The sequence below is a fragment of the Mesorhizobium sp. PL10 genome (genome assembly GCF_053714315.1).
Genome location: NZ_JBSKBR010000004.1, coordinates 53,277 through 167,514 on the forward strand (window position 1 = coordinate 53,277; position 114,238 = coordinate 167,514).

The following is a 114,238-nucleotide window of genomic DNA, read 5'->3' on the forward strand; positions in this document are numbered from 1 at the left end:
TACGGCCAGGCCGTGTGGGAAGCGCTGTGGGCCGAAGGCCAGAAGCATGGTGCTGCCGCCTATGGCACCGAGGCCATGCACGTGCTGCGCGCCGAAAAGGGCTACATCATCGTTGGCCAGGACACCGACGGCACGGTGACGCCGAACGATGCCGGGCTCGACTGGGCGGTTGGCAAGAAGAAGATCGACTTCGTCGGCATCCGTGGCCTGACACGGCCCGACCTTATCGCCAAGGGCCGCAAGCAGCTGGTCGGCCTGAAGACCAAGGACCCCAAAGTGGTGCTTGAGGAAGGCGCACAGATCGTCGCCGATCCCAAGCAGGCGATCCCGATGAAGATGATCGGCCACGTGACCTCCAGCTACTGGTCGCAAAATTGCGGCCGCTCGATTGCGCTGGCACTGGTCGCCGGCGGCCGCGCCCGGATGGGCGAGACGCTCTACGTGCCGATGCCGGACGGGGTGATCGAAGTGGAGGTTACCGGCATGGTGTTCTTCGACGAGACGGGAGGGCGCCTCAATGGCTAAGGCTGCTGCGAAAACCAACGTACCCGTACTTTCGGCCGAGCGCCGTCCGGCGCAGGCCGGGCGCAACGTGTCGGCGAAGAACGTCAAGGTCGAGGTGCTGCCGCCGGCGGAGCGTATGTCGCTGCGCGCACCGGAGACTTCCGTCGCCGCGCTGTCGAAGGCGCTCGGACTGACCTTGCCGAAGAGCCCGAAGACCTCGGCGACCAAGGCCGGTCGTACGGCACTGTGGCTCGGGCCGGACGAATGGCTTCTTATCGACGAGGCTGGGAAAGACTCACTCGTCGACTGCGCCAAGGTATCCGCGCTGCATTCGGCGGTCGGCATTTCGCACCGCAACGTCGCCTTCGCCGTCACCGGCGCGGCGGCAGCTGCGGCGATCAATGCCGGCTGTCCGCAGGACCTGTCGCTGGAAGCTTTTCCTGTGGGTGCGGCATCGCGCACCATTCTCGGCAAGTGCGAGATCGTGCTGCTGCGCACCGCGGACGACGCCTTCCGGGTCGAGTGCTGGCGTTCCTTCTCGGACTATGTCTTTACTTTCTTGTCGGAAGCAGCGGTCGACGCAGCGGCGTAGGCCGGGAAAGCGGCAAGCGCCTTCTCGGCATTGTTTCGGGAACGTCTGCAGCGCAGGGCCGTTCTGCTTCCGCCTGTCGAGGGAGAATGCCGATGCCGCCGAAATCCACACCGAAGTCACCGGTCAAGAAGACGTCGGCGGTGCGCTCGCTCGAACGTGAGCAGCATCACGAGGTGAGTGCCGAAGAGGAACTTGAGGAAGGCCTCGAGGACACGTTCCCGGCCAGCGATCCGGTGTCGATCACCGCGACCGCCATCCCCGGTGCGCCGGCGAGGCCAGGCAAGGCCAAGATCGTGCCGGGACGAAAGACGCGCAAGAATTAATTGTTCGATTACCCCCTGGTTCGCACCGAGGGAAAAATGGGCGGCCGGGATTATCCTGCCGCCCTTAGACGTTGTGCTGTTCGGTGGTCGAGCGCGCGATCAACTTAGAACGTGCTCGGCACGATCCACGGGTTGATCTCGATGCCGAGGCGCGGGCCCTTCGCCTTGACGTCCGACTTTTCGACCGAGCCGGTCACGCTGCAATCGAGCTTGGCATTGGTCTTGGTGTCGACGCAGGTGGCAGCCGTGGCCTGCTTGACCGGATGGTTGCCGTTGGCGGCGAAAGCCGAACCGGAAAGCGCCAGCACGGTGGCGAGGGCGAGAAGGGTCTTGTTCATGTCAGTCTCCATCGGTCAATTTGTTTTCGTACATGTACGAGATAACGTACAGATACGTCCGAGGAGCCGGGTTTTCAAGTCAGAAAAACGTACGCGTACGATAAATTTTTTTGAACCCCGAAAATTGCGGCGTACTGACACAAGGTAAGCCGCTTCGCCGGGCCGTCAATCACGGCATCAGACTATTGAAAAGCCTTGGGAATCAGCAGTTGACCGGGGTCTCGGTCAGCGGCGGCACGTCCTGCGTGGTCAGCGAGGCGAGGGTGGAATCGCACATCCGCCTTACGAAAGCCTGCGGATCGCCAAAGGGGTAGAATGGAAAGGTGATCAGCAACGAGATGGTGCCGTGGCCGACCGCCCACAGCATGGTGGCGATGGCACGCGCATCGCCGTGCAATTTGCCGGCGGCGACGCAGGCCTCGACCCTTGAGATCAGCGCCTTCATCGCCGGGTTGCCTTCTTCCATGTCCTCATAGCTTCGGCCCTCCGGCAGCTTGGTCTTTTCAGTCATGAAGACCGTGCGGTATTCGTTTGGGTTGCCGAGCCCGAAGGCGGCATATTCGGTCATCACAGCCTTCAGCGCCTCGATCGGGTCGTCGGAGGGATGCGCTTCGATGTTGCGGGCAAGTGTTTCGAACGCATCCTCGGCCAGCCCAAACAGGATGTCCTGCTTGTCGGCGAAGTAGGAATAAACCGACATCGGGGCATAGCCGACCCGGTTGGCCAGCTTGCGGATGGTCAGGCCTTCGTAGCCCTCTTCCTTGACGAGCTTGTGGGCTGCGTCGAGCAACTCGGAACGCAGTTCGGCCTTTTGTTTTTCGCGGCGTTTCTGGACGCTCAGCGGCACGTGAGTCGGCCTTCATGTGGTGGGTGTTGGTTAAATTATATACGCTGTACGGAAACGAACAAGGGCGCCGCAGGTTCCCCACCGGCAATGGTTACCAAATCTGGGTTACCAAATCTGGGGTTACCAAATCGGGGCTATCAAATGGGGGTTATCAAATCGCGCCGACGCCGCCATCTACGGCCAGCGTATGGCCGGTCATGAAGGAATTCGAGGGGTCAGCGGCAAACAGGATGGCTGACACGACCTCGTCCACTTCGGCCATCCGCTTCATCGGCACGCCGCGCGTCAGTTCGGCGAGCGCCTCGGCTTCCGGCGCGCCGGAGATGCGCACGAAGCTGTCGACCATGGCCGTGCGCGTATGCGCCGGGCAGACGGCATTGATGCGTATGCCCTTGGTGGCATATTCGGCGGCCGCCGACTTGGTCAGCCCGACGACGCCATGCTTGGCGGCGGCATAGACCGACAGTTTCGGCGCGCCGGCCAGCCCGGCAACCGAGGCGATGTTGACGATGACGCCGGCTTTGCCGTCCGATTTGAACTGCCGCTCCATCTGCGGGATCTGGTGTTTCATAGCGTAGAAGACGCCGAGCAGGTCGATGTCCAGCACGCGCCGCGCCTCGTCGGAGGCCACTTGCGGCAGGCGCACGAAACTCTGGACGATGCCGGCATTGTTGATGGCGACATCCAGGCGGCCGAATTTGTCCGCCGCCAGTTTCACCAGATCCTCGGACAGTTTTTCGTCCGCTATATTGCCGGCGAGGATGGCCGTCTCGGCCTGCAGCGAACCGGCAAGATCGGCCAGCGCCTTTTCGTCGATGTCGGAAAGCACCAGGCGGGCGCCTTCAGCGGCAAAGCCTTTGGCAGCACCGCGGCCGAGGCCGCCGGCGGCACCGGTGATCAGCACGGTCGCTCCGTCAAAACGGCCCATTATGCCTCCCCATTATATCTCACTGTCGGTTCAGGTTCGGTCGATCAGTTTTCCGGCAAGATGCGACAGCAGCTTCACTGCCTCGCCATAAGTCTTTGCCTTTTCGGGATTGGAGGCGTTGCCGTCGAGCGCCCGTTTGTAGACACCCTGGCAGATGGCCGCCAAACGGAAGAAGGAGAAGGCGAGGAAGAAGCCCCAATTGTCGATGCCGGCGAGACCGCGTCGCCGGCAATAGGCGGCAACGTACGCTTCCTCGGAAGGCAGGCCAAGGGCGGCGCGGTCGACGCCGCCAAGGCCGCGAAAGCCCGAGGCGTGCGGCAGGCGCCATTGCATGCATTGATAGGCGATGTCGGCGAAGGGGTGGCCGAGAGTCGACAGTTCCCAGTCGAGCACTGCCAGCACTTTCGGTTCGCCGGCCGCAAAAATCATGTTGTCCAGCCGGTAGTCGCCATGCACGAGGGATATCCGAGCGTCATCGGCGGGCATATGCGCCTCCAACCAGGCAATCAGCCGGTCCATGTCGGCGACCGTGCCGGTCTCCGAGGCGCGGTACTGGCTGGTCCAGCGGCCCAGCTGGCGTTCGAAGTAATTGCCGGGTCTGCCGAAATCGCCGAGTCCGACCGCCTCGACATCGACATCGTGCAGCGCCGCCAGCGTGGCGTTCATGGCATCGTAGAGGGCGGCGCGCTCGTCGTTGCCCCTGGATTCCGGCACCGCCGGATCCCAGAAGATGCGGCCGTCGAGGAACTCCATGACGTAGAACATGCGGCCGATCGGCGAGTCCTCCCCCGACAGATGCAGCATCCTGGGCACCGGTACGTCGGTACCGGCGAGCGCCTTCATCACCGTGAATTCGCGGTCTACCTGGTGCGCCGATTTCAGCAACTGGCCCGGCGGCTTCGCGCGCAGGACATAGCGGCCACTGGCCGCGGTCAGCAGATAGGTCGGGTTCGACTGGCCGGATTTGAATTTTTCAATTGCGGAAAGCCCGGCAAAACCCGGAATGTGCGCCTCGAGATAGGGCGCTAGCGCTGCCTGATCGATCGCGTTGGCGTCACCGCTCATGCGGTCTCCGGCTCACGCTCGATCAGTGTCAGTGTCAGCCAGCGTGCGGTCAGCGCCGGCTTCTTCGAGCCTTCGATCTCGATGGTCACGTCATGCGCCGTCTGCACCCAACCGGACGGCCGGACCTTGACGTCGGCCAGCACGAAACGGGTGCGGATGCGCGAGCCGGTCTTCACCGGCGCCAGGAAACGCAGCGAATCGAAACCGTGATTGACCCCCATCTTGCCCTTCTCCAGCGGCGGCATGGTCTCGAAGGTCATCGCCGAGAGAAGCGACAAAGACAGGAAGCCGTGCGCGATGGTGCCGCCGAACGGCGTCTCGCGCGCGGCGCGCTCGGGATCGCAATGGATGAACTGGTGGTCGTCGGTGGCGTCGGCGAACTGGTCGATCATGGTCTGCGTAACCACGCGCCAGGGGGAGACGCCGACTTCCTTGCCGACGCTGGCCAAAAGCACATCGAGACTGATCGGTTCCACTGCGGTGTCCTCCACTTGCCGCTGGCCGCGGCTCATTTGGCCGCGGCTCATTCCTTGAACAGTGTCAGCCCATGCTGCACCGACTGCCCGCCGTCGATCGGCAGGATGGCGCCGGTGACATAGGAACCGGCACGGCTGCACAAATAGAGCGTTGCGCCGCCAATGTCATCCGCCACGCCGATACGGCCGATGGGGACATGGCTGCCGACATGTCTGGCTTTCTCCTCGGTGCCGGTGGCAAAGGCGGTCATGCGGCTCTGGAAGGGGCCGGGGGCGAAGGCGTTGACGGTGATGCGCCGCGCCGCGAGCTCGATCGCCAGCGTGCGCGTCAGATGATGAACGGCGCCCTTGGACGCGGTGTAGGAATAGGCATCGTCGGCCAACGGCTGGGTACCCATCACCGAGCCCAGATTGATCACGCGGGCCGGGTCGGCGTCGCTGGCCGCGGCTTCCAGCAGCGGCAGCAATTCGCGCGTCAGGTGGAAAACGGCGGTGACGTTGACGGCCAGCACCTTGGCCCAGCCATGATAGGGAAAATCCTCCAGCGAGGCGCCCCAGGATATGCCGGCATTGTTGACGAGGATGTGCAGCCGTTCGGTGCGCGTCCTGACCTCGGCGACAAGTGCTGCAATGCCGGCCTCGGTCGAGACATCGCCGGCAAAACCTTCGGCGCGGCCGGAGGCGCCGAGCCCGTTCAACTCGGCCGCGACCTTGATGCAATCCTCGCCCTTGCGCGACGCGATCATCACGGTGGCGCCGGCCTGAACCAGGGCGGTTGCAACCATGCGGCCGATGCCGGTTGCGGCTCCGGTCACCAGCGCGGTCTTCCCGGTGACTGAGAACAGCTCGTCGAGATAGCTCATCGATATACTCCGCGCTTGGCCCCAAGGCCCGGCAAAACTGTTCGCGTTGACAAGGCTATCCGAAGTACGGTCATCCTTGCCACGGATAAATCTGCGGCTTGCATGAAGGGTTAGCGACCGATGAGCGACATGAATCTCGGCATGACCGAGCGGCTGAAGCCGATCCACGCCCGCGTCGCCGCGATGGTGCGCGACGAGATCATGCCGCTCGATCATGAATTTCTGAGCGAGGTCGGTAAAAGCGGCGATCGCTGGGTCTACACCGCGCGGCAGACCGAGATCCTCGAAGGGTTGAAGAACAAGGCCAAGGAGCGCGGCCTGTGGAATTTCTGGCTGACCGGCTCCGAGCGCGGCTATGGGCTGTCGACCGTCGAATATGCCTATCTGGCCGAGGAGATGGGCAAGGCGCATCTCGGCGCCGAGACCTTCAACTGCTCGGCGCCCGATACCGGCAATATGGAGGTGCTGGAGCGCTATGGCTCGGAGGACCACAAGAAGGCGTGGCTGGAGCCGCTGCTCGAGGGCAAGATCCGCTCGGCCTATCTGATGACCGAGCCGGATGTCGCCTCCTCCGATGCCACCAACATCGCCATGCGCTGCGAGCGACAAGGCGGCGACTATGTGCTGAACGGCGAGAAATGGTGGGCGTCAGGCGCCGGCGATCCGCGTTGCGCCATCTATATCGTCATGGTCCGGACCGGCGGCGAAAGCGACCCGCAGCATCGGCGGCATTCGATGATCCTGGTGCCGTCCGACACCAAGGGGGTGTCCAAGCTTCGGCCGATGCAGGTCTATGGCGATGACGACGCGCCGCATGGCCACATGCATCTTCGCTTCGACAATGTCAGCGTGCCGGCTTCGAACCTGGTCCTCGGCGAGGGCAGGGGGTTCGAGATCGCGCAAGGCAGGCTCGGCCCCGGCCGCATCCACCATTGCATGCGCGCCATCGGCCAGGCCGAGATGGCGCTGGAGATGCTGTGCCAGCGATCCGTCCGTCGAGAGGCGTTCGGCCAGCCCTTGGCGAAACTCGGCGCCAATTTCGACATCATCGCCGAATGCCGCATGGAGATCGAGATGGCACGGCTGCTCTGCCTCAAGGCGGCATGGATGATCGACCGGGGCGATGCCCGCGCCGCGGCCCCCTGGATCAGCCAGATCAAGGTCGTCGCGCCGCGTGTCGCGCTCAAGGTCACGGATGAAGCCGTGCAGATATTCGGCGCCCAAGGCATCAGCCAGGACACGCCGCTGGCCCGCTCGTGGACGCATCTCAGAACCCTGCGCCTTGCCGACGGGCCGGACGCCGTGCACCGCCGGCAAGTGGCGCGCACCGAACTCCGAAAATACACGCAGGAAAAGGTCTGAGCGCATGAAAGCAATCATCGCCCGCGATTTCGCGCCGCTCGACCAGCTCGTCTATGGCGACTGGCCGGAGCCAGAGGCCAAGGGCAATACGGTCGTCATCGAGGCCGAGGCGATCGGCGTCAACTATCCCGACGGCCTGCTCGTCCAGGGCCTCTACCAGATGAAGCCGCCGCTGCCTTTCGTGCCCGGCATGGAGGTCGCGGGACGGGTGGTCGCGGTCGGGCCTGGGGTGAAGTCGGTCAAGATCGGCGACCGGGTCGCCGCGCTCTCGACCCATGGCAGCTATGCCGAGCGGGTAGCTGCCGCCGAACCCTTCGTCATGCCGCTGCCGCCTGATATGCCTGCCACTGAGGCCTGCGCCCTGCTGGCCGGCTACGGCACGTCGCATTATGCGCTGAAGCAGCGCGGGGCGCTTGGAGACGGCGAGACGCTTTGCGTGCTGGGTGCGGCCGGCGCCACCGGCATCGCCGCCATCCAGATCGGCAAGGCGCTTGGCGCGCGCGTCATCGGCGTCGCCTCGTCGGAGGAAAAGCGGCGCATTGCCGCCGAAGCCGGCGCCGATATCGCGCTCGGCTACGACAATCTGAAGGAGGCGCTGAAGGAGGTCACCGGCGGCAAGGGCGTCGATGTCGGCTTCGATCCGGTCGGTGGCGAAACCTTCGACGTGCTGGCCCGCTCGATGGCGTGGAACGGCCGGCTGCTGGTCATCGGCTTTGCCTCCGGCGCCATCCCGCAATTCCCGGTCAATCTGGCGCTGGTCAAGGGCTTCTCGGTCGTCGGCGTGTTCTGGGGCGCGTTCACCGCCAAGGAGCCGCGGGTCTACGCCAACAACATGAAGGAGCTTGTCGGCTGGTATTTGGCCGGCAAGGTCCGGCCGGTCATCGAAGGCACTTACCCGCTGGCCGACGCAGCCGCCGTGCTGACACGCGTGCTCGGCCGCGGCTCTTCCGGCAAGCTCATCCTCAAACCGTAAGGAGCCGCCATGGCCATCCCCTCCGAGATGAAAGCGCTGTTGCTCAGCGGCGACGGCTACACCAGAACGCCTTCCGGCAGCGTACTGGAAGCGATGGAGCCCTATCTCACGCCGGGCCGCATCGGCGTGCCGACACCCGGACCGAGCCAGGTGTTGATCAAGGTCAGCCTCGCCTCGATCAACCCGTCCGATGTCGCCTTCATCAAGGGCCAGTATGGCCAACCACGGGCCAAGGGCCAGCCGGCCGGGTTTGAGGGCGTCGGCACAGTGGTTGCCACGGGCGACGAGCCCTATGCCAAAAGCCTGACCGGCAAGCGCATTGCCTTTGCCACCGGCGTCACCAATTGGGGCGCCTGGGCGGATTATGCGGTGGCGGAGGCAGCGGGCTGCATTCCGCTGCTCGACACCGTCCGCGACGAGGATGGCGCGGCGATGATCGTCAATCCGCTGACGGCACTCGCCATGTTCGATATCGTCAAGGAGACGGGCGAAAAGGCCTTCATCATGACCGCCGGCGCCAGCCAGCTCTGCAAGCTGATCGCGGGCCTTGCCAAGGAAGAGGGCTACCGACCGATCGTCACCGTGCGCCGTGACGAACAGATCCCGCTCTTGAAAGAGATCGGCGCTGTCCATGTGCTCAACGAGAAGGCGCCGGATTTCAAGTCGGCACTGCGCGAAGTCATCAAAGCCGAGCAGCCGCGCATTTTCCTCGACGCGGTGACCGGGCCGCTGGCGTCAACCATTTTCGACGCCATGCCGAAACGCGCGCGCTGGATCGTCTATGGTCGGCTCGATCCAGAGACGACTGTCATCCGCGAGCCCGGCCAGATGATCTTCCAGCACAAGCACATTGAAGGGTTCTGGCTGGTCGAATGGATGCGCCAGTTCCGCGACAAGCGCGGCCCGGCGATCATGGAAGCGCAGAAGCGCTTTTCCGACGGACGCTGGTCGACCGATGTGACAGCGGTGCTGCCGCTGGATGAGGCGATGGCTAAGGTGCCAGCTGAACTGGCCAAGCCGAACGGCAAGGTGTTTTTGAAGCCGTAGGCGCCATTCTTCCTTCTCCCCGTTCCACGGGGAGAAGGTGCCCGAAGGGCGGATGAGGGGCAGCGCTGATGTCAATGATTGGCGTTGTTGCTGCGGCCGACTGTTTGACGCGACAATCGCATTCGTTCGGCGCTGCCCCTCACCTGCCTGCCGGCATCCTCTCCCCGTAAACGGGGCGAGGAGGATTAATTACTCCGCCGGCTCCACATTGGTATACGCGGCCTCTTCCAGTTCGCGCTTCAGCCGTGCTTCCTCGTGCGTCTTCGGCGTGACGAAGCGGCCGAGCAGGAGGTAGGCGACCGGGGTCAGGAACAGCGTCGAGACGGTGGCGAGGCCCAGCCCGCCGACGATGACCCAGCCGAGTGCGATGCGCGCCTCGGCACCGGCGCCGGCGGCCAGCACCAGCGGAACGCCGCCGAGAATGGTGCAGATCATCGTCATCATCACCGGCCGCAGGCGGATGATCGAGGCCTGCTCGATCGCTTCGCGCACGCCCAGCCCACGGTCGCGCAGCTGATTGGCGAATTCGACGATGAGGATGCCGTTCTTGGCCATGACGCCGACCAAAAGCACCAGGCCGATCTGGCTGTAGGCGTTGAGGCTGGTGCCGGAGAGCAGCAGCGCAAAGATTGCGCAGGCAAGGCCGAGCGGCACCGTCGCCATGATGATGACGGCGCTGACGAAGCTTTCGAACTGGGCGGCGAGCACCAGCAGGATGATCACCAGCGCGAAGCCGAAAATGGTGACCATGGCGCTGTTGGTTTCACCGAGCGTGGCGGCTTCGGCCAGCGGGAGGATGCGGCTGCCCGGCGGCAGCAGTGGCGTGGCGATCTGCTCGGCGACACCGAGCGCATCGCCAAGCGCGAAATTGCCGTTCAGGTTTGAGGTGATGGCGACCGAGGGCTGCTGCTGTTCGCGCGTCAGCGACGGCGGCACGGCACGCTCGGTCAGCGTGGCGATGGTCGACATCGGCACGAAGCGGCCGTCGGCCGTCTTCAGGAAGATGTTTTCGAGATCGGTCGGATCGTTGATCGGGTTGGTGGTCGAGACCAGCTTCACGCCGTAGCTGCGGTCGGCGATGTAGACGTCGACGACATCGTTGCCGTCGAGCATTGCCTGCAGCGTGTTGGCCAAGCCCGTAATGTCGATGCCGAGATCGGAGGCGCGCTCACGGTCGATGGCAACGGCGAGCTGTGGCTGCGTCGGATCGATGGATAGGCGCGGGTTCTGGAAGCGCTCATCTTTCTGCATCTCGGCGATGATCTTCGTTGCCGCGTCGCCCAGCGCCTTGCGGTCGTTGCCGACCAGCGCGAATTGCAGGCCGTTGCCGGCTCCACGGATGCCGAGGCTGTTGGCCTGCACCGGGAAGATGCGCACGGATGGCACCTGCCGGGTCAGCTGGGTGATCTGCGCCATGATCTCCTGCTGGCTGCGCGCGCGTTTGTCCCACGGCGCCAGCGTCATCACCATGAAGCCTGAGTTATAGGCACCGTTCTGGCCGGCATTTTCGAAGGTCGAGACGATCTCGCCGGAATTGCGCAGCGGCTGGATCAGCCGTTCGATCTTCTGCATCTGCTGCGTGGTGTAGTCGAGGCTGACACCTTGCGGCGCGTTGATGCGCAAAAGCACGACGGCGCGGTCCTCGCTCGGCGTCAATTCCTGGCGGATGGTGCCAAACAGAGCGAAGGCGGTGGCGGCAAACAGCAGCGCGACCAGAAGCACGATCCACGGCGCGCCGAGGCAGGCATGCAGGCCACGTTTGTAGGCTGAATTCAGCGCGCCGCCGATGCGCGCGCCAATGCCATGGCCACCTTCATGGTGGAGCGATGCGCCGGTCAGCATGCGCGAGGCCAGCATCGGACACAGGGTCAGCGCGACCACGCAGGAGAGCAGCACCGACATGGCGAGCACGAAGCCGAATTCGCGGAACAGGCCGCCGGTCTGTCCGGGCAAAAACGAGATCGGCACGAAGACGGCGACCAGGGTCAGCGTCGTGGCGATGACGGCGAAGAACACTTCCTGCGCGCCGAGCACGGCGGCGGCGCGAGGCCCCATGCCTTCATTGCGCCGTCGCACGATGTTTTCGAGCACGACGATGGCGTCGTCGACGACAAGGCCAGTCGCCAGCACCAGCGCCAGCAAGGTCAGGATGTTGATGGAGAAGCCGGCGAGATAGATGGCGGCGATGGTGCCGATCATGGCAACCGGCATCGACAGGCCGGGGATCAGCGTCGCGCGCCAGTCGAGCAGGAAGATGTAGATGACGATCAGCACCATCGAAATCGACAGGCCCAGCGCGATTTCGACCTCGTGCACCGCGCCGTTGACGAAGACAGCGTCGTCGCTGGTGATCTTGATCGACATGCCCTTGGGCAGGTTCTCCTGCAGCTTGGCCACCGCAGCCTTCACGCCGGTGGAAATATCCAGCGTGTTCGATTCCGCCTGGCGGATGATGCCGAGGCCAATGCCGGTCTTGCCGTCGGAGCGCAAAGTGGTCTGGCCGATATCGGGGCCGAGCGTGACGGTGGCGACATCGCGGATGCGCCTCGTGCCGCCGATAATGATGTTTTCGAATTCCTCCGGCGTCGTCACATCGGCCGTGGTGCGGACAATGAGATCCTGGTTGGTGGTGGTGATCGAGCCGGCCGGCGAATCGAAAGCAACGGAGGCGAGCGCTGCACGAAGATCGGCAACGGTGAAGCCAAGGCTGGCGAGCTTGTTCTGGTCGACATCGATGCGGAAGATCTTGTCGCGGTCGCCATAGACCTGGACGTCGGCGACGCCGGGCACGGCGGCCAGTTCGTCCTCGATCTGGTCCTGGACGATCACCGTCATATCCTGCACCGACATGCTATCGGAGGTGACGGCCAGCCGCATCACCGGATCGGAATTGGCGTCGGCCTTGACGATGCGCGGCGGATCGGCGGTCTCCGGCATCTGGTTGGCGACGCGGCCGACGGCGTCGCGTACGTCGGAGGCGGCGACGTTGAGGTCGACGCCGTCGTTGAACTCGATGGTGACGCGGTTCGAGCCGAAGGAGGAGGTGGACGAGATCGACTTGACGCCGGAGACGCGGGCGACTGCACCCTCGATCGTGTCGGTCAGTTCACGGTCGACAGTCTCGGCGGCAGCGCCCTCGAAGGCCGTCGACACGGTGACGACGGCGCGGTCGACATCGGGCAGTTCGCGGATCTCGACGCCGTAGAAGGCGGCAAGGCCGGCGACCGCGATCAGCGTGTTGAGCACGAAGGCCATGATCGGCCTGCGGATGAAGAGCGCGGTGAAGCCGGTTTCGCTGGCGGTGTTGGCGTTTGCGGTCATGAGCCTTCGGCGGCGTTCGCGGCGCGCTGGTTCTGGCCGGCGATGCGGAGCTCGCCGCCTTCGCTGACGCTCTGCGTGCCCTCGGTCACCACCATGTCGCCATCCTCGATCTCAGCGTCGATCAGCACCGTCTCGGTGTTGCGCTGGATGATGCGCACGGGAACACGCCTGGCCTTGCCGTCCTCGACCTGCCAGACATAGGCGCCGTCCGAACCCCACAGGATCGCCAGCGGGCTGACGGCCGGATAGGTCTCGCCGGGGAAGCGCATGGTGATGCCGAACGACATGCCTGCGCGCAGCGAATCCGCCGGATTGGCAATCGCCGCCTTGACCAGCAGCGTGCGGCTCTTTTCGTCGATGTGGTTGTCGATGGCCGACACCGTGCCGGTATAGGCTTTGCTCGGATTGGCGATCGGCGTTGCCGACAGCTGCGCGCCGACCTTGACGGCGGCGGCAAAGCGCTCGGGCACCAGGAACTCGACCAGGATGGAAGAGCGGTCGTCGAGCGTGGCGATCGCCGACTGGCTGGTCACGTAATTGCCGGCCGATATCGGCAGGATGCCAACTGTGCCCGCGATCGGCGCTACGATCGAGCGGCGCTGCAAGGCGAGTTCGGCATCCTGCAGCGCCAGTTTCGCGCCGGCCAGCACCACCTGGGCATCGGCGACGGCGACCGGGGTCGCGGCGTTGGAGGCCCTCAATGACTTCACCCGCTCGAGCTTGTCGTGGGCGTCCTGCAAGGCGAGCTTGGCGCGATCCTGCGAGATCACCTCGGTCTCGGAATCGAGGACGGCGATGATTTGCCCCTTGTCGACCCGGGTGCCGGACTGGACCAGGAATTCAACGAGCCGGCCGGAGCTGTATGGGTTGACCGTCACCGAGGCGTAGGCGCGGCCGGTGCCGATCGCCTGCAGGCGATCGTTGATGGTTGCGGTGGTCGCCGGCAAAGCGACGACGTTAGCCGGGCGGCCGGCGGCGTTGCGGCGGCCTGCCTGTTTCGTCGTGTCGACCGCGCCGGTGGTGGCGGGCGCCGACGCATAGGTCCAGTCGATTCCCCAGCGTGCCAGCACCTCCGGCGCGCCTGGAAAATAGCGAACCCAGGCGGCAGCGGCCGCGACCAGGACCACAAGCGCAAAAACGATCTGTTTCCAGACGGCCATCGGCACTCCGGTTGGCAAAACGTCTACCGGCTTCCCCAAGCAAAAAAGACGCAGCGACGCACCCGGTACGTGCGAAGCCACGGCAATATCATGGCTTTATGGCAATTCTGCCGCGGCCATGCACATTAAATCTGTGTAACGTTGCGCGCCTGAGGCCGGCATTGAGGCTGTCAGCGTAGTCCTTCCAGGTCGCGGATGCGCTTGGCGCTATCAGCCTCGAGTTGCCGGGTGACAGCACCGATCAGCGTCTCGGCGACGACGAACAATGCCGCCGAGGAATCCCACGCCGAAGGCACCGCGGTGCGTCCGGCGATGACATGGCGGGCGAAGCGGGCGATCGGCGACAGCCACTGGTCGGTGAACAGAACGATCTGCACGCCGCGCTGATGCGCCGTCTCGGCAAAGCGCACCAGACTGTCCTGGTAGCGCCGGATGTCGAAGATCACCAGCACGTCGCGCTTGCCCATGTCGATCAGCCGGTCGCGCCAGATGCTCTCCTGGCCGGCAAGGTGGTAGACATCGGGCTGGATGATGGCGAGGTGGGCGGCCATGTAGCGCGCCAGCGGATCGGTGAAACGGCCGCCGATCAGGAAGGTCTTGCCGCGCCGCTCGGCCAGCCTGGCGGCGATGTCGGCAAGCTGCCTGTCGGAGAGATGCCGGAAGGTCTCACGCATGTTTTCCAGCGTCGCTTCCAGCATCGGCGACACCGCACCGCTTGGGGACGCCGGGTTGAGCGTGCGTGAGGCCGGCGACTGCAATTGCGCCGCCAGTTCGTCCTGCAGCGCCGACTGGAATTCGGGATAGTTCTGAAACCCCAGCCTGGAAACAAATCTCAGGATCGTCGGCGACGACACGCCGGCCGCGGCCGAGAACTCGGCGACCGTCTTCAGCCCGATCAGCGGATAGTTGGCAATCAACGTCTGCGCGGCACGGCGCTCGCCGGCCGGCATCGTGCCGATGCGGTCCGATATCAGTTCGGCAATGCTGGAAATCATGGTTTTCCCCACCCTTTGCCCTGTCTGCAGCGCTTCCCCGAAATCGCGTTTGACAAAGCCGGATAAACTGTATGAAATCATCCACAGGGACGCAATGAGGCAAAATACGTAACATAAGATACAGCGCTCCCAGGGGACGGCAGTATGGAGAACGCTCGGCCCGCCAGCCTTGCATCGTCTGGTACCGTAGGGGTGGCGAATCCCGGCGGCTCCAGCCCTTTCGTGCTGACCTGCGACCACGCTTCCAATTTCCTGCCGGCTGAATTCGGCACGCTGGGCCTGCCCGCCGAAGATCTTTCCCGCCATATCGCGTGGGATCCCGGCGCGCTGCCGGTGGCCCGCCGCATGGCTGCCGCGCTCGATGCGACGCTCATCGAAACACGGATCTCGCGCCTCATCGTCGACTGCAACCGCCCGCTCGAAGCGCCCGACCTGGTGCCGCCAGTCAGCGAGACGACGATCATTCCCGGCAATGCCGGCCTGTCGGAGACGCAGCGCGCCGAGCGCATCGCCCTGTCGTGGCGACCGTTTCATGACACGATCGCTAACATCATCGAAGACCGGCTGGCGCGCGGGCAGGAGACGAGGCTGGTGTCGGTCCACTCCTTCACTCCGGTCTACAAGGGCAGGAGCCGGCCCTGGCATATCGGCATCATCCATGATGACGACCGCCGGCTGGCGTTGCCGCTGATAGCGGCGCTGCAGCGGCTCTCAGGCGTCACTGTCGGCATCAATGAGCCCTATTCGCCGGCCGACCGCGTCTATTTCACTCTCGAGCGCCATGCGCGCTCTCGCGGCCTTGCCTGCGCAATGATCGAAATCCGCAATGACGAAATAACCGGCGAGACCGGGCAGCGGAAATGGGCGGATCTGCTCACCGGCATCTTTTTGAATCTGGAACCCGAAGAGGCCAAGGGTTCCCGACGACACGCAATAGGAAAGTCAGTTCAATCGGCCAGCTAAGAGACAAGAGGGGACGAAAATGGCAGGACCGGATACATCAGATCATGAGAGGTCGGAGGACGTAAGAACCCTCCATAGCATGGGCTACGCCCAGGAGCTGGCTCGCCGCATGAGCGGCTTCTCGAACTTCGCAATTTCCTTTTCGATCATTTGCATTCTGGCGGGCGGCATCACGTCCTTCCCGCTGGCCATGGCCACCGGAAGCGGCTTCGAGGCGACTATCGGCTGGATCATCGGCGGCGTCTTTGCGCTTATCGTGGCCGCGTCCCTTGGCCAGATCGGCTCGGCCTACCCAACGGCCGGCGGTCTCTATCACTGGTCGTCAATTCTTGGCGGGCGCGGCTGGGGCTGGGCCACGGCCTGGATCAACCTGCTCGGCCTGATCTTCGTCGTCGCCTCGGTCAATGTCGGTGTCTATGCTCTCTTCAAGGACCTTGTCTGGTCTGGCGTGTTCGGTCACGACGTCTCCGCCTGGGGCTATCAGGAGCAGGTGATCGGCGTTGTGATTATCACCGTGGCACAGGCGCTGATCAACCATTTCGGCATCAAGCTCACCACCATACTGACGGATTTCTCGGGCTACCTCATTCTGGTCGTCGCCGTCGTGTTGACCGCGATGTTCCTGATCTGGGGCGCAAGCTGGGATTTCTCGCGGCTCACCACCTTCGTCAACAATACTGGTGATCCAGGAGCCGGATACGTTCCCACGGCACGGACGGCACTCGTCGCCTTCCTGATCGGCCTGCTCTATCCGCTCTACACGATCACCGGCTTCGATGCTTCGGCCCATACGTCCGAAGAGACCCACAATGCCCGGGTGGCGGTGCCGCGCGGCATGATCCATTCTGTTCTATGGTCGCTGGTGTTCGGCTTCGTCATGGCCGTTTCGTTCGTGCTGGCCAGCCCCGATCTGGCAGCAACGGCCAAGGATGGCGCCAATGCCTGGTTCAATCTCTTCAACAACCTGCCGGCACCATTCTGGCTGAAGAGCATCATTGCCATCTCGATCGTGCTGGCAAACTTCATCTGCGCGCTCGCCGGACTGACGTCGACCTCGCGCATGATCTTTGCTTTCGCGCGTGACGGCGGCCTGCCCGGTTCGTCGGTGTGGAAGACCGTCAGCCCGACATGGCGTACGCCGGTGGCGGCGATCTGGCTCGGGGCGGTGCTCGCGGTCGCAGCGACATTGTACTCGCCGGCTTTCGCCGCACTGGCCGCTGGCTGTGCATTGTTCCTCTATGTGTCTTACGCCATGCCGGTGGCCGCCGGCCTGCTTGCCGAGGGGAAGAGCTGGACCGAATTCGGTCCATTCCGCCTCGGCATCTGGTCCAAGCCGTTCGCCATTATTACGGTGCTTGGTGTTCTGGTGCTGATGTATGCCGGCATCCAGCCGCCCTTCGACATCCTGATCAACTATGCCATCGGCCTGATCATTCTGCTGGTGGTTCTGTGGTTCGGCATCGAGTCGCGCCGCTTTAAAGGCCCACCGATCGGCGCCGATATCGCTCGCCGCGCTGCAGAGATCGCGGCTGCGGAAAAAGCCGTTGGCCAGGCGGCCGGTTAACAGCAAGACTACATCCTCCGGCCGGCGCAAGCCGGCCGGAACAGGGCCGGCCAGCTAAGAACGTAAAAAGGGGACTTCAAATGGCAGCACCAGGTTATACCGAAGTTGATAAGGCGGAGGACGTAAAGCACCTCCACAGCATGGGCTACGCCCAGGAACTGGAGCGGCGTCTTAGCCGCTTTTCGAACTTCGCGGTTTCCTTCTCCATCATCTGCATCCTGTCGGGCGGCATCAACTCGCTGGCGCAGGCAACGTCGGGCGCCGGCGGCATCGGCATCGGCATCGGCTGGCTGGTGGGCTGCTTCGTCTCGCTGACCTTCGCGGTCGCCATGTCGCAGATCAGCTCGGCCTATCCGACGGCCGGCGGCCTCTATCACTGGGGTTCGATCCTCGGCAATCGCGGCACGGGCTGGGTGACGGCCTGGCTCAACCTTTTGGGCCTGATCACCGTACTCGGCGCCATCAATGTCGGCACCTGGACGTTCTTCATCGGCGCCTTCGGACCGACGCTCGGCATCGAGGGCACGCTCACCAACCAGATGATCTTCCTGATTGTCATCACCGGCGCCCAGGCGCTGATCAACCATCTCGGCATCAAGCTGACGGCGAAACTGACCGACTTTTCGGGCTATCTGATCTTCTTCGGCTCGATCCTGATCGCGGTCGTCTGCCTGTTCTCCGCCGAGACCTGGGATTTCAGCCGGCTCTTCACCTTCCACAACTACTCGGGTGAGGCCGGCGCCAGCGTCTGGCCGTCAGTATCGAATGCCTGGGTGTTCGCGCTCGGCCTGCTGCTGCCGATCTACACCATCACCGGCTATGATGCGTCCGCGCACACGTCGGAGGAAACCATCAAGGCGGCGTCCTCGGTGCCACGCGCCATGGTCATGTCGGTCATCTGGTCGGCGCTATTCGGCTATCTGTTCCTGGCCGCTTTCGTGCTGATGATCCCGAACATGGACGATGCCGCCAAGCAGGGCTGGAACGTGTTCTTCTGGGCTTTCGACCAGCGCGTCAGCCCCGGCCTCAAGGAGTTCGTCTACCTCGTCGTGTTCCTGGCCCAGTTGCTGTGTGGTCTTGCAACCGTTACCTCGGCCTCGCGCATGATCTTCGCCTTCTCGCGTGACGGCGGTCTGCCCGGTTCCTCGGCGCTCGCCAAGGTCAGCCCGACCTACCGCACGCCGGTGGCGGCGATCTGGACGGCGTCGATCCTGTCGGTGCTGTTCGTCTGGGGCTCGACACTGGTTTCGGTTGCCGGCACTTCGGCTTATACCATCGTGGTGTCCTGCACCGTCATCTTCCTGTTCCTGTCGTTCATCGTGCCGATCGTGCTCGGCATGCTGGCCTGGGGCACGCCGAAGTGGGACAAGATGGGGCCGTGGAATATGGGCCGCGGCATCTTCATGCTGTTCGGCGTTCTCTCGATCATCTCGATGATCCTGATCTTCGTTATCGGCATCCAGCCACCGAACGACTGGGCGCTGTACATCACCGTCGGCTTCTTCATACTGACGGCGATCGTGTGGTTCGCTTTCGAGCGCAATCGCTTCCAGGGCCCGCCGCTGGGCGACATCATCGCGGCGCGCCAGGCAGCCATCAAGGCAGCCGAACAGGCGGTCGGCGAAACCGGCCACTGACGTCCACACTCATGACCATGGCCGGCGTTCTGCCGGCCATGGTTTCGTTTACCCCTCTCAATCGACCAGCGCTGGAGTGCCAAAGGAATGGCCGGAAATTTCTCGTTCGATCAGTTGAAGAAAGCGGTCTCCAATGGCGAGATCGACACGGTGCTGGCCTGCATCGTCGACATGCAGGGGCGGCTCGCCGGAAAACGCTTCCTGGCGCAGTACTTCGTCGATTCCGCCCATGACGAGACGCATGGCTGCAACTATCTGCTCGCCGCCGACATCGATATGGAGCCAGTGCCGGGGTACAAGGCGGCAAGCTGGTCGAAGGGCTATGGCGACTTCGTGATGAAGCCGGATCTCGCGACGCTGCGGCGCCTTCCGTGGCTCGAAAAGACAGCACTTGTGATCTGCGACGTGCTCGACCACCACACTCATGACGACCTGCCGCATTCGCCGCGTGCCATCCTGAAGAAGCAGGTCAAGCGGCTCACCGAACGTGGCTATATCGGCTACTTCGCTTCCGAGCTCGAATTCTACCTGTTCAACGAGACCTACGACTCCGCCCGCAAGAAGCACTGGCAAGGTCTCGATACCGCGTCGCCCTATATCGGCGACTACCAGATCGGCATCACCACCAAGGAAGAAGGCGTCATGCGCCGGCTTCGCAATGAGATGGAAGCTGCCGGCATCCCGATCGAAAACTCGAAGGGTGAATGGGGTCCGGGCCAGGAAGAGATCAATGTGCGCTATGCCGATGCACTCGACATGGCCGACCGCCACGTCATCCTGAAGAACGGCGCCAAGGAGATTGCCGAGTCCGAAGGCAAGGCGATCTCGTTCATGTCCAAGTACAATTACGGGCTCGCCGGCAATTCCAGCCATATCCACAATTCGCTGTGGAGCGCCGACGGCAAGACGCCTTTGTTCTTCGACAAAAAGGCGGACTGGACGCTGTCGACGCTCGGCCAGCAATGGGCGGCGGGACAGCTGAAATACGCTAAGGAGTTCACCTGGTTCCTGGCGCCCTACATCAACTCCTACAAGCGCTTCCAGGCCGGCACCTTCGCTCCGACCAAGATCATGTGGAGCGAGGACAACCGCACCGCCGGCTTCCGCCTGTGTGGCGAGGGCACCAAGGGCATCCGCATGGAATGCCGCATCGGCGGCGCCGATCTCAACCCCTATCTCGCCTTTGCCGCGCTGATCGCGGCCGGCCTCGCCGGCATCGACGAGAAGCTGGAGCTGCAGAAGCCGTTTGTCGGCGACGCCTATCAGGCTTCGCGCCTGCCGGAGATTCCGAAAACGCTGCGCGACGCGACCGAGACGCTGGCCAAGTCGAGGATGCTGAAGCAGGCGCTCGGCGACGACGTGCTCGAACACTACGTTCACACAGCCAAGTGGGAGCAGTTCGAATATGATCGCCGGATTACGGATTGGGAACTGCACCGCGGGTTCGAGCGGTATTAAATAGCCCGCGAGCGTCGGCGCTGGTGCGCATTCCTTCCCCCCGTCCCTATACGGGGAGAAGGTGCCGGCAGGCGGATGAGGGGCAGTGCCCATTCATGCGATTTTCAATTGTTGTAAAAGTGCGAGGGCTTACAAAATGACCGAAACGGTCAAACTCAAATCCCCCATCGATGGTTCGATCTATGCCGAGCGTCCCGTCGCCACCGACCAGGCGATCAATGCCTCGGTCGAGCGCGCCAAGGCGGCGCAGGAGAAGTGGGCGCAGACGCCGATCGTCGAGCGCGGAAAGTACATGCTGGCGATGCTTGAGGCGCTGGTCGCGATGACCGATGAGATCGTGCCGGAGATCGCCTGGCAGATGGGGCGCCCGGTGCGCTATGGCGGCGAGTTCGGCGGCGTCAAGGAACGCACCAACTACATGGTCGAGATCGCTGAAGCTGCGCTGAAATCCTTGCCGGCGTCCAACCCGAAGGACGGCTTCCGCCGCTATGTGAAGAAGGATCCGCTCGGCGTGGTCATGGTGATCGCGCCGTGGAACTATCCTTATCTGACGGCGGTCAACACCATCGTGCCGGCGCTGATGGCAGGCAACACCGTCATCCTGAAACATGCGGCGCAGACGCTGCTCGTCGGCGAACGTTTTCAGCAGGCTTTCGACAAGGTGGGCCTGCCCAAGGGCGTGTTCCAGAATGTCGTGCTCAATCATGCCCAGACCGAGAAGCTGCTCGGCTCGGGCAAGATCGACCATGTCAATTTCACCGGTTCGGTCGGCGGCGGCCGCGCGATCGAGAAGGCAGCGGCCGGCACTTTCATGACTCTCGGTCTCGAACTCGGCGGCAAGGATCCGGCCTATGTGCTGCCGGACGCAAAGCTCGGCCATGCGGTGGCCAATCTGGTCGACGGCGCCTTCTACAATTCCGGCCAGTGCTGTTGCGGCATCGAGCGGGTCTATGTGCATGAGAAGGTCTACGACCAGTTCGTCGAAGGCTTCATTGCCGAGACCAAGAACTATGTCGTCGGCAATCCGCTGGAGCAGGCGACCACGATGGGGCCGATGGCGCAGGCGCGCTTCGCCGATTTGATCCGCGAGCAGAAGGCCGAGGCGCTGCGCAAGGGCGCGGTCGCACGTATCAATATGAAGGTGGCTAACGATAAGGCCGGCTCGCCCTATCTGGCGCCGGAAGTGCTGACCAGCGTCGACCACCAGATGAGCGTCATGCGCGAGGAAAGCTTTGGCCCGATCGTCGGCATCATGAAGGTGCGCAACGACGAGGAGGCGATCGCCCTGATGAATGACAGCCCGTACGGGCTGACCGCGTCGATCTGGACCGGCGACATTGAGCATGCGGTGGCGATAGGCGACCGTGTCGAGACCGGCACGGTGTTCATGAACCGCTGCGACTATCTTGATCCGGCGCTGGTCTGGACCGGCGTCAAGGACACCGGCAAAGGTGTTGCCCTGTCGGCGCTCGGCTATGACAATCTGACCCGGCCGAAATCCTTCCACCTGCGCGAAGCCATCTGATTTGAAAGACAAGACATGTCCAAGCTGATCTCCAAATGGAACTACCCCACCACCGTCCGCTTCGGCGCCGGGCGCATCAAGGAATTGCCCGACGTGCTGGAAGCGACTGGCATCAAGCGGCCGCTGTTCGTCACCGATCCTGGTCTCGCCAAGCTGCCGGTCGTCGCTTCGACGCTGAAAATCCTCGACGACGCCAAGGTGCCCTATGGCGTGTTTTCCGAGGTGAAGCCGAACCCGGTCGATTCCAACCTCACCGCCGGCATCGCCGTGTTCAAGAAGGGCAAGCATGACGGCGTCATCGCCTTCGGCGGCGGCTCGGCGCTGGATCTCGGCAAGCTGATCGCCTTCCAGGCCGGGCAGACGCGGCCGGTGTGGGATTTCGAGGATGTCGGCGACTGGTGGACGCGCGCCGATTCCGACGCCATTGCGCCGATCATCGCAGTGCCGACCACCGCCGGCACAGGTTCGGAAGTCGGCCGCGCCGGCGTCATCACCAACGAGGCGACGCACACCAAGAAGGTCATCTTCCATCCGAAACTTTTGCCGGCAATCGTCATCGCCGATCCGGAACTGTCGGTCGGCATGCCGGGCTTCATTACCGCCGGCACCGGCATGGATGCGCTCGCCCACTGCCTGGAAGCCTATTGCGCGCCGGGCTACCACCCGATGGCCGACGGCATTGCCGTCGAAGGCATCAGGCTGGTGTTCGAGAACCTGCCCAAGGCCTATGCCAACGGCAAGGATCTCGTCGCCCGCGCCCATATGATGAGCGCGGCCGCCATGGGCGCGGCGGCCTTCCAGAAGGGGCTGGGGGCCATCCATTCGCTTTCGCACCCGATCGGCGCGCTCTACGACACCCATCACGGCATGACCAATGCAGTGTTCATGCCCTATGTGCTGGCCTTCAACCGGGACTCGATCGAGGAGCGTATCGGCCGGCTCGCTGCCTACTGCGGCATCAAGGGCGGCTTCGACGGTTTCGCCAAGGCGGTCATCAAGCTGCGCAAGGAACTCAAGGTGCCGCATGCGCTGCCGGGCCTGATCAAGGGGCTCGACATGGACAAGAAGCGCAAGGGGCTGATCGCCGACATGGCGGTGGTCGATCCGACCGCCGGCGGCAACCCGGTCAAGCTGACCAAGAAAGCGGCGTTGACGCTGCTCGAAAACGCCATTGCCGGTACCGTGTGAGGCGGATCAGGGTACCGGTAATTTTATTTGGAACGAGGGGAAAGGAAGGGGCAAGGGGCAGGAGGCAAGGCGATAAACCATTAGCCGGAAAATTAAGTGAGGGCTAATTGCTACAGCCTGTTAAAAAGAGTTAACTTTTCGTGCCGCCGGGAGCCAGTTTCAAAAAGCTTTCATCTGGCTGTCACATGAAAAAGATACCGCATCGCAGGCGTCCAGCGACGCCAGTTCAACGGAGAGGACACATGTTCAAGTTCACGGGGAAAGTGCTTTCCCTATCGGCCGTCGCCCTCATGGCGACCTCTGCTATCTCGTCGGCCCAGTCCATGGACGAACTGGTGGCCGCGGCAAAGAAGGAAGGCCAGCTCACCACCATCGCGCTGCCGCATGACTGGTGTGGTTATGGCGCCGTCATCGACGGTTTCAAGGCGAAGTATCCGGAAATCAGCATCAACGAGCTCAACCCCGATGCCGGCTCCGGCGACGAAGTCGAGGCGATCAAGGCCAACAAGGACAACAAGGGTCCGCAGGCGCCTGACGTCATCGACGTCGGCTTGTCCTTTGGCCCGACCGCCAAGGCCGACGGTCTTATCCAGGCCTACAAAGTGTCGACCTGGGACTCGATCCCGGACAGCGCCAAGGATGCCGACGGCTTCTGGTACGGCGACTATTATGGCGTTCTGTCGTTCATGGTGAACAAGGACCTGATCAAGGAATCGCCCACGGATTGGGCTGATCTCCTGAAGCCGGAATTCGCCAACTCGGTCGCTCTTGCCGGTGATCCGCGCGCTTCGAACCAGGCCATCCAGGCTGTCTATGCCTCCGGTCTTGCCGGTGGCGCCGCCGCCGGCGAAGCCGCCGGCACCGCTGGTCTCGACTTCTTCAAGAAGCTCAACGCCGCCGGCAATTTCGTTTCGGTCGTCGGCAAGCCGGCAACGCTCGCCCAGGGTCAGACCCCGATCCTGATCAACTGGGACTACAACGCGCTCGCCGGCCGCGACACGCTGAAGGGCAACCCGCCCGTCGACGTCATCGTGCCGAAGACCGGCGTTGTCGCCGGCGTCTATGTGCAGGCGATCAGCGCGTACGCGCCGCACCCGAACGCCGCCAAGCTGTGGATGGAGTACCTCTATTCCGACGAAGGCCAGATCAGCTGGCTGAAGGGCTACTGCCACCCCATCCGCTTCAACGATCTTGCCAAGAACGGCAAGATCCCGGCGGACGTGCTGGCAAAGCTGCCGCCGGCTGAATCCTATGCTGCGGCCGCGTTCCCGACGCTCGACGAGCAAGCCAAGGCCAAGGAAACCATCAGCAAGAACTGGGACGCCACTGTCGGCGCCAACGTCAAGTAAGACTGAAATCCACCGGGCGGCCGCGAGGCCGCCCGGCCCTCCCTCGAAGACGGTAGCCGGCGCATGACCGATCTCTCGCTTTCAAACAACACGATTGCCAGCAAGCCCGTGCCGCCCAACGCGGCGACCGCGTTCCGCTTTCCGACGCATTGGATCGGCGTCGCGCCCTTTTTTATCTTTGCCCTGATGTTTCTGATCCTGCCCACGCTCTATCTGGTATTGGGTGCGTTCCAGGACGGTGAAGGCCACTTCACGCTCGACAATATCCTGCAACTGGTGAGCGACCCCTCCATCAGCAATTCCTACTGGGTGTCGATCTGGATCAGCTTCTGGTCGGCTATCATCGGCGCCTTTGCCGGGCTCGCGCTGGCGATTGCGATTGTGCGCGGCGGTCTGCCAAGCTGGGTGCGTTCCGCGACGCTTACCTTCTCAGGCGTGGCTTCCAATTTCGCCGGCTTGCCGCTCGCCTTTGCCTTCATAGCGACGCTTGGGCGGGTCGGCATCGTAACAATCATCCTGCGCGACGTGTTCGGCATGAACATCTATGCGATGGGCTTCAATTTTCTGACCAGTACGGGTCTCATCGTCGTCTATCTGTTCTTTCAGATCCCGCTGATGGTGGTGATCATCGTGCCGGCGATCGACGGCCTGAAGAAGGAATGGAACGAGGCCGCCGCCACGCTCGGCGCAACCCAGTGGCAATATTGGCGCATGGTGGTGATCCCCGTGCTGTTCCCGAGCTTCCTCGGCACTGTCATTTTGCTGTTTGCCAATGCCTTCGGGGCCATTGCGACGGCCTACGCGTTCACCGGTCCGACGCTCAACATCGTTCCCATCAAGCTGTATTCGCAGATCAACGGCGACGTGCTGCACAATCCGCAACTCGGCTACGCCATCGCCTTCGGAATGATCGTCATCACCGGGCTGGCCAATGTCTTCTACATCTGGTTCCGGACCCGTTCCGAGAGGTGGCTCAAATGAAGTCTGGCAAGTTCTGGGCCTGGGTCGTCTTTATCGTTTCCGCCGCCTATTTCTTCATTCCGCTGATTGCGACGTTCGAGTTTTCGCTGCGCCTGCGCCGCGGCGTCCATTCCTTCGACGCCTATCAGATCGTGCTCGGCGATCCGCGCTTCCAGGCAACGTTCGTATATTCGGTGGTCGCCGCGATCTTCACCATCATTCTCGGTGTGCTGATCGTGGTGCCGGCGGCCTACTGGATCCGGCTACGCTTGCCGCAGCTGCGGCCAATCGTCGAATTCATCACGTTGTTGCCTCTGGTCATTCCGGCCATCGTGATCGTCTTCGGCTATATCAGGATGTACGGCTCGAACTCGCCGCTGCCGTTCCTGTCCAGCGATTTCGGCGCCAGCGCCTTGCTCGTGATCGGCTATGCGACATTGGCACTGCCTTATATGTACCGCGCCGTCGATACCGGCCTGCGCACCATCGATGTGCGCACGTTGACGGAGGCGGCACAAATCCTTGGCGCCGGCTGGGGCACGATCATCACCCGCGTCATCCTGCCAAATGTGCTGATCGCGGTGCTGTCGGGTGCATTCCTGACCTTTGCCATCGTTATCGGCGAGTTCACCATGGCCAGCCTGCTCAACCGGCCGGCCTTCGGCCCGTATCTGCAGAACATCGGCGCCAACCGCGCTTATGAGCCGGCCGCACTTGCCGTCATCGCCTTCGCAATTACCTGGGGCTGCATGTCGCTGATCCAACTCCTGTCCCGTTTTGCGCCGAAATCGGCGAACCGCCCGAACTGATCGAAAGAGAAAGCCATGGCCGAGCCATTCCTCTCCATCCAGCATGTGCGAAAGTCCTACGGAACCAACACCGTGGTCCAGGATTTCAGCCTCGATGTTGAACCGGGCGAGTTCGTATCGTTCCTCGGCCCATCCGGTTGCGGCAAGACAACGGTGCTGCGTATGGTCGCCGGCTTCGAGGAGCCCTCGGCCGGCAAGATCGTCGTCGCCGGCAAGGACATCACCAGGTTGAAGCCGAACCAGCGCAATGTCGGCATGGTGTTCCAGGCCTATGCGCTGTTCCCGAACCTGACGGTGGCGCAGAATATCGCCTTCGGCCTGAAAGTCGGCGGCATGAACAAGCCGGATGCCGACCGCCGCGTCGCCGAAATGCTCGACATGATCAAACTGCCGCAGATGGCGGATCGCTATCCATACCAGCTCTCCGGCGGCCAGCAGCAGCGTATCGCATTGGCCCGCGCCATCGCGCCGAAGCCCAAGCTGCTCTTGCTCGACGAGCCGCTGTCGGCACTCGATGCCAAGGTTCGCGTGTCGCTGCGCGAGGAAATCCGCTCGATCCAGAAGAAGCTCGACATCACCACCATCTTCGTCACCCATGATCAGGAAGAGGCGCTGTCGATCTCCGACCGCATCGCGGTCATGTATGGCGGCAAAGCCGAGCAGGTCGGCACGCCGTTCGAAATCTATAACCGCCCGGCGACCAAGTTTGTCGCCAATTTCGTCGGCACGCTGAACGTGCTCGAGGGCAGGGTCACCGATCCCGCATCCGGTACGGTGCAGGTCAACACCCAGGAAGTCTCGCTCAAGGGCAAGCTCAACGGTTCGAAGTCCGGCGATATGCTGTCGCTGGCACTGCGGCCCGAGGCGATTTCGCTGGGACGCCAGCCCGGCCGCGACTCCAGCCTTTCGGGTGAAATCTCCGAAGTGCACTTCCTCGGCTCGGTGATCCGCGTTCGCGTCGGCATAGGCGGCAACACAGTGTCGCTCGACACCTTCAACAGCCCGGCGACGCCGCCCCCCGCCGTCGGCGAAAAGGCCGACATATCGTTCTCTTCAAGCGATATGCTGGTGCTGCACTAGGCTGTGCCGATGTTCAGGTGAGGCCGGCCTGCGAATGACCGATGCCTGCGCTTCCGGCCTTCGCCAGCCGAAGCACGTGTAATGTATGGTTGCAGCCGAGGCTACGGCCGACGTAGGCCGGTACGCTCCGCTCCGGTTCTCTGTAACAGCCGTTTTGGTCGTTTAGCGCCGTCTCCGTCTCCGACTCGACGAGCGAAGGGGAGTCGCACTGGCCGATGGGGATCATGATCAATGCCATACCCAGGCAATGCGCTCCGGGCATACTGCCAGGGCCCGGAATGCGCTGGACAATCAACAGCATCTTGCCATCCAGCCACTGCCCATGATGCCGCTTCACCGCTACGATAGGCGATGGCGCTTTTCGAACTCACCCTTGTCCTGCTTCTGGCTGCCGTTGCGCTGACGGCGCTGTCGCGACGGCTGGAGATACCCTATCCGTCCCTGCTGGCGCTGGCCGGCGTGGCGATTGCCTTCGTGCCCGGTGCGCCGACGATCGAGATCGATCCGGAACTGGCGCTTGCGCTGTTCATCGCGCCGGTGCTTCTCGATGCCGCCTACGACACTTCACTGCGCGACCTGAAGCGTTACCGGCTGTCACTGGCGCTGCTCGCGCTTGGCGCCGTCGTCTTTACCACCGTGGTGGTTGCCTTCGTCGGCTGGAAGATGGCCGGCCTGCCGATCGCGGCGGCAATCGCGCTTGGCGCCATCGTCGCGCCGCCGGATGCAGTGGCGGCGTCTGCCGTGCTCAGCCAGTTCAAGGTGCCGCACCGCATCACCGCCATCCTGCAGGGCGAGAGCCTGCTCAACGATGCCACGGCACTGCTGATCTATCGGCTGGCGGTTTCGGCCGCGCTCGGCACGATCATGCTGAGCAACGCCATTCCGGTGATCCTGCTGGCAACGATCGGCAGCGTCGTCGCCGGCTATGTGTTCGGCCGCGTCTCGCTGCTGACGCTGGCGCGCATCGAGGACGCGGCCAGCAGCACGGTGGTGCAGTTCGCCGGAACCTTCGCCGTGTGGATCATTGCCGACAGGCTCGGCCTTTCCGCCATCATCACCATCGTCGTCTACGCCATCACCATCGCGCGCAGGGCGCCGCGCCGCATGTCGGCGAGACGCCGCGTCAGCACCTATTCGGTCTGGGAGTCGGCTGTGTTCGTGCTCAACGTGCTCGCCTTCGTGCTGATGGGCCTGCAGGCGCGCACGATCGTCGGCAGGCTCGCCGGCGACGGGCAAGGCGAAGCATTCCTTTTCGCCGGGACGGTGCTGGTCGTCGTCATCGTGGCGCGCCTGTTCTGGGTGGGGAGTTACGTCGCCATTATCCGATGGCTTGCCCGCCTCGGCAGCCAGGAGGCAAGGCGCGATCTGCCGACATTTGGCGGCGCCGTGCTGGTCGGTTGGTGCGGTATGCGCGGATTGGTGACACTGGTGGTGGCCATTGCGCTGCCGGCCGATTTTCCCCACCGCGACCCGATCGTGCTTGCCGCCTTCGCGGTGGTCCTTGGCACGCTGGTGCTGCAAGGCATGACGCTGAAGCCGCTGCTGCGATGGATCAACTTCGCCCCGGACAGAACGGTCGACAACGAGGTGGCGCAGGCGCGCGTTGCCATCATGCAGGCCGCACTCGACGTGCTGAGCCGCAAGACATCGGCGGCGGCCGCCGTCGTGCGCGAGCAGTATGAAGCGCAGCGCGTGATCGCGGAAAACCCCGACGATGCTCAAGCGGCAACCGAATACGACCGGCTGCGCCTATATACCATCAACCGCCAGCGCGACACACTTGAGGAGTTGCGCGGCAACGGCACGATCGGCGACGAGGCCTATCACCGGCTGGAGGAAGAGATCGACTGGGCTGAACTGGCGGCATCGCCGGCGGGCCGGTTCCAGCCGTTGACGACCGACTAGTCTAGCGCCAATTTCGCGCCGTCGCTTTCCACGGCGCGCCTCGCGGCGTTTTCCGGCGTGCAGAGGATACCGGGCTGGCGGGAGTCGGTGCATGATCGCGAAGCAAGGGCGGGGAGGCTTCCGGCACAAGCCGCTTCCAGTCTCGTGCACATTGCAACCAATCCACTGAACCGCTACTGCCATCAGCGAAAGTGAGCCGGATAAGCAATGAAGCTGGTCAGCTACAACATCCAGTACGGATTCGGCGGCGACGGCCGTTACGATCTGACGCGCTGCGCGAAGCTGGTCGACGGCGCCGACATCATCGCGCTGCAGGAGGTCGAGCGGCACTGGCAGCGGAGCAATGAGGATGACCAGCCGGAGCTGCTGTCCAGACTGCTGCCGGGGTATCACTGGGTCTATGGTCCAGCCTTCGACATGGATGCCAGCCAGGAGCAGGGCGGCCGTATCGTCAACCGCCGCCGGCAGTTCGGCACCATGCTGCTGTCGAAGCAACCGATCGTATGGTCGCGCCTGCACGCGCTGCCGATGCGCCGCACGCTCCGGCCGCTCAACACCCGCAACGCCGCACTTGAATGCATGATCCGCACGCCGGCCGGGCCGGTGCGGTTTCTGTCGCTGCATCTCGCCCATATCGCGGCGGAGGAGCGGCTGGAGCAGATCGACTATCTGCTCGCCGAACATCGCCGGGCGCCATCCGAGGGCGGCCCATGGAGCGGCATGGATGACGAGCCTTCGCGCAACTGGACCAGTGGCGAAGCCGAGCCGGAAAATCCGACGGCTGCGATCTGGATGGGCGACTTCAACATGGAGCCGGGCAGCGCCGAGTACAGCCGCATCGTCGGCAGCACGCCCTATCATCGGGGGGCAGCCTATCTCGGCGGCTTCGTCGATGCGGCCGCTGTTGCCAGCGAGCCGGCAGGGGACTTCCACACCCACGTGAAAACCATCGACGGCAAGGTGGCCAAGCGTCGGCTCGACCATTGCTTCGTCGGTGGCATGTTCGTGGACCGCGTTCGCTCGGTCAGTGCCGATATAGGCGAGGTAGCGTCCGATCACTTCCCGGTCCGGATCGACATCGATCTCGAAACGCCCTTGGGCTTGGGAGGTCGTTGAACCCTCCATGACGCTGTTCGTCTTCTTCGCGGTGCTTGCCGCGGCCGCCATGCACGCGATCTGGAACGCACTGGTCAAGGTCCATCTCGACCGCTTCCTGTCGATCACGCTGATGACGCTGGGCATGGGGTTTGCCGCGCTGTTCGTGCTGCCCTTCGTGGAGTTTCCGAAGGCCGAAGTGTGGCCCTACATCATCGCCTCGGTGATCTTTCACATGGGCTACCGGACTTTCCTGATCGGCGCCTACAAGGCCGGTGATTTCGCCCAGACCTATCCGCTGGCGCGCGGCACGGCACCGCTGCTGACCGCGCTCGGCGGCGTTGTCGTGGTGCAGGAGATGCCGGCGCCGTTCGCCATCTTGGGGATCCTGCTGCTGTCGGCCGGCACGCTGGTGATGTCGTTTCGCGGCGGCGCCCATCTAGAGCGGATCAATCTGCGCGCGGTCGGCTTTGCGCTCGGCACCTCGATCTTCATCTCCAGCTATACGCTCTCCGACGGAAGCGGCGCGCGACTGGCTGCGACGGCGCAGAGTTATGCCGCCTGGCTGTTCGTCTGCGACGCCCTTGGCGCGCTGGTGCTGTGCCTCGTCTATCGCGGACCCAAGGCACTGCCTGTGCTGGCGCGTGACTGGAAGGCCGGGCTGTTCACCGGAGTGCTCAGCGGTGCCGCCTACTGGATCGTCATGTGGGCGATGACCAAGGCGCCGATCGCCTCGGTGGCGTCGCTGCGCGAGACCTCGATCCTGTTCGCCATGATGATCTCGGTCTTAGCGCTGGGCGAAAAGATGACGGGCTGGCGTGGCGCCGCCGCGCTCGGCATCGTCGCCGGTGTCGTGGCGCTCAGGCTGGGCTGAACTCAAGATCAAACACTATCAGCCCATCGGTCCCGCCTTCAAGGGCCGCGACCAGTCGAGCGCCGGCGCGCTGATGCGCTTCATGCACGAGGTAGGCGTCGCGGGCGGCGGCATCGCGGAAGTCGATGGTGAAGCCGTGGCTGAAACCGCGGCTGAACGGCTCCGGGCTGACATTGGCGCTGAAATGGACGGTGTCCATGCCGTCGACCACGGAGCGAAGCGCCTCGAGGTCGGCGTGGATTGCCGTCCGCTCGGCGGCGGGAACATCGCCGCGGAAATTTACGAAGACGCAGTGCCGGATCATTTGAGAGCCTTTCCTGAACTTGTTACGCGGCGCGATTGCCGGAGAAAACGGCCGGCGGCAGCGGCTCGCGGCCGAGGATAATATCCGAGCCTTTTTCGCCGACCATGATGGTCGGCGCATTGGTGTTGGAGGAGGGCACGCGCGGCATCACCGAAGCGTCGCAAACCCGCAGGCCTTCGATGCCGCGCAGGCGCAGGTCCGGCGTCACCACGGCCATGGCATCGTTGCCCATGCGGCATGTGCCGACGGGATGATGGTCAGTCTTCGAACTGCGGCAGGCATAGTCGAACAGCTCATCGTCGCTGGCGAGCGAGGGACCCGGCAGCACCTCGCGCATCACGTAGGGCTGAAGTGCACTCTGCCGCATGATTTCGCGCGCAAGCCTGAGACCCTTGATCGACATGGTGCGGTCGTAAGGATCGGACCAGTAGTTGGGATCGATCAGCGGGTGGTCGGCCGGATCATCGCTCTTCAGCCGCACCGTGCCGCGCGAGCGCGGGCGCAGGAAGGCGGAGTTCAAGGTGACGCCAGGGTTTTTCAGCTTCTCGACGCCAGCTTCGATGCCGGAGCCGAGGCCGAGATGGAACTGGATGTCCGGCGAGGCAGCAGTCGGGTCGGCGTACCAGAAGCCCCCGGTCTCGAACAGGCTGGAGGCGACCGGCCCCTTCTTCAACAGTAAGTACTGCAGGCCAGCCCAGGCGGTGCGGTGCAGCTTCGCGTAATTGTCATAGGTGTGGTCGCCGGTACATTCGCAGATGACGAACAGGTCGAGATGATCCTGCAGATTGGAGCCGACGCCGGGCAGGTCATGGATCGGCGTCACACCGACGGATTTGAGATGGTCGGCGGGGCCGATGCCCGACTGCATCAACAGCTTCGGCGAACCGATGGCGCCGGACGAAACGATCACCTCGCGCTCGGCGCGCAGGACGGTCTTCTGGCCGCCGGGCTTGTCGACGATCTCGACGCCGATGGCGCGGCCTTTCTCGACGACGATGCGGGTGACCAGCACATCGGTCCTGACGGTCAGGTTCTTGCGGGCGCGTATCGGTTTCAGATAGGCGACCGAAGCGGATGAACGCCGGGCGTCCTTCTGGGTCAGCTGGTAATAGCCGACGCCTTCCTGGCTGGCGCCGTTGAAATCCGGGTTGAAGGGGATGCCCATCTCCTGGCCGGCGCGAAAATAGGCCTCGCAGATCGGCAGCGGCGAAATCGGGTTCGACACGCCGAGCGGGCCCTGGTCGCCGTGATAGTCGTTGGAAAAGCGCTGGTTGTCTTCGGCCCGCTTGAAATAGGGCAGCACGTCGCGATAGCCCCAGCCGGTCAGGCCCTCTTCGTTCTCCCATGCCTCGTAGTCGCGTGCGTTGCCGCGCGTGTATATCTGGGCGTTGATGGAAGAGCCGCCGCCGACAACCTTGGCCTGCGTGTACCAGAAGACGCGGTCCTGCATGTGCTTTTGCGGCACGGTCGACCAGCCCCAGGAAGCAATGCCCTTGGTCATCTTGGCAAAGCCCGCCGGCATGTGGATGTAGGGGTGCCAGTCCTTGCCGCCGGCTTCCAGCAACAGCACAGAATTTGAAGGTTCCTCGCTCAGCCGGTTGGCGAGAACGCAGCCGGCCGGGCCGGCGCCCACGATGATGTAGTCGGTCATGACACTATCCACCTACAATCGCGGCACGGAGAGCGCGCCGTCGACATTGATAATCGAGCCGGTCGAAAAGCCGAGCTTGCCGGCGGCAAGCGTCGCCACGACCGCGCCGATGTCGGATGTTTCGCCCCAGCGCTTCGCCGGCACCAGGCCGCCGTCGATCAGGGCGTCGTATTTGGCGGTGACGCCCGCCGTCATGTCGGTGCGGATGATGCCCGGGCGCAGCTCGAAGACGCCGATGTTTTCCGGCGCCAGCCTGAGCGCCAGGTTCTTCACCCACATGGATAGGCCAGCCTTGGAGATGCAGTAGTCTGAGCGTTCCGGCGAGGCCATTTCGGCGCTGACCGAGGTGATGGTGATGATCGACCGGGGATGATCGCTTGGGGTCGCCAGCATTGCCCTGGCGACGGCCTGGCTGAGGAAGACGGTGCCGCGCAGGTTGATGTTCAGCGCACGGTCGAAATTTTCGGGCTTAAGCTCCAGCAGGTCGCCGCGCACGACGGCGCTGACGCCGGCATTGTTGACGAGACAGTCGATGCGACCGAAGGCGCGTGTGGCTGCGTCGACCAACACAGCGTGATCGTCGAGGTTGGCGATGTCACATCTGATATAGGCGAACTTCGCACCACGTGCGGTGATATTCTTGGCCAGTCCGTCTGTGGCTTTCTCGACCAGATCGGCGACCAGAATGTCGAAGCCTACATCGGCCAGCGCCTCGGCGCAGGCGAGCCCGATGCCGCGCGCGCCGCCAGTGACGATGGCCGCCGGGCGGGTCAATCGCATGAGGCGCTCCCCCACTCCGTCTCGGCTTCGCCGAGCCACCTCTTCCCCCACATTCGTGGGGGAAGAGGAAATGCCAACCACTGACGTCGCTGCCTCGAAAGGTTCGGGTTTCCTCTCCCCCACGAACGTGGGGGAGAGGTGGCTGCGCAGCGGCCGGAGTGGGGGGCTGGCATTGGCATATGCGATTGACCCGCCGTTTACGGGGAGAAGGTGCCGGCAGGCGGATGAGGGGCGGCGCTGACCTCTCATCTTACAAGCTCCGTCTTGCGGATGTGCTCGGCCACGCGCAGCGCTTGTGCTGCAATCGACAGTGCTGGGTTCACCGCAGCCGAGTTCGGCAGGAAGCTCGCATCAACAACGAACAGATTCCGGTGGTCGAAGGCACGGCAGTATGGATCGAGCGGCGAGGTCGCCGGATCGTCCCCCATCTTCACCGTGCCGCACTGGTGCGACGGTGTGCGCTTGTCGAAGGGGCGCGACAGCACGATGGGGTAGCCGCAAGCGCGGAAGTGTTCGCGCATCACCTTGGTCAACCCATCGAGCGACTGCATGTTGGAGCGCCGCCACTGCATGACGATGTCCTTGCCGTCGACCATGATACGGCTTTCCGGATCGGGCAGGTCCTCGCACATCAAATACCAGTCGACGGCGTGGCCGGCCATGTAGTCCAGCGCGAATTTCGGCACCGACTTCACATTGGCCTTCAGCATATTGCCGTCGATCTTGCCGAGCAGCTGGACGTTGCCGAGCGGCTTGCCGCCCTTGCCGTCTGAGAGATAATAGTCGTTCAGCATCAGCGTCTTCTGGTAAACGCTGTCGTTTCTGCGGCGCGGATCGATCGCCAGCATGGCGCTCGAATTGTGGTTCATGAAATTGCGGCCGACCTGATCGGAGCGGTTGGCGAGGCCTTTGCCATCGGTTGAAGGCGAGCGCAGCAGAATGACGGCGGAATTGACCGCGCCGGCGGACAGGATGACCAGCTTCGGCGCCACCTTTTTCAGCTCGCCATTTTGCCGGTAGTGGATGGCAGCGATGCTTTTGCCGTCGGGCGCCGCCTCGAGATATTCGACGTAGCAGCCGGTCTCGAGCCGGATGTTGCTGTCCTTGAGCGCTGCCGCCAGCGGCGCCGTCTGGGCGTCCATCTTGCCTTGCCCCGTGTTGGGGAAAGCATCCCAACCGGTCTTGCCCTCTTTGAGCCAGGTGTCGATGTCGACGCCGAGCGGCAGCGAGGCCGGATGCAGGCCGAGGCCTTTCAGCTCGGCGCGCGCGCGGGCGATCGGCGCTTCATCGGGCACCGCCGAGAAGGCATAGGGGATCGAGTGGAACGGTTCGGTCGGATCCTCGCCCAGCGAGCCGCGGACGCGAAACAGCTGCTCGGCTTTGGAGTACCAGGGCTCGAATTCGTCATAGGAAAAAGCCCAGGCCGGCGAAACGCCGCCAAAGTGCTCCATGGCCGAAAAATCTTCCTTGCGGTAGCGGATCAGCACCGCCCCGTAGAATTTCGAATTGCCGCCGACATAGTAATAATTGCCGGGATTGAAGGCGGCGCCGCCGGCCTCGCGCCACATCTCCTTGGGACGGTAATAGCCATCAGCGAAGATAGAGCGCGTGTCGCGCGCATGCGGGGTCGCCGGCAAGGGCTCGCCGCGTTCCAGCATCAGGATCGAGGCGCCGCTGCCGGCCAGACCGGAGGCGATCGTGGCGCCGCCGATGCCGGAGCCGATGATGACGATGTCCGGTTTTGTCATGGTCTAAAGGTCTTCGTTTTGATGCATGTCGTAGCCCCAAAACCGGATCCACTTTTGGGCGACATGCATCAGCGAATGCGGCTCTCGGTCGCCGGATCGAAGAACACTGCCTTGGTCAGGTTGAAGGCCAGCGGCGTGCTGGTGCCCGGCTGGATATTGGCGTCGGCGCGCAGCCGCGCCACAACGGGCTTGCCGCCGAGATTGGTCACCGCGAAAGTGTCGGAGCCCGCAGGCTCGACCACTTCGATGTGCAGGTCGGCGGTGGCGATGTTCGAGGCGTTGCGTTCGGCGCCTTCCGGATCGGTCAGCGCTTCCGGCCGGACGCCGAAGATGATCGGCTTGCCCTGAAATTCCGAGAGGCCCGCCGGCGCATTGGCCATTGGCAGCGTGATCGGCTCGCGCGCCTCGCGCTGTAGCACGACGGACAGCGCATTGCCCGAGGTGGCAATGGTCGCCGGGATCAGGTTCATCGCCGGCGAGCCCATGAAGTCGGCGACAAACAGGTTGGCGGGGTTGTTGTAGATCTCGGCCGGAGTGCCGAACTGCTGCACCTCGCCGTCGCGCATGACGGCGATCTTGGTCGCCAACGTCATCGCCTCGATCTGGTCGTGGGTGACGTAGACGATCGTCGTGCCGGTGGTGGCGTGCAGGCGCTTGATCTCGATGCGCATGTCGACGCGCAGCTTGGCGTCGAGGTTGGACAAAGGCTCGTCGAACAGGAACAGTTTGGGGTCGCGCACCAGTGCCCGGCCCATGGCGACGCGCTGGCGCTGGCCGCCGGAAAGCTGGCTCGGCTTGCGGTTGAGGAGGTGGCCGATCTGCAGGACTTTCGCCACCTTGTCGATCGCCTTCTGGCGTTCGTCGGCCGGCACGCCGCGCATCTCCATGCCGAAGGAGATGTTTCCGGCCACGGTCATGTTCGGGTAGAGCGCATAGCTCTGGAACACCATGGCGATGTCGCGCTTGGACGGATGCAGATCGTTGATGGCGCGGCCATCGACGCGGATCTCGCCCTCGGTGATCTGCTCAAGGCCGGCGATGGTGTTGAGCAGCGTGGACTTGCCGCAGCCGGACGGACCGACCAGCACCAGGAAGCCGCCCTTTTCGAGTTCGACATCGATGCCCTTCAGGATCTCAACGTTCCCGAAGCGCTTCTTCAGCCCATCAATTTCCAGAAAAGCCATGGGTTATTCCTTCCTGATAGCTCAGCCCTTGACCGCACCGGCCATCAGCCCGCGCACGAAATAGCGGCCGGCGACGACATAGACGATCAGGGTGGGGAGCGCGGCGATCATCGCCGCGGCCATGTTGACGTTGTATTCGACGACTCCGGTCGAGGTGTTGACGACATTGTTCAGCGCCACCGTCATCGGCATTACGTCGCCGGAGCCGGCATAGGCGGAGGCGAACAGGAAGTCGTTCCAGATGTTCGTGAACTGGTAGATCACCGTCACAACGATGATCGGCAGCGAATTGGGCAGCATGATGCGCCGAAAGATCTGGAAGAAGGAGGCGCCGTCGACCTGTGCCGCCTTAATCAGCTCGGTCGGGAAGGCTTCGTAATAGTTACGGAAGAAAAGCGTGGTGAAGCCAAGGCCGTAGACGACGTGGACGAAGACGAGATTGACGGTCGAATTGCCGAGGCCGAAATTAAAGCCGGTGGCGTTCTGCAGGGTGACACCGAAGCGGCCGAGGCTGCCGAGGATCGTCGCCATCGGCAACAGCACCGACTGGAATGGGATGAAGCAGGCGAACAGCATCATGGCGAAGACCAGCGTGTGGCCGCGGAAGCGCCATTTGGTCAGCACATAGCCGTTGAGCGCGCCGAGCAGCGTCGAGATCAGCACCGCCGGCACGACCATCTTGATGGAGTTCCAGAAATAACCCTTCATGCCGACACAGGTCAGGCCCGAGCAGACTTCGCTCCACGCCTTTATCCATGGTGCGAAAGTCGGCTCATGCGGCAGCGACAGCATGTTGCCGTTCTGGATCTCGTCCATGGTCTTGAACGACGTCACCAGCATGACGAAGAGCGGCATCAGGTAGAAGATCGCGAACAGGGCCAGCAGCCCGTAGATGACGATGCGGTTTATCGTCCTGGCGCGCATGCCGCTCGAAGCCTGGCGGGCGGGTGAAGTGACGGCGCTCATCGCGACTTCTCCCTTAGCTCGGAATAGAGATACGGAACGATGATGGCCGTGATGGTCATCAGCATGATCACCGCGCTGGCCGAACCGACCGCCATCTCGTTGCGCTTGAAGGTGAACTCATACATAAAATTGGACGGCAACCAGGCCGAGCCGCCGGGGCCGCCGCTGGTCAGTGCAACCACCAGATCGTACGACTTGATGGCGAGGTGCGCGAGCACGATGAAGGCCGACAGGAAGATCGGCCGCAGCAGCGGAATGACGATACGGCGATAAAGCTGGAAGGTGCTGGCGCCGTCGATCTGCGCCGCCTTCATGATCTCGCCGTCTATGCCGCGCAGGCCGGCCAGGAACATCGCCATGATGAAGCCGGAGGCCTGCCAGACGCCGGCGATGACCACCGTGTAGATAACGAAATCCTTGTTCTTGATCCAGTCGAAATGGAAGCTCGTCCAGCCCCACTGATGCAGCGTCTGTTCGAGGCCGAGACCGGGATCGAGGAACCATTTCCAGGCGACGCCGGTGACGATGAAGGACAGCGCCATCGGGTAGAGATAGATTGGCCGCAACACGCCTTCGCCGCGGATCTTCTGGTCGAGCAGGATGGCCAGGAACAGGCCGAGCGCCAGGCAGATACCGATGTAGAGGAAGCCGAAAATGCCCATGTTGGTGATCGAGGTGTACCAGCTCGACGGCGGGTCGCTCTCGAAGGTCCAGCGCCACAGCCGCTGATAGGCGCGGGGGCCGGTGATGGCGTAGGACGGGAAGGTCTTTGAGTTGGTGAAGGACAGATAGATCGTCCAAAGGATGAAGCCATAGACGAAGACGATCGTCGCCGCGAAGCTTGGCGCCAATACGATCTTCGGCAGGGCGTCCTGCAGGCGCGAGCGCACAGAGGGGCGCGACCGCTCCGGCGTCAGCTTGATCTGTGTTGTCGCTACACTGCTCATGAGGCTCCTCCCGTTTCGGGTCGTCCATGCTCTGCCGTCAGGCGGCAAGGCGGCCCGGTGCATACGGGTCTTTGGTCGGCATGGTGTTCAAGCCGTCCAATCCTGAGGTGAAACCTTCCCCGCCGAAGCGGGGAAGGTGTTTGGTGGCGAGCGCTTACTTGGCGTCGTCGATTGCCTTGACCAGTTCGGTCACGGCTTCGTCCGAGGTCTTGATCTGACCATGGACGAACTTCGACACGACGTCCTTGTAGGCATTGGCGACTGCCGGAGGCGCGCCATAGCCTTGGGCCAGCGAGCCGAACAGCGTGCCGCCTTCGTTGGCAGCCTTCAGGTCGGCGATGCCCTTCTTGCCGCAAGCGTCGAAGTCGGTGTCCGGAACGTCGGTACGGGCCGGAACCGAACCCTTGACGACGTTGAAGGCCGACTGGAAGCTCTTCGACAGGGTGGCGGTGGCCAGCGCGACCTGGGCGGCCTTGCGGTCGTCCGGAACGTTGAACATGCCAAACATGTCGGAGTTGTAGACCACTGAGCCTTCCGTGCCCGGGAAGCGATAGCACAGGAAGTCCGTGCCCGGGGTTTTCTTGGCGGCGTTGAACTCGCCCTTGGCCCAGTCGCCCATCACCTGCACCAGGGCGTCGCCCTTGATGACCATGGCGGTGGCAAGGTTCCAGTCGCGGCCCGAGAAGTTCGGGTCGACATAGGTGACGAGCTTGGCGAGGTTGTCGAACGACTTCTTCATCGTGTCCGACTTGAGGGACTCGTCGTCGAGGTCGTTGAAGGCCTTCTTGTAGAACTCAGGTCCGCCGGTCGACAGAACGACCGAGTCGAACATTGTGGCTTCCTGCCAGTTCTGGCCGCCGAGAGCGAGCGGGATGACGCCAGCCGCCTTCGCCTTGTCGAGCAGGGCGATGAAGTCGTCGAAGGTCTTCGGCTCGGTGCCGCCGATCTTGTCCATCACCGCCTTGTTGATCCACAGCCAGTTGACCGAGTGGACGTTGACCGGAGCCGCGACCCACTTGCCGTCATAGACGGAGAATTTCTGCAGGGCTGCCGGAACCGACTTGTCCCAGCCTTCCTTCTTCGCCGTTTCGGTCAGGTCGCCCATGACGCCGGCCGCTGCGTAGTCGAGCACCGTGTAGCCGAGCATCTGCGATGCGGTCGGGTAATTGCCGGCCGCGACCATTGCTTTCAGCGCGGTCATGGCGGCGTCGCCGCCACCGCCGGCCACCGGCACGTCCTTCCAGGCATAGCCTTCCTTGGCCAGGTCACCCTTGAGCACGTTGAGGGCAGCCGCTTCGCCGCCCGACGTCCACCAATGCAGCATCTGCACTTCCTTGACGTCCTCGGCATGGGCCGAGAAAGCAAAGGTCGTCGCCAGAGCCGTTCCGATAAGCAGTTTGCGCAACATGTACTACCTCCCTTGTTGCATTACACGACCGGTGGAAGCCCACCGGGTTCTTCCAAACTCAGCCGACCCACCAACCGGTGCGCTGGCCGCGATGAAACTGGATTGTCTTTTCCTCGGTATAATCCTCGACAGCGCGTTTGCCGAGTTCGCGTCCGATGCCGGACTGCTTGTAGCCCCCGAATGGCAGCTCGGGGTAGCCTTCCATGAATGTGTTCACCCAAACCGTTCCCGAACGCACACCACGCGCCACCGACATACAGGTGTCGATGCTGGCGCTCCACACCCCTGCCGACAGACCATAGGGCGTGTTGTTGGCGATGTGCAACGCCTTTTCAATCGTTTCAAAAGTCAGCACGGAGAGCACGGGCCCGAACACTTCCTCACGCGCAATCGCCATGTCCTCGGTAACGCCGCTAACAATCGTCGGATCGAGGTATTGGCCGGCGTTGGAGGCCAGCTGGCCACCGCCGCTGTAGACATTGCTGCCGTCTTTCGCCGCTGCCGTGACGTAACCCGCGACTTTACTCAGATGATCGGCGGAAATCATCGCGCCGACCTTGGTGCGGTCGTCGAGCGGATCGCCGACCGCTACCTTGGCGGTCAGGGCCTTCACCGCCGCGAGGAAGTCTTCGGCGATCGCCTCATGCACGATCAACCGGCTGCCAGCATTGCAGCACTCGCCGGCGTTGAAGAAGCCACCGAAGACAGCCGCATCGGCGGCAGCCTTGAGGTCGGCATCGGGGAAGACGATCTGGCCGTTCTTGCCGCCGAGCTCCATCGAGACTTTCTTAAGTGAATCCGACGCTGCCGCCATGGTCGTCTTGCCGACGCGGGTCGAACCGGTAAAGGACACCATCTCGACCAAGCGATGACTGACCATCGGCGCGCCGACATCGGCACCCAGTCCGGCCAGGATGTTGACGACGCCGGCAGGCAGGCCGGCCTGCATCAGTATGTCGCCGAGCACGAAGGTCGAGGCCGAGGTCATTTCGCTCGGCTTGACGACTGCCGTGCAGCCGGCGGCGAGCGCGAAGGGCAGTTTCTGGCTGACGATCAGGAAGGGGAAATTCCACGGTGTGATGATCGAGACGACACCGATCGGCTCGCGCAGCACGACACCCAACATGGCGTCACCGAGATTGGCGTAGCTCTCGCCATGCAGCGTGCGGGCGAGCGAAGCGGCATAGCGCCAGATGTCAACGGCGCCGCCAATCTCGCCGCGCGCCTGGGCGATCGGCTTGCCGGATTCCAGCGCATCGAGCCGGGCGATGTCTTCCAACCGGGCCTCGATGAGGTCAGCCGTTCTGAGCAGGATCGCGGCCCGTTCACCCGCCTTCATGCGCGGCCAGGGGCCGGTCTCGAAGGCCTTGTGCGCGGCCTGCACCGCCGCTTCCACCTCTGCCGTGCCGGCCTGCGCATATCGCGAGACGGTGAAGCCGTGGCCGGGGCTGTTGCGCTCTAGCATGCGACCATCGCGGGCATCGACAGGCTTGCCGTCGATCAGGAGCTTGTAAGCCTTCGGCGCCTTGGACGCCTCAGTCGGCATGGAAATGTTTAGCGGTGCGTTCATCGTGCTTTCTCTAGGATCTCGAAAAGGCAGGCTTCTGCTTGGCCTTGAAGGCGCCGACGCCGGCCTGGAGGTCGCCGGTCAGCGCAATGAAACCGCTGGCAAGGGCTTCCGTTGCGGCCGCACTTTCCTCGCCTTCGGCGACTGCGATCATCAGCTTGGCGGCTTCGGTTGCGAGCGGCCCGCGCTGGGCGATTTTTTCGGCCCACGTCTTGGCCTCTGCCAGCGCCTGGCCGGTCTCGACCATGCGGTCGACGATGCCGAGGGCGAGCGCGCCAGGGGCGGCAAAGACTTCGCCGCCGAGCGCCATGCGGCGCACGGTCTGCGCACCAAAGCGGCGCACGGCGCGCTGCGTGCCGGACCAGCCGGGGACGACGCCGATCGAGGTTTCGGGGAAGCCGAGCTTCACCTGCGTTTCCGCGATACGGAAGTCGCAGGCCACCGCCAGCTCCAGTCCGCCGCCCAACGCATGGCCGGAGAGCACGGCGATGGTCGGTTGCCTGAGCCGCGCCAGCCGGTCGAAGACGCGGTGGCCGTAGCGCACCCATTGCACCTGGAAGTCGGCGGCGCTCATCTGCGCCCAGGCCTCGACGTCGCCGCCGGCGCAAAACCCCTTGCCTTCGCCGCGAACCAGCACGACGCGCACGCCCTCAGCCATCTCGGCTTCGTCGAGCGCAGCTTCCAGCGCGCGCAGCATGGGAATGTCGAGCGCGTTGAACTTTTCCGGCCGGCGCAGCGTGACGATGCCGATGGCGCCGTCTTGCTCGAAGGTGACGAGGCGCTCAGCCATGCGCGCCTCCGAGCGAGGCGCCGCCATTGAGCGACAGGCCGATCGGGCGGTCCTGGTAGAGGGCTGCCGGTGTCACCTCGAGATCGTTGGCGACGGCGAGCGGTGTTTCGGACTGCGCCAGCACATCGCGTTCGAGATCGATCCCCGGCGCCAGTTCCGTCACCATCAGGCCGTCCGGCGTCAGCTTCATCACGCAGCGCTCGGTGACATAGGTGATGTCCTGTCCCTGCGCGACTGCACGCTTGCCCGAGAAAGAAATGTGCTCGACCTCGTTGACCACCTTCTTGACCTTGCCTTCCGCGTCGATGCGGATGCCGCCATCGGCCAGCGACAGTTTTGCGCCGGCATTGAACAAGCCGGAGAAGACGATCTTTTTCGCCCGCGCGGTAATGTCGACGAAGCCGCCGGCGCCGGCAGTGACATGCGGCCTTGCCGAAAGCTTCGACACATTGACCGAGCCGTGGCGGTCGATCTGCAGGAAGGAGAGCAGCGAGGCGTCGAAGCCGCCGGCCTGGAAATAAATGAACTGGTGCGGCGAGGGCATGATTGCCTCGGCGTTGGAGGCGCAGCCGAACTTGAAGTCGAGCAGCGGCACGCCGCCGACGGCGCCCTGTTCGATCACCCAGGTGACCTTGCCGTGCTGGCCTTCCTCAAGCAGGATGCGCGGCACGTTGGCCGAGATGCCGAAGCCGATGTTGACGGCCATGCCGTCGCTGAGTTCCATCGCAACGCGGCGTGCGATCACCTTCTGGATGTTCATCTCCGGCGTGCGGAAGGTCGACAGCGGCCTGAAGATCTCGCCGGAAATCGCTGGGTCGTAAGGCGTCAGTGTCGTCTGCAACTGATCCGGCGCAACCACGATATGGTCGACCAGCACGCCGGGCACGCGCACGTCATGCGGCTTCAGTGTGCCGTTTTCGACGACGCGTTTGACCTGCGCAATGACGATGCCGCCATTGTTGCGGGCGGCGAGCGCCTGTTCGAGGCCGCCGAGATAGGCGCCCTCATGCTCATAGGTGAGGTTGCCGCGTTCGTCTGATGTCGTGGCGCGGATGATCGAGATGTTGGGCACGATCGAGCGGAAATAGAGCCATTCCTCGCCGTCGAACTGCTGCACGGAGACGATCGGCTCGCTGGCTGCGGCATTCATGGCGCAGCCCTGATGGCGTGGATCGGCGAACGTGTCGAGACCGACCTTGGTCAGCACCCCCGGGCGCTTGGCGGCGGCCTCTCGGTGCATGTCGAACAGGATGCCGGACGGCACATTGTAGGCGGCGACCGAATTGTCGCCGATCATCTTCCAGATCTGCGGCGGCTCGGACGAGGACGGGCCAGAGGGGTAGGAGCCGCAAAGCGTGCGCTTCAACAGGCCGGGTTTGGCGAGATGATCGATGCCCTTGATGCCATACATGTCGCCGGCGGCGATCGGGTGCAGCGTGGTGATATTCTTGGGGTGGCCCTCCGCGTCGAAGCGCTCGCCGATGGCGGCCAGCACCGCATCCGGGCAGCCGAGGCCACTCGATGACGAGACGGACACGGTCATGCCGTCTTCTATGAGGCCGGCGGCTTCGGCGGCGGAGACGAGCTTGCTCACTTGGCGCTCCCCAGCTTGGGATCGATGGTGACCGCCTTGCCGGATTTTTCCGACTGCAATGCCGCTTCGGCCGAGGCCAGCGACCAGACGCCGTCCTCGCCGGTGGCCGATAGCTGGCCCTTGCCGCGGATCGCATCGTGGAATTGGCGCAGCGACCTGACGTAGAGATCTTCGCGCTCGAAGCTCAGCTCTTCCTCGCCCTTGGCGGTGCGCAGCAGCACCGATCCGACCGGCTTCTGCGTCATGACATTCCTGGCGATCAGCGAGCCTTCGGAGCCATGCACCTCGAAGCCGGTATCCGCGAATTTCGTGGTGAAGCCCTCATGCGACTGGGCGATGACGCCTGACCGGAAACGCCAGATGCACATTGCACCATCTTCCAGGCCGCTGCCTGCCATGCCGGCCGACTGGGTAAAGGCCGATATCTCGATTGGATCGTCGCCAAGCACGAAGCGCAGCGTGTCGGCATCGTGCACGGTGATGTCGAGCACCACGCCGCCGCCGGCCTCAGGCCTGGTGATGCGCCAACCCTGCAGGTTCTCGGGCAGGTAGACGGAATGGAAGACGCGCGCGGCGATCAGCTTGCCGATGCGGCCGGCCGATATGGCGTCGCGCATGGCGCGGTGGGCGCCGGCATTGCGCAGATGGTGGTTGGTGCCAAGCACGGTTCCGGCTGCCTTGGCGGCGGCGACCATGGTGCGCGCATCGGCGCTGGTCAGCGCCAACGGCTTTTCGCACAGAACATGCTTTCCCGCCTTGATCGCGGCCAGCGCCTGTTCGAGATGCAGTTCATTGGTGGTCGAGATGTAGACGGCGTCGATGTTGGTGCCGAGAAGGTCGTCCAGCGTCGAGACGGCAAGCGGAATGTTGTTTTCTCGAGCATAGGTATTGGCGCGCTCGGGGCTGGAGCTCATCACCGCTGATATCTCGCCATCAGCTTGCGCTCGGATGGCGTTGATCATGAATTGTTTGGCGATCGTGCTGGCGCCGATCAGTCCCCATCTGACGCTCATGCGGCGTCTCCCATTCCTGCAGGCCTGTTCTGGGTGCGGCGATCGGGACCGCAGCTTTCCCTGACGACCAGATTGACGGCGCCGATATGATCCTCGGCGCGTGTGGTGCGCGACTGGATCATCTTCAGCATGACGTGCGCGGCACGCTCGCCGAGACCGGGGGTATCCACCGAAACACTGGTCAGCGCCGGCATGTAATGCTCGGCCTCGACCACGTCGTCGAAACCGACGACGGCGAAATCCGCCCCCGGTTCCAGTCCGCGCTTGCGCAGCGCCAGCATAACGCCGAAGGCGACGGCGTCGTTGAAGCACAGCGCCGCCGTCGGCGGCTCGGCCATGGCAAGGGCGGTTTCCAGGCAGGCGATGCCGCCCCTGCGGCTGGTCTCGCCTTCGACGACAAGCACGTCGCGCCTGGCAATGCCTGATGTCTCGCAGGCTTCGCGAAAACCGCCCAGGCGCTCCTGATAGACGACCAGATCGGCGGTGCCGCCGAAGAAGGCCAGCCGGCGATGGCCCTTGCCGATGAGATGGGCGGCCGCCAGGTACGCGCCGCGATGATTGTCGGGCGCAATCACCGGGATGCGGCTGTCCGGCAGCCGGCGCATGGCAAAGACGACCGGCACACCTGCCGTCTCAAGGCGGCGGAAGGCGCCCGGCGTGGTGCCGCGCGCCGGTGACACGATCAGCCCGGCGACGCCCTGTTCCATCAACGACTTCAGGACTTCTTCCTGGCGCACCGGATTTTCCGCCGTGTTGGCGATGAAAGGCACGATGCCAGCCGACTGGAAGACACGCTCCATGCCGACCGCCAGCTCGGCAAAAAAGGGGTTGGTGAGATCGTTGATGACCATGCCGATGACGTTGGAGTGGGCCTTGCGCAGATTGGCGGCGCCGCGGTTGTAGACATAGCCGACATCCTCGATCGCCTTGCGAACCTTGCTGGCTGTCTCAGGTCTGATCAGCCCGCTGCCCTGGAGCACGAGTGAGACCGTCGATTTGGACACGCCGGCTTCGCGGGCAATGTCGAAAATCGTCGCCTTGGCCCGGCTGGCCATCCAGATAGTCCTCCCGGTGTTCTGTTCGAATTAATTGGAACGTTCTAAACGCCGGCCTCACTGAGAGTCAATCGGGATTTCCGCAAAACCCGAAAAAGTGATTGTTCCGGCCTTAAAGTCGAATAAGGCAAGGGGCTGCGTGTTGCGCCGCAGCATCCAACGTTGTCAATTCCCGGAATCGTAAAGCTTCTTGATTTATTGGAACGTTCCATTTATAGGCGCTGGCAAAGGGAGAATTTCATGGACATCACCTTGCCCGGGGAAGGTGGCCGCCACGCTCGCTATCGGCTCGTCGGCCAGCCGGCTGAGCCGGTTATCGGGGCGCGGTTTTCGCGCATCGCCTATGCCGCCGCCCATGTTGTGGCCGATCCGCTTGCAATGACCGACCCATGGTCGCAGCCCGCGGTCGACTGGGACAAGACGATGGCGTTCCGTCATCATCTGTGGCGGCTCGGCTTCCGCATCGCCGAGGCGATGGATACCTCGCAGCGCGGCATGGGTTTCGACTGGGAAAATGCGAAGGAATTGATCCGGCGCTCGATCGCCGAGGCACGCAGCGTCGAAGGCGCCGACCTCGCTTCCGGCGCCGGCACCGATCATCTGGCGCCGGCGGCTGCCAGAACGCTCGATGATGTCATTGGCGCCTACGAGGAACAGTTCGCTTTCATCGAGGGCCAGGGTGGCAAAGCGATCATGATGGCCAGCCGGGCGCTGGCCGCGGTGGCGAAGGCGCCGGACGACTATCTCAAGGTGTACGACCGCATCCTCAGCCAGGCCTCCGGCAAGGTCATCCTGCACTGGCTGGGCGACATGTTCGATCCGGCCCTGAAGGGCTATTGGGGTAGCGGCAATTTCGAGGCAGCGCTCGACACCGTCGTCGCCATCATCGAGCGCCATGCAGATAAGGTCGAGGGCATAAAGATATCGCTCCTCGATGCCGGCAAGGAAGTCGCCTTGCGCAACCGCCTGCCGAAAGGCGTCGTCATGTTCACCGGTGACGATTTCAACTACCCCGAGCTGATCGCCGGCGACGGCGAACGGCATTCACACGCGCTGCTGGGCATATTCGACGCCATCGCGCCGGTCGCCAACGCGGCCTTGGCGAAGCTGACTGACGGCGACCGCGCCGGCTATGACGCGCTGATGGCGCCAACGGTGCCGCTGTCGCGGAGAATCTTCGAGGCGCCGACTGAGTACTACAAGGCCGGCATCATCTTCATGGCCTGGCTCAACGGCCACCAGGACCATTTCGCCATGGTTGGCGGCATGCAATCGGCGCGCGGCATCCTCCACTGTTGCGACATCTTCCGCCTTGCCGACCGGGCAGGGTTGCTCGCCGATCCCGAGCTTGCGCTGACCAGAATGAAGCATTTCTGCGCGGTTTCGGGTGTCTGAGAACGGCACAATCGGCGGCTGAAAAGTATCCCCCACATGGGGGATTTGCCTTCTCGCTTCAAATCTGTATTCCGTTGCCGGGATTAGATGCGGACGAATGCGGCAATGACGGAAAAAGTGGCGCTCATCACCGGTGTAACCGGGCAGGACGGGGCCTATCTTGCAGAACTGCTTCTGCAGAAGGGCTATATTGTCCATGGCGTCAAACGCCGCTCGTCCTCGTTCAACACCGAGCGCGTTGACGACATCTATGTCGATCCGCACGAGCGCGGTGCGCGCTTCTTCCTGCATTATGGCGACCTGACCGACGCAACCAATCTCATCCGCCTGGTTCAGGAGACGCGGCCCAGCGAGATCTACAATCTCGGCGCCCAGAGCCATGTCCAGGTGAGTTTCGAGACGCCCGAATACACCGGCAATGCCGATGCGCTGGGCACGCTCAGGCTGCTGGAGGCGATCCGCATCCTAGGCATGGAGAGGTCGGTCCGTTTCTACCAGGCCTCGACCTCCGAGCTTTACGGCAAGGCGCGCGAAATCCCGCAAAGCGAAACGACGCCGTTCCATCCGCGCTCGCCCTATGCCGCAGCCAAGCTCTATGCCTACTGGATCACGGTCAATTACCGCGAGGCCTACGGCATGTTCGCCGCCAACGGCATCCTGTTCAACCACGAAAGCCCGACGCGCGGCGAAACCTTCGTCACCCGAAAGATCACGCGGGCCGTCGCCTCGATCCGGCACGGCCTGCAGGACACGCTCTATCTCGGCAATCTCGACGCCAAGCGTGACTGGGGCCATGCGCGCGACTATGTGGAAGGCATGTGGCGTATCCTGCAGCACAGCGAAGCCGACGATTTCGTGCTGGCGACCGGCGAAGCGCATTCAGTGCGCGAATTCGTCGAACTGGCGTTTGCCGAGACCGGTCGCACTATTCGCTGGCAAGGCGAAGGAGTCGACGAGGTCGGTGTCGATGCCGGCTCGGGCGCTGTGCTGGTGCGCATCGATCCGCGCTATTTCCGGCCGACCGAGGTCGACCTTTTGCTCGGCGACCCCGCCAAGGCCAAGGCAAGACTTGACTGGTCGCACACGACCGGCTTCAGGGATCTGGTGGCGGAAATGGTGCAGGCCGATCTGGCGCGCGCTGCCGTCGGCACGCGGCAGAGCAGCCGTTCCGCGTGAGGCAGGCCGATGGACGCGACATTTGAGCTGAAAGGCAAGCGCGTCTTCGTCGCCGGGCATTCCGGCATGGTTGGTTCAGCCGTCGTGCGACGGCTGGCGAGCGAGGATTGCGAGGTGCTCACCGTATCGCGCGACAGGCTCGACCTGCTCGACCAGGCGGGGGTGCAGCGCTGGATGGCCGAGCACAGACCGGATGCCGTGGTGATGGCGGCCGCCAAGGTCGGCGGCATCCTGGCCAATGACAGGTTCCCGGTCGATTTCCTGCAGGACAATCTGATCATGCAGAGCAATGTCATCGACAGCGCCTTTCGCTGCGAGGTGGGCAAGCTTTTGTTTCTCGGCTCGTCCTGCATCTATCCCAAGCTCGCGCCACAGCCGATCCCGGAAGACGCTCTGCTGACCGGCCCGCTCGAGCCCACCAATGAATGGTATGCGGTCGCCAAGATTGCCGGGCTGAAACTGTGCCAGGCCTATCGGCGCCAGTATGGCGTCGATTACATCTCGGCGATGCCGGCGAACCTTTACGGTCCAGGCGACAATTTCGACCTGCAGAGCAGCCATGTGGTGCCGGCTCTGATGCGAAAGGCGCATACGCTGGCACTAAGCGGCGGCACGAGGCTCGAGGTGTGGGGCTCGGGCACGCCGCGGCGCGAATTCCTGCATGTCGACGACGCTGCCGACGCGCTGGTCTGGCTGTTGAAGAATTATGCCGGCGACAGCCACGTCAATGTCGGCTCGGGGGAGGATGTCACCATTGCCGAGCTCGCCCAAACCGTCGCATCCGTCGCCGGCGTCGAGGCTACGATCGCCTTCGACACGACCAGGCCGGACGGCACGCCGCGCAAACTGATGGATGTGTCGCGGCTGTTTGCAACGGGATGGCGCCCGCGATACGCGCTTCGCAGTGGATTGGAACAGACATATGCGTGGTTTCTCCAGCATGTTGAAAAGGGTGACGTCCGCCTCGGCGCGGCCTGATCCCAATTCTCGGCATGCAAAGTTGATTGCCGCGACCAGGGATGACGGGCTGGGCGGCCGGTTCCTGGCCATGGTCAATGCAAAAGCGCTTGCCGATGCGACAGGCCACCGGTTTGGATTCACCTGGAAGAAAGCCGTCTCTGACAAGACGTTTCATACCGTCGATACGGTCGACAAAATATTTGATCCCGAATTCATCGAGAAACACTGGCTGGGCGAAAAGATCAGGGAGACGGATCTCGAGGTTCTCAAGAAAGGGAAATTCACCCGCGCAAGCCTGAATGCGTCAGCCCGCCGCCGAAGCTTATTTCGCGGCTGGCTTTGCAACGATTTCAACGTTCTGGAGTCTTTTCGCGACAGGGGAAAGCCGCTCGCGACATCCGAAACGATCAGGACGATCGGCTTTGCCGAGCCGGTGAACCACGCGCTGCGCGCGGCCCAGTCCTGTCAATTTCCGGGGCAAATGGCCGGACTGCATCTGCGCAGCGGCGATATCGTTCGCGGCAAATACCGTTCGATGCTGACTTTCAACGGCAAGGTGATCCCTGCGGCGCTGGCCAAGGCGATTGTCGCCGAGCTCGCGTCACGAGGCATGGCGACGCTGCTGGTCGGCCAGGATCGTGCGACGCTCGACTATCTGAGGTCGCAAACCGGCGCCTTGCTGACCGACGATTTCGGCGCCAACGAGTTCGAGGACCAGACGCTGAGGGCTTTTTTCGAGATGGCGCTTCTGGTGCGCTGCCAACGTATCTATGCCGGCAGCAGCGTGTTCGCATCGGTGGCCTCGGTGATGGGCGGCTCTGCGCGCATCAAGACCACCGCGCTGTTCAGCCCGCCCCGGGCGGCGCAGCTCATGCTCGAAGAGCTGGCGCAGCATCACGTCGACTATCATCCGCTCGAGGCTGCCTTCGGCTATTTATCGGCGTTCCTGGCCATCGAGGACGAAATCAGCCCGGCCAGAGCAAGGGAGATTCTTGGCAAAGGCTATGCGCTCGATCCTGAAAACGATGCCTATGCGCTCAAGATCGTGGCCTCTTATTTTCGCGAGAAGGATTACGCTGCAGGCGAAGCCATTTTGAAATCGTGCATGACGGCACAAATTCGAGGCGAGTCCCAAGGTGCCGCTGCCGATGCTTGTGGCCTTGTCGCGCAAGACGGTGCATGGCCACGCCATGGGCAAGGATTTCGCGTCCTACGGTGCCGCGGCCAGGGCCGGCCACCCCTATGCCGCGGCGTGCGCGGCCTATATTCTGCATGAGGCACTGGAGGACATGGAGTCGGCATCGAGCATGGCCACGATAGCGATTAAGGCTGAACCCAAAAATAGAATCTTCAAGCAGGTCGCGCGGCAGATGGGGTCAGGTGCATCAGGTAAGTCTGGCCGGCTATCGCAACTGCGATAGCGGCTCCGGAAGGCAGGCATAAGTATTTAGCCCCTTCGCCACCGCCAGAAGGGTGCGATGCCTTCGTCCGGGTGGAAAAGAGGCTTTGCGGCTTCCGCCTCGGCGGCGGAAATCGTCGCCTCAGGGTCGTGGCGCACCAGATCCAGCAACAGCGGCCAACGTCGGTCCGCGTCGATCGCTTCCGTGGCTTGCCGGCTGTCGATATTGGCCGCCAGCCAATGCAGAGCGTCAACCAGTCCCTGTCCCTGGTCTGCCCGGTGCTGCCAGAGGTCGTCACCGATCGAGGTCAGGAGGCGCGCCAGTGTCGTCCAGCCCTGCAGAGTAAACAGGGTATAGTGTATGGGCCGAGTGCGGGCTAGTTCCTTCGGCAGTGAACCGTCCGACGCGATCTGATCTGCCAATCTCTCCCTGGCATGAAGTCCGATCCCCGCCAGCGTGGTGCTATCACCCAGGAAAGCTGCGATCGATGCCCGCTGCAAATCGTAAAAGACGCCATGGTTGTTGGCGCGGTAGGACTCCGTCACAGCGGCGGGCGCGGTATCCAGCCATTTGGCGTACGAACCGAGCCAGGATCTGAACGTTTCGCGCTCCGTTGCGTCCAATGCGCCGGCACGCTCAATCAGACGAACAGCATCGAGGAAGAAATAGAGATCCTTGAGCTCGATAATGCCGGTCCCGTTGCCTTCATTGTCGTCGTGGCCGAACCGGACCTGCGCGTATCGCATATGCGGGTTCATCCTTGTAGCGGGGTCGATGAACCAGGTGCGGATCAGCTTGGCGGCGTGGCTGGAATAGCTTGGTTCGTCAAGCACTGTCGCCGCCAGCGCAAGCACGGTGGTGTCGTCAAGCAATCGCTGCAAGCGGGTGCGATCGTAGGTCTCGCTGCCGGCTTCGTAGAGTGCGGTGCCGGGTGCGCGCTCGCCGTCGCGCCGAATGAAGGGCAGGCCATCAGGGCTGTGGGGATCGGGCCACCAATAGGGCCCCGGTTGGAAATAATCGTGTCGGTCGCCGCTCGGCCCTACTGATGTCTTGTCCGTCACACTGAACGGACCTCGGGTGAGCGCCTGGTCAGCGCAGAGCCGCAGATGCTGCCGAAGGCCGGCGTCCTTGTTCCTTGAGGCGGCGGCGAGCGCCTTCTCGTCGTAGAAAACCAGCTGTGACGTATCGAGCCTTGCGGAGATTACAGCGGCGTCGCAACGGTCGATCATGGTGATGATCGCCTCGTCGCGGCTGAACGAGCGGGCAACGAATCCGGCCCGGCCGATTTCAAGATGCGCGCGCCCGGAATCCAGGCGCGCCACCCAGCCGGCAGTCTGGAAAAGTCCTGAATCCGCCGATGGGGGCGGGCGCGGGAAATCCCACGGGTCGTCGCGAAATCGGTCCCAAAGCCCGGGAATGCCGAGCCGCCACAGCATTTCAACCTTGGGCCGGCGCCCGTAGGGATGAGTTTCGTCGAACAACTCGGTCGTATCGGCCCTGAATATGATCTGCGGCTCTTCATTCGCCGGCGGGTTGAAATTCTCTTCGAGCAGGGCCGTGTTGTCGACGATGCGCGCCATCGGTACGATGACATAGGGCAGATACGGCCTCGCCTCGATTGCCCGGCGTATCTGCCTGAACGCCTGCTCGGTCAGAAAACAGTTTCCGTCCCATGGCATCAGCCACTTCGCCCGCGTGCGGGCCATCTCGAGCGCTTTGTTGCGGGCGCCGTTGTTGTTCATCAAATAGCGGTTCTTGCTGCTTCTGATGAGCGTTTCGTAACGTGCCGCCGTGAGTTCAGCCGATCGGCTGCCTTTGCTGGAAAACCGGAGCTCTTTTGCCGACAGCCTGTCGATGTCCCAAGGAATTCTGCCATAGGCGTCGAGATTGAAAGGGATGCGGTGAAAGCTCTGGCCACGGCCCTCCAGCAGCCCGACGATGCGAACCTCCTCTTCGGGATCGGCTATCCGATTGACGATCCAGAACTTGTCGCAGTCAGGAAAGGCCGGCTCATTGTCCAGGATGAAGCTGGCATTGTCGAAGGACTGACCCTTGCGGTGCCGCGGCTCGAGATCGTTGCCGATGATGCGGACGAGCATGAAGCTGTCCTTCGCCGCCGCAATCGGCAAGGCAGGGTAAGCGTCACGCGTCGCCCTGAGGCGAAGCCTGACATCGCGCCTGTGCTCGAATGTTCGCTTTGCCGCAACCAGCACGCCGCCAAGTCTCGAACCCGGCGATTGGAGATATTTCCTCGCCCGCTTGAGTTCGAGGTAGATGCGTTGCCACGTCGGTTTCCGCTGCGCCGGAGTTGACGTCATGGCCACCCGCCTGAGCGAGCACGCCAATGGTCGGGGATAATCGACCATCCTGATGTCGTTGTTCGCATTGTTCCCCCCGAACATCGCGCCTGTTCCCAGCCTTAAGGCCATCGCGCCCGCTCGTCACGACTGAAAATTCGTCCAGGCATTGTCGCGCCAGCTCACCAGCCTGCGCAGGGAAGGCCTTGCCGGCAATTCAGTTTTGCTCGTGAACCATTTCGTTGCCGCACGCGACCAAGCGCTGTGTAGCAAACACGGTCCATCGCGGAGAACGTCCATGTCTATCACTTCAAGAAACGTCCTTCTCGCCGTCATCGCCGTTTCGGTGCTGGCGGGGTGTCAGACGGCGCCGCCGAGGGAATGCGGGAAGACCAAGCCTGGTGTCACCTACAACGGCAAATGCTGCGGCATCGGCACCCCGTGCCGTGAAGGCAGTAACAATCCTCATGACAAGCCCGACAGGCCCGATCCGCGGCCGCAATGATCCACGAGCCTGAATCGTCCCGGCTCGCGCCGGGACGTTTCCCTCACCCCCTGACCGGATGCAGTTAAGGATTGGGGGACCGCTATCCGGTTTTCCCTTAGATACCCTAGGTCAGATTGCGCCGAACGGCTGAAAGAAATCGCGAAGCCCGAGAAGACCGGGCGTTCAGATTATCGTCTTCTGCGGCGGGTGGGTTTCCTTTAACAATGGGAAGTGCTTTGTTCCGTACCCCAATCGACAAAGGTCAGGTGGCAAGGCCAGTGAGACAGGCCTACGACTTAGATGCTGTGGTAGAAAAGTTGAAAGCTAAGCCGAGGTTTAAGCGCTTGGTTGATTCTATCGGTCGCTATCGATCTGCCTGCTCCATCTACGAAGATTTGAGGTCTGCAAATGGAGCATTGAGGACACTTTCGGCAATCGAAAGCGATGCAGACAGCCGCGCCTCTTTTGGAGCCGCGTTAACATCTTTTGCCATTATCATGTATTGCCGAGCTGCGGTCTCTGATCAGCAAGGCCGACATAAAGTGGATGCCACCAGAGAGTTTTCGCCTGATCAGAAAGCTCGCCATCAAGCCATTGCCAACCTGCGAAATAGCGTCGTGGCGCATTTCGGAAAGCCTCAGGGTATTCACGCCGAGAATTGGAACAAGGAGCGTGCCACGCTTCGCTTCGTAGACGATCAAGGCGGTGTTAGATTTGTATTTGACCGAGCAAATTACCTCAAGGACGCCGTAACTGATTTATATGATATCGTCGCCACTGCGACCGTCACGACTGAGAAAATCATTGAAGAGCGTGCAGATAAGATGGGCGAGGAGTTCGTCAAGTTAGAAGGCGATGCCGATCTATCGAAAGCGCTGTCGGATTCGCCGTTCCTACCGGAGGAGTTTTTTAAAGCTCCAGAAAGCCTCGAAGAGTATTGGAGTGGTCACGCTTCACCTCGCGAAGTGTACACGCCAAAGCCAAGTTGAAGGACCAGCTCCCGCGCAGCATTTTCGTGCTGGTCGCAAACCTTTTGGCCGCCACCTTTCACGCGCCGCATCTTTTTGAGGCCATTCAGTATGAGCATTCTCGCGTAACCGACATCCTGGCCGCACAGTCGCTGCGCTACTCAGCTAACTCGAACTTTGTCCCGGCGACGCAGGCTTGCCTACGCAATGTGGTCCGCTGCGGCCCGACCTATCGGGCCCACAGCGTCAGCAAGCAATGGGCGCGCTGTGCAATCGGGTTTCTGTGTCAGACAGAAAGGTGACTCAGCTAAGTTATTCAAAGGATGGTGGGCGTGACAGGGATTGAACCTGTGACCCCTGCAATGTCAATGCAGTGCTCTCCCGCTGAGCTACACGCCCATCCGAAGCCGCGCATACACCATTTTTGATCCAGCGCGTCAATAGCCGGAAAAGGGAAAGAAAGGCTCGTTTTGTCGCGCCGTAGGCAAGCGGCCGCATCGCACTGGGCGTGCTTCAGGCGGCCTGCAGCATTTTTTCGACCTCGTTGACGAGATCGCGCAGATGGAAGGGCTTCGACAGCACCTTGGCGTCTTTCGGCGCCTTGGAATCGGGGTTGAGCGCGACGGCCGCGAAACCGGTGATGAACATCACCTTGAGGTCGGGATCGATCTCGGTGGCGCGGCGGGCAAGCTCGATGCCGTCCATCTCCGGCATGACGATATCGGTCAACAGCAAGGAGAAGGGTTCCTCGCGCAGCCGCTCATAGGCGCTGGCGCCATTGTCGAAATCGCTGACTTGGTAGCCGGCCCGCTCCAGTGCCTTGACCAGGAACCGGCGCATGTCGTCGTCGTCTTCCGCCAGCAGAATGCGTGCCATTGTGTCCCGTCCGAATCACCCCACCCAAGCCTGCCGTCCGGCAAGCCCGTTAACCATCCTGTATATGAGGAGGTGACGGTAAACATCAAGTGAACGCCGGTGGCATTAATCCTGATTTGACGGGCTTCCTGACATGCCGAAATGCTGGACATGCGGCCGATGAGGTGGCAGTTTCCCATCATGATGCATTGCTGTTTCCGGGTTCGTTCAAATTGACGACGGCAGCCGAGGATTTTTCGGTCGTTCCACCCTTCGAAATCCGATCGGGCGCCGAGCAGCGCGTTCCCTTCGTCTTCAACTCGCCGCATAGCGGGCGCTACTATCCCGACCGCTTCCTGGCCATGGCCAGGCTCGACCGCAACGCCATTCGCCGTTCCGAGGATTGCTATGTCGACGAGCTGTTCGGCGGTGCCGTGGCACTCGGCGCGCCGATGCTGGCGGCGAATTTTCCGCGCGCCTATCTCGACGTCAATCGCGAACCGTGGGAGCTCGACCCGCGCATGTTCGCCGAGCCGGTGCCGTCCTTCTGTAACATCCGCTCGGCCCGCGTCGCCGGCGGGCTCGGCACCGTGCCCAAGCTGGTGGGCGAGGGGCTCGACATCTATTCCGGCCGCCTGCCGCTGGCGGAGGCCGTCCAGCGCATCGAGGCCGTCTACAAACCCTTTCACGAGACGCTGAAGCGGCTATTGACCAGAACCCATGCGAGGTTCGGCTATGCCGTGCTGATCGACTGCCATTCGATGCCGGCGAGCATCAGGGTGGGCGAGAGCGGTTTGCGGCCTGATTTCATCGTCGGCGACCGTTTTGGCATCTCGGCCACGGCTGCGCTGACCGAGACGGCGATCGGCCTGCTGATCGGCATGGGTTATACCGTCGCCCACAACAAACCCTATGCCGGCGGCTTCATCACCGAGCATTACGGCCGGCCGGCGCGCCATCTGCATGCGCTGCAGATCGAGGTCAATCGCGGGCTCTACATGAATGAGCGGACGTTCCAGAAATCGGCTGGTTTCCATGCGCTGGCCGACGATATGGCGCGTTTTTCGGCCGACCTGATGGCAATGCCCGATGACCATTTCATCGACCTGCCGCTGGCCGCTGAATGACGCTGGAGCGGCGGCTAATTGTGGGATCCCGCGCCAGCCACGCCTCGGCGTAAAAAAAGACCGCATCGTTTGCACGACACGGTCGAAGTCTAGGGAGGAAACGCCCAAGGAGGGCATGGACAGGAAAACCTGTCCGAGAACAAATTTATTGTGCGATGCACAAATGTCAATCGAATTCGGGCTTATTTAATTCACTCTGATGTGGAAATTGCATTTGAACAGCGCCGATGTGACATTTTGGCAACGATTATCTCTGCGATAAATCGATAAACCGGCTTGTTTTGGTGCGAAAGTGCCGGCAGACCGGTCAGGCACTCTGCATGCGGGAGAATCAGGTGGACATCAGCATCGATTTCATACGCCGGATCGCGCAAGCGGCGGCGGCTGAAACCTTGCCGCGTTTCCGCGCGCAAGGCGCGGTGGCCAACAAGGAAAAAGGCAGTTTTGACCCGGTCACGGAAGCCGACCGCGAAGCCGAGCGCGCCATCCGGGCGCTGATATCGGCCGAGTATCCCGATCACGGCATTTTGGGTGAAGAGCATGGCAGCGAGAACATCTCCAGCAAGCATGTCTGGGTGATCGATCCCATCGACGGCACCCGCGCCTTCATCTCCGGGCTGCCGGTGTGGGGGACATTGGTCGGGCTCACGGTCGATGGCGACGCGGTCGCCGGCATGATGGCGCAGCCCTTCACCGGCGAGCTGTTTTACGCCAACGCTTCCGGTTCCCACTATGAAGGCCCCGGCGGCTCGCGCAAGCTCTCGACCCGCAAGACGACGAAGCTCGACGATGCGACCTTGTTCACCACCACGCCGGCGCTGTTCAAGGGCGAGGCGCGCCCACGCTTCGACCGGTTCGAAAAAGAGGTCCAGCTCGTCCGCTATGGCGCCGATTGCTACGCCTTTGCCATGATTGCCTCGGGCAGCGTCGACATCGTCGCCGATCCCGGATTGAAGCCCTATGACATCGTGGCGCTGATCCCGATCATCGAGAAGGCGGGCGGTGTCGTCACCACATTCGAAGGCGGCCCGGCGGAAAAGGGCGGCGATATACTGGCCGCGGCGACGCCGGAGCTTCATGCGGCCGCAATGGCTGCCCTGCGCGGCTGATACTTTTTGTTCGACGCAATTCCTCAGGGAAAAGCGCTACGCGCTTTTCCCTGGAACTGCTCTTAGCGCGGCTTGATCGAGCGCTGGAATTCCGCCGGCGTTCGTCCATAGACCTGCCTGAACGCCGCGCTGAAATGGCTGTGGCTGGAGAAGCCGAGGTCCATGCCGAGCGTCGTCAGATTGTCGTAGCGGCCCAGAAGGTCGAGCGCGCGCGCCAGACGCAGGCGCAGATGATAGCGATAGAGCGGCATCGCTTCGACCTGCTGGAAGACCTGCGTCAGATAAACCGATGATACCCCGACTTCGGCGGCGATCTCGGCCAGTGTCCAGCGCCGCGACAGGTCCGAGGACAGGACGAGCTTGGCGCGGTCGACCAGCTTCTGCCGGCCGGTGCTGGCGCCGGCGGCATGCGAGGTGCGCTCGCCGAGGGAGCGCCGCACCAGCGTCAGCGCCAGGGTTTCAGCCTCCAGCGTTTCGGCAATGTTGCGGCTCAGGCTGTGGCGCAGGACTGCCACCAGTGCCTGGGCCCGCGGGTCGATGCGGCGGCGCTGGCGACGAAACGCCAACGCGCTACCCGAGCGCAACTGCTGCTTGGGCGTCAGTTCCTGCAGTTGCGCCTCTTCGACGACGAGATCGAGACAGGAATCGCCACCCTCGACGGGGTGGCTGATCCGATACGACTCTGCCTCATTGAAGAACAGCAACTGGTTGGCTTCGGCGACCGCATCGTTGCGGCCGACGTGGCGCACAAAAACACCGCGATAGGGAAAAACCAGATGCGTGGCGGAGGTGCATTCCTCGTCGCTCTTGTGCCGGCATTCGCCGCTGCAGACGATGTCCCTTACCCTGACGGTACCGGTGTCCAGGAGTGTCTGTACCGTGAATTGCGACATGGCCGCGTTTCCTTTGCGCCGAAAGCTGTTGCGGCACTTTAGGCGATCGGCCTGCCCAGACCTGTCAGGAGACTTCACCTGTCAGCGCCTTCGCAACGGCCATGGCTCAGTCCCACAAGCGGCGCATATATTCCGTGTGGACCTCACCGCGCGACAAGCCGATGTCCTTGAGCTGTTCGTCGGTCATTTCGAGCAAGGCAAGGCGGCTTCGGCGCCTTTCCAGCTGACGGCCGATCCAGTTGGCCGCCAAGATGCAATGTGTCCGCAAGGACCGCCGGAAGGTCGCGGTTTGAGCTGTCGGCTGATGTGGCAGGCATTGTGCCGTCGCTGCATGATCGGGGCGCATCGCTCAGGCCTCCCCGTTGCCGATCACCGAGACGCCGGCCACTGAGGCGCCGGCTTCGTTCAGCGCTATCGCACATTCCTCGCAGCAGACCTCCACGGTCTTGCCGCCGACCTTGACGCGGATCGGGTTGGCGTCCAGCTGGCAGTCGCAGGCAGCGCAGGTTTTCTCGGTCATGATGTCATCTCCTTGGCGTTCAGTTCGACGCGGAGAGATGATCATTCCTGCATGGCGCCGGCTGTCAGAATCTTTAGCTGTTTGCCTGCGGCCGACGCCAATGGGCGGTCCTCCTGACAGGCTGTCAGCAGGCGCGAACTCAAGGCGCGCCGCAACCTGAAGCGATGGCGATCAGCCAGTGGGGTCGTCGTTGCCGGGAATGAAGGCATCGAAGGCGGCGAGCAACTGCTCGCGGTAGACATCGGCCTCCTGCAGAATCTCGTGCTTGGCGCCATCGATCATCAACAGCGAGCCGACGCGCAGACGCCTGGTGTAGGCTTCTACGGCCCTGGTCGACACGACCTGATCGGCGCCGGCGGCGATCATGAGCAGGGGGACCTGAATCTTCGCCATGAAGTCCGGCTCGCTGATGGCTTCGCTTGCCTTGATGGCGGCCTGCAGCCAGCGGATCGTCGGGCTGCCGAGCGCCAGTTGTGGATAGTCCTCGTAGATTTTCGTGTTGCGCTGATAGCGCACAGGGTCCGATGTCACCTTGTTGACGGCAAAGGGCAGGGTCTGCCTGGGTCTAGGCCCCCAGGCCGCATAGAGCCGGCCAAGGCCGAGAAAGCACAAAAACGAGCAGACGCGGCGCACCGTTTGTACAGACAGCGGAGAATCGGGCACCGTCAAGAACGGCGCGATCAGCACCATACGGCGTACCCGGTTGACCATCGACGGCGCGGCGAGCAGCGCGATCACGGCTCCGGTCGAATGGGCGAAGATGTAATACGGGCCGCGGCAATCGGGCAGTACGATGTCCTCGAAGAACTGTTCGAGGTCGCCGGTGTAGTCGTAGAAGGAGCGGACATAGCCGCGTTGCGGGTCTCTGATCAGCCGGTCCGAACCACCCTGGCCGCGCCAGTCGAGCGTGGCGACGCCGAGGCCGCGATCGGTAAGGTTGCGGATGGTCTCGAAATATTTCTCGATGCACTCGTTGCGGCCGGGCAGCAGGACGACCGTGCCCTTCAGCGGCCGGGTGACCGCGGCAAAAAGGCCGTAGCGGATCTTCTTGCCGTCGCGCGTGGTGAAGTAGCCGCCGGCGACATTTTGCGGCGGCGGGTTGCCTGGCGTGGGGTGGAAGAGGTCCGTCATTCGGCGCTTGCGTCTTCGTGGTGTCTCACCCGGCGGGGCGTCGGCATGGTGATAGACGTCAATGGATGAAAAGCAAAGGGAGGGCGCCCGGGGGGGCGGACGAACAACGAGTAAGGCCGGAAGCAGCCTGCGACGGCGTGCTTCCGGCCTCTGTCGATCCGGGAGGAAGGGACGTTACACCCGGTTCGGCTTCGTCGCGGCGCCTTCATCCGGCGCCGCCTGGTTCTTTATCCCGGCTGCACTCTAGCGCCGGCCGGCTGAACGGGCGCCGAAGCGGCGGTTCATCTGCCGTTCATCGACGCCTCAATTCACAACTCTTCAAAAATCCTTGAAATGCGCTTTTGCGCTCCCCAAATGTCGGATGCAGCCGCCGATGTCGGGGCTGCTGGTCCACGCGAAAACGCCTTTCCAGGGTTTCGCACCGGCCACACGCAAACCATGTTGCTCAAACAGGAGAACACCTCATGCGTCACGTTGATTTTTCCCCGCTTTATCGCTCGACGGTCGGCTTCGACCGCCTGTTCACCATGCTCGACTCGCTGGCCCAGCCCGATGGCGCACAGACCTACCCGCCCTACAACATCGAGCGCACCGGCGAGAACGCCTACCGCATCTCGATGGCGGTCGCCGGCTTCTCGGATGAAGAGATTTCGATCGAAGCCCACCGCAACGTGTTGACCGTCAAGGGTGAGCGCAAGGAAGAGGGCAATGGCGAGGGCTCCGAGCTGCTTTATCGCGGCATTGCTTCGCGTTCGTTCGAGCGGCGCTTCCAGCTTGCCGACCATGTCGAAGTCGTTGGCGCCACGCTGAAGAATGGCCTGCTCTTCGTCGACCTCACGCGCAACATCCCCGAGGAGCTGAAGCCGCGCAAGATCGCGATTACCGCGAGTTCCGAGAAGGCCAAGCAGATCGAGGCCAAGAACGCCGCGTAATCAAGACGGCGGCGTCACGCCCAAGGGACGTAGTAACGCCCTGAGATAGAAGCGTCTCCTCCCGAGACGAAAGCGGCGCCGCGAGGGCGCCGCTTTTTTGTTGCGTCAACTCCCTGTCACCCCAACCGCAGAGTTCTGGCTCTTTTGCAGCGTGCGTCGCCTTCCCATGAAGGACGATGTCTGATTTCCCGGCTGATTTCTCCTTGGCACTGACGGCCACCATTGCCGTCACCTTCCTGTTGGCCGGCATCGTCAAGGGCGTTACCGGCATGGGCCTGCCGACGCTGGCGATGGGGCTGCTGGGCACCATCATGCCGCCGGTCGCGGCGGCCTCGCTGCTGATCGTGCCGTCCTTCGTCACCAACATCTGGCAGCTGTTTGCCGGACCGAGCTTCGCGTCGATCCTCAGACGCCTATGGCTGATGATGATCGGCATCGTCGCCGGCACGCAGGCCGGATCGTGGCTCTTGGCCAGCGACAACGTCAAATGGACGACCGCCGGTCTCGGTGCGGCGTTGATCATCTACGCCGCCTATACGCTGCTGGGGCGGCAATTGACGGTCCCGGTGTCGGCCGAGCGCTGGGCGTCGCCCATTGTCGGTTTTCTCACCGGTCTCGTGACCGGCGGCACCGGCGTGTTCGTGGTCCCTGCCGTGCCCTACATCCAGGCGCTCGGCCTGAGCCGTGACGACCTGATCCAGGCGCTCGGCCTGTCCTTCACCGTGTCGACCATCGCGCTTGCCGCCGGGCTTGCCTCGCATGGGGCGTTCCGGGTGGAGCATATCGCCATGTCGTCGCTGGCCGTCCTGCCGGCCCTGCTCGGCATGTGGCTGGGACAGTTGCTGCGGCAGCGGATCAGCCCGGCAACCTTCCGGCGCTGGTTTCTTATTTTCCTGATCCTGCTTGGCCTGGAGCTTCTGCTGCGACCTTTCCTGGCTTAGCAGCCAGTGCCGACAGCGAGAACGGCCTCGACGTTTTGCCGGTGAACTGCTTCATACGGCGGGTAATATTCCACTGCACCCGCGGCGAACATGTCAGCGCCAAACGTCTTCAGATCCTGCTTGGCCAGATCGGCGTCTCGCCGGCAGCGGATCAGCTTGCGGACATAGTCCTGCGTCGCAGCGATGAAGTCCTTGCCATAACCGCCGGCTTCGATCGCCACCAACGAGCCGTGATTGGGCAGGATGCGGTTGATCGGCCAGCCGGCCATGCGTTCGAGATCAACCAGATGTTCGGCCAAGCGATCCGCCTCGCCGACATAGGTGATCGGGTCTTCCAGCGTGTCGCCGGCGAGCAGCAGGCCGGTTTCCGGCATGAACAGCACCGTGCCGTCATGGCTGTGGATTTCGACCTGGCGTAGTTCGACGGCAATCGAGCCAACTGTGAGGTCAAGGCTGCCTTCGAAAGTCCTGTTGGGCAGCACGAGTGGTTTGATCGGCGGGATGCCGCCTTCGATCTCGGCCTTGTTCTTCGCCAAGGCAGAGGCGGTGAGCGTGTTGGCTATGATTTCACAGTCCTGGAACACCTCGTTGCCGGCAATATGATCGTCATGCCAGTGGCTGAGAACGACCCGGATCGAGCGCACTCCCATGGCTTCGAGCGTTTGCCTGATATAGCGCGCGTGAGGCAGCGAAATATGCGTGTCGTAGACAAGCGCTTGCGGCCCGTCGACAACGGCATAGGTGCAGATCCCTAGGGCATAGGCACCGTCATCGAGCCAATTCGGCTCGTCCGACCAGGCGCGGACGCCGTCGATGCGGCCGTCGTAGAAGCCCCGCACGTTTGGCGCCGGGCGAACCAGCCGCATGGTTGAGCCGAGAGGCGGTTTGCTCATCTGCTTGCCCTCGATTGGCGGGTTCAGGCGATCAATTGGCCAAAACGGTCAACTTCATCCGACGTCGTGGCAAAGCTGGTGACGAAGCGATAGAGCAACTCGTCCTCGCCGATATGACCGTCGAAGCCGTGCGGCTTGTGCCAGTCGTAGAAGGCGGCGCCTGCCGATTGCAGCTTTTCGGCTTCCGATTTTTTCATCACCGCGAACACCTCATTGGCCTGCGGCAGCCAGGCGAGCTTTGCCGTCGCCGAATCCTCGATCGCTGCCGCCAGGCGGGCGGCCACGGCGTTGGCGTGACGGGCCGTGTCCAGCCACAGCCCATCCTTGAAATAGGCTTCGAACTGCGCGGCGATGAAACGCGACTTGGAAAACAGCTGCGCCGCCCGCTTGCGCAGGAAGGACAATTCCTTGGCGCGGTCGAGATCGAACAGCACAATGGCCTCGGCGCACCAGCAGCCATTCTTGGTGCCGCCGAAGGAGACGATGTCGACGCCGCGCTTCCAGGTCATTTCCGCAGGCGTCGTCCCGAGCGCGACCAGCGCGTTGGCAAAACGCGCGCCGTCCATATGCAGCGGCAAAGCGTGTCGCTTGGCGATCTCCGAAATGGCGGAGATGTCATTGAGCCCGTACACGGTGCCGACTTCAGTCGATTGGGTGATCGACACGGCCATCGGCCGCCCCCAGTGGACGATCTCGGGTGCGAACCGGCCAACGATCCGTTCGAGATTGTGCGGGTCGATCTTGCCCAGGGCGCCGTCGATCGCATGCAGGCGCGAGCCGGCGCTGAAATATTCCGGCGCGCCGCATTCATCCTCGATGATGTGCGATTCACGATGGGCGAAGGAAATGCCGCCAGGTTTGTTGTAGGCGGCCAGCGACAGCGCGTTGGCGGCGGTGCCGGTGGCGACGAAGAACACCTGAACGTCGCGTTCGAAAATCTCGCTGAAGCGCCGGTAGACGGCGCGGTCGAGGTCGCCATCGCCATAGGCCGCGGCGGTGCCGGCGGCATGGCGGGTCAGGTTGGCCGAGATGTCGGGATGGACGCCCGCCCAGTTGTCGGATGCAAAGAACATTAGGAAAGGTCCATGTCTGGTTGCGAAGTCTGGTTGAAAAGGAGCGCGACCATGGCTGCTCCGGGGTTTGACGCGCAAGGGCCAAGGGCTGAAAAAGCGGTAAAGCCAGAGGCTGATCACCGAGGGTGTGCAGGGACAGAAGTTTTCGTTTCGACTGCGCACGACGTAATTTTCTGTCGCCAAACGCCCAAGATTTTTGTGAATCGGTCTTGTGTGCGCCCAGGATTTCTGCCATAAAAATTTAGGACAGTAGTACTGTCTTATTTTGTCGCACAAGTCAGGCTGGATTGGCGTATCATTTGGGCCACTCCGGCCGTTGCCGCGAGCGACGGGTAGACGGCTCGGCTGTGGCCTGTACGATACCGGATACGAACCGGCGGCGCACCGCTCGGTTCGCCAAGGATTTCGCAAGACGTGCCGCAAGAATGAGAGCGGAAGCCAGTCGCTTCCCAAGGTAAACCAGCGCCCCGAGGCTGACCAATGCCAGTGGGCCGGAACGGAGGACGAGACGATGACGGAATTGACGCCATCTGCGATCAACGGCCAGGCCGCGCAGACGAAAGCGGCGGCCGTCAAAAATCCGTCCGTCACCACTGGCTCGACTATTGGCCGAACCACCAACGGCCGAACCCCCAACGGTATGGCCGCGCAGGGTCTCTACGATCCGCGCAATGAGCATGATGCCTGCGGCGTCGGCTTCATCGTCGACATGAAGAACGTCAAGTCGCACCAGATCGTCAAGGACGGGCTGTTCGTGCTCGAAAACCTGACGCATCGCGGCGCCGTCGGCGCCGATCCGCTGATGGGCGACGGCGCCGGCGTGCTGGTGCAGATTCCCGACCGTTTCTTCCGCGAGGAGATGGCGGCGCAGGGCGTGGAACTGCCGGCGACGGGCCAATACGGCGTCGGCCACTGGTTCATGCCGCAGGACGCGGCGCTGCGCGCTCATATCGAAGACATCATCGCCGAATCGGCACAGTCCGAAGGGCTGCCGCTGCTCGGCTTCCGCGACGTGCCGGTCGACAATTCATCGCTGTCGAAGGCGCCGGATATCGCGGCATCCGAGCCGTTCCATCGCCAGGTCTTCATCGGTCGCACGGCTGACATCTCCGACGACGAGGAATACGAGGCCAGGCTCTATCTGCTGCGCAAGGTCATTTCGGGCCGCATCTATGCCGAGAACAACAACAGGGATATCGGCGCGTATTGCGTGTCGCTGTCGGCGCGCACCATCGTCTACAAAGGCATGTTCCTGGCCTATCAGGTCGGCGCTTACTACAAGGACTTGTCCGATCCGCGTTTCGAGACCGCGCTGATCCTCGTCCACCAGCGTTTTTCGACCAACACCTTCCCATCGTGGAAGCTGGCGCATCCCTACCGCATGGTCGCGCATAATGGCGAGATCAACACGGTGCGCGGCAACAACAACTGGATGGCGGCGCGCCAGGCTTCGGTCGATTCCGAACTGTTCGGCAACAACATCTCCAAGCTGTGGCCGATCTCCTATGACGGCCAGTCCGACACTGCGTGTTTCGACAATGCACTCGAATTCCTGTTCCAGGGCGGCTACAGCCTCAGCCATGCCATGATGATGCTGATCCCGGAAGCCTGGGCCGGCAACAAGCTGATGGATGCCGACCGCAAGGCTTTCTACGAATACCACGCAGCCCTGATGGAGCCGTGGGACGGGCCCGCCGCGGTCGCCTTCACCGACGGCCGCCAGATCGGCGCCACGCTCGACCGCAACGGGCTTCGCCCGGCGCGCTACATCGTCACCGATGACGACCGCGTCATCATGGCCTCGGAAGCCGGCGTGCTGCCGGTGCCGGAGGAGAAAATTGTCAAGAAGTGGCGGCTGCAGCCCGGCCGCATGCTTTTGATCGACCTCGCCAAGGGCCGCATCATTTCCGACGAGGAGATCAAGTCGGAGATCGCGACCAGGCATCCCTACAAGACATGGCTCAACAACACGCAGCTGATCCTTGAGGATCTCAAGCCGGTCGAGCCACGGGCGCTGCGCAAGGATGTCAGCCTGCTCGATCGGCAGCAGGCGTTCGGCTACAGCCAGGAAGACACCAAGCTGTTGATGTCGCCGATGGCGACCACCGGCCAGGAGGCAGTTGGCTCGATGGGCACCGACACGCCGATCTCGGCGATGTCGGACAAGTCGAAGCTGCTCTACACCTACTTCAAGCAGAACTTCGCCCAGGTCACCAACCCGCCGATCGACCCCATCCGCGAGGAGCTGGTGATGAGCCTGGTGTCCTTCATCGGGCCGCGGCCGAACATCTTCGACTTGGTCGGCAATTCGCGCCGCAAGCGGCTCGAAGTGCGCCAGCCGATCCTGACCAATGGCGATCTGGAAAAGATCCGCTCGATTGGTCATACGGAAGACCGTTTCGACACCAAGACGATCGACATCACCTATGGGTCGAGCGAGGGCGCCGCCGGCATGCAGGGCGCCGTCGAACGTCTGTGCGAGCGCGCCGAGGCGGCCGTCGCCGGCGGCTACAACATCATCATTCTGTCCGACCGCCAGGTCGGGCCGGACCGGATCGCCATTCCGGCGCTGCTGGCGACGGCCGCCGTGCATCATCATCTGATCCGCAAGGGACTGCGCACCGCAGTCGGCCTGGTCGTCGAATCCGGCGAGCCGCGCGAAGTGCATCATTTCTGCTGCCTCGCCGGCTATGGCGCCGAAGCGATCAATCCGTACCTCGCCTTCGATACTCTGCTCGACATGCACAAGCGCGGCGAACTGCCGGAAGAGGTCGACGCCTATGAGGTCGTCTCGCGCTACATAAAGTCGATCGGCAAGGGCATCCTCAAGGTGATGTCCAAGATGGGCATCTCGACCTACCAGTCCTATTGCGGCGCGCAGATATTCGACGCCATCGGGCTTAAGTCGGATTTCGTCGAGAAGTACTTTACCGGCACCGCGACGCTGATCGAAGGTGTGGGCTTGGACGAGGTCGCGGCCGAGACGCTCAGCCGCCACACGGACGGTTTCGGCAACGACCCGGTGCTGCGCAACAGCCTCGAGGTCGGCGGCGAGTACATGTACCGCATGCGTGGCGAAGCCCATATGTGGTCACCCGATGCGGTTGCCACCTTGCAGCACGCCGTGCGCCAGGGCTCGTGGGAGACGTTCAAGGAATACTCGGCACAGATCGACAGCGAGACGGCCCGCGCACAGACCATTCGCGGCCTGTTCAGGATAAAGCTGGCGGAAGAGACCGGCCGCAAGAAGGTTGCGATAGAGGACGTGATGTCGGCGGCCGACATCGTCAAGCGCTTCTCGACCGGAGCGATGTCGTTCGGCTCGATCTCGCGTGAAGCGCACACCACGCTGGCGCGCGCCATGAACCAGATCGGCGGCAAGTCGAACACCGGCGAAGGCGGCGAAGAAGCCGACCGTTATCTGCCGCTGCCCGGCGGCGGCAAGAACCCGGAACGCTCGGCGATCAAGCAGGTCGCCTCGGGACGGTTCGGCGTGACGGCCGAATATCTCGTCAATTCCGATGTCATGCAGATCAAGGTCGCGCAGGGCGCCAAGCCCGGCGAGGGCGGCCAGCTGCCCGGCCACAAGGTCGACGCGACCATCGCCAAAGTCAGGCACTCGACGCCTGGTGTCGGCCTGATCTCGCCCCCGCCGCATCACGACATCTATTCGATCGAGGATCTGGCGCAGCTGATCTACGATCTGAAGAACGTCAACCCGGCGGCCGATGTCTCGGTCAAGCTGGTGTCGGAAGTCGGTGTCGGCACGGTTGCGGCCGGCGTCGCCAAGGCGCGCGCCGACCACATCACTATTTCGGGCTATGATGGCGGCACCGGCGCGTCGCCGCTGACCTCGCTCAAGCATGCCGGCAGCCCGTGGGAAATGGGTCTTGCCGAGACGCATCAGACGCTGGTGCTGAACGGCTTGCGTTCACGTGTTGCGCTGCAGGTCGATGGCGGCCTGCGCACCGGGCGTGACGTCATCATCGGCGCGCTGCTGGGCGCCGACGAGTTCGGCTTCTCGACCGCGCCGCTGATCGCGGCCGGCTGCATCATGATGCGCAAGTGCCATCTCAATACCTGCCCGGTCGGCGTCGCGACGCAGGACCCGGTGCTGCGCAAGCGCTTCAAGGGCACGCCCGAGCATGTCATCAACTTCTTCTTCTACGTGGCGGAAGAGGTGAGGGGGCTGCTCGCCGAAATGGGCTACACCCATATCGACCAGATCGTCGGCGACAGCGACCTTCTCGAAAAGCGCGAAATGATCCAGCACTGGAAGGCGCGCGGGCTCGATTTCGGCAAGATGTTCTTCAAGCCGGACGCGCCGCATGAAGCCATACATTGGACCGAGCGGCAGAAGCATCCGATCGACGACGTGCTCGACCGCAAGCTGATCGAGTTGGCGAAGCCGGCACTCGAGGCCAAGCAGCCGGTCAAGATCGAGGTCGACATCCGCAATGTCGACCGCTCGACCGGCGCCATGCTGTCGGGCGAAGTCGCCAAGCGCTTCAGGCACAAGGGTCTGCGCGAAGACACGATCCAGGTGAAGCTGACCGGCACTGCCGGCCAGTCCTTCGGCGCCTTCCTGGCGCGCGGCATCTCGTTCGATCTCGTCGGCGCCGCCAACGACTATGTCGGCAAAGGCCTGTCGGGCGGACGCATCGTCATCCGGCCGCCGGAAGAATCCAGGATCGTCGCGGCTGAATCGATCATCGTGGGCAATACGGTGCTCTATGGCGCCACCGAGGGTGAGGCCTATTTCGCCGGTGTCGCCGGCGAACGGTTCGCGGTGCGCAACTCGGGCGTGGCTGCCGTCGTCGAAGGTGTCGGCGATCATGGCTGCGAGTACATGACCGGCGGCATCGTCGTCGTCATCGGTCAGACTGGCCGCAACTTCGCCGCGGGCATGTCGGGCGGCGTCGCCTATGTGCTCGACGAGGCCGGCGATTTCGCTGCGCGTTGCAACATGGCGATGGTCGAGCTGGAGCCGGTTCCGGAGGAGGACGATCTGATGGAAAGGCTGCTGCACCATGGCGGCGACCTCGACCACAAGGGCCGCGTCGACGTCTCCGGCGACATGACCAGCCATGACGAGGAGCGGCTCTACCAGCTGATCTCGAACCACGTCCATTTCACGGGCTCGGTGCGCGGCCGCCAGATACTGGACGACTGGACGACATTCCGGCCGAAATTCCGCAAGATCATGCCGGTCGAATACCGCCGTGCACTGATCGAGATGGAACGCATGCGCATGGGCGTGGCGGCGGAATAGGCTTTTGAGACGTGCCGGGAAGCCCAGGTTTCCCGGCGGAACTTTCAGCGACAGTTTGACCTCGGATGAAGGTTGCCATGGCTGCCTCAAGGGGTTAACGGGTGCGGCGAACCCCGCACCATCTGGACAGCAGGAACTGGACTATGGGCAAGGTAACAGGCTTTCTCGAAATCGACCGGCAGGTGCACAAGTACCAGCCGGCCTCCGACCGCATCCGGCATTTCCGCGAGTTCACGCTGCCGATGTCGGACAAGGAGGTCGAGAAACAGGCTGCGCGCTGCATGGATTGCGGCATTCCGTTCTGCCACGGCCCGACCGGTTGCCCGATCCACAACCAGATCCCGGACTGGAACGACCTCGTCTATAATGGCGATTGGGACAATGCGATCCGCAACCTGCATTCGACCAACAATTTCCCCGAATTCACCGGCCGCATCTGCCCCGCCCCCTGCGAGGAAGCCTGCACGCTGAACCTCGAAGACATTCCGGTCGCCATCAAGACGGTCGAGCAGGCGATCGCCGACAAGGCTTACGAAACCGGCCATATCCGGCCCTATCCGCCGGAGAAGAAGACGGGCAAGCGGGTTGCCGTCATCGGCTCCGGCCCGGCCGGCATGGCGGCCGCGCAGCAGCTTGGCCGCGCTGGGCATGAGGTCAGCGTCTATGAACGTGAGAGCCGCCCCGGCGGGCTGATGCGTTATGGCATTCCCGACTTCAAGATCGAGAAGCACTATATCGACCGTCGCATCGAGCAGATGCAGGGCGAGGGCGTGACCTTCCATTGCGGCGTCAATGTCGGTGTCGACAAGCCCGTGGCAGAGCTGCTCGCCGCATATGATGCGGTGCTCTATTGCGGCGGTTCGGAATCGCCTCGCCCGGCCAACATTCCGGGCGACGATCTCGGCGGCGTCTATGATGCCATGCCCTATCTGGTGCAACAGAACCGCCGCGTCGGTGGCGAGCCGATCCAGTCGGTGGCATGGCCGTCGCATCCGATCATCGCCGGAGGCCAGCATGTCGTCGTCGTGGGCGGCGGCGATACCGCGTCCGACTGCGTCGGCACGGCCTTCCGCCAGGGCGCGGTGCGCGTCACCCAGCTCGACATCCGCCCGCAGCCGCCAGAAAAGGAAGACAAGCTTGCGGTCTGGCCCTACTGGGCGACCAAGATGCGGACATCGTCGTCGCAGGCCGAAGGTGCCGAGCGCGAATTCCAGGTGGCGACGCTCGAATTCATCGGCGAAGACGGCCAGCTGACCGGCGTCAAGTGCTGCGAGGTCGACGAGAAGCGCAAGCCGATCGCCGGGACTGAGTTCGTCATCCGCGCCGATCTCGCCTTCATCGCCATCGGCTTTGCCGGACCGGCTGCCGTGGGCGTGGCGAAGGAGCTGGAAGGTGAGATGAAAATCGTCACCGACAAACGGCGTTCCAGGAATGTCGAAGCCAACGATCGCGATTACAAGACCAGCGTCGACAAGTTTTACGCCGCCGGCGACGTGCGCCGCGGCCAGTCGCTGGTGGTCTGGGCGATCCGCGAAGGCCGCCAGGCGGCACGCTCGATCGACGAAGCGCTGATGGGGACGACGGTACTCCCCCGTTAACGGTTGATTGCCGTCGTCGTATTCGTCGCGGCGGCCGTGGCCGGAGCCTTGGGCGGCCAGGAGAAATCGTCGGCGCGGCCGGGGGACGCCTCGGGGGCCTTGCCTTCGAGGATGAGCTTTTCGCCAGGCAGATCCGGATTGGCCCTGGGCGCCGCCGCAGCACCGAGAAGCTCGGAGCCGCCGTCGAGCGCCGGATCGTTGAGCAGCATCGGAACAGTGCGATCGACCACGATGGGCGCGGCGGGCAGGGACGGAGCCTCGACTGGGGCGCCGGCGGGTGCGGCAGCCGTCACCACGCTTCCCGGCGCTGCCAGGCCGAGGATCTTGGCCAGCGGTTTTTCGGTGTAGAAGGCGAGCTTCCGCTTGCCGGCTTTCGAGACGTTGATGCCGTCGTCGGAACGCAGCCGCACAGCCTGGCCGTTAATATCGGGGCCGGTCGAGACGAAGGCGCCGTTCTCGTCGACGAACCCGTCCCAGACATCGACGAATTCGCCGCCGTTCTTCTCGGCGGCCGAGTGGTAAATGTCGTTGAAGGCCAGCATGTCGGAAGTCATCTTCGGCGCCTTGAAGGCCGGCATGCCGACCCACAGATACGGCACTTTGGTCGACGCCAGCGCCTTGCCGAAGGCCTCGGTCCGGCGTTCATATTCCGTGGTCCAGTTCTCGGAACGCGGCTGTTCGCGCACGTCGTTGACGCGCATCTGCTGGCGGTCGTTGGAGCCCAGCATGACGACGACCGCTGCCGGCTTCTCGGTCTCGATCAGCGCTTTGACCTGTTCGGGCCAGTTGTAGACGTCGTCGCGCACGAAGCCGGAGGAGCCGTTGGCGCGCTCGACGATCCTGACGGCGGGGTTCGCGGCAAAGGCGGTGTCGAGGCCCTCGGCAAGGCCACTCGCCATGAAATCGCCGATCACCAGGATGACGCGGGAATCCGGCGCTTTCTCGACAACCGGAACGGCAGGTTCAACGGGTGCACGGGGCTTCTTCTTGACCTTCGGCTTTGCCTTGCGGATGTCGAGCGGCGGCTCAATGCGCTCGCTGCGGCGCGGGAACAGAAGGTCGCGCAGCGACCAGCCGCGGTTCTGCGGTTGTTCCTGAGCCAACGCCGGGGTGTGGAAGGTGCCGGCGATTCCCGTCGCCAGGACGACGATGGCCAGAACGAGGATCGGCAAGCGGAAAACGACCACACGGATACGCGCTGCCGAAACCAAGCACCCTCTCCATCCCTTGGCACATGAGCCCTCGGGGCGTCATGCACAGACCGATGCTACAGCGTCCCTTGCGCGTCGCAAATGCGCTGCACTGCCGATGGCTCTATTTCTTTCTGAGCCATTTGAGCACTTCCATGCTCGGATAGCCGTCCTGGGTCAAGCCGACCTTTGCCTGATAGGTCATGATGGCGGTTTTCGTGCCGTCACCGATCTTGCCGTCGAACTTGCCGTCGTAAAGCCCGTGCTGCGAAAGCCGCTTCTGCAACTCCTGCCTTTCCTCGAAGGACAGTTTTGTGAAAGGCCGCTTCCAGTCCTGCACCAAGCCACTAGAACCGGCGATTTCGTCGGCAAGAAGGCCGACGGCAAGGGCATATTTGTCGGCGTTGTTGTAGGCCTTGATGACGGAGAAGTTCTTGATCATCAGGAAGGCCGGTCCGCCGCGGCCGTCCGGCACTTTCAGCGTCGCCTTGTCGGTTGCGTTCTTGAACGGCTTGCCATTGGCCCTGGCGACGCCGAGCGCCTGCCACTGCGCCAGCGTCTTCGAGCCGGCGGGCAGTTTGCCGGCCGGAATGGTGACTTCGTAGCCCCAGGTCTTGCCGCCTTGCCAGCCATTTTTCTTCAACAGATTGGCCGATGTCGCCAGCGCGTCGGGGATCGAATTCCAGATGTCGCGCCTGCCGTTGCCGTCCATGTCGACGGCATAATGCTGATAGCTGGTCGGGATGAACTGGGTCTGGCCCATGGCGCCGGCCCAGGAGCCCATCAGGTGGCTTTCGTCGATGTCGCCGGTCTGCAGGATCTTCAGCGCGGCGACCAATTGGGTGCGGGCGAATTTCGACCGCTTCGGATCGCCATAGGCGAGCGTCGCCAGCGAGCGGATGACATTGCGCATGATATCGTCGCGCTTGAGGATTTCGCCATAGTTCGATTCCATCGACCAGATGGCGAGCAGGATGTAGCGATCGACGCCGAACCTCGCCTCGATCCGGTCCAGCCAGGGCTTCCATTTCTTCGCCATCTGCTGGCCGACGGCAACCGACTGGTCATGGACGCGGTTGTCGAAATAATCCCAGGCGGGCGCGCTGAACTCAGGCTGCGTGCGGGCCTTTTCCAGCACCACCGGGTCGGGTTCGTTGATGCCCCGGAACGCCTGATCGTAGACGGCGCCGGAAACGCCGCCTGCCACGGCGGTGGCGCGGAAGCCGGCGACCCATTGCCGGAAACCGGCATCGGCAAAGGCCGGCCCGGCAGGCATCAGCAAAGCGAGCGAGAGGCTGGCCGCCGTCAGGACGCTGGTAAAGAGTTTTGCGGCACTGCGAACGGACATCCTTTCCCCCTTCTCTATCTCAGGAAAGACCATTCATCGCCGAACCGGGTTAGGAATTAGTTTACCATAGGTGCCGTCGGGAACGAAAAGACACGTCGATGCTTTAGGCACTGGAAGTTCTCACCAGTAGCTCGTAATCCTCGATTTCGGCGTGAAAATGTCTCGAAACGGGATTGCGGAGCAGGCAATCAAACGGATAATGGCGTATGAAGCGAGTTCGCAAGGCAGTTTTCCCGGTCGCCGGTCTCGGCACGCGGTTCCTCCCGGCCACGAAGGCCATCCCCAAGGAAATGCTGACCGTCGTCGACCGGCCGGTCATCCAGTATGTCGTCGATGAGGCGCGCGAGGCCGGCATCGAACATTTCATCTTCGTCACCGGCCGCAACAAGGCGGTCATCGAGGACCATTTCGATATCCAGTTCGAGCTCTATGACACGCTCGCCCAGCGCGGCAAGGACGAGCAACTGGCCCGCTTGCAGGGACTGCAGCCGGCACCGGGGCAGACCTCGTTTACCCGCCAACAGGTGCCTATGGGCCTCGGCCATGCCGTCTGGTGCGCGCGCGAACTGGTCGGCGACGAGCCCTTCGCGCTTCTCTTGCCCGATATGATCATGCAGTCGGAAAAGAGCTGCATGAAGGCCATGGTCGAACTCTACGAGGAGACCGGCAACAACATCATCGCCGTGCAGGAATGCGATCCGGCCGAAACCCACAAATATGGCATCGTCGGCCGCGGCGAGGACACGCATCACGGCTTCCGCATCACCGAGATGGTCGAGAAGCCCAAGACCGGCACCGCGCCGTCCAATCTCTACATCAACGGCCGCTATATCCTGCAGCCCGAGATATTCAAGATCCTCGAAAGCCAGGAAAAGGGCGCCGGCAACGAGATCCAGCTCACCGACGCGATGCTGAAGCTGGAAAAGCAGCAGCCCTTCTTTGGCTACCACTATCAGGGCCGCACGTTCGATTGCGGTTCGCCGGAAGGTTTCGTCGAGGCCAATGTCGCCTTCGCGCTGTGGCGCAGCGACATGAACGAGAACATGGCCGGCGTCATCCGCACGCTGCTCGACGAGATGAAGCCGTCCGAGCGTCGCGGCGCCGCGTTCTAGCCTTCTCTGCTTCGGCTGAATCCCAACTTGCCATCCATCCTCAACGCTGGAGCTTCAGCCCGAGGTAGATGCTGTTGGCGGTGTAGTTGCGCCCGGGCAGATTGCTGGTCAGCTTTTCGGTGCGGGCGCGGCTGGTGAGGCCGACATAGCGGTTAAGCCACCATGTCAATCCGGCTTCCGCGCTCAACGTCAGATCATGTCCGTCGGAGCCGGTATAATTGCGCCAGTCGACGCCAAGGGCTGCGTTGCCGGTGAGGTCGGCGCGGATCTGCCGCTCGCCGGTGAGGCGGCCGGAGTAAAGGATGTCGCCGCTTTCATTGGCGGCCGTGGTGCCTTCGATCATGGTTCGCGCGGTAAGGCCGATGATGGTGCCGCGTTCAGGCGACCATTTGAGGTCGGCATTCACCGACGCCCCCGAATTCGCCTCCAGACTGGTGTCGTCGATCGCTTCCCGGAGCCAGCCGGCCGAAAATTCGCCGGCCAGTTTCTCGCCCATGTCCACTTCGACACCGGCGCGCGCGCCGAGCCGGGTCGATGACCGCTCAAAGCCGCCCGAATCGACGCGCAGATCATAGGCGCGGCGACCGACTTCGACTTCGGCGAAGGGCGTGATGGCGGGAGAGATCTCGTAGCCGGTGCGCAAGGTCGCCGTATAGAGGGTGGAATCGCGGTCCTTCTGCGACAACACCATGCCGCCCGAAAGCTTGGCGTCGCCGTAGAAGTCATGCGAGACCGCGCCGGTCAGGGCGAAACGCAGCTTGCCGACGTCCTTCTTGATGGCCAGGCTGCCGTCGACGGTCTGGCGGATCGGCTGCGAGGCGACGCCAGGAATCGCGTTGGGCGAGGAGGCCGATTCCGGCGCGATCTCGTAGCCGAGCTTGGCGATGGCGCGCAGTTCATTGTCGAGATCGACATTGAGCGAACCTTCGATGCGGCCGCGCCCCTCGTTGATCTTTTGGCCCGAAATGGTGTTGCGGAAGTTGCCGTAGCCGTCGATGACAGCGGAATTCTCGCGCCAGTCGGAGGCGGCAGAGAAACGCAGCGCCGTTTCGGACAGCACCGCCGACTTGCCGCCAGAGCTGGAATCGGCATTCGACGTGACGGTAACGCCCTGCTCCAGCGTCGGCCGCAGCAGGAAAGAGCCGACCTTGATCCCGGTTGCCCTGTAGGGATCGTCCTCGGGCTTTTTCTTCTGGCCCTCGATGGCATCGGTGCGCTCGGCGCCAGGGTCGAGCTTCTGCCGGTCGACGCTGTCGACGGTGAGGGCACGGCGGTTGGCCGTATCCTGGTCCGTATCGTCTGCCGCGGTGCCATCCGAAGTCGTTCCGGTGGTGGTTGCGTCGGTTGCCTGGCCAGGCTTCTTCTTGTCCGCAGCCTTGGTCTTGGCCTTGTCCGCATCGGCCGCGCGTTGCTTTGCTGTCGACGGCCGGCGTGGCTGAACGGTTGGCGGCTGATCGGCGAACGATTCGTCGGTGGTCGCCGGCGGCTCAAAAATGCTGTTTGCGCCGGCCTGTGGCGGGTCGGTGTCATCAGGCAAGGCGCCATCGCTGGCCGGCACATAGGCGGTTGGCGTGTTTTCCGTGGGGGTGGTGTCGGCAGGCGCCGGCTTGACCTGCGTGTTGGCCTTGCTCAATTGCCTGGCCCGGCGCTGCTGATCGGACAGAATCGCCGATTCCGAAACCTCGCCGCGCAGCTCGGTTTCCTGGGCATGTAGCGCAGTTGGCCGCAGCAAAGCGAGCACGCTCGTCGCCAGAAGCAGAGCGCAAAAGGCTCTGCCCATTCGACCTTTTTTCTTTTCAGGCTGGGCCCGCGACATAGTCACCACTGCTTGCGCGGCGCAAGCGCGCCATACTTACCGAACCGTAAACAGGGATGGTTAACGGAGGGTTGAAGGGTTGCCTGTCAGACCTGGCCGGACGGCAATTCTGTTGGACAGACGAACGGCAAAGCGCTAAGCGCATCAGCCATGCATGCGGGATCCCCAGAAAAGAAGCCTTTGGACAGTCAGGCTTCGATCGCCTCGGCGCTGAGAACGGTAGCCACGGAACAGGCCGGCGTGGCGGCATTGGCCGCGGCGCTGGAAAACGGATTGGCTGGGCCCTTCGCCCACGCAGTCGACATCATCTCGCGCATCGATGGCCGGGTCATCGTCACCGGTGTCGGCAAAAGCGGCCACATCGGTTCCAAGATCGCCGCCACGCTTGCCTCGACCGGTACGCCTGCCTTCTTCGTCCATCCGTCGGAGGCCAATCATGGCGACCTCGGCATGATCGCCAGGGATGATGCCATCATCGCCATGTCCTGGTCCGGCGAGAGCAAGGAATTGATGGGCATCGTGGCCTATTCCAGGCGCTTTTCGATCCCGCTGATTGCGATTACCTCCGGCGCCACCTCGGCGCTGGCGCGGGCGGCCGACGTGGTGCTGCTTCTGCCATCCGTGCCGGAAGCCTGCCCGCACGGCCTGGCGCCGACGACGTCGACGCTGCTGCAACTGGTGGTCGGCGATGCGCTGGCCATCGCGCTGCTCGAAGCGCGCGGTTTCACCCCCGACCATTTCCGCACTTTCCACCCCGGTGGCCAGCTCGGCGCCAATCTGACGCAGATCCACGAGATCATGCATGTCGGCGACAGGCTGCCGCTGGTGGCTTCGGGCACCAGCATGCGCGAGGCGATCCTGGAATTATCGAACAAGGGGTTCGGCTGCGTGGCCATCACTTCCACTGACGGCGCCTTGGTCGGCATCATCACCGATGGCGACATCAGGCGCCATATCGGCAGCAATCTCATGGAGATGAGTGTCGATCAGGTGATGACGAAAAAGCCGAAGACGGCCACCCCCGACACGCTGGTGGCGACGGCGCTGCAGACCATCAACGACTCGGCGATCACCAGCCTGATGGTGGTCGAGGGCAGGCGGCCGGTGGGACTGGTCCACTTGCACGACCTGCTGCGCATAGGCGCTGCCTGAAAAATCAGGGCGCGTCACATTAGGAAGCCCTACGCGACGCGCCCTGTTTTCCGTTCCGAAAGCGCTGCGCGCTTTCGGGCGTTCAGACAGCCTCGACCGTCAGTTCCAGATCGGTGTCGGCGGAACCGACGACGCGCACCTGGGTACCGGCCGGGAGGTCGGGACCGGAGACGCGCCACAGCGTGTCGCCGAGCTTGATGCGGCCGCGGCCGTCCTTGATCGGTTCGGCAAGGGTGGCCATCTTGCCGACAAGCTGCGCGCCGCGCCGGTTGAGCAGCGGCTGGTCGCTCGGGACATTACGTCCGCCAACCAGCTTCTTGCCGGCAAAGGCCGAGACCAGCGACAGGGCCAGGAAGGCGAGGACCTGGACTTCCCAGGTCCAGAAGCTTGCGCCCCAGATGAGCAGCGAAATCAAGCCGATCACCAATGCGGCTATGCCGATCCACAGCATGAAGATGCCTGGCGCGATGACCTCCATCACCAGGAGGACGAAGCCCAGAACCATCCAGTTCCACGGGCCAAGTTCGGAGATAATGCGGTCGAACATGGGAGTGTGCTCCTATGATCTCAGTTCTCGCCTAGCCTCAATTCTCGCTTGGGCGAACCACCGGGGGGCGGGCGACCTGCCGCGCAGCGCCGGCGGTGCCTTCGCTGCGAAACACCTCCTTTGCGATTTCGCTTATGCCGCCGAGCGTGCCGATCAGCGCCGAGGCTTCCATCGGCATCAGCACGACCTTGCTGTTGTTGGCGGTGCCGATCTTGCCCATCGCTTCGGTGTATTTCAGTGCCACGAAGTAGTTGAGCGCCTGCACGTCGCCCTTGGAGATCGCTTCCGACACAACCTGGGTGGCGCGCGCTTCGGCCTCGGCGGAACGTTCTCGCGCCTCGGCGTCGCGGAAAGCGGCTTCCTTGCGGCCTTCGGCCTCGAGGATCTGCGACTGCTTGAGGCCTTCAGCGGCAAGAATCTGCGCGCGCTTGTTGCGTTCGGCCGTCATCTGCCGGCCCATCGATTCGATGAGGTTGGCCGGCGGGTTGATGTCCTTGATCTCGACGCGTGTGATCTTGATGCCCCACGGGTGTGCCGCCTCGTCAACGACACGCAGCAAGCGCTCGTTGATGGCGTCGCGGTTGGACAACAGTTCGTCGAGGTCCATCGAGCCCATGACGGTACGGATGTTGGTCATCGTCAGGTTGAGGATGGCGTTCTCGAGGCCGGCGACCTGATAGGCGGCCTGCGCAGCATTGAGGATCTGGTAGAAGGCGATGCCGTCGACACCCACTATAGCGTTGTCGCGGGTGATGATTTCCTGGCTCGGAACGTCGAGCACCTGCTCCATCATGTTCATCTTGGCGCCGATACGGTCGACGAACGGCACGATGAGGTTGAGGCCGGGGCTCAGTGTTTTGGTGTAACGGCCAAAACGCTCGACGGTATAATTATAGCCTTGCGGGATTGTCCTGATGCCTTTGATAAGAAGCACCAACACCAGAAAGGCAAGCGCACCAATCGCAATACCGAAACCGCTGAAGTCCATTTAAATCTCCCTCAGATGCCGGCCACCGTTTTGATTCCATGCAACCGACTTCACCAAACACTTAGGTGTGTTTCAATAATGTTACAATCAGGTGATCACTGATTATCAGTGCACAGACGACCGCAACAGTGGCGATCGATCACCGCAACGTGGCGGCCTCAGATCCAACCCGACAGCTCGCGCCGGACCATAGCCTCGATCACCGCCATGCCTTCCGCACTGTCGTTGAGGCATGGGATGTGGGCGAATTTCTCGCCGCCGGCGTGGTGGAAGGTCTCGGCCGCCTCGCGGCCGATTTCGTCCAGCGTCTCGATGCAGTCGACCGAAAATCCGGGATTGACGATGGCGATCGATTTCACCCCGTCCTTCGCCAGTTTCTCGACAGTCTTGTCGGTGTAGGGCTGCAGCCATTCCTGCGCGCCGAAGCGCGACTGGAAGGTGGTGATCAGCTTCTGTTCGCTCCAGCCGAGCTTTTCGCGCAGCAGCCGTGTCGTCTTCTGGCAGTGGCAGTGATAGGGATCGCCTTTCTCGAAATACGGTTTCGGGATGCCGTGATAGGAGGTGATGACAACCTCCGGTTCGAAGTCGAGCGTTTCCAGTTGCCGCTCGATCGAAAGGGCGAGCGCCTCGATGTAGACCGGCTCGTCATAGTAGGGCGGAACACTGCGCACGGCAGGCGCGCGGCGCATCTTCATCAGCGCGCGAAACAACTGGTCGTTGGCGGTAGCGGTGGTGGTGGCCGAATATTGCGGATAGAGCGGGAACGCCAGGATGCGGTCACAACCCTGCTCGACCAGCCTTTGCGCGACGCTCGCGGTCGACGGGTTGCCATAGCGCATCGCCCAGTCGACGACGACATCAGGCAGGTCATGGAGCGCTTCGGCCAGCTTTTCGCTCTGCGCGCGGGTGTAGGTGCGCAGCGGTGACTCGTTCTTTTCCTGGTTCCAGATCCTGGCATAGTTGGCGCCCGACTTTTTCGGCCTCGTGGTCAGCACCAGGCCGTAAAGGATCGGGTACCAGATCGCCTTGTTGAGTTCGATGACCCGCGGATCAGACAGGAATTCACGGAGATAGCGCCACATCGGCTTGAAATCGGTGCCGTCGGGCGTGCCGAGATTGACCAGCATGACACCGATCTTGCCGGCCTTTACCGGCGGATGTCCAGCCGGCAGCGGGCCGAGCGCTTTCGCTGCTTTGGGATCAATCGTCATGGTGGTTCTCCGGACACGGCGTGAAACTAACGACGCCGCGCCGGTTTTCAATGCCACGTCTGGCCGCACCTGTCCGGAAAAGCAACACCCGGCCCGGCTGACCGGACGGGTGCTCCGATTTTCCTGCAGCGGGCTATTCGGCAGCCGGCGGGATGGTCACCGTCGCGCCGATTGGCAGCCGGCGCGGTTCATAGCCCTTGTTGGCTTCGGCGATCACTTTCCATTTGGTGCCGTCGCCGTAGACCTTCACAGCCAGATCCCAATAGGTGTCGCCGGCAACGATGACATGGTCGGCTTCGGGATGATCGGGGTCGGCCGGCTTTGCCGGTTCAGCAGGCGCAGGCGCCGCCGGGACAACTGGCGCTGGCTCGGTCGACATGGCCGGCGGCGTGTTGGCGATATCGCCTGAGTTGGCTGGCAATTCCGGCATAGCGGGTGCTGCTTCCGCAGGCTTGGCCGGTTCGGCCGGAGCCGGCGCCGGAGTTGCGGGAGCCGGCGCTGCCGGGGCGGTCTCGGCAGGTTTGGCCGGTTCGGCAGGCTTAGCCGGTTCCGCGGCGGGCGCCGCTGCTACAGTCGCGGCGATTTCGGTGATGCGGCCGTCGAGCTTCGGCGTATAGGGCCGATGCGCTGCGAGATAGTCGGCAACCACCTGTTCCAGGCCGGGGCCGTAATCATAGGCGTTCTTGGCCTTCTCGGCGAAGACCTTGTAGCCGTCGCCGCCCTGGCGGACATAATTGTTGGTAGCGACCAGATAGTCCTTGTCCGGGTTGATCGGCGCCCAGGCGCCGCCCTCCATCACCTCGACCGACTTGACGCGGCCGGCATTGGGCGCGACCGACTTGTCGAAAGAGTATTTGAGACCTGCCACCTGCGGGAAGCGGCCGGCGCCATCCTCGACCTGGCTGACGCCGTTTTCCAGACCGGCAACCAGATCCTTGCCGGAAATCTGGAAGGTCGCCAGCGTGTTCTGGAACGGCAGCACGGTCAGCACCTCGCCCATGGTCACGGTGCCCTTGTCGATCGAGGCACGCAGGCCGCCGCCATTGGAGACGACGATCTCGACACCCTGTCCCTTGACGCGGTCGAGGATGGCCTCGGAAACGAGGTTGCCCATCGCGCATTCCTTGGTGCGGCAATTCTCGCGGCTGCCGTCGACGGCCTCGGTGGTCTCGGCCACTTCCTTGTTCTTCAGCGCCTCGATCGGCGCGCCCAGCTCCTTGATGCGGGCAAGCACGGCGGGGTCGGGGGTAATCGACTTGTCGAGGAAGATCGGGTCGCCGCTGGCTTCCTTGACGGCGCCATTGTCGTCGAACACGACCTTGAACTCGCCGAGGTATTTCGAATAGGAGGCCGCCTGCACCACCGGCACCTTGGAGCCGTCAGGGTTGTCGACCATCGTCGGATAGGGGCCTTCCGCCTTAGGGTCGGTGTTCGACAACAGCGAATGGCTGTGGCCGCCGACCACCACGTCGATGCCGGGGATCTTGGCAATGACATCGCGCTCGCGCCTGTAGCCGATATGAGTGACGGCGATGATCTTGTTGACGCCTTGCGCCTTCAGCTTCTCGACCTCGGCGGTGATCGACTTGACGTCGTCGGCGATGGTGATGTTGGGGCCGGGCGAGGCGAGTTCCGGCGTGTCGTTGGTCACGGCGCCAACGATGCCGATCTTCTGGCCGCCGACCTCAAGCACGATCGACGGCTTGATCTTGCCCGCGGCACCGGACTTGTCGTTGGCCACGACATTGGCGCTGACGATCGGGAATTTCGCCTTGTCGAGGTAAGGCACCAGGGCGCTCTCGCCATCGTCAAATTCGTGGTTGCCGAGCGTTACCGCGTCGGGTTTGATCTGATTGAGAAATTCCTCCTCCGCAGCACCCTTGTAGGTGATGTAGAACAGCGATCCCTGGAAGCTGTCGCCGGCATTGAGCAGCAGCACGTTCTGGCCTTCGAGCTTCTTGCGCTCCTGCGCGATCGCTGTGACCAGCCGGCCGGCACCGCCAATGCACTCACCCTTGGTCTCCTCCTCGGCCGAGCAGGTCGACTCGTATTTGTTGTTGCCTTCGATGCGGCTGTGCCAATCGTTGAAATGCAGGATATTCAACGTGTAGTCGGCAAAGGATGGCACGGCCGACAGGCCGAGCGTCGAGGCAGAAAGGGCGGCAATGGCGGCGAGCTTCTTCATCTTCGTCTCCCGGATGGACCTGGTCAAAGCGTTAGCGCTCTTGCTAGACTGCAGGATAACAGCCAGCTTTTGGTCATGTTCCCATCGCGGTTATGGCGATGCAAGAAGAATCAGGGCGGGCGAAATCGGCATCGGTTTGCCGGCATAAAAAAAGGCGGCGGCATCGCGCCGCCGCCTTTTCGCAAGGCCGTATGAGATAAGCTCAGCTGCGCCTGGTCAGCACGAAGTTCTGGCCAGCGGAGCTGGTGCAATTCAGCTGGTTGATCGACACCAGCAGGCAGTTGAAAGCGATCGGCTGCTGCCGGATCAGCGAAGTGCCGTTGATCTCGACAGAGGTGGCGCCGGTCTTGGTGTAGCTGCCATCGGCGAACTTCTCGCCGGTCTCTGCCGAAACAGTGGTGAAGACGCCGCCGCTCAATGTCGAGACCGCCTTGCCTTCGGCGTTCAGCCAGGACCCTTCGACGCCTCGCGGCTGCGATGACATCGGTGGCCCGTCGGAACCGCCGGTGGTGCAGGCGGCAAGCATCGTCGCAAGAGCGCCCGCGGCGCCCGCCGAAAGAATTTTGCGCGCAATCGTCATATCAAATCCTCTCCCTGGCGCATCGGCCCCAACCGCAATGGAAGGCACGATGTGCGTGGCCTCAAGTTTCCAGAGCCTTCCCACGTGCGCCCAAATGGGCGCACACTGCTCTCGTCCGCATCCCTTCAATCGCCCGATTTCCGGGCGATTGCAAGGCAGTGAGGCAGAGTTACAGATCCGCTATCGGACGAGGATGTTGCGGAATTGCCACGGGTCGTTTTTGTCGAGGTCCTCGGGGAATAGACCCGGGCGATTATCCAGCGGCGTCCAGTCGGTGTAGTAACCCTTGACCGGTCCGAGATACTGCGACTGCACTTCCAGGCAGCGTTTGTAGTCCATCTCGTCGGCCTCGACGATACCGGCCTCCGGGTTTTCCAGCGCCCAGACCATGCCGGCGAGCACGGCCGAAGTGACCTGCATGCCGGTGGCGTTCTGGTAGGGCGCCAGCTTGCGGGCTTCCGCCAGCGACAGCTGCGAACCGTACCAGTAGGCGTTCTTGTCGTGGCCGTAGAGCAGCACGCCGAGTTCGTCGACACCGTCGACCAGCTCGTTCTCGTCAAGTACGTGATGCACGGGCTGTGCCTTGCCTGCGGCGCCGAACATTTCGTGCAGCGACAGCACGGCGTCGTTGCAGGGGTGATAGGCGTAGTGGCAGGTCGGGCGGTAATGGACCTTGCCCTTCTTGCCGCGCACGGTGAAGAAGTCGGCGATCGAAATCGCCTCATTGTGCGTCACCAGGAAACCGTATTGCGCGCCCGGCGTCGGGCACCATGAACGCACGCGGGTGTTGGCGCCGGGCTGTTCCAGGTAGATCGCAGCTTTGGAGCCATCCTTGTGCTTCTTGCCGTTCTTCGGCATCCATTTCTCGTGAGTGCCCCAGCCGAGCTCGGCCGGCTGCAGCCCTTCCGAAATGAAGCCCTCGACCGACCAGGTGTTCCAGAACACGTTCATCGGCTTCGGCTTCTTGGTGCGCTGGGTGTCGCGCTCGGCGATGTGGATGCCCTTGACCCCGGCCTTTTTCATCAGCTTGGCCCAGCCGTCACGGTCGTCCTGCGCCGGTTCGGAAAATTCGAGGCCGAGATTACCGGCGAGGTTCAGCAACGCCTGCTTGACGAACCAAGAGACCATGCCCGGATTGGCGCCGCAGGTCGAAACCGCCGTCGCACCGCCGGGCTTGTCGTGCTTTTCCTTGATCATGGCTTCGCGTAGCGCGTAGTTGGTGCGGCTGGCATTGTCGGCCTTGGTGTCGAAATAGAAGCCGAGCCACGGCTCGACGACGGTGTCGATATAGAGCACGCCGAGCTTGCGGCAGAGCCGCATCAGGTCGACCGAGCCGGTATCGACCGACAGATTGACGCAAAAGCCCTGGCCGCTGCCATTGGTCAGAAGCGGGGTCAACAGCTTCTTGTAGTTCTTCTCGGTCACGTGCTCCTGGACGAAGGCGATGCCGCGCTCGTCGAGCAGCTTGCGATCTGTATCGAGCGGGTCGACGACCGTCATGCGCGACTTGTCGAACTTGAAATGGCGCTCGATCAGAGGCAGCGTTCCCCGTCCGATCGAACCAAAGCCGATCATCACGACGGGGCCGGTGATTTCACCGTAAACGGGCCAGTTTTCATTCGCCATTTTATCGAGCACTCCTTCAAAAAACCCAGGAAACTGGGGCAAAACACGCGCAAAACCGGGCGTTTTTGCCCGGTGACCATGCGCTACATCACAGATCATTGTCACAAACCAGCGAAAAGCGCCAACCCGCTTCTAGCCGTCAGTGGCCATGTGGTTAAGGACGCCGATCAGCCGGTCGCGGTCGGCGGTCATGCCCTTGTAGTCGAGCTGAGCCTCATCCAGCGCCAGCAATTGCGCGGCGAAAGAGCCGGCAAGCGTTGCACGCTCCGGGTGCCGCGCCAACACGGCCAGCGGGTCGAGATGGATGCGGATGGTGAACAGGATATCGTGCGAAACCGGCAGTTTGCGCAGCGTCTGGCGCTCGACGCGGATGAAGGCGTGGGCGTTGATGTCGCCGTCTGGAAACCGCGAAGGCCGGTTGGTGGCGCGGTCGATGCGCTCGACATTGGACAGGGCATGATAGAGCGCGTCGTCGGCCTGGATCGACCAGTTGAAGCGCTCGACGGCCTGACCCTGCAGGCCATCGAACATGCGGTTGATGAGCTCGGCCGGCCTGGTGCCGGGTCCGAAACCCGGCACCGGTGCGTGGATCTGCTGCAGCGGCCGACCGAATTTTTCGAGCAGTGACCAGGATGACGGGAAGCACAGTGAGCCGGCGGCAAGCCGCCAGCCGCTGTCATCGCGGCTCATCAGGATCAGGTCTTCCTGGACGAGCAGCGAGGCTGCGACCAGCGGGGCATCGGGGAAGGCGTCGGAGTCGGCTTTGGCGCCAATGACCTCAACCCCGGCACTGGTGCGCCGGTAGATCTCGGGAAATGTCACCAGCAGATGTGCTTCGAGCAGGTCGCGCACTTCGCGTTGGGCGTCGCGCGTACCGTCCTCCTCGACAAACACCTTGTCGGGAATTTCGGCATAGAGCCGCCGTTTCTCGGCGAGATGATCGACAAGATGCCCATCGACCTCGATCCACTTGTCGAGCTCGAGCGGCTTCAGCCCGATCGTGAAGAGCCTTGAGGAGCCATCATAGGGCGTGTGGGTGGGGTGACGAGAATTCATGCTTTGCTAGAAAGTGTCCAATGCCGGCGATCATTCTCGCAGCCGCTTCGTATCAGGCCAATGTTGCCGGGATCAAGCCGCGCAGAGAATTGCCGACGAACAGCGTCTTGGCGGATTTCAAATCATCAAAGCTGTAGATCGCTTCCTGGGCACGGCCTTCGTCCAGCAGCTCGGCGCGCAATACGCCAGGCAGCAAGCCGCAGTCGAGCCGGGGTGTCATCAGCACGCCATTGCCGAAATCCGCGAAGATGTTGGTGATGGTGCCTTCACAGATTTCGCCGCGCTCATTGGCCAAGAGCACCTCGTCGGCGCGAGTAGGAAGGTATTCGGCACGGGCATGGGTGTAGCCCTGCCGCCGGCTGGTCTTGTGGCGCAGCAGCGTATCGCTGGACGACAGTCGCACCCGCGCCAGCTGCAGCCGCCAGACCTTGTCGGCGGCGAGTGGCTCGTAGAGCTGAGCCGAGGCGGTCGTCTCGCCATTGCGCTGCAGGACAAGACGGGTGCGCAATGCCGTCTGCTGACGGCCCACGGTGTTCGCCAGAACATCGCCAATCCGTTGCGGATCGCAGGCAAAGCCCAGTTCTTCCGCCGAGCCGTAAAGGCGCGCGAGGTGACGGTCGAAGCGCAGGAAGCCTTGGCCCGGCTCCCAGCGCATGGTCTCGATCAGCTCGAAGTCGGCGGTGTTCCCGTCGCGAAGCGCGCCTTCAGCAGACACTCTTGATACTCCTCCTCGGCCGTCGAATCGAAGACGACGCCGCCGCCGACATTGTAGACGGCCTCGCCGCTGGAAAAGAGCGAGATGGTGCGGATCGCTACCGAAAAGCGCATGGTGCCGCCGGGCGCGATCCAGCCGATGGCGCCACAATAGACGTCACGCGGCGTGGCTTCCAGATCGTGCAGGATTTCCATGGCACGGATCTTTGGCGCACCTGTGATCGAGCCGCAGGGAAACAGGGCGGCGAAGATCTGGCGGATGCCGAGATCAGGCAACAGCTTTGCCCTGACGCGGCTCACCATCTGGTGGACGGTCGGGTAGCTCTCGATGCGGAACAGTTCCGGGACCTCCAGCGAGCCGACCTCGCTGATCAGCGAAATGTCGTTGCGCAGGAGATCGACGATCATCCGGTTCTCGGCCTGGTTCTTTTCGTCATTGCGCAGGAACATCTTCAGCCGCGCATCCTCGGCCTTGGTGGCGCCACGCGGTGCGGTGCCCTTCATCGGATGGGTTTCGATCATGCCTTCAGTGTCGATCTCGAAGAACAGTTCGGGCGAGCGCGACAGAACGATGGGATCACTGAGCGAAATCAGCGCGCCGTATTTCACCGGCTGGCGCCCGGTCAGCGCATCGAAAGCGGCGAGGGGATCGCCGGACCACTGCGCATGGATCGGAAAGGTCAGGTTGCCCTGGTAGCAATCGCCCTTGCGGATGTGGTCGTGAAGGCGCGCGAAGCGTTTGGCGTAGTCCCGCTCCGACCAGACGGCTCTGGCGTCGAAGATCGGGCCGTTGCTGGCCGGCGCATTGTTGTGTGGCACCGCCTGTTCAACCGGGGGGTCGAAAACGCCGAGGCAGACCAGCGGCGCGCGCCGGCCCTCGGGCAGCAGCGGCACCAGCTTCGGCTCGAGCAGGTAGCCGGCTTCGTAGGAGAAATAGCCCGCCAGCCATTTGCCGGCGTCTGATGCCGCTTGCGCCGCCGCCAGTGCCGGCAGGAAATCCTTGGCATTATAGGCGACGATGATGTCGGCTGGGTGGTCGAAGACCAGCTGACGGCCGCTTTCGTCGTTGCGGAAAATGGCAGAGGGCAGGGGCATGGGGCTCGGAGCTGCGGTCGATGACGCCAGAACCGCTCTATATGGGGGGCGGGCGGCGTGCAATCGAGGGAGCGGCGTCGCAGGGCGCAAAGACGGCGGCGCTTGCGAAAACAAAAGCGGCGCCCCGAGGGCGCCGCCCTGTCGGCCCTATTGCCGATGATCAGATCAGGTGTTGTTGGCGGTCCCGGCGGTCGGGAATTGGCGCGCGAATTCCGTCTCGTCGCCGGCGGCAAGCAGCTTGGCCTGCTCGATCCACTTTTCGCGTGCGATGCGGCCGTCGAAATTCAGCGTGTCCTCGATGCGCTTGACGTCGGCCGCCGTCCAGGCGGCGATCTGGGCGTAGGTCGTGACGCCAAGGCCCTTGAGCAGCTTGTCGTTGACCGGGCCGATGCCGATCAGGCGGCGCAGATTGTCGGCCTTCGCAGCTGCCGGGGCGGCCTTCTTGGGGGCTGCGGCGGGCTTTGAAGCGGCAGGCTTCGGAGCGGCGCTCGCCTTGGCAGCCGCGGGTTTGCTGGCAGCCGGTTTGGCGGCCGCGGATTTGGCCGCAGCTGGCTTGGCGGCAGGTTTGGCCGCGGCAGTTTTGGCGGGCGCTGCCGGCTTCGCGGCCGGGGCGGACTTGGCCGTTGCCGGTGTCGACAACATCGCAGCCGGCGCCGCGCTGGAAGGCTTGGCCGATGGAGTAGACGTTTCACGCAGCCGGCGCTCGAGATCGGCGCGGGTCTTGCCGCAGGCGTCGAGTTCGCCGGTCAGGCGATCGGCATCGGCGCGCAGCCTGTCGCGCTCGCTGCGGGTGCGGTCGAGGTCGCCGCGCAGGCTGTCAAGCTCACCGCGCAGCCGGCCCCAGATAAACCAGCCAACCAACACACCTACAAGGAACGCCAGGACAATGTAGAAGAAGGTCATGGTCTCTCTCCAGTCGGATCCGTCCGCCGCCGCCTAAAGTCATGACCTTGGCGGATCGGATCATCCAATGATGGTTCGGCGGTTCAGGGAACAGCCGGTCTGTCCGACTGCCGGCGTTCGGCTTCCCGCCCATTGCCAACCGTCGCTGTCGCATCCGCCAGACCGCTGTCAAGGGCCGGGATGCTGTCCGGCCTGAGCCGCGCGCCCGGCTGAGCTTCAGTCGGAAAGGCTATCATACGGATTCCGGAAAGCTAACGGAAAATTTCGCCGGAGAGTTCTTCAAGAACAGATATTTAGAACAAGAACAGAGCTGCCGTCACATGCATTCCGGCTAAACTGTTCTGCGATTTCGCAAAGTCGAGACCGCCGCCGAACCTTTCGCTCCGCGCTACTGGTCCAACGGCTCCCTAGCATCAACTGTCGAGCGCTTCCAACTCGTCGATCAGGCCGCCGATCACGCCAAGGCCGATCTGCCAGAAGGCGGGGTCGGTGGCATCGAGGCCGAAGGGAGCGAGGAGCTCGGAGTGATGCTTGGTGCCGCCGGCGCGCAGCATCTCGAAATACTTGTCTTGAAAGCCGTGCTCGGCATTCTGGTAGACCGCGTAGAGCGAGTTCACCAGGCAGTCGCCGAAGGCATAGGCGTAGACGTAAAAGGGCGAGTGGATGAAGTGCGGGATGTAGGTCCAGAAGACCTCGTAACCCTCGCGCAGCTTGATCGCCGGCCCCAGGCTTTCGGCCTGTACCTCGAGCCAGAACTGGCCGAGCTTGTCGGAGGTCAGTTCGCCGTTCTTGCGCTCGGCATGCACCTTGCGCTCGAACTCGTAAAAAGCGATCTGGCGCACGACCGTGTTGATCATGTCCTCGACCTTCTGGGCGAGCATGGCCTTGCGTTCGCGCTTGTCGGTGGTCTGGTCCAGCAGCGAACGGAAGGTCAGCATCTCGCCGAAGACGGAGGCCGTCTCGGCCAAAGTCAGCGGCGTCGAAGCCATCAGCGCGCCCTGGCCGCCGGCCAGCACCTGGTGCACGCCGTGGCCGAGCTCATGCGCCAGCGTCATCACATCGCGCGGCTTGCCCATGTAGTTGAGCAGCACATAAGGGTGCGCCGAAGGCACGGTCGGATGGGCGAAGGCGCCGGGCGACTTGCCGGGCCGCACCGGCGCGTCGATCCAGTTGCGATCGAAGAAAACACGAGCGATCTCCGCCATATCAGGGGAAAAGCGCTGATAGGCCGACAGCACCGTGTGCCTGGCGTCGTCCCAGCGGATCACCGCCTGCGGGGTCTCGGGCAAGGGCGCGTTGCGGTCCCAGTGGTTCATCACATCCATGCCGAGCCAGCGCGCCTTCATCGCATAGTAGCGGTGCGACAGGCGCGGATAGGCCTCGCGTACGGCCGACGCCAGCGCATCGACCACGCTGCGCTCGACCCGGTTGGCGAGATGGCGTGAATCGGCGATGTCCTCGAAGCCGCGCCAGCGGTCGGAAATCTCCTTGTCCTTGGCCAGCGTGTTGGTGATCAGGGTGAAGGTGCGCAGGCTTTTGCGGAAGGTGGTGGCCAGCGCCTCGGCGGCACGGCGGCGGACCTCGCCATCGGCGTCCTGCAGGCGGTTCAGCGCCGGCTCCAGCGTCAGCTCCTCGCCGTCTATGTCGAAGCGCAGATCGGTCATCGTCTCGTCGAACAGCCGGTTCCAGGCGCCGCGCCCGGTGATCGACTTTTCATGGAAAAGCTGCTCGACTCGGTCCTCGAGCTGGTATGGCTTGTCCATGCGCAGATCGAGCACCCAGGGCCGGTAGTGGGCAAAGCTGGCATCGGCGGCGAGGGCTGCTTCCAGCGCCTTGTCGTCGATCAGGTTCAGTTCCAGCGCGAAGAACAGAAGATGCGCGCTGGCGTCGGTCATCTTCTCCTGGATGTCGCCATAGAGCTTGGCGCGCTGCGGATCGGCGGTGTTGCCGGCATAGACCAGACCGGCATAGGAGACGATGCGGCCGATCAGTTCCTCCAGCGCCTCATAGGCTGCCAGCGCCTCACCCAGCTTGCCGGCGCTGCCGCGCCCAGCCTCCGCGGCTAGCGTGCCCTTCCAGCGGTTCTCGAAGGCGACGGCGTCGGCGGCCGCCTTGGCGATGTCGCGCTTCAGTTCAGGCGCCTCCATGCCGGAATAGAGATCGGCGAGGTTCCATTCCGGCAGGTCGCCGAGCTCCGCCGCGCCCTGACCGGACGCTGCCGCCGCAAGCTGCCGACCGAGAATCCTGCGCATCAACAATTACCTTCTGGGATCAAGGGGAAGGATAAGCCGATCAAATCCTAAGGAATTCATTCACCGGGTTTTTTGAAACCTTGTTTAGAACCCTGTGCCAGGATGATCCATGGGAATTTCCCGGGCGGACAACTCAAATCAGTCATGACAGGTTCCATTCTCATAGTCGATGACGATCCCGTGCAGCGCAGGTTGCTCGAGGCGGCGGTGACGAAATTCGGCCACAGCGCCATCGTCGCGGATGGCGGCGAGGCCGGCCTGGCGGCCCTCGACGGACCCAATGCGCGGGATGTGTCGGCGGTCATCCTCGACCTTGGCATGCCCGGCCTTGACGGCATCGGCGTGCTGAAGGCGATGCGCGAGCGCGGCATCACTGTTCCCGTCATCGTGCAGACCGCGCAGGGCGGCATCGAGACGGTGGTTTCGGCCATGCGCCATGGCGCTTTCGATTTCGTCGTCAAGCCGTCATCTCCCGACCGGCTGCAGACCGCGATCGGCAACGCGCTCAAGGTCGAGGCGGTCGAGGATGAGGTCAAGCGCACGTCGCGGCGGCGCGGCGGCCACCTGACCTTCAAGGACATGATCACGCACAGTCCTGCGATGGACCGGGTTATCCGCCTTGGCCAGAAGGCGGCGGCCTCCAACATCCCGATCCTGATCGAGGGCGAATCGGGCGTCGGCAAGGAACTGGTGGCGCGCGCCATCCAGGGCACCGGGGATCGTCGCTCAAAACCCTTCGTCACCGTCAATTGCGGCGCCATTCCCGACAATCTGGTCGAATCGATCCTGTTCGGCCACGAGAAGGGCTCGTTCACCGGCGCCACCGACAAACACACCGGCAAGTTCGTCGAGGCGCATTCGGGCACTCTGTTCCTGGATGAAATCGGCGACCTGCCGCTCGACGTACAGGTGAAGCTTTTGCGCGCCGTACAGGACGGCGAGGTCGATCCGGTTGGCGGCCGTGCCACGGTGAGGGTCGATATCAGGCTGATCTCGGCCACGCACCGCAACCTTCTGCAACAGGTCAAGGACGGCAAGTTCCGTGAGGATCTGTTCTACAGGCTCAACGTCTACCCGATCGTCGTGCCGCCGCTGCGCGACCGGCGCGACGACATCCCCTATCTGGTCAAGCATTTCATGGACAAGGTGGCGCCTGCGGGCAATCGCCTGCACGGCATTTCGGACGCCGCACTGGCCATGCTGCAGGCTTATGACTGGCCGGGAAACATCAGGCAGCTGGAAAACGCCGTGTTCCGGGCTTCGGTGCTTGCCGAAGGCGATGTGCTGACGCTGGACGAATTCCCGCAGATCCGGGCGCAGGTCGATGGCACGATCAACCTCGATGCAGACGCGTCCCTGTCGGACCCCGGCATGGCGTGGAGCGAACCGCATGGCGATAGCGCGCTGACTGATGACGTCGGACCTGTCGCTGCCGAGCTAGACCCTCCCGCCAGGTTGCAGCCGCGTTTCGGCACGCTGAGGGCGCTGGACGAGCGCGGCAATGTGCGCGCGCTGGCCGATGTCGAGCTCGAAATGATCAAGCTGGCCATCGACCACTATAACGGCCAGATGAGCGAGGTTGCCCGGCGTCTCGGCATCGGCCGCTCGACGCTCTACCGCAAGCTCAAGGAGTACGGCATCGACCCGGAAACCGGCCGCCTCGACCGCCTTGCCTCCTGAAAACAGTATTCCACAGCTTGCCGGCGTAAGGCCGGGACCAGCTTGCCAGCCAATATTCCGCACTGCATAAGGGGTTGGGGCGGGAATATGGCTGGTGCGAACAGCGCTGTTCACGCATTAAGGCCAATGGTAACAGATCGTGTAGCGGTAAAAGGCTGAATCTTGATCTAAACCAGCAGTTTACCAAGAAATCCTGTGTATTATTTTTGACGGGATATCGCCACGGTGTTACCGCATTTCGGCTTCAATAAGCGATGATTAACCATTAGGATCGATATTCGGATGTGAGAACCATGCATCCGTTTGGACAAATCCGGGGACAAACGGCAGCCTGCAAGGCCTTTTGATTTGAACAAAGTCGAACGACACAGAAACGGGCGGCACTATCACATTGGCGTCTGGCCGAGATGGCTGGCAGCGGTGATTGTTGCGTTCGGTTTCCTTGCCGCAACTGCTGCCGGCGCCAGCGCCGAAACGCGCTCGCTCAAGCTCTATCACCTGCACACGCACGAAAAGGCCGAGATCGTCTACAAGCGCAATGGTCGCTACGATCCGGAAGGCCTCAGGAAGATCAACATCATCCTGCGCGACTGGCGTCGCAACGAACCGACGAAGATGGATCCGCGCCTGCTCGACCTGGTGTGGGAAGCCTACCGGCAGGCCGGCGCCACCGACTACATCCAGGTCGTCTGCGGCTATCGCTCGCCGGCGACCAACTCGATGCTGCGCAGCCGCAGCCGAGGCGTCGCCAAGGAAAGCCAGCATATGCTGGGCAAGGCGATGGACTTCTACATTCCGGGCGTGCCGCTGAAGAAGCTGCGCAACATCGGCCTCAAGATGCAGGGCGGCGGCGTCGGCTATTATCCGTCGTCCGGTTCGCCCTTCGTCCACATGGATGTCGGCAATGTGCGCCATTGGCCCGGCATCAGCCGCCAGGAACTGGTCAGCCTGTTTCCCAATGGCAAGACGCTGCATGTGCCCAGCGACGGCAAGCCGCTGCCGGGCTATGAGCAGGCGATGGCAGCCTACAAGGCGCGCAAGGGCGCCGGTTCCCCGGCCATCATGATGGCCAGCGCCGGCGGCAGCACCAAGAAATCCGGTGGCTTCCTGTCCGCTTTCTTTGGCGGTGGCGGCGAAGACGAAGCCGACGACAGCGCCGATGTCGCGACCGCCGCGCCGTCGCCGAGAAGCGTGAAGCCGGTCCTGGCTGCCAGGAGCAACAACAACAACGACAGCAACCTGCCCGGCATCGCGATCGTGTCGCCGCAGAATGCCAAGCGCGCCAATATTCCGCAGCTTGCCGACGACAGCGCGGACGATTCGGAGCCGCAGCAGGATACGCCGGAGACGATCATCGCGGCGCTGCCGGCCAAGGAAGTTCCGCTGCCCGATTTTGCACCGCGGCCGAAAGCCGATGTCGGTGCGCAGCAGCCTGAGACGGTGCCGTTCGGCATGGCAGATGCCACCACCGAACAGACGGTGGTAACAGCGCAGGCGCCGGCCAATGTGCCGTTCGGCATGGCCGATGTGAGCGGCGCCGACCAGGGAGCTGCCGCTCCGGCGCAGGTTGCGGTCAACGTCCCGTTGCCGACCTGGCGTCCCGACCGCTCTACGCCGCCGGCTGAGCTTGCGCCGCAGGACAAGAGCGTGCTGCTGGCGCTGGCCGATTCGGCTGCCCACAAGCAGACTGCAACGGATGCCTTCTCGGTGCTGCCGTCGCAGCGTCCGGATGAGGTCAAGGCCGTTCTCGAACAGGCCAGCGCCACCGATGCCGCCGGTGTTACCGACGACTATCAGGTTGCCTCGCTCGAGCCGCGCTCGGCTTTCAACGACCCGTCAGGTGTCGATGCCGCATCGCCGCGCGACGCCATTGCTGCCCGCCCGGCCGGTTCCGATCCGGCTTCGGCGATTGGCGCCGGTGTAAAGACGACGCGCAAGGAAGCGAGAGCCTCGGCCCGCGACCTGAAGCCAGGACCGAAGGCCGTTGTCGTCGCGGCCGAACCGCAGGCGGCGCGCTGGGCGCTGAGCAGCGGCGACAACATCGCCACCGTTTCCAGCCCGACGACTGCGCCGCGCTATGCCTACAACATCGTGCATACGCCGCCGAGCGAGGTCTATACCGCAGGCTTCCAGGCGGACAACCAGATGGCCGGCGCCAACCGCTTCACCGGCAATGCCGTAAAATTCCTTTCGGTCGCCCGCTTCCAGACAAAGTAACGGCCTCGACCGGACAGATATCGAAACCGCGCGGGCTACCTGCGCGGCTTTTGCTTTTCAGGGCCGCCGACTTAATCGATACATCCTTGGGACTGGCTTCCAGTGTCCCGGAATGCTAACCACCAGCGTGCATTCCCGCTTCGTCTAATGGTAGGACAGCGCCCTTTGAAGGCGTGAATCGTGGTTCGAGCCCATGAGCGGGAACCAACTCTAGATCCAAGACTTCTCGACAGCTATGCCACGCCCATCCCGGGTGATCACGCGCGGCTGAACTTCTCGACAAGAAGCACTGCCGAACCAAGTGGGTCACGACCTGGCGGCACGGTCTGCAACTGACGGCATTTTCGGAAGCAGCAGATCCGGTCGGCGCAAGCCGGCCGGTTTTTGTGCCGAGAGCAATTCCAGGAAAAGTGTGAAACGGTTTTCCCGGGAAAAGCGCGGAGGCGCTTTCCCTTGGGAATTGCGCAAAGGCAAAGTAGCGGAGGTTACTTTCCGAGCTTGCTCGCGGCCCGTGCGAGTGCCTCGATCTCGTCCCATTTGCCGGCCTTGACCAGCTCGTCCGGCGCCACCCAGGAGCCACCGACACAGACAACGTTGGGCAGGCTGAGATAGTCAGCGGCGTTCTTGGCCGAGATGCCGCCGGTCGGGCAGAATTTCACATCGGCCAGCGGCGAGGCGAACGCCTTCAGCGAAGCGACGCCGCCCGATTGTTCGGCCGGAAAGAATTTCAGGAAACGCAGGCCGGCCTCGCGGGCGGCCATGATTTCGCCCGGCGTGATGGCGCCCGGCAGCAAGGGAACGTCGCTGTCCTTGGCCGCCGCTAGCAGCTCGCGCGTGATCCCGGGGCTGACGATGAATTTCGAGCCGGCGGCGGCGGCCTCGTCGAACTGCTTGGCATCGAGAATGGTGCCGGCGCCGACTATGGCGCCCTCGACCTCGCCGGCGACGCGGCGGATCGCTTCCAGGGCATCGGCGGTCCTCAGCGTGATCTCGATCGCCGGCAGGCCGCCAGCGGCGAGCGCCCGGGCGAGCGGCACGGCGTCCGCGACATTGGCGATCTTCAGCACCGGGATGACCGGCTGGCCGTTGAGCAGCGACAGGAGCTTTTCGGTCTTGCTGGGCATTGGCTTGTCTCTCCGGGGATGATTTCAACCGATTAGCAGAAGGCAGATTCCGAGTCCACGAAAGCCGGCCTGCCGCGTTGTCACATCTGTCGGCCCACGAGCCACTCAGCGAATGCCGACAAGGCTTTGTCGGCTTTGCCTTGAATCCGCTTTGACCACGGTTTAGTGGCTTGGCGATGACCAACCATGAACCTGTGCGCGTCGCCGCGCTCTACAAATTTGCAGCGTTGGGCGACTTCGACACGTTGCGGACCTTGCGGACGCCGCTCGCCGCCTTCTGCTGCGGGCGCGGCATCAAGGGCACGCTGCTTCTGGCGCAGGAAGGCATCAACGGCACGGTCGCCGGCAGCGAGACCGATATTGCCGATCTGATCGCTTATCTGGAGTCCATCGAGGGTCTCGTCGGCCTTGAGGTCAAATACAGCACCGCCGCCGAAATGCCGTTCCATCGCATGAAGGTGCGGTTGAAGCGCGAGATCGTCACCATGGGCGTCGAAGACCTCGATCCGGCGACGGGCGCAGGCACCTATGTCGAGCCGGCCGACTGGAACGCGCTGATCTCGGATCCCGGCACCATCGTGATCGACACGCGCAATGCCTACGAGGTGTCGATCGGCACTTTTGAGCGCGCCGTCGATCCACAGACATCGAGCTTTCGCGAATTCCCGGCCTGGGTGGAAAAGCATCGCGACGCGCTCGATGGCCGCAAGGTGGCGATGTTCTGCACCGGCGGCATACGCTGCGAAAAGGCGACGGCCTATGTGAAGTCGCTCGGCTTCGAGGACGTCTTCCACCTCAAGGGCGGCATTCTCAGATATCTCGAAGAGGTGCCGGCCGAAGACAGCCTGTGGCAAGGCGAGTGCTTCGTGTTCGACGAACGTGTCTCGGTCTCGCATGGGCTGACAGAGGGCGAAGCCGAACTCTGCCGCGCCTGCCGGCATCCGCTGACGCCCGAGGACCGGCTGTCGCCGCACTATGCCACCGGCGTGTCATGCCCGCATTGCTTCGAGGCCCGCTCGGAAGAGGATCGTGCCCGCTACGCCGAGCGTCAGCGCCAGGTCGAACTGGCGCAGGCGCAGGGCAGGGGACATATCGGAAGCTAGCTCGGTATCGCTGAGCTGGCTTGGGTCACCAGGCGACGGAATAGCGGTCGATCACCCATAGCCACGTGCCATCGGCCTGCCGGCGCGCAACCTCTGAGGTCACCGTGCCGTCGGGAAGCCGGGTCGAGGTCAGTGCCAGGGCGCCGTTGATGGCCGCCGGTCGCTGCTCGCCACGTTGGAATTTGCGACCGGTCGCGGCAAATGCTTCGAACAAAGCTCGAATGGCGTCATGGCCGCGCGTCAATTCCGCCTCGCCGGTGTCGATGACGGCATCGGCTTCGAACAGCGCCACCATGCCGTCAACGTCGCCCACCCACTGCCGGTCAATCAGCAGGCGCTCGAGATCCTGCGGATTCCGCGCCGGCTGGCGTTCTGTCTCGTCGGTCACGGCAAAGCTCCTCCCTCGTCACGAAGGGCGTGACACTAGCGCAAGCCGCTACCCATTTCGACACATCGCGATCCAGTTTCGAAACGCCGCATCGCTGGCAAAGCGCCCGTCCGTCATTGTAATGTCAACAAGCGGGACCTACGTCTGCAACGTCCAAAACCTGCTCGTTCCTATTGGGCACGAGCCCTTTTCTGGAGGCACCATGTTCGACCCCAAGAAGCTTCTCGACGACCTGCTCGGCTCGCAAGTCCCCGGCACCACCGGCACCGTCCGCGACAAGGCAGGACAGGCCGTGCAGATGGCCAAGGACAATCCGCTGGCCGCCGGTGCGCTGGCCGCGGTGTTGCTTGGGACGGGAACGGGACGCCAGGTGACGGGCACCGCCATCAAGCTCGGCGGGTTGGCCGCGATCGGCGGTCTCGCTTACAAGGCCTACCAGAACTACAAGGCTGGCAATGCCCCCGAGCAGGCGCCAGCGGCCGGGACGTCAGGGGCAGGCGGGCCGGAATTGCTGCCGCCGCCCGCCGACACCGCCTTTCATCCTTCGCAGGCGCCGCAGGGCGAGGACGAGTTCACGCTGACCCTGGTGCGGGCGATGATTTCGGCGGCCAAGGCCGACGGCCATGTCGACGACGAGGAGCGCGAAAAGATCGCCGGCAAGCTCAAGCTCGCCGGCATCGGTTCCGATGCCGAAAAATTCCTGCTGGCCGAGCTGGACAGCCCGCTCGACCTCGACACGCTGGTCGCCGGCGCCAAGACCGATGAGCAGAGGCTCGAGCTCTATACGGCGTCGCGGTTGGCCATCGATCCCGATACGCGCGCCGAACGCGGCTATCTCGACCTGCTCGCCGGCCGGCTTGGCCTGCCGGATGCACTGGTCGACCATGTCGAGGCGACGGTATCGGCGGCCAAGGTGCCGGCCCCGGCAGGGACCGCGCCGAACCCGCGCTGGTAGACAGCGCGGCCGCGCGGCCGAGGCAGAGCCGCCGGGCCGGAAAAATGCGTTAACGTCTCGTTTACCGAGGAAGCGCATGATTCTAACAGTCGGATCGGCTTATCCTCCTCCCAAGCCCGGTTCAGATCGGGGCGGTCGCCAATGACCGCCCTTTTTGTTCAGCCGATCATCGAGTGTTCGGCTTGCCATGGTCCCCGTCATTTGCGATGGCTCGGTGTATTCGGATGCATCCCGATCTGTGCCGGGGATGCGCGGTGCGCTGGAGCAAAATCATGACTGCCCTCACAGAGAAAACCGCCATCGTCACCGGCGCCGGCACCGGCATCGGCAAGAGCGTCGCCACCGCGCTGCTCAAGGCGGGCTGGAACACCGTGTTCTGCGGCCGCCGCAAACAGGTGCTCGACGCTGCAATCGCCGAAGCCGGCAAGACCGACGCCAAGGCATTGGCGGTTGCCTGCGACATCAGCAAGCCTGGTGAAGTCGACGATCTGTTCGAGACGGTGGCGGCGGCATTCGGGCGCGTCGACCTGCTCTTCAACAACGCCGGCATGAGCTACAAGTCGACGCCGATCGACGAGATCCCGGTCGAGGTCTGGAACGACATTGTCGGCGTCAATCTCACGGGATCGTTCCTGTGCGCCCGCGCCGCTTTCGGCGCCATGCGCAGACAGAAGCCGATGGGCGGCCGCATCATCAACAACGGTTCGGTGTCGGCCTATGCACCGCGGCCGGGCTCCGTGCCCTACACGGCGACCAAGCATGCCATCACCGGGCTGACCAAGACGCTGGCGCTCGACGGCCGGCCCTATGACATCGCCTGTGGCCAGATCGACATCGGCAACGCGCTGACCGACATGGCGCAAGCGATGACGGTCGGCGTGCCGCAGGCCAACGGCTCGATCGCCGCCGAAGCGGTGATGGACGTTCAGCGCGTCGCCGACGCCGTCGTCCACATGGCCAGCCTGCCGCTCGACGCCAATGTGCTGTTCATGACGGTGATGGCGACGAAGATGCCGTTTGTCGGTAGAGGGTAGTTTCGCCGGCACAGGGTGAGCGCTGCATCTGAAGCTGCCTTTTTCGAGCCTTAACCGCTGAGTGAGCGAAGCTTTCCTATGTCCGTTCGCGGCGGTTGCCAGGTAGTTCCCCCACTCCGTCGCCGCTTCGCGGCGCCACCTCTCCCCCCTCCGGAGGGAGAGGAAGGGAGCCTGCCTTAACAGATTTGCGCCCTTCCTCTACCCCGTCGATCGGGGGAGAGGTGGCTCGGCGAAGCCGAGACGGAGTGGGGGTCGACCCTTGGGCGCTGAATGAGCGGTGTTGGGCGGTCGGCAGCCTACTTCTTCTTCAAAAATGCCTCGATCCGCTCCAGCGCGCGCAAGATGTTCTCCTCGGAATTGGCGTAGGAGAGCCTGATATAGCCTTCACCGAGTATGCCGAAATCGGGGCCGCCGATCAGCGCGACACCGGCATCCTCGAGCAGCGCCGAGGCAAGTTTCTTGGCTTTCCAGCCGGTCTTCGAAACATTGGGAAAGGCATAGAAGGCGCCCTTCGGCGTGATGCAGGAGACGCCGGGCAGGGCGTTCAGCCCCTCGACCACGATCTTTCTGCGGTTGTCGAAGGCGCGCATCATCCTGTCGACATCGTCCTGCGGCCCATCGATGGCGGCGACGCCGGCGAACTGGCTGGGGGCGTTGACACAGGACCAGCAATTGACGGCCAGCTTGCGCACCTTGTCGTAGAGGTGGGCGCCCTTGTCGCCATTCGGCCAGATCGACCAGCCCATGCGCCAGCCCGTCATCGCCCAGGTCTTCGACCAGCCATTGAGCACGATCAGCCGGTCGCGGATTTCGGGGAAATTGAGCAGCGAAAAATGCGTCTCACCGTCATAGGTCATGACGTCGTAGATCTCGTCCGACAGAACCGCGACATGCGGGTGCTTCTCCAGTCCCTTGACCAGCTTCTCGATCTCGGCGCGCGGGGTCACGCCGCCGGTCGGGTTGGCCGGCGAGTTGAGGATCAGCAGCCTGGTCTTCGATGTGATCAGCGCCAGCGTCTCCTCAGCCGAGAAGGCAAAGCCGTTCTCCTCGCGGATCGGCACCGGAATGGGGGCCGCGCCGGTGAATTCGATCATCGAGCGGTAGATCGGAAATCCTGGATCGGGATAGAGAATTTCGGCACCCGGTTCGCCGAACATCAGGATGGCCGCGAACATGGTCGGCTTGCCGCCGGGCAGGATCATCACATTCTCGGCCGAGACCTCGACGCCGGTCGTGGTCAGCGTGCGCCGCACCACCGCCTCGCGGGTCGCCAGAAGGCCGTTGGCCGGAGTATAGCCATGGTGGCCGTCACGCAGCGCCTTGATCGCCGCCTCGACGATGTGCTGCGGGGTTTTGAAGTCGGGCTGGCCGATGCCGAGATTTACGATGTCGCGGCCCTGTTGCGCCAGCGCCGTCGCCCTCGCGAGCACCGCAAAGGCGTTTTCCTCGCCGAGACGGTCGAAGGCCGAAATCGTGTGGAGCATTTTTCCCGTCCGTGTGGTTCTTGCTGTGGGGTTGCGTTTTTGTGAGCCTCGGCTCGCAAAAGTCAAACGGATTGGAGTTGTTGGTGTCGGAAAATCTCAAAGACTGGCAAGCGCGCCCGCGACCCGAGCGCAAGCCGATTGACGGTCGCTATGTCCGGCTCGAACCGCTGAGCGCCGAAAAGCATGGCGACGGCCTCTACGAAGCGTCATCCGTGCCCGACATCGACGGCCGCTTTGCCTGGCTGCCCGATTATCCGCCGCAAACCCGTGCCGATTTCCAGCCATGGCTGGACAAGGTCGAGGCGAGCGAGGATCCGCTGTTCTTCATCGTCATCGACAAGGCCAGCGGCAAGGTTGCCGGGCGGCAGACGCTGATGCGCATCGATCCGGCCTATGGCGTCATCGAGATCGGCAACATCTATTGGGGGCCGCTGATCTCGCGCAAGCCGGCGGCAACCGAAGCGCAGTTCCTGTTCATGAAGTACATTTTCGACGGGCTCGGCTATCGCCGCTACGAGTGGAAATGCAACAACCGCAACGAACCCTCGAAGCGCGCGGCGGAACGGTTCGGCTTCAAGTTCGAGGGGATTTTCCGCCAGCATCTTGTGGTCAAGGGCGAAAACCGCGATACCGCATGGTACTCGATCATCGACAAGGAATGGCCGTCCTTGCGCAAAGCCTATGAGGCATGGCTCGATCCGGCCAATTTCGATGGCGAGGGCCGACAGAAGCGGCGGCTCGAGGATTTCCGCGCCGAGTTCGGGGCGTAACAGGAGTTTTTCCGATGGCGCACAGCCATGACCACGGTTCGCATGCTGGCCACAGCCACGGTGCCGGTCATGTGCATGGCTCGACCGACAAGAAACGCGTGCTGATCGCAGCCCGCCTGACCGCGGGCTTCATGGTTGCCGAAGTGCTGGGCGGCCTGCTGACGGGATCGCTGGCGCTGCTGGCTGACGCCGGCCACATGCTCGCAGATTCGATCGCGCTCGGCCTTGCCTGGTATGCCTTCCATCTGGGCGGACGACCGGCGACGGTGCGCCTCACCTATGGCTTCGGCCGGGTCAAGACGCTGGTCGCCTACACCAACGGCATCGCCATCTTCGCCATCGCGCTGTGGATCGTCTACGAGGCCTGGGGCCGCCTGATGACGCCGGCACCGGTGCTTGGCGGGCCGATGCTGGTGGTGGCGATCGCCGGCCTTCTGGTCAACATCGCGTCGTTCTTCGTGCTGCATGGCGGCGACCGCGACAGCCTCAACATGCGCGGCGCCATCTTGCATGTGCTGGGCGACTTGCTCGGCTCGGCGGCAGCGATCGTCGCAGCGGTGGTCATCCTGGCGACCGGCTGGACGCCGATTGATCCGATCCTGTCGGTGCTTGTCTCGGTGCTGATCCTGTCCACCGCCTGGTCGCTGATGCGCGAAGCCGCCCATGTGCTGCTCGAAGGCGTGCCGGCAAGCCTCGACCGCGACCTGATCGCCAAGGACATTGCCGGCACCGTCAAGGGGGTGCGCGAGGTGCACCACATGCATGTCTGGTCGCTGGATGGCTCCAGCAACATGGCGACGCTGCATGCCTGCCTCAACGATGGCGTCGATCCGCATCAGGCGGTCAGCGCCATCAAGAAGCGGCTCGCCGCCGAACACGGCATCAGCCACGCCACCGTCGAGCCGGAATTCGGCCAGTGCGCCGACAGCCATGACGAGCACGACCAGGATCATGGCCACGACCATGGTGCGCCACCGCATCACGGCCATTATCACTGACAGGGAAGTTCATGGCATTGGCATCCAGGTTGACGAGCTCCTGCAACGGCGAGACGGCGTGATGGATCGCGACACGCGAAACGCGCTGATTGCCGCAGCCTGGATCATGCTGCTGTTCGGCATCGCGGCGTTCTATCTGCCGACGGTGATGCTGGCTCTCGGCAACGTCTCGACCGTACTTGCAGGCATCGTCGGCATCGGCTTCGTGCTGGCATTCTTTCTGGTGTTCTGGCTGCGCGGGCGCAGCCAGAACAAAGGCAAATAAGAGGCTTTGAAATGCGCATCCTGATTACTGGCGCGGCCGGCATGGTCGGCCGCAAGCTTGTCGCCCGGCTGGCCAAGGACGGCACGCTCAACGGCCGCAAGATCACGGCGCTCGACCTGCACGACATCGTGCCGCCGCAAGCGCCGGCGATGGAGGGTGTGAGCATCGCTACGCATACCGGCGACCTTGCCGAGGCAGGCGCTGCCGACAGCCTCGTCGCCTCACGACCCGATGTGATGTACCATCTCGCCGGCATCGTGTCGGGCGAGGCGGAAGCCAATTTCGATCTCGGCTACCGCGTCAACCTCGACGGCACCAGGGCGCTGTTCGACGCGGTCCGGCTGGCGGGCTTCGCGCCGCGCCTCGTCTTCACCTCGTCGATCGCGGTGTTCGGCGCGCCGTTCCCGGATGTCATCCCGGACGATTTTCACCCCACGCCGCTGACCTCCTACGGGACGCAGAAGCAGATGAGCGAGGCGTTGCTGGCCGACTATTCCAGGCGCGGCTTCTTCGACGGCATCGGCGTCCGCCTGCCGACCATCTGCGTGCGGCCCGGCAAGCCGAACAAGGCGGCCTCCGGTTTCTTCTCCGGCATCATCCGCGAGCCGCTCGCCGGCCAGGAGGCGATCCTGCCGGTGCCGCGTTCGGTGCTGCACACCCATGCCAGCCCGCGCTCGGCGGTGAATTTCCTGATCCATGCCGCCGGGATCGACGGCGCCGCCGTGGGCCCGCGCCGCAACCTCACCATGCCCGGTGTCGCCGTCACCGTCGGCGAGCAGATCGAGGCGCTGGAACGCATTGCCGGAGCCGAGGTGGTGAAGCTGATCCGCGAAGAGCCGGACGAGACCATCTGGGCGATCGTCAAGGGCTGGCCGACGCGTTTCGAGGCTAGGCGGTCAAGAGACCTCGGCTTCAGAGCCGAGAAGAGCTTTGACGAAATCATCCGTGCGCATATCGAGGATGAACTTGATGGGAAGATTGTGGGTCAGGCCTGACCCACAATCATTATACGCTGCCGGTCAGGCTCGCCGACAGCAACAGCAGTCCGAACAGGAAGACGAAGGCGGCGCCGCCGATCTCGACGAGGGTGTGGATGCGGTTGCCCATGCGGCCGTCCCCGGCGAAATAGACCGCCCAGTTCTTGGCTGTGACCGCGATCGTCGCCAGCGCCGAGACGGTGATGGCGGTGCCGAGCGACATTGCCAGCACTGAGAGCAGGCCGCCGACCCACAGGCCATTGAGCAGCGCGAAGCTGAGCACAATCAGCGCGCCGGAGCAGGGGCGGATGCCGACGGCGGCCACTGCCGACCATGCAGTGCGCCAGTCGAAGCGGTCGCCGGACAGCAGCGCCGGATCGGGCGCATGCGAATGGCCGCACGTATCGCAGACCTCGCCCGCCGCGTGATCATGATGAGCATGGTCGTGATGCGCATGACCGTGATGGGAATGATCATGGTGGGAATGATCGTGTCCGGCATGATCATGGGCGCTGTGGTCGTGAGAATGATCATGCGCGGCATGATCGTGATGAGCGTGAAGCGAATGCGAATGAGCATGGGCAGAATGGCTATGGGCGGCATGCGAGTGGCCGGTGTGAGAATGACCATGCGAATGGCCGGCGTGAGCGGCCGACAGGCTATACGCGGGCGCCTTACCGAACCAGCGCAGGACCGTTGGCCCGAGCTTGCGCCACAGCAGCCAGGCGCCGAACAGAGTGACGAAGACATAGCTCATGATCTCCATGAACCAGGCCGCGTCGGTCATCGAAATGGCGGTGCCGCGCAGGACGAAATAGGCAAGCAGCATCACCACGATTGCGGTCAGGCCCTGCAGCAGCGCCGAGACGAAGGACAACAGGATGCCGCGCCTGAGCGCCACTTCGTTGGCCACCATGTAGGAGGATATCACCGCCTTGCCGTGGCCGGGGCCGGCGGCGTGGAAAATGCCGTAGGCGAAGGACAGGCCGATCAGCAGCCACATCTTGCTGCCGTCCTCGCGCATCGCCTTCATCGCCGTTGCCAGCGCGCGGTAAAATTCCTGCTGGCGCAGATTGATCCACATCAGCATGTGGGCGAACGGTCCGGTGGTGGGCGCCATGCCGTCATTGACGCCGATGCCGAGCGAACTCTGGGCGTGAGCGACGCCGAGAAAGTGCGTCATCACCAGGGCAGCGGCGACGAGGCCGAATGCCAAACGCAGGGACGGTTTCATCACCGGATCTATCCTTCTGGCGGGCAGTTCAGTTCGAGCTTGGTGGCGAAGATCTTGCTCATGTCGGTGCCTGTCGGATCGTTGAAGAAAGCTTCCGTCAGGGTCTTCTGGTTTTCCTTGATCGCCTCGTCCGGGTCGGGCCGGATGACGCTTTTGGTGCAGTTCGAAGGCAGGCCTTCGACGGTGATGTTGGAATCCTCGGTGAAATCGATCGCCGTGTAGAAGGTCGGATCGTAGACACCGAAATCGATCTTGCCGGCGAGCTTGATCGGCACCTTCGGTTCGGATTCGAACAGGATGATCAACTGGTCATTGTCGAAATTGGCCATCAGGTGCGGTGGCGGCGTCATCGGCACGTCCTTGCCGTCGACGGTGACAAGCTGGAAATAGTTGAACTCGGCCAGCGAGGCATGGACGGTGTCGGCAACATCCTTCAGCTCCTTGTCGTCAAGCTTCAGGTCGGAGTTCTTGTCGAACTCCATCATCACCGTACTCGAAAACAAATCGTCGAAGCGCCAGAGATGGCGCAGCGCTTTCACACTTTGGTGATCCGGCGAGAGGATCACGTCGAGGCGGGCCTCGGCGAAGACGTGAGGATGTGCCGCAGCCGCCCCGACGGCGGCAAAAGGCGCCGCCAAGGCCGAAGCCAGCATAATTGCGTGCTGTTTCAGGTGCATTCTCGGTCGCTGTTCCATCGGCCTCGGAGAGATTTCGAGAGGTTACCAGAAAGCGGGCGAAATTGGGACCGCGACATGGTTGAAGCGGGTCAGGCGCCCTCGCGGTTCTTGAACCATTGCACCAGGAAATCGACGAAAACACGGACCTTGGCCGGCAGATAGCGGCGGTGCGGATAGACGGCGAAAATGCCGCTGCCCGACTGGATGCGGTCGTCGAGCATAGAAACCAGGTGGCCTGTTTCGAGGTCGGGAGCGGCGATGAAATCAGGCAGCATGGCGAAGCCCAGGCCGGACACGGCGGCGGCACGCGCGGCCATCGGACTGTTAACCTCGATCGGGCCCGACACATTGACGCTGATGGACTCCTCGCCATCGCCCTTGAAGCGCCAGTTGGCCAGCGAGCGGCCGTTGGTGTCGACGATGCAGGGCATGTTGGCGAGGTCCTGCGGGCGCGTCGGCTTGCCGTGCTTGGCGATCAGCTCCGGCGATGCGCACAGCCTAACCGAAAATGGGCCCAGGCGCCGGGCGATCAGCGATGAGTTCTCCAGCCGCGAGATACGCACGGCAAGATCGAACCCCTCCTCGACCAGATCGACAAAACGGTCGTCGAGTTGGATGTCGAGCACGATGTCGGGATGCTGCTTGGCGAAGTCGATCAGCGACTGGCCGATCGGCGCATCGGCGAAGGTGCGCGCTGCCGACAGCTTGATCCGGCCGCGTACGTCGCCGGAGGATTCGCGCACGGCGTCGGCCAGGCTGTCGACCTCGCGCACGATTTCCGAAGCGCGACTGTAATAGGTATGGCCGGCCTCGGTCATCGAGAATTGCCGCGTGGTGCGGTTGAGCAGCAGCGCGCCGAGCTCGTCCTCGAGTTCGCGCACATATTTCGACAGCAGCGCCTTGGAACGGCCGATCTTGCGCGCGGCGGCCGAAAAACCCTCGGCCTCGACGACGTCGATGAAGGCGCGCATGCGGGTCAGTGTGTCCATGGATCAGGCCTTTCGTGCGGTATCGAGAAGCCGCCGGCCGAGCCGTATCAGGGCAATGTCGCTGCCGGGAGGGCCGAGAAGCGAGAGGCCGAAAGGGGCGCCGTCAACCGAGCCCAGCGGCAGTGTGATTTGTGGAAAGCCTGAAAGACCCGAAAGGCACAGAAGATGCAAGGCCCTTTCGCGGTAGGCCTGGAGTTGCTCAGGCGAGCTTTTGACCAGAGGGGCGGGGCCTGGAACCGTGGGCAGGACCAGAAACCCGTCCTGGCCGAGCAGGGCGGCGAGCTCGGACCGGAAGGTCAGGCGGCGCACCGCCTCGGCCTGTGCCGTCTTTGCGTCGATCGTCCGGCCAAAGCCGAAGCGCTCCTCGACGCCCGGTCCGAGATCACGCTCGCCGGATATGATCCAGGCGCCATGTTGCTGCCAGGCTTCGGCGGCCTGCAGGCGGCGAAAGCACCAGTAGAGCTCGTCCGGGAAGGAAGCAAAGACGTACTCCACTGGCTTTGGCTCGCCGACGACAGTGGCCGCCAGCGCCCTCATCCTGGCATACTCGGCGGCCTCGGCCGGACCGGCGACGAAGGCGTCCAGCCAGCGTATGGACAGCGGCCGGTTGAGCGGATGCTGGTGCGGATCGCGGCCGAGCAGCAATTTGCCGATCGTCTCATAGGTTTCGATGTCGTCGGCGAACCAGCCGAACGTGTCGAAGCTCGGCGCCAGCTTCATCGCGCCGTCCAGCGAAATGCGGCCATGCGTGGTACGCAGTCCGATCAGCCCGCAAAAGCTCGCCGGCGCCCGGATCGAGCCGCCGGTGTCGGAGCCGGTGGCGATGTCGGCGAGCTTGCCTGCCACCGCCGCCGCCGACCCGGAGGACGAGCCGCCAGTGACGCGATCGGGCGCCGCCGGGTTCACCGGAAACGGAAAATGCGCGTTCTGGCCCATCAGCGAGAAAGCAAGCTCATCAGTTTGCGTTTTGCCGATGAAGCGCGCGCCGGCGTCGAGAATCATCTGCACGGCAGGTGCCGTGCTGGAGGCTGCTTGCGCCTTGTTAAACTTCACCAGATTGCCGCAACCGGTGCGATAGCCGGCGACGTCGTAAATGTCTTTCACGGCCAGCCTGAGCCCGGCCAGGGGACCCAGTTCCGCATTGGCGACCGGCATGCGACGCAGATCGAGAAAGGCGTTGAGCGGGCCGTGCGTGCCTGGCATCGTTCGATATCCGGATACAGTTCGCGCAGCATTGTTCGATGCCAGAAATTTTACAACCTGGGATACGATTTTTATTGATTGTGAAATCTTTCGATCTTATATCGCGCTTGCCCAAAGTCGCACGTGCCTGTGGGTGTCCGCCGATCCTCGAATGGTGAGGGAAATCGGTAAGGTAACTGGAGCTAACCCCTCCAGTCGGTCTAGCGGCCAACCGCCAGCCCGAGGACACCTTGAAGCAACGACGGTGCGGGCCTTTCTGGTTCTCTTCCGGTTGTCCAAAGACCGGGGTTACTAAAGAGGCACACCTTCATTGCCGGCAGTGCGGACGGGTCTCCCATCCAAGCCAAGGCAGACAAAGCGAACCGAGGCCGGGCAAGGCCAAGGTTCATCGCCGCGAGACGGCGTTTCATGGTTCCGGGGTCTCCACCGGCTGGTTCCATGAATTCGACGTCCCGCCTTTGTTTGACCGCGTGTTCGCGAGGCCGATAGCCCGCGTCCGCACCCTTGTGCGCGCCGAAAGGCGCGATGGAGAGACCCCGATGGCCACCCAGCGCATCCTTGACTTCCTCGCCACCCGACGTCCGTCCGGCCCCTGCCTCGTCGTCGACCTCGATGTCGTGCGCGACAATTTCCGCGCCTTCGAAAAAGCGCTGCCCGATTCCAAGATCTACTATGCGGTGAAAGCAAACCCGGCGCCGGAGATCCTGCGCCTCCTTGCTGCGATGGGCTCGTCCTTCGACACCGCTTCCGTTGCCGAAGTCGAGATGGCGATGGACGCCGGTGCGCCGGCGGACCGCATCTCCTTCGGCAACACCATCAAGAAGGAGCGTGACATTGCACGCGCCTACCAGCTCGGCATCCGGCTGTTCGCGGTCGATTGCGTCGAGGAAGTCGACAAGATCGCCCGCGTCGCTCCCGGCGCCCGCGTGTTCTGCCGCGTGCTGACCGACGGCGAAGGCGCCGAATGGCCGCTGTCGCGCAAGTTCGGTTGCGTGCCGGCGATGGCGGTCGACGTGCTGCGCCATGCCAAGGCGCTCGGCCTCGACGCCTATGGCGTGTCGTTCCATGTCGGCTCGCAGCAGACCGACCTGACGGCGTGGGACCGTGCGCTGGCCGACGCCAAGAAGGTGTTCGCCACGCTCGCCGACGAAGGCATCGTCTTGAAGATGGTCAATATGGGCGGCGGTTTCCCGACGCGCTACCTGCGTGACGTGCCGGTGGCCCAGGCCTATGGCCAGGCGATCTTCTCGGCGCTGCGCAAGCATTTCGGCAATGCCATTCCGGAGACCATCATCGAGCCGGGCCGCGGCATGGTCGGCAATGCCGGCGTCATCAAGTCGGAAGTCGTGCTGATCTCCAAGAAGGCCGACAACGACAATGTGCGCTGGGTGTTCCTCGACATCGGCAAGTTCGGCGGCCTGGCCGAGACGATGGACGAGGCGATCCGCTACCCGCTCGTCACTCGTCACGACGGTTCGGAGACCGCACCTTGCGTGCTCGCCGGCCCGACCTGCGATTCGGCCGACGTGATGTACGAAAAGACGCCGTACCCGCTGCCCTTGTCGCTGACCATCGGCGACGAGGTGCTGATCGAAGGCACCGGCGCCTACACGACCACCTATTCGGCGGTCGCGTTCAACGGCTTCGAGCCTCTCCGATCCTACGTGATCTGACGGCTTCGGCCTTCAGATTCTCCCCAGGCGGGCGTTTGCGTCCGCCCGGGTTCGCCTGTGGAACAAGCTCCGCTCTTGAAGGATCGCGGAAATGAAAATGCCAGTTGAATTCGTGGACCCCTTGCCGGTCCTTGCCATCGTCGCCGAAACCCCTGCCGATGTCGCGGCGCGTGAAGCGTTGCTCGACCGCGCCATGGGGCCGAAGCGGCGCAAGAAGTCGTCGGAGAAGCTGCGGCGCGGCCGCCGGCCTTCCGAAGGCCTCGCCTTTGTCGTGCGCGACGCGGCCGGTGCGGTGACCGGCACCGTGCGGTTGTGGGATGTGCGTCTGGGCGAGGGCGGTCCGGCAGCGCTTCTGCTCGGCCCGCTCGCCGTCGATCCGGCGCTGAAGAACGCCGGCATCGGCTCGGCGCTGATGCGTCATGCGCTGGCCGAAGCCGCGCGTCTTGGCCATGCCGCGATCCTGCTGGTCGGCGATGCGCCCTACTATGGTCGCTTCGGCTTTTCGGCTGACAAGACCGGTTCGCTCGCGATGCCCGGCCCGTATGAGCGGCATCGTCTGCTGGCGCTGGAGCTGGTCGAGGGGGCGCTCGACGGTGCGCATGGCACGATCAAGGCTGCCGGTCGCAAGCTCAAGGCGCTGCCGCTGACCTTCGCGGCGTAAAGCCGTCGGCTTTCCGCCGCTCAACAAGCCTCGGGTCGACAAAAGCAAAACGCCGCCTGATGGGCGGCGTATTGCTTTTGCGACGGGATTAGCCGAGCAGCTGGCTGAGCGCCATGGCGACCGTCATGTCGCCTTCGACCTTTATCTTGCCGGACATGAACGCCATGGTCGGGTTGAGGTCGCCGGCGATCAACGAATCCAGATCGTCGAGCGAGAGCTTGACGGTGCAGTCGGTTGGTGCGTCGGTGGTCGAGACGGTTGCGCCGTCGATGACGATGACGCCGTCGCTGCCGGTATCGAACTTGACCGAATGTTCGAACCCGGCGCTCGCCACGCGCGACTTCATCTTCTCGGCAATCTCCTGAACGCTCATGACTGTTCTCCTCGTCTCGTTGCGTTTTGCCGCGCGTCAGTGACCGGCCTCTGCCGAAGTCGCTGTCTCGCGCGTGCCGCGATCCTGGGTCGCTCGGCGCATATAGCTTCGAGTTGACGTAAACGTCAACGCAATGGCGATGCGTCATCTCGTTTCAGCCGGAAGGATTGAGGCAGAGAAATCAGCCCAGCGACGGGGTCAGTGTTCCGCGGCCGGTTCAGCCTGCGCCGATTCCGCAGGGGCAGGTTCGGTCGTCGTGGCCGGATCCTTGCGACGGCGCATGGCGTTGTCGCGGATCTCATCCTTGGTCAGGAAGTTGACCTGGTCGATCAGCACTTCATGCACCAGGTCGGCGCCGACGCGGGCGTTGACGGTGTCGCGTATGGCTTTGCGGAAGGCGTCGAGATCGATGGTTTCCTTCTTGGTGAAGTCGATCTGCGGGTTGGAATAGAGATAGGAATAGACCTGATCGGTCATCAGCGCTTCGGCCGGGATCGACATCTTCTTTATCTCGGCCGGCTCGACCGTGTAGACGAGCTTGGTGAGGAAATAGCCGTCGATCTTGGAATTGCGGATCAACGGCACGGAGATGATGTCGGTCTTGACGTAGTCGAGACCGCCCAGCATAGGCTTCGGCGTTTCGCCGACGCCGCGCTCACCGGCCGCCTGGAACGAATAGAACACCGCGCCCAGCGTGGCGGCACAGATCCAGATCGCGGCGGCGATGAATTTGATCACCGGCTTTTCCCGCCAAGTCTTCTTGCGAACATCAGCTCGCCCATCCGAATTCGCCGGCCGAATAGGTGCCGTCGGCTTCGGCGCGCTGGATGGCGTTCTTCAGGAGCGTCGCGACCTCGTTGACCGCGTTGAGGTGCGCGAGGATCGCCGCTTCGTTCTTCGCCAGCTTCTGGCGCAGCCGCGCCAGGCTGTCGCGATGCTGCTCCAGGAATTCGATCTCGTTGGCGCCCTTCATGGCGCGGGTCAGCTCATAGAGGTAGCGGCTCTTGCGGGCATTCGAGGCCTTTAGGTCATAGCTGGTGTCGTTCTTCAGTCCCGCCGTCTCTTCCTCGACCGCCTCCTCGATGCGGCCGATGATGGCGGCAAGGTTGCCCGGTCGGGCAAAGGGGATCGGCGCCTCGGAAGTCCGCGCCGGCAGGTTGGAAGAGAATTTTGAAAAATCGGCCATTGAAAATCCTGGTCTAGATCTTGATGTCGGTTTTGATGGTCGTCTCGTCGCCGGTCATCGACCGTGCGGCCTTGCGCTGCAATTCCTCGACCAGCGAGGTGGAGAGCCTTGTCTGCTGGTCGATCTCGGTCTTGTGCGGCCCGGTTGACACCGGGCCGATCGGCACGGTGCGCTTGCCGTCCTTGTAGTGGTCGGCCAGCAGCGACTTGGCGATGCCGATGCCGCCGCGCTCGGCCATGACGTCGGCGACGCGCTCGGCCAGCTGCGATTTCCACATATCGCCGGCCAGCCCCTTGCCGTAGACCCCTTCGGTGTCCTTGGGCAGCATGTTCTGGATGAAGGTCTGCAGGACCATCGCCTCGAACTTCTTGAATTTCCCAGCAGGATCGGAGTTCGCGGCAGCCTTGTCGGACGAAGCGCGCGACAGGATCGCACCTGCATCGACCGAAGCCGCCATATCGACGGAGAAAGCGCCGCCGACGCCGTTGGCCCGCTTGGTGAGCGCCGCGCGCGCTGCCTCGATATCCGTCGGGTCGACGGCTCTGCTGACATCGAGAACGATGTCGCTGGGTGGAGAAATCGCCAAGAAAGTCCGCCTCTTTGCCGGGTTTCCTGAGCGACCATGCCGCAACAAGCTTGTGGCAGGCTTGCGGCTGAGGGCTAATCGCCGTTCCGCTTCTGGGCGATGAGATCAAGCCGGTCGCGGTCGGAGCGTTCGCGTTCGTCGCGGCTTCGCACATCCTTGTAGGCACGCTCGACCATGTTGGTGCGCGCGGTCGCGGTGGCGATTAGGCCGACCTCCTGCCTGGCGCTTTCGAGGCTCGCTTCCTGCCGCACCAGAGCGTTGGCGATGCGGCGATGGTAAAGGTCCGGAAACAGGACCGCCATCGACTGGTCGGCATCGAAATGCTGGACAAGTTCCTTTGCCTCGGTCTCGGCTGATACCGCCGCCGCCAGGAAAGTCGCGTGGCGGGTTTCGTGCAGGGCCTTCAGCTGCTCCTGCACCTTGACCAGTTTCTTCAGCCGTTCCTTGCGCGTGCTCATCTCACCTCGCCAGGGTCAGGTCGACGAAGCCGTCGACGAACAGCGACAGCATGGTGCCGATGGCGAAGTAGAAGATGATCATGCCGCCGGCGATGACGAAGGGCAGCGAGATGAAATAGACCGGAATCTGCGGCGTCAGCTTGTTGACGAAGCCGATGGTCAGATTGACCAGTATGGCATAGGCGACGAACGGACTGCCAAGCCGGAGCACCAGGAAGAAGGCGTCCGACACGGTGTCGGTGAGATCGACGAGCGCTGCCTGCGGATTGAAGAAGACGTTGACCGGCGCCACCGTGTAGGAGGCGACCAGCGCGCGGATGATCTCGTGGTCGAAATCGAAGACGAAGAGCAGCAGCAGCGCCGAGAACGAGATGATGGCGGCAAGGGCTGCCTGCGGCTCCGGCTCCTCGATGGCCGGGCCGCCAGTGCCGCCATAGCCGATCAGCATGGCGATGGCCGAGCCCATGAAGCGCAGCGCCTCCATGTAGAGCCTTGTCATGGCGCCGATCAGCCCGCCGACCAGCAGTTCGGAGATGATCATCGGCGCCAGCACCTGCGGACGCGCATCGACGAAGGGAAAGATCTTGTCCCACAGGAAGGCGAGCAGGCCGCCGGTGGCGGCGATCGACACGAACAGCCGGACCTGGACCGGCACGCGGGCGCTGGAGAGGCCCGGCATCAGCATGAAGCAGGCGCCGATGCGGCAGAAGGCGAGGAAGGCGGCGATGACGACGCCTTGCGACAATACGTTCACGAGATTGTCCCGAGCACCTTGATCTCGACGCCCTTGGCGATTTCGACATGGGAGAGCACGGGAAGCGTCGTGAACAGGCGCTCGATGATCATGCGGACATAGGGCCGCGCATCGGGCGCGGTGACGAGGACAAAACGCTCGCCGGCCTCGAGATGCTTGCGGATCGCCTTGGTCGCATCCTGGCCGAATTCTTCCAGCTGGCGCGGGTCGATGTCGAATTCGCGCACTTCGCCCTTGGCGTCGCGCTTGAGGCTCTGGTGGAAGGCGAGGTCCCAACGGTTGCCGAGGCGCAGCACCTTGAGCATGCCGCCTTCCGAGAGATCGCCGCAGATCTGCTGCGCCATGCGGATGCGGACATGCTCGACGATCTGCTCCGTGCGGCGCACATGGGGCGCGATCTCGGCGATGGCCTCGATGATCAGGTGCAAATTGCGAATCG

The 114,238-nt window shown here is 63.2% G+C and carries 103 protein-coding genes and 2 tRNA genes (2 of these 105 only partly in view); 45 read left to right on the forward strand and 60 right to left on the reverse strand.

What is annotated here, in order from left to right; genetic code table 11:
- The 3 genes from ACWGTO_RS08645 to ACWGTO_RS08655 form a co-directional block, all read left to right on the forward strand.
- A protein-coding gene (locus ACWGTO_RS08645; protein WP_454574444.1) for a sarcosine oxidase subunit alpha crosses the window boundary here: on the forward strand, positions 1–525 show its final stretch. It extends 2,484 nt beyond the left edge of the window; only the last 525 of its 3,009 coding nucleotides appear in the window; its start codon lies beyond the left edge, outside the window; its stop codon occupies positions 523–525.
- The gene (locus ACWGTO_RS08650) at positions 518–1,096 is read left to right on the forward strand and encodes a sarcosine oxidase subunit gamma (RefSeq protein ID WP_454574445.1); all 579 of its coding nucleotides are present in this window, start codon (positions 518–520) and stop codon (positions 1,094–1,096) included. Before ACWGTO_RS08645 ends, ACWGTO_RS08650 begins: the two co-directional genes overlap by 8 nt.
- Positions 1,097–1,188: 92 nt before the next feature.
- Positions 1,189–1,419, forward strand: a complete 231-nt coding sequence (locus tag ACWGTO_RS08655; RefSeq protein WP_454574446.1) for a hypothetical protein — start codon at positions 1,189–1,191, stop codon at positions 1,417–1,419.
- 104 nt (positions 1,420–1,523) lie between these two features.
- Here the strand turns inward: ACWGTO_RS08655 and ACWGTO_RS08660 are convergent, their stop codons facing one another.
- The 6 genes from ACWGTO_RS08660 to ACWGTO_RS08685 all read right to left on the reverse strand — a co-directional run bounded on the left by ACWGTO_RS08660 (position 1,524) and on the right by ACWGTO_RS08685 (position 5,936).
- Positions 1,524–1,757: a DUF680 domain-containing protein gene (locus ACWGTO_RS08660; protein ID WP_454574447.1), complete on the reverse strand. Its 234-nt coding sequence runs from the start codon at positions 1,755–1,757 to the stop codon at positions 1,524–1,526.
- Between the two features lie 202 nt (positions 1,758–1,959).
- Positions 1,960–2,604, reverse strand: a complete 645-nt coding sequence (locus tag ACWGTO_RS08665) for a TetR/AcrR family transcriptional regulator (RefSeq protein ID WP_454574448.1) — start codon at positions 2,602–2,604, stop codon at positions 1,960–1,962.
- A 151-nt stretch (positions 2,605–2,755) separates the two neighbouring features.
- Positions 2,756–3,532 carry an SDR family NAD(P)-dependent oxidoreductase gene (locus ACWGTO_RS08670; RefSeq protein ID WP_454574449.1) on the reverse strand — a complete coding sequence of 259 codons (777 nt, stop codon included), beginning with the start codon at positions 3,530–3,532 and terminating at the stop codon, positions 2,756–2,758.
- A gap of 30 nt (positions 3,533–3,562) precedes the next feature.
- Positions 3,563–4,597: a phosphotransferase family protein gene (locus ACWGTO_RS08675; RefSeq protein WP_454574450.1), complete on the reverse strand. Its 1,035-nt coding sequence runs from the start codon at positions 4,595–4,597 to the stop codon at positions 3,563–3,565.
- Entirely contained in the window at positions 4,594–5,109 is a 516-nt protein-coding gene (locus tag ACWGTO_RS08680) for a MaoC family dehydratase (protein WP_454574451.1), read from the reverse strand. Before ACWGTO_RS08680 ends, ACWGTO_RS08675 begins: the two co-directional genes overlap by 4 nt.
- Positions 5,110–5,120: 11 nt before the next feature.
- Positions 5,121–5,936, reverse strand: coding sequence for an SDR family oxidoreductase (locus tag ACWGTO_RS08685; RefSeq protein WP_454574452.1), 816 nt, complete (start codon positions 5,934–5,936; stop codon positions 5,121–5,123).
- A 120-nt stretch (positions 5,937–6,056) separates the two neighbouring features.
- Here ACWGTO_RS08685 and ACWGTO_RS08690 point away from each other — a divergent pair, with 120 nt between their 5' ends.
- From ACWGTO_RS08690 to ACWGTO_RS08700, 3 genes are read left to right on the forward strand one after another with little or no spacing between them, the layout of a single operon-like run.
- Complete coding sequence (locus tag ACWGTO_RS08690) at positions 6,057–7,298, forward strand: acyl-CoA dehydrogenase family protein (RefSeq protein WP_454574453.1); 1,242 nt, start codon at positions 6,057–6,059, stop codon at positions 7,296–7,298.
- Positions 7,299–7,302: 4 nt separating this feature from the next.
- Entirely contained in the window at positions 7,303–8,271 is a 969-nt protein-coding gene (locus ACWGTO_RS08695) for an NADPH:quinone oxidoreductase family protein (RefSeq protein WP_454574454.1), read from the forward strand.
- 9 nt (positions 8,272–8,280) lie between these two features.
- A complete protein-coding gene (locus ACWGTO_RS08700; protein ID WP_454574455.1) occupies positions 8,281–9,318 on the forward strand; it encodes a zinc-binding dehydrogenase in 1,038 nt (345 codons plus the stop codon).
- Between the two features lie 189 nt (positions 9,319–9,507).
- On the opposite strand, the gene ACWGTO_RS08705 is transcribed toward ACWGTO_RS08700, so the two are convergent.
- The 3 genes from ACWGTO_RS08705 to ACWGTO_RS08715 all read right to left on the reverse strand — a co-directional run bounded on the left by ACWGTO_RS08705 (position 9,508) and on the right by ACWGTO_RS08715 (position 14,794).
- On the reverse strand, positions 9,508–12,639 hold the full coding sequence (locus ACWGTO_RS08705; protein ID WP_454574456.1) for an efflux RND transporter permease subunit: 3,132 nt from the start codon (positions 12,637–12,639) through the stop codon (positions 9,508–9,510).
- The gene (locus ACWGTO_RS08710) at positions 12,636–13,799 is read right to left on the reverse strand and encodes an efflux RND transporter periplasmic adaptor subunit (protein ID WP_454574457.1); all 1,164 of its coding nucleotides are present in this window, start codon (positions 13,797–13,799) and stop codon (positions 12,636–12,638) included. Before ACWGTO_RS08710 ends, ACWGTO_RS08705 begins: the two co-directional genes overlap by 4 nt.
- Before the next feature lie 170 nt (positions 13,800–13,969).
- Complete coding sequence (locus tag ACWGTO_RS08715) at positions 13,970–14,794, reverse strand: MurR/RpiR family transcriptional regulator (RefSeq protein ID WP_454574458.1); 825 nt, start codon at positions 14,792–14,794, stop codon at positions 13,970–13,972.
- Between the two features lie 144 nt (positions 14,795–14,938).
- Here ACWGTO_RS08715 and ACWGTO_RS08720 point away from each other — a divergent pair, with 144 nt between their 5' ends.
- From ACWGTO_RS08720 to ACWGTO_RS08765, 10 genes are all read left to right on the forward strand, one after another.
- Positions 14,939–15,757: an N-formylglutamate amidohydrolase gene (locus ACWGTO_RS08720; RefSeq protein ID WP_454574459.1), complete on the forward strand. Its 819-nt coding sequence runs from the start codon at positions 14,939–14,941 to the stop codon at positions 15,755–15,757.
- 19 nt (positions 15,758–15,776) lie between these two features.
- Positions 15,777–17,321 (forward strand): amino acid permease, encoded by a 1,545-nt coding sequence (locus ACWGTO_RS08725; protein WP_454574460.1) that lies wholly within the window; start codon positions 15,777–15,779, stop codon positions 17,319–17,321.
- An 80-nt stretch (positions 17,322–17,401) separates the two neighbouring features.
- Positions 17,402–18,958, forward strand: a complete 1,557-nt coding sequence (locus ACWGTO_RS08730) for an amino acid permease (RefSeq protein ID WP_454574461.1) — start codon at positions 17,402–17,404, stop codon at positions 18,956–18,958.
- Between the two features lie 87 nt (positions 18,959–19,045).
- Positions 19,046–20,416 carry a glutamine synthetase family protein gene (locus ACWGTO_RS08735; RefSeq protein WP_454574462.1) on the forward strand — a complete coding sequence of 457 codons (1,371 nt, stop codon included), beginning with the start codon at positions 19,046–19,048 and terminating at the stop codon, positions 20,414–20,416.
- A 136-nt stretch (positions 20,417–20,552) separates the two neighbouring features.
- The gene (locus ACWGTO_RS08740; protein ID WP_454574463.1) at positions 20,553–21,941 is read left to right on the forward strand and encodes an aldehyde dehydrogenase family protein; all 1,389 of its coding nucleotides are present in this window, start codon (positions 20,553–20,555) and stop codon (positions 21,939–21,941) included.
- 15 nt (positions 21,942–21,956) lie between these two features.
- Complete coding sequence (locus ACWGTO_RS08745; protein ID WP_454574464.1) at positions 21,957–23,129, forward strand: iron-containing alcohol dehydrogenase; 1,173 nt, start codon at positions 21,957–21,959, stop codon at positions 23,127–23,129.
- A gap of 242 nt (positions 23,130–23,371) precedes the next feature.
- Positions 23,372–24,478, forward strand: a complete 1,107-nt coding sequence (locus ACWGTO_RS08750) for an ABC transporter substrate-binding protein (protein ID WP_454574465.1) — start codon at positions 23,372–23,374, stop codon at positions 24,476–24,478.
- 186 nt (positions 24,479–24,664) lie between these two features.
- On the forward strand, positions 24,665–25,459 hold the full coding sequence (locus ACWGTO_RS08755) for an ABC transporter permease (RefSeq protein WP_454574676.1): 795 nt from the start codon (positions 24,665–24,667) through the stop codon (positions 25,457–25,459).
- Positions 25,456–26,247, forward strand: coding sequence for an ABC transporter permease (locus ACWGTO_RS08760; protein ID WP_454574466.1), 792 nt, complete (start codon positions 25,456–25,458; stop codon positions 26,245–26,247). The genes ACWGTO_RS08755 and ACWGTO_RS08760 overlap by 4 nt, the downstream gene beginning before the upstream one ends.
- 15 nt (positions 26,248–26,262) lie before the next feature.
- Positions 26,263–27,327 (forward strand): ABC transporter ATP-binding protein, encoded by a 1,065-nt coding sequence (locus tag ACWGTO_RS08765; protein WP_454574467.1) that lies wholly within the window; start codon positions 26,263–26,265, stop codon positions 27,325–27,327.
- 13 nt (positions 27,328–27,340) lie between these two features.
- Here the strand turns inward: ACWGTO_RS08765 and ACWGTO_RS08770 are convergent, their stop codons facing one another.
- On the reverse strand, positions 27,341–27,628 hold the full coding sequence (locus tag ACWGTO_RS08770) for a hypothetical protein (protein WP_454574468.1): 288 nt from the start codon (positions 27,626–27,628) through the stop codon (positions 27,341–27,343).
- 50 nt (positions 27,629–27,678) lie between these two features.
- Between ACWGTO_RS08770 and ACWGTO_RS08775 the strand changes: the two genes are divergently transcribed.
- From ACWGTO_RS08775 to ACWGTO_RS08785, 3 genes are all read left to right on the forward strand, one after another.
- A complete protein-coding gene (locus ACWGTO_RS08775; RefSeq protein ID WP_454574469.1) occupies positions 27,679–29,232 on the forward strand; it encodes a cation:proton antiporter in 1,554 nt (517 codons plus the stop codon).
- 207 nt (positions 29,233–29,439) lie between these two features.
- Entirely contained in the window at positions 29,440–30,348 is a 909-nt protein-coding gene (locus tag ACWGTO_RS08780) for an endonuclease/exonuclease/phosphatase family protein (RefSeq protein WP_454574470.1), read from the forward strand.
- A gap of 7 nt (positions 30,349–30,355) precedes the next feature.
- Positions 30,356–31,201, forward strand: a complete 846-nt coding sequence (locus tag ACWGTO_RS08785; protein ID WP_454574471.1) for an EamA family transporter — start codon at positions 30,356–30,358, stop codon at positions 31,199–31,201.
- Here the strand turns inward: ACWGTO_RS08785 and ACWGTO_RS08790 are convergent.
- From ACWGTO_RS08790 to ACWGTO_RS08850, 13 genes are all read right to left on the reverse strand, one after another.
- Positions 31,188–31,505 (reverse strand): Dabb family protein, encoded by a 318-nt coding sequence (locus tag ACWGTO_RS08790; RefSeq protein ID WP_454574472.1) that lies wholly within the window; start codon positions 31,503–31,505, stop codon positions 31,188–31,190. The two genes, ACWGTO_RS08785 and ACWGTO_RS08790, sit on opposite strands and share 14 nt — an antisense overlap.
- 22 nt (positions 31,506–31,527) lie before the next feature.
- Entirely contained in the window at positions 31,528–33,156 is a 1,629-nt protein-coding gene (locus ACWGTO_RS08795; protein WP_454574473.1) for a GMC family oxidoreductase, read from the reverse strand.
- A 12-nt stretch (positions 33,157–33,168) separates the two neighbouring features.
- Complete coding sequence (locus tag ACWGTO_RS08800; RefSeq protein ID WP_454574474.1) at positions 33,169–33,936, reverse strand: 3-ketoacyl-ACP reductase; 768 nt, start codon at positions 33,934–33,936, stop codon at positions 33,169–33,171.
- A gap of 245 nt (positions 33,937–34,181) precedes the next feature.
- Entirely contained in the window at positions 34,182–35,684 is a 1,503-nt protein-coding gene (locus ACWGTO_RS08805; RefSeq protein ID WP_454574475.1) for an FAD-dependent oxidoreductase, read from the reverse strand.
- A 68-nt stretch (positions 35,685–35,752) separates the two neighbouring features.
- A complete protein-coding gene (locus ACWGTO_RS08810) occupies positions 35,753–36,868 on the reverse strand; it encodes an ABC transporter ATP-binding protein (protein ID WP_454574476.1) in 1,116 nt (371 codons plus the stop codon).
- 21 nt (positions 36,869–36,889) lie between these two features.
- Positions 36,890–37,834 carry a carbohydrate ABC transporter permease gene (locus ACWGTO_RS08815; RefSeq protein WP_454574477.1) on the reverse strand — a complete coding sequence of 315 codons (945 nt, stop codon included), beginning with the start codon at positions 37,832–37,834 and terminating at the stop codon, positions 36,890–36,892.
- Positions 37,831–38,781, reverse strand: a complete 951-nt coding sequence (locus tag ACWGTO_RS08820) for a carbohydrate ABC transporter permease (RefSeq protein WP_454574478.1) — start codon at positions 38,779–38,781, stop codon at positions 37,831–37,833. Before ACWGTO_RS08820 ends, ACWGTO_RS08815 begins: the two co-directional genes overlap by 4 nt.
- A gap of 154 nt (positions 38,782–38,935) precedes the next feature.
- Positions 38,936–40,189, reverse strand: a complete 1,254-nt coding sequence (locus tag ACWGTO_RS08825; protein WP_454574479.1) for an ABC transporter substrate-binding protein — start codon at positions 40,187–40,189, stop codon at positions 38,936–38,938.
- A 58-nt stretch (positions 40,190–40,247) separates the two neighbouring features.
- Complete coding sequence (locus ACWGTO_RS08830; RefSeq protein ID WP_454574480.1) at positions 40,248–41,759, reverse strand: aldehyde dehydrogenase family protein; 1,512 nt, start codon at positions 41,757–41,759, stop codon at positions 40,248–40,250.
- Between the two features lie 10 nt (positions 41,760–41,769).
- Positions 41,770–42,546 carry an enoyl-CoA hydratase/isomerase family protein gene (locus ACWGTO_RS08835; RefSeq protein WP_454574481.1) on the reverse strand — a complete coding sequence of 259 codons (777 nt, stop codon included), beginning with the start codon at positions 42,544–42,546 and terminating at the stop codon, positions 41,770–41,772.
- Positions 42,539–44,140, reverse strand: a complete 1,602-nt coding sequence (locus ACWGTO_RS08840; RefSeq protein WP_454574482.1) for an acyl CoA:acetate/3-ketoacid CoA transferase — start codon at positions 44,138–44,140, stop codon at positions 42,539–42,541. The genes ACWGTO_RS08835 and ACWGTO_RS08840 overlap by 8 nt, the downstream gene beginning before the upstream one ends.
- Complete coding sequence (locus tag ACWGTO_RS08845) at positions 44,137–45,153, reverse strand: Gfo/Idh/MocA family protein (protein ID WP_454574483.1); 1,017 nt, start codon at positions 45,151–45,153, stop codon at positions 44,137–44,139. The genes ACWGTO_RS08840 and ACWGTO_RS08845 overlap by 4 nt, the downstream gene beginning before the upstream one ends.
- Positions 45,150–46,208, reverse strand: coding sequence for a LacI family DNA-binding transcriptional regulator (locus ACWGTO_RS08850; protein ID WP_454574484.1), 1,059 nt, complete (start codon positions 46,206–46,208; stop codon positions 45,150–45,152). The genes ACWGTO_RS08845 and ACWGTO_RS08850 overlap by 4 nt, the downstream gene beginning before the upstream one ends.
- Before the next feature lie 240 nt (positions 46,209–46,448).
- On the opposite strand from ACWGTO_RS08850, the gene ACWGTO_RS08855 reads away from it, so the two are divergent.
- From ACWGTO_RS08855 to ACWGTO_RS08870, 4 genes are all read left to right on the forward strand, one after another.
- Positions 46,449–47,603 (forward strand): dihydrodipicolinate synthase family protein, encoded by a 1,155-nt coding sequence (locus ACWGTO_RS08855; protein ID WP_454574485.1) that lies wholly within the window; start codon positions 46,449–46,451, stop codon positions 47,601–47,603.
- A gap of 105 nt (positions 47,604–47,708) precedes the next feature.
- Positions 47,709–48,779, forward strand: coding sequence for a GDP-mannose 4,6-dehydratase (gene gmd, locus ACWGTO_RS08860; RefSeq protein ID WP_454574486.1), 1,071 nt, complete (start codon positions 47,709–47,711; stop codon positions 48,777–48,779).
- A 9-nt stretch (positions 48,780–48,788) separates the two neighbouring features.
- Complete coding sequence (fcl, locus tag ACWGTO_RS08865; protein WP_454574487.1) at positions 48,789–49,757, forward strand: GDP-L-fucose synthase; 969 nt, start codon at positions 48,789–48,791, stop codon at positions 49,755–49,757.
- Positions 49,758–49,779: 22 nt separating this feature from the next.
- Positions 49,780–51,015, forward strand: coding sequence for a hypothetical protein (locus ACWGTO_RS08870; RefSeq protein ID WP_454574488.1), 1,236 nt, complete (start codon positions 49,780–49,782; stop codon positions 51,013–51,015).
- A gap of 171 nt (positions 51,016–51,186) precedes the next feature.
- On the opposite strand, the gene ACWGTO_RS08875 is transcribed toward ACWGTO_RS08870, so the two are convergent.
- Positions 51,187–53,457 (reverse strand): alginate lyase family protein, encoded by a 2,271-nt coding sequence (locus tag ACWGTO_RS08875; RefSeq protein ID WP_454574489.1) that lies wholly within the window; start codon positions 53,455–53,457, stop codon positions 51,187–51,189.
- Positions 53,458–53,734: 277 nt separating this feature from the next.
- On the opposite strand from ACWGTO_RS08875, the gene ACWGTO_RS08880 reads away from it, so the two are divergent.
- Entirely contained in the window at positions 53,735–53,941 is a 207-nt protein-coding gene (locus ACWGTO_RS08880) for a hypothetical protein (protein ID WP_454574490.1), read from the forward strand.
- A 260-nt stretch (positions 53,942–54,201) separates the two neighbouring features.
- A complete protein-coding gene (locus tag ACWGTO_RS08885; protein WP_454574491.1) occupies positions 54,202–54,912 on the forward strand; it encodes a hypothetical protein in 711 nt (236 codons plus the stop codon).
- Positions 54,913–55,215: 303 nt separating this feature from the next.
- Here the strand turns inward: ACWGTO_RS08885 and ACWGTO_RS08890 are convergent.
- Together ACWGTO_RS08890 and cpdR are read right to left on the reverse strand one after the other, a co-directional pair.
- A tRNA-Val gene (locus ACWGTO_RS08890) sits at positions 55,216–55,290 on the reverse strand.
- 114 nt (positions 55,291–55,404) lie between these two features.
- Positions 55,405–55,767 (reverse strand): cell cycle two-component system response regulator CpdR, encoded by a 363-nt coding sequence (cpdR, locus tag ACWGTO_RS08895; protein ID WP_006199474.1) that lies wholly within the window; start codon positions 55,765–55,767, stop codon positions 55,405–55,407.
- Between the two features lie 164 nt (positions 55,768–55,931).
- Here cpdR and ACWGTO_RS08900 point away from each other — a divergent pair, with 164 nt between their 5' ends.
- On the forward strand, positions 55,932–56,873 hold the full coding sequence (locus ACWGTO_RS08900) for an N-formylglutamate amidohydrolase (protein ID WP_454574492.1): 942 nt from the start codon (positions 55,932–55,934) through the stop codon (positions 56,871–56,873).
- Between the two features lie 335 nt (positions 56,874–57,208).
- A complete protein-coding gene (hisN, locus tag ACWGTO_RS08905) occupies positions 57,209–57,982 on the forward strand; it encodes a histidinol-phosphatase (protein ID WP_454574493.1) in 774 nt (257 codons plus the stop codon).
- A gap of 62 nt (positions 57,983–58,044) precedes the next feature.
- Here hisN and ACWGTO_RS08910 read toward each other — a convergent pair whose 3' ends face one another.
- The 4 genes from ACWGTO_RS08910 to ACWGTO_RS08925 all read right to left on the reverse strand — a co-directional run bounded on the left by ACWGTO_RS08910 (position 58,045) and on the right by ACWGTO_RS08925 (position 60,526).
- Positions 58,045–58,875, reverse strand: a complete 831-nt coding sequence (locus ACWGTO_RS08910) for a helix-turn-helix domain-containing protein (protein WP_454574494.1) — start codon at positions 58,873–58,875, stop codon at positions 58,045–58,047.
- Between the two features lie 106 nt (positions 58,876–58,981).
- Positions 58,982–59,125: a DUF1127 domain-containing protein gene (locus ACWGTO_RS08915; protein ID WP_454574495.1), complete on the reverse strand. Its 144-nt coding sequence runs from the start codon at positions 59,123–59,125 to the stop codon at positions 58,982–58,984.
- Between the two features lie 99 nt (positions 59,126–59,224).
- Positions 59,225–59,395, reverse strand: coding sequence for a hypothetical protein (locus tag ACWGTO_RS08920; protein ID WP_454574496.1), 171 nt, complete (start codon positions 59,393–59,395; stop codon positions 59,225–59,227).
- 171 nt (positions 59,396–59,566) lie between these two features.
- Positions 59,567–60,526 carry an alpha/beta fold hydrolase gene (locus ACWGTO_RS08925; protein ID WP_454574497.1) on the reverse strand — a complete coding sequence of 320 codons (960 nt, stop codon included), beginning with the start codon at positions 60,524–60,526 and terminating at the stop codon, positions 59,567–59,569.
- A 464-nt stretch (positions 60,527–60,990) separates the two neighbouring features.
- Between ACWGTO_RS08925 and ACWGTO_RS08930 the strand changes: the two genes are divergently transcribed.
- The gene (locus ACWGTO_RS08930) at positions 60,991–61,458 is read left to right on the forward strand and encodes an Hsp20 family protein (protein ID WP_112559269.1); all 468 of its coding nucleotides are present in this window, start codon (positions 60,991–60,993) and stop codon (positions 61,456–61,458) included.
- 176 nt (positions 61,459–61,634) lie between these two features.
- A complete protein-coding gene (locus tag ACWGTO_RS08935; RefSeq protein WP_454574498.1) occupies positions 61,635–62,399 on the forward strand; it encodes a sulfite exporter TauE/SafE family protein in 765 nt (254 codons plus the stop codon).
- Here the strand turns inward: ACWGTO_RS08935 and ACWGTO_RS08940 are convergent.
- Together ACWGTO_RS08940 and ACWGTO_RS08945 are read right to left on the reverse strand one after the other, a co-directional pair.
- On the reverse strand, positions 62,396–63,292 hold the full coding sequence (locus ACWGTO_RS08940; protein WP_454574499.1) for an MBL fold metallo-hydrolase: 897 nt from the start codon (positions 63,290–63,292) through the stop codon (positions 62,396–62,398). The two genes, ACWGTO_RS08935 and ACWGTO_RS08940, sit on opposite strands and share 4 nt — an antisense overlap.
- A 23-nt stretch (positions 63,293–63,315) precedes the next feature.
- Positions 63,316–64,365 (reverse strand): threonine aldolase family protein, encoded by a 1,050-nt coding sequence (locus tag ACWGTO_RS08945; protein ID WP_454574500.1) that lies wholly within the window; start codon positions 64,363–64,365, stop codon positions 63,316–63,318.
- A 511-nt stretch (positions 64,366–64,876) separates the two neighbouring features.
- On the opposite strand from ACWGTO_RS08945, the gene gltB reads away from it, so the two are divergent.
- Together gltB and ACWGTO_RS08955 are read left to right on the forward strand one after the other, a co-directional pair.
- Positions 64,877–69,637 (forward strand): glutamate synthase large subunit, encoded by a 4,761-nt coding sequence (gltB, locus tag ACWGTO_RS08950; RefSeq protein WP_454574501.1) that lies wholly within the window; start codon positions 64,877–64,879, stop codon positions 69,635–69,637.
- Positions 69,638–69,780: 143 nt separating this feature from the next.
- Positions 69,781–71,235, forward strand: a complete 1,455-nt coding sequence (locus ACWGTO_RS08955) for a glutamate synthase subunit beta (protein ID WP_454574502.1) — start codon at positions 69,781–69,783, stop codon at positions 71,233–71,235.
- Here ACWGTO_RS08955 and ACWGTO_RS08960 read toward each other — a convergent pair.
- Both ACWGTO_RS08960 and ACWGTO_RS08965 read right to left on the reverse strand, forming a co-directional pair.
- Positions 71,232–72,446: an SGNH/GDSL hydrolase family protein gene (locus ACWGTO_RS08960; protein WP_454574503.1), complete on the reverse strand. Its 1,215-nt coding sequence runs from the start codon at positions 72,444–72,446 to the stop codon at positions 71,232–71,234. The genes ACWGTO_RS08955 and ACWGTO_RS08960 overlap by 4 nt on opposite strands.
- Positions 72,447–72,549: 103 nt before the next feature.
- Positions 72,550–73,773, reverse strand: a complete 1,224-nt coding sequence (locus ACWGTO_RS08965) for a lytic murein transglycosylase (protein ID WP_454574504.1) — start codon at positions 73,771–73,773, stop codon at positions 72,550–72,552.
- Between the two features lie 206 nt (positions 73,774–73,979).
- On the opposite strand from ACWGTO_RS08965, the gene galU reads away from it, so the two are divergent.
- Complete coding sequence (gene galU / locus ACWGTO_RS08970) at positions 73,980–74,885, forward strand: UTP--glucose-1-phosphate uridylyltransferase GalU (protein ID WP_454574505.1); 906 nt, start codon at positions 73,980–73,982, stop codon at positions 74,883–74,885.
- 40 nt (positions 74,886–74,925) lie between these two features.
- Here galU and ACWGTO_RS08975 read toward each other — a convergent pair whose 3' ends face one another.
- Positions 74,926–76,701, reverse strand: a complete 1,776-nt coding sequence (locus ACWGTO_RS08975; RefSeq protein WP_454574506.1) for an outer membrane beta-barrel protein — start codon at positions 76,699–76,701, stop codon at positions 74,926–74,928.
- Positions 76,702–76,851: 150 nt separating this feature from the next.
- On the opposite strand from ACWGTO_RS08975, the gene ACWGTO_RS08980 reads away from it, so the two are divergent.
- Positions 76,852–77,853, forward strand: a complete 1,002-nt coding sequence (locus ACWGTO_RS08980) for a KpsF/GutQ family sugar-phosphate isomerase (protein ID WP_454574507.1) — start codon at positions 76,852–76,854, stop codon at positions 77,851–77,853.
- Positions 77,854–77,935: 82 nt separating this feature from the next.
- Here the strand turns inward: ACWGTO_RS08980 and ACWGTO_RS08985 are convergent, their stop codons facing one another.
- From ACWGTO_RS08985 to ACWGTO_RS09035, 11 genes are all read right to left on the reverse strand, one after another.
- On the reverse strand, positions 77,936–78,400 hold the full coding sequence (locus tag ACWGTO_RS08985; protein ID WP_454574508.1) for an NfeD family protein: 465 nt from the start codon (positions 78,398–78,400) through the stop codon (positions 77,936–77,938).
- A 37-nt stretch (positions 78,401–78,437) separates the two neighbouring features.
- Positions 78,438–79,388 (reverse strand): SPFH domain-containing protein, encoded by a 951-nt coding sequence (locus tag ACWGTO_RS08990; protein WP_454574509.1) that lies wholly within the window; start codon positions 79,386–79,388, stop codon positions 78,438–78,440.
- A gap of 158 nt (positions 79,389–79,546) precedes the next feature.
- On the reverse strand, positions 79,547–80,599 hold the full coding sequence (gene hemH / locus ACWGTO_RS08995) for a ferrochelatase (protein ID WP_454574510.1): 1,053 nt from the start codon (positions 80,597–80,599) through the stop codon (positions 79,547–79,549).
- Positions 80,600–80,732: 133 nt separating this feature from the next.
- Positions 80,733–82,784, reverse strand: coding sequence for a 5'-nucleotidase C-terminal domain-containing protein (locus ACWGTO_RS09000; RefSeq protein ID WP_454574511.1), 2,052 nt, complete (start codon positions 82,782–82,784; stop codon positions 80,733–80,735).
- A 202-nt stretch (positions 82,785–82,986) separates the two neighbouring features.
- The gene (locus ACWGTO_RS09005) at positions 82,987–83,364 is read right to left on the reverse strand and encodes a hypothetical protein (RefSeq protein ID WP_454574512.1); all 378 of its coding nucleotides are present in this window, start codon (positions 83,362–83,364) and stop codon (positions 82,987–82,989) included.
- Positions 83,365–83,544: 180 nt separating this feature from the next.
- Complete coding sequence (locus tag ACWGTO_RS09010) at positions 83,545–84,990, reverse strand: homospermidine synthase (protein ID WP_454574513.1); 1,446 nt, start codon at positions 84,988–84,990, stop codon at positions 83,545–83,547.
- Positions 84,991–85,122: 132 nt separating this feature from the next.
- Entirely contained in the window at positions 85,123–86,046 is a 924-nt protein-coding gene (locus tag ACWGTO_RS09015) for a heme-dependent oxidative N-demethylase family protein (protein WP_454574514.1), read from the reverse strand.
- A gap of 52 nt (positions 86,047–86,098) precedes the next feature.
- Positions 86,099–86,761, reverse strand: coding sequence for an aminotransferase class IV family protein (locus ACWGTO_RS09020; protein WP_454574515.1), 663 nt, complete (start codon positions 86,759–86,761; stop codon positions 86,099–86,101).
- Positions 86,710–87,855, reverse strand: a complete 1,146-nt coding sequence (locus ACWGTO_RS09025) for an aminodeoxychorismate synthase component I (RefSeq protein ID WP_454574516.1) — start codon at positions 87,853–87,855, stop codon at positions 86,710–86,712. Before ACWGTO_RS09025 ends, ACWGTO_RS09020 begins: the two co-directional genes overlap by 52 nt.
- 165 nt (positions 87,856–88,020) lie before the next feature.
- Positions 88,021–88,758 carry a proton-conducting membrane transporter gene (locus tag ACWGTO_RS09030; RefSeq protein WP_454574517.1) on the reverse strand — a complete coding sequence of 246 codons (738 nt, stop codon included), beginning with the start codon at positions 88,756–88,758 and terminating at the stop codon, positions 88,021–88,023.
- Between the two features lie 413 nt (positions 88,759–89,171).
- Positions 89,172–91,010, reverse strand: a complete 1,839-nt coding sequence (locus ACWGTO_RS09035; protein ID WP_454574518.1) for a M3 family oligoendopeptidase — start codon at positions 91,008–91,010, stop codon at positions 89,172–89,174.
- A 144-nt stretch (positions 91,011–91,154) separates the two neighbouring features.
- Here ACWGTO_RS09035 and ACWGTO_RS09040 point away from each other — a divergent pair, with 144 nt between their 5' ends.
- The 3 genes from ACWGTO_RS09040 to ACWGTO_RS09050 all read left to right on the forward strand — a co-directional run bounded on the left by ACWGTO_RS09040 (position 91,155) and on the right by ACWGTO_RS09050 (position 95,114).
- Positions 91,155–92,690 carry a sigma-54-dependent transcriptional regulator gene (locus ACWGTO_RS09040; protein WP_454574519.1) on the forward strand — a complete coding sequence of 512 codons (1,536 nt, stop codon included), beginning with the start codon at positions 91,155–91,157 and terminating at the stop codon, positions 92,688–92,690.
- A 390-nt stretch (positions 92,691–93,080) separates the two neighbouring features.
- Complete coding sequence (locus tag ACWGTO_RS09045; RefSeq protein WP_454574677.1) at positions 93,081–94,907, forward strand: DUF882 domain-containing protein; 1,827 nt, start codon at positions 93,081–93,083, stop codon at positions 94,905–94,907.
- 133 nt (positions 94,908–95,040) lie between these two features.
- Positions 95,041–95,114: transfer RNA gene (locus ACWGTO_RS09050), tRNA-Gln, on the forward strand.
- A gap of 278 nt (positions 95,115–95,392) precedes the next feature.
- Here the strand turns inward: ACWGTO_RS09050 and ACWGTO_RS09055 are convergent.
- Positions 95,393–96,031: a 2-dehydro-3-deoxy-phosphogluconate aldolase gene (locus ACWGTO_RS09055; RefSeq protein ID WP_454574520.1), complete on the reverse strand. Its 639-nt coding sequence runs from the start codon at positions 96,029–96,031 to the stop codon at positions 95,393–95,395.
- Positions 96,032–96,207: 176 nt separating this feature from the next.
- Between ACWGTO_RS09055 and trhO the strand changes: the two genes are divergently transcribed.
- A complete protein-coding gene (trhO, locus tag ACWGTO_RS09060) occupies positions 96,208–97,134 on the forward strand; it encodes an oxygen-dependent tRNA uridine(34) hydroxylase TrhO (protein WP_454574521.1) in 927 nt (308 codons plus the stop codon).
- A gap of 25 nt (positions 97,135–97,159) precedes the next feature.
- On the opposite strand, the gene ACWGTO_RS09065 is transcribed toward trhO, so the two are convergent.
- The gene (locus ACWGTO_RS09065; protein WP_454574522.1) at positions 97,160–97,522 is read right to left on the reverse strand and encodes a YybH family protein; all 363 of its coding nucleotides are present in this window, start codon (positions 97,520–97,522) and stop codon (positions 97,160–97,162) included.
- 202 nt (positions 97,523–97,724) lie between these two features.
- On the opposite strand from ACWGTO_RS09065, the gene ACWGTO_RS09070 reads away from it, so the two are divergent.
- Together ACWGTO_RS09070 and ACWGTO_RS09075 are read left to right on the forward strand one after the other, a co-directional pair.
- Positions 97,725–98,477 carry a tellurite resistance TerB family protein gene (locus ACWGTO_RS09070; RefSeq protein ID WP_142866002.1) on the forward strand — a complete coding sequence of 251 codons (753 nt, stop codon included), beginning with the start codon at positions 97,725–97,727 and terminating at the stop codon, positions 98,475–98,477.
- Between the two features lie 272 nt (positions 98,478–98,749).
- A complete protein-coding gene (locus ACWGTO_RS09075; RefSeq protein WP_454574523.1) occupies positions 98,750–99,511 on the forward strand; it encodes an SDR family oxidoreductase in 762 nt (253 codons plus the stop codon).
- A gap of 296 nt (positions 99,512–99,807) precedes the next feature.
- Here the strand turns inward: ACWGTO_RS09075 and ACWGTO_RS09080 are convergent, their stop codons facing one another.
- On the reverse strand, positions 99,808–100,995 hold the full coding sequence (locus ACWGTO_RS09080) for a pyridoxal phosphate-dependent aminotransferase (protein WP_454574524.1): 1,188 nt from the start codon (positions 100,993–100,995) through the stop codon (positions 99,808–99,810).
- 83 nt (positions 100,996–101,078) lie between these two features.
- Between ACWGTO_RS09080 and ACWGTO_RS09085 the strand changes: the two genes are divergently transcribed.
- Genes ACWGTO_RS09085 through denD form a run of 4 tightly spaced genes read left to right on the forward strand, consistent with a single transcriptional unit; the run spans position 101,079 to position 104,023 of the window.
- Positions 101,079–101,765: a GNAT family N-acetyltransferase gene (locus tag ACWGTO_RS09085; RefSeq protein ID WP_454574525.1), complete on the forward strand. Its 687-nt coding sequence runs from the start codon at positions 101,079–101,081 to the stop codon at positions 101,763–101,765.
- Between the two features lie 14 nt (positions 101,766–101,779).
- Positions 101,780–102,763, forward strand: coding sequence for a cation diffusion facilitator family transporter (locus ACWGTO_RS09090; RefSeq protein ID WP_454574526.1), 984 nt, complete (start codon positions 101,780–101,782; stop codon positions 102,761–102,763).
- 58 nt (positions 102,764–102,821) lie between these two features.
- Complete coding sequence (locus tag ACWGTO_RS09095; RefSeq protein ID WP_454574678.1) at positions 102,822–103,028, forward strand: hypothetical protein; 207 nt, start codon at positions 102,822–102,824, stop codon at positions 103,026–103,028.
- 11 nt (positions 103,029–103,039) lie between these two features.
- On the forward strand, positions 103,040–104,023 hold the full coding sequence (denD, locus tag ACWGTO_RS09100; protein ID WP_454574527.1) for a D-erythronate dehydrogenase: 984 nt from the start codon (positions 103,040–103,042) through the stop codon (positions 104,021–104,023).
- 10 nt (positions 104,024–104,033) lie between these two features.
- Here denD and ACWGTO_RS09105 read toward each other — a convergent pair whose 3' ends face one another.
- The 4 genes from ACWGTO_RS09105 to ACWGTO_RS09120 all read right to left on the reverse strand — a co-directional run bounded on the left by ACWGTO_RS09105 (position 104,034) and on the right by ACWGTO_RS09120 (position 108,108).
- Positions 104,034–105,239: a nickel/cobalt transporter gene (locus ACWGTO_RS09105; RefSeq protein ID WP_454574679.1), complete on the reverse strand. Its 1,206-nt coding sequence runs from the start codon at positions 105,237–105,239 to the stop codon at positions 104,034–104,036.
- An 8-nt stretch (positions 105,240–105,247) separates the two neighbouring features.
- Positions 105,248–105,916, reverse strand: coding sequence for a DUF1007 family protein (locus ACWGTO_RS09110; protein ID WP_454574528.1), 669 nt, complete (start codon positions 105,914–105,916; stop codon positions 105,248–105,250).
- Between the two features lie 89 nt (positions 105,917–106,005).
- Positions 106,006–106,905: a LysR family transcriptional regulator gene (locus tag ACWGTO_RS09115; protein WP_454574529.1), complete on the reverse strand. Its 900-nt coding sequence runs from the start codon at positions 106,903–106,905 to the stop codon at positions 106,006–106,008.
- A 3-nt stretch (positions 106,906–106,908) separates the two neighbouring features.
- Positions 106,909–108,108 carry an amidase gene (locus ACWGTO_RS09120; RefSeq protein WP_454574530.1) on the reverse strand — a complete coding sequence of 400 codons (1,200 nt, stop codon included), beginning with the start codon at positions 108,106–108,108 and terminating at the stop codon, positions 106,909–106,911.
- Positions 108,109–108,647: 539 nt separating this feature from the next.
- Here ACWGTO_RS09120 and odc2 point away from each other — a divergent pair.
- Both odc2 and ACWGTO_RS09130 read left to right on the forward strand, forming a co-directional pair.
- Complete coding sequence (odc2, locus tag ACWGTO_RS09125) at positions 108,648–109,781, forward strand: ornithine/lysine decarboxylase (protein WP_454574531.1); 1,134 nt, start codon at positions 108,648–108,650, stop codon at positions 109,779–109,781.
- A gap of 91 nt (positions 109,782–109,872) precedes the next feature.
- Positions 109,873–110,442 carry a GNAT family N-acetyltransferase gene (locus tag ACWGTO_RS09130; RefSeq protein ID WP_454574532.1) on the forward strand — a complete coding sequence of 190 codons (570 nt, stop codon included), beginning with the start codon at positions 109,873–109,875 and terminating at the stop codon, positions 110,440–110,442.
- 88 nt (positions 110,443–110,530) lie between these two features.
- On the opposite strand, the gene ACWGTO_RS09135 is transcribed toward ACWGTO_RS09130, so the two are convergent.
- From ACWGTO_RS09135 to flhA, 7 genes are all read right to left on the reverse strand, one after another.
- Positions 110,531–110,815 (reverse strand): SCP2 sterol-binding domain-containing protein, encoded by a 285-nt coding sequence (locus tag ACWGTO_RS09135; protein WP_454574533.1) that lies wholly within the window; start codon positions 110,813–110,815, stop codon positions 110,531–110,533.
- A gap of 198 nt (positions 110,816–111,013) precedes the next feature.
- Positions 111,014–111,553 (reverse strand): hypothetical protein, encoded by a 540-nt coding sequence (locus ACWGTO_RS09140; RefSeq protein WP_454574534.1) that lies wholly within the window; start codon positions 111,551–111,553, stop codon positions 111,014–111,016.
- 31 nt (positions 111,554–111,584) lie between these two features.
- Positions 111,585–112,001: a hypothetical protein gene (locus tag ACWGTO_RS09145; RefSeq protein ID WP_142865992.1), complete on the reverse strand. Its 417-nt coding sequence runs from the start codon at positions 111,999–112,001 to the stop codon at positions 111,585–111,587.
- 13 nt (positions 112,002–112,014) lie between these two features.
- Positions 112,015–112,587: a rod-binding protein gene (locus ACWGTO_RS09150; protein WP_454574535.1), complete on the reverse strand. Its 573-nt coding sequence runs from the start codon at positions 112,585–112,587 to the stop codon at positions 112,015–112,017.
- Between the two features lie 74 nt (positions 112,588–112,661).
- Entirely contained in the window at positions 112,662–113,045 is a 384-nt protein-coding gene (locus tag ACWGTO_RS09155; RefSeq protein ID WP_454574536.1) for a hypothetical protein, read from the reverse strand.
- 1 nt (position 113,046) lies between these two features.
- Entirely contained in the window at positions 113,047–113,799 is a 753-nt protein-coding gene (gene fliR / locus ACWGTO_RS09160; RefSeq protein ID WP_454574537.1) for a flagellar biosynthetic protein FliR, read from the reverse strand.
- On the reverse strand, positions 113,796–114,238 hold the 3' end of the coding sequence (gene flhA, locus ACWGTO_RS09165; protein WP_454574538.1) for a flagellar biosynthesis protein FlhA. 1,645 nt of this gene lie beyond the right edge of the window; only the last 443 of its 2,088 coding nucleotides appear in the window; its start codon lies off the right edge, out of view — the gene reads right to left on this strand; its stop codon occupies positions 113,796–113,798. The genes fliR and flhA overlap by 4 nt, the downstream gene beginning before the upstream one ends.

Bases quoted from the DNA above. Each gene is read 5' to 3' on its own strand.
- ACWGTO_RS09075 (WP_454574523.1), top strand. From the start codon at position 98,750: ATGACTGCCCTCACAGAGAAAACCGCCATCGTCACCGGCGCCGGCACC.
- odc2 (WP_454574531.1), top strand. From the start codon at position 108,648: ATGGCCACCCAGCGCATCCTTGACTTCCTCGCCACCCGACGTCCGTCC.
- ACWGTO_RS08660 (WP_454574447.1), bottom strand. From the start codon at position 1,757: ATGAACAAGACCCTTCTCGCCCTCGCCACCGTGCTGGCGCTTTCCGGT.
- ACWGTO_RS08760 (WP_454574466.1), top strand. From the start codon at position 25,456: ATGAAGTCTGGCAAGTTCTGGGCCTGGGTCGTCTTTATCGTTTCCGCC.
- ACWGTO_RS08730 (WP_454574461.1), top strand. From the start codon at position 17,402: ATGGCAGCACCAGGTTATACCGAAGTTGATAAGGCGGAGGACGTAAAG.
- ACWGTO_RS08880 (WP_454574490.1), top strand. From the start codon at position 53,735: ATGTCTATCACTTCAAGAAACGTCCTTCTCGCCGTCATCGCCGTTTCG.
- ACWGTO_RS08670 (WP_454574449.1), bottom strand. From the start codon at position 3,532: ATGGGCCGTTTTGACGGAGCGACCGTGCTGATCACCGGTGCCGCCGGC.
- ACWGTO_RS09130 (WP_454574532.1), top strand. From the start codon at position 109,873: ATGAAAATGCCAGTTGAATTCGTGGACCCCTTGCCGGTCCTTGCCATC.
- ACWGTO_RS08680 (WP_454574451.1), bottom strand. From the start codon at position 5,109: ATGAGCCGCGGCCAGCGGCAAGTGGAGGACACCGCAGTGGAACCGATC.
- ACWGTO_RS08790 (WP_454574472.1), bottom strand. From the start codon at position 31,505: ATGATCCGGCACTGCGTCTTCGTAAATTTCCGCGGCGATGTTCCCGCC.
- ACWGTO_RS08810 (WP_454574476.1), bottom strand. From the start codon at position 36,868: ATGGCTTTTCTGGAAATTGATGGGCTGAAGAAGCGCTTCGGGAACGTT.
- ACWGTO_RS08785 (WP_454574471.1), top strand. From the start codon at position 30,356: ATGACGCTGTTCGTCTTCTTCGCGGTGCTTGCCGCGGCCGCCATGCAC.
- ACWGTO_RS08850 (WP_454574484.1), bottom strand. From the start codon at position 46,208: ATGGCCAGCCGGGCCAAGGCGACGATTTTCGACATTGCCCGCGAAGCC.
- ACWGTO_RS08955 (WP_454574502.1), top strand. From the start codon at position 69,781: ATGGGCAAGGTAACAGGCTTTCTCGAAATCGACCGGCAGGTGCACAAG.
- ACWGTO_RS09115 (WP_454574529.1), bottom strand. From the start codon at position 106,905: ATGGACACACTGACCCGCATGCGCGCCTTCATCGACGTCGTCGAGGCC.
- ACWGTO_RS09120 (WP_454574530.1), bottom strand. From the start codon at position 108,108: ATGCCAGGCACGCACGGCCCGCTCAACGCCTTTCTCGATCTGCGTCGC.
- ACWGTO_RS08795 (WP_454574473.1), bottom strand. From the start codon at position 33,156: ATGACCGACTACATCATCGTGGGCGCCGGCCCGGCCGGCTGCGTTCTC.
- ACWGTO_RS08930 (WP_112559269.1), top strand. From the start codon at position 60,991: ATGCGTCACGTTGATTTTTCCCCGCTTTATCGCTCGACGGTCGGCTTC.
- ACWGTO_RS08920 (WP_454574496.1), bottom strand. From the start codon at position 59,395: ATGACCGAGAAAACCTGCGCTGCCTGCGACTGCCAGCTGGACGCCAAC.
- cpdR (WP_006199474.1), bottom strand. From the start codon at position 55,767: ATGGCACGCATTCTGCTGGCGGAAGACGACGACGACATGCGCCGGTTC.
- ACWGTO_RS08940 (WP_454574499.1), bottom strand. From the start codon at position 63,292: ATGAGCAAACCGCCTCTCGGCTCAACCATGCGGCTGGTTCGCCCGGCG.
- ACWGTO_RS08655 (WP_454574446.1), top strand. From the start codon at position 1,189: ATGCCGCCGAAATCCACACCGAAGTCACCGGTCAAGAAGACGTCGGCG.
- ACWGTO_RS08715 (WP_454574458.1), bottom strand. From the start codon at position 14,794: ATGATTTCCAGCATTGCCGAACTGATATCGGACCGCATCGGCACGATG.
- ACWGTO_RS08815 (WP_454574477.1), bottom strand. From the start codon at position 37,834: ATGAGCGCCGTCACTTCACCCGCCCGCCAGGCTTCGAGCGGCATGCGC.
- ACWGTO_RS09010 (WP_454574513.1), bottom strand. From the start codon at position 84,990: ATGGCGAATGAAAACTGGCCCGTTTACGGTGAAATCACCGGCCCCGTC.
- ACWGTO_RS09070 (WP_142866002.1), top strand. From the start codon at position 97,725: ATGTTCGACCCCAAGAAGCTTCTCGACGACCTGCTCGGCTCGCAAGTC.
- ACWGTO_RS08855 (WP_454574485.1), top strand. From the start codon at position 46,449: ATGGACATCACCTTGCCCGGGGAAGGTGGCCGCCACGCTCGCTATCGG.
- ACWGTO_RS08910 (WP_454574494.1), bottom strand. From the start codon at position 58,875: ATGTCGCAATTCACGGTACAGACACTCCTGGACACCGGTACCGTCAGG.
- ACWGTO_RS08720 (WP_454574459.1), top strand. From the start codon at position 14,939: ATGGAGAACGCTCGGCCCGCCAGCCTTGCATCGTCTGGTACCGTAGGG.
- ACWGTO_RS08835 (WP_454574481.1), bottom strand. From the start codon at position 42,546: ATGGCTGAGCGCCTCGTCACCTTCGAGCAAGACGGCGCCATCGGCATC.
- ACWGTO_RS09000 (WP_454574511.1), bottom strand. From the start codon at position 82,784: ATGAAGAAGCTCGCCGCCATTGCCGCCCTTTCTGCCTCGACGCTCGGC.
- ACWGTO_RS08965 (WP_454574504.1), bottom strand. From the start codon at position 73,773: ATGTCCGTTCGCAGTGCCGCAAAACTCTTTACCAGCGTCCTGACGGCG.
- fcl (WP_454574487.1), top strand. From the start codon at position 48,789: ATGGACGCGACATTTGAGCTGAAAGGCAAGCGCGTCTTCGTCGCCGGG.
- ACWGTO_RS08710 (WP_454574457.1), bottom strand. From the start codon at position 13,799: ATGGCCGTCTGGAAACAGATCGTTTTTGCGCTTGTGGTCCTGGTCGCG.
- ACWGTO_RS09145 (WP_142865992.1), bottom strand. From the start codon at position 112,001: ATGGCCGATTTTTCAAAATTCTCTTCCAACCTGCCGGCGCGGACTTCC.
- hemH (WP_454574510.1), bottom strand. From the start codon at position 80,599: ATGACGATTGATCCCAAAGCAGCGAAAGCGCTCGGCCCGCTGCCGGCT.
- ACWGTO_RS08820 (WP_454574478.1), bottom strand. From the start codon at position 38,781: ATGAGCAGTGTAGCGACAACACAGATCAAGCTGACGCCGGAGCGGTCG.
- ACWGTO_RS08705 (WP_454574456.1), bottom strand. From the start codon at position 12,639: ATGACCGCAAACGCCAACACCGCCAGCGAAACCGGCTTCACCGCGCTC.
- ACWGTO_RS08825 (WP_454574479.1), bottom strand. From the start codon at position 40,189: ATGTTGCGCAAACTGCTTATCGGAACGGCTCTGGCGACGACCTTTGCT.
- ACWGTO_RS08755 (WP_454574676.1), top strand. From the start codon at position 24,665: ATGTTTCTGATCCTGCCCACGCTCTATCTGGTATTGGGTGCGTTCCAG.
- ACWGTO_RS08800 (WP_454574474.1), bottom strand. From the start codon at position 33,936: ATGCGATTGACCCGCCCGGCGGCCATCGTCACTGGCGGCGCGCGCGGC.
- ACWGTO_RS08985 (WP_454574508.1), bottom strand. From the start codon at position 78,400: ATGTTCGACCGCATTATCTCCGAACTTGGCCCGTGGAACTGGATGGTT.
- ACWGTO_RS09055 (WP_454574520.1), bottom strand. From the start codon at position 96,031: ATGCCCAGCAAGACCGAAAAGCTCCTGTCGCTGCTCAACGGCCAGCCG.
- ACWGTO_RS08700 (WP_454574455.1), top strand. From the start codon at position 8,281: ATGGCCATCCCCTCCGAGATGAAAGCGCTGTTGCTCAGCGGCGACGGC.
- ACWGTO_RS09110 (WP_454574528.1), bottom strand. From the start codon at position 105,916: ATGCACCTGAAACAGCACGCAATTATGCTGGCTTCGGCCTTGGCGGCG.
- ACWGTO_RS09035 (WP_454574518.1), bottom strand. From the start codon at position 91,010: ATGCGCAGGATTCTCGGTCGGCAGCTTGCGGCGGCAGCGTCCGGTCAG.
- galU (WP_454574505.1), top strand. From the start codon at position 73,980: ATGAAGCGAGTTCGCAAGGCAGTTTTCCCGGTCGCCGGTCTCGGCACG.
- ACWGTO_RS09155 (WP_454574536.1), bottom strand. From the start codon at position 113,045: ATGAGCACGCGCAAGGAACGGCTGAAGAAACTGGTCAAGGTGCAGGAG.
- ACWGTO_RS09090 (WP_454574526.1), top strand. From the start codon at position 101,780: ATGGCGCACAGCCATGACCACGGTTCGCATGCTGGCCACAGCCACGGT.
- ACWGTO_RS08980 (WP_454574507.1), top strand. From the start codon at position 76,852: ATGCATGCGGGATCCCCAGAAAAGAAGCCTTTGGACAGTCAGGCTTCG.
- ACWGTO_RS08935 (WP_454574498.1), top strand. From the start codon at position 61,635: ATGTCTGATTTCCCGGCTGATTTCTCCTTGGCACTGACGGCCACCATT.
- ACWGTO_RS08690 (WP_454574453.1), top strand. From the start codon at position 6,057: ATGAGCGACATGAATCTCGGCATGACCGAGCGGCTGAAGCCGATCCAC.
- ACWGTO_RS08830 (WP_454574480.1), bottom strand. From the start codon at position 41,759: ATGAACGCACCGCTAAACATTTCCATGCCGACTGAGGCGTCCAAGGCG.
- ACWGTO_RS08925 (WP_454574497.1), bottom strand. From the start codon at position 60,526: ATGACGGACCTCTTCCACCCCACGCCAGGCAACCCGCCGCCGCAAAAT.
- ACWGTO_RS08765 (WP_454574467.1), top strand. From the start codon at position 26,263: ATGGCCGAGCCATTCCTCTCCATCCAGCATGTGCGAAAGTCCTACGGA.
- ACWGTO_RS09040 (WP_454574519.1), top strand. From the start codon at position 91,155: ATGACAGGTTCCATTCTCATAGTCGATGACGATCCCGTGCAGCGCAGG.
- ACWGTO_RS08775 (WP_454574469.1), top strand. From the start codon at position 27,679: ATGGCGCTTTTCGAACTCACCCTTGTCCTGCTTCTGGCTGCCGTTGCG.
- ACWGTO_RS08990 (WP_454574509.1), bottom strand. From the start codon at position 79,388: ATGGACTTCAGCGGTTTCGGTATTGCGATTGGTGCGCTTGCCTTTCTG.
- ACWGTO_RS08975 (WP_454574506.1), bottom strand. From the start codon at position 76,701: ATGTCGCGGGCCCAGCCTGAAAAGAAAAAAGGTCGAATGGGCAGAGCC.
- ACWGTO_RS09080 (WP_454574524.1), bottom strand. From the start codon at position 100,995: ATGCTCCACACGATTTCGGCCTTCGACCGTCTCGGCGAGGAAAACGCC.
- ACWGTO_RS08675 (WP_454574450.1), bottom strand. From the start codon at position 4,597: ATGAGCGGTGACGCCAACGCGATCGATCAGGCAGCGCTAGCGCCCTAT.
- ACWGTO_RS08770 (WP_454574468.1), bottom strand. From the start codon at position 27,628: ATGCTGTTGATTGTCCAGCGCATTCCGGGCCCTGGCAGTATGCCCGGA.
- ACWGTO_RS08740 (WP_454574463.1), top strand. From the start codon at position 20,553: ATGACCGAAACGGTCAAACTCAAATCCCCCATCGATGGTTCGATCTAT.
- ACWGTO_RS08875 (WP_454574489.1), bottom strand. From the start codon at position 53,457: ATGACGTCAACTCCGGCGCAGCGGAAACCGACGTGGCAACGCATCTAC.
- ACWGTO_RS08650 (WP_454574445.1), top strand. From the start codon at position 518: ATGGCTAAGGCTGCTGCGAAAACCAACGTACCCGTACTTTCGGCCGAG.
- ACWGTO_RS08750 (WP_454574465.1), top strand. From the start codon at position 23,372: ATGTTCAAGTTCACGGGGAAAGTGCTTTCCCTATCGGCCGTCGCCCTC.
- ACWGTO_RS08945 (WP_454574500.1), bottom strand. From the start codon at position 64,365: ATGTTCTTTGCATCCGACAACTGGGCGGGCGTCCATCCCGACATCTCG.
- ACWGTO_RS08805 (WP_454574475.1), bottom strand. From the start codon at position 35,684: ATGACAAAACCGGACATCGTCATCATCGGCTCCGGCATCGGCGGCGCC.
- ACWGTO_RS09135 (WP_454574533.1), bottom strand. From the start codon at position 110,815: ATGAGCGTTCAGGAGATTGCCGAGAAGATGAAGTCGCGCGTGGCGAGC.
- ACWGTO_RS09015 (WP_454574514.1), bottom strand. From the start codon at position 86,046: ATGAATTCTCGTCACCCCACCCACACGCCCTATGATGGCTCCTCAAGG.
- ACWGTO_RS09005 (WP_454574512.1), bottom strand. From the start codon at position 83,364: ATGACGATTGCGCGCAAAATTCTTTCGGCGGGCGCCGCGGGCGCTCTT.
- gmd (WP_454574486.1), top strand. From the start codon at position 47,709: ATGACGGAAAAAGTGGCGCTCATCACCGGTGTAACCGGGCAGGACGGG.
- ACWGTO_RS08845 (WP_454574483.1), bottom strand. From the start codon at position 45,153: ATGAGCGTCAGATGGGGACTGATCGGCGCCAGCACGATCGCCAAACAA.
- ACWGTO_RS08695 (WP_454574454.1), top strand. From the start codon at position 7,303: ATGAAAGCAATCATCGCCCGCGATTTCGCGCCGCTCGACCAGCTCGTC.
- ACWGTO_RS09025 (WP_454574516.1), bottom strand. From the start codon at position 87,855: ATGCCCCTGCCCTCTGCCATTTTCCGCAACGACGAAAGCGGCCGTCAG.
- ACWGTO_RS08780 (WP_454574470.1), top strand. From the start codon at position 29,440: ATGAAGCTGGTCAGCTACAACATCCAGTACGGATTCGGCGGCGACGGC.
- ACWGTO_RS08735 (WP_454574462.1), top strand. From the start codon at position 19,046: ATGGCCGGAAATTTCTCGTTCGATCAGTTGAAGAAAGCGGTCTCCAAT.
- ACWGTO_RS09105 (WP_454574679.1), bottom strand. From the start codon at position 105,239: ATGAAACCGTCCCTGCGTTTGGCATTCGGCCTCGTCGCCGCTGCCCTG.
- ACWGTO_RS08745 (WP_454574464.1), top strand. From the start codon at position 21,957: ATGTCCAAGCTGATCTCCAAATGGAACTACCCCACCACCGTCCGCTTC.
- ACWGTO_RS08725 (WP_454574460.1), top strand. From the start codon at position 15,777: ATGGCAGGACCGGATACATCAGATCATGAGAGGTCGGAGGACGTAAGA.
- ACWGTO_RS09030 (WP_454574517.1), bottom strand. From the start codon at position 88,758: ATGACCTTCTTCTACATTGTCCTGGCGTTCCTTGTAGGTGTGTTGGTT.
- trhO (WP_454574521.1), top strand. From the start codon at position 96,208: ATGACCAACCATGAACCTGTGCGCGTCGCCGCGCTCTACAAATTTGCA.
- denD (WP_454574527.1), top strand. From the start codon at position 103,040: ATGCGCATCCTGATTACTGGCGCGGCCGGCATGGTCGGCCGCAAGCTT.
- gltB (WP_454574501.1), top strand. From the start codon at position 64,877: ATGACGGAATTGACGCCATCTGCGATCAACGGCCAGGCCGCGCAGACG.
- ACWGTO_RS08685 (WP_454574452.1), bottom strand. From the start codon at position 5,936: ATGAGCTATCTCGACGAGCTGTTCTCAGTCACCGGGAAGACCGCGCTG.